The sequence below is a fragment of the Neorhizobium phenanthreniclasticum genome (genome assembly GCF_040066075.1).
Taxonomy (GTDB): domain Bacteria; phylum Pseudomonadota; class Alphaproteobacteria; order Rhizobiales; family Rhizobiaceae; genus Neorhizobium; species Neorhizobium petrolearium.
In genome coordinates this window covers 1-96,768 of sequence record NZ_JBEAAL010000029.1, presented here as the reverse complement: position 1 = coordinate 96,768, position 96,768 = coordinate 1, and the positions used below count along the sequence as shown (strand labels likewise).

Sequence of the window (96,768 nt, the reverse complement as noted above, 5' to 3'; positions counted from 1 at the left end):
TGTTGAGATCTGCAAAACCCCAATAAGGTAAGCCCAAAGGCCGGAAGTGTGACTGTCCCTCGATCTTCACCTGCATGTCAGTGATCCGTTCTCTCAACGGCCGCGGCCTCTTTCATGCCATCTCCTTGGCTAAGATGACTATACATTATAACATATTGTATAATGTTATTCTTTCAAGAGTGACTTGGAACTTTGGGCACTTTCCCTGGTTGTTGGGCGAAGGAGAAAGGCCATGGCTACGACCACCGCCAATCGGGTCAGCACCCAGACTTCCGACGAGATCAACCGTCGCCTGCGCCGCGAGATGCAAGACAGGCTTGCCTATTACGAAGTTCATCCTGACCAGATCGAATCCCGGCTGGCGGAACTGGATCGAGAGTGGGACATCGAACGAACACTCGAGGCGAATGCCTCCTCATTGGCCTTCACCGGAACTGTATTGGCAGCCACGGTAGACCGCCGCTGGCTGACGCTCCCCGTTGTCGTGACGGGATTCCTGTTCCAGCACGCGGTTCAGGGCTGGTGTCCGCCGCTGCCGATCCTGCGCCGGCTGGGTTTTCGGACGGCTGAAGAGATCAATCAGGAACGCTATGCGCTAAAGGCGCTCAGAGGTGATTTCGAAGCCCATGGCGGCAACAAGCTCGATGCGGTGCTTCGAGCCATCGGCATCAGACGAGGCAGCGCATGACGCCGGCGTCCATCGGTCTGGAAGAAACTGATGATCGCGGCTTCCCCGCGGCACTGATCTGGTCAGGATATGCACTGGGCTTTGGACTGGGTGGGTTCTTCGATGGAATACTGCTGCACCAGATCCTGCAATGGCATCATCTCCTGAGCGGCATTGAGGAGGCGCGCCAGGACATCCGGGTGCTGATCCTGGCGGACGGACTTTTCCACGCCCTGATGTATGTCATCGCCGCGGCGGGGCTGTGGCTGCTGTGGCGGTCGCGGCACGCCTTCGCTTCCGGTGGAGCAGACAGACTGCTGTTCGCGAACGCATTGATGGGCTTCGGCGCCTGGCATGTCCTCGACAGTGTCCTTTCCCACTGGATACTCGGAATCCACCGTATCCGGATGGACGTCGAGAACCAGTTGTTCTGGGATCTCCTGTGGTTCGCCGTGTTCGGGCTCGTGCCTCTGGCGCTTGGGATGCTGATGCGCAGGAATAGCAAAGGAGACGGTGGGCGCCGTATCCCGAAAGGACCGGCGGCACTTGTTATAGCGGTATCCATTGCAGGCCCTCTTGCGGCACTACCCGCTCCGAACGATGGAACCGTCATGATCGTGTTTGGTCCCGGCACCACCGCCGCACGGGCCATGCAAGGCCTTGAGGCAAGTCGCGGCCGCCTGCTGTGGTCCGATGCGTCCGATACCGTCTGGGCCGTCGACATATCCGGCGGAGGGGATGCGAAGCAGTTTTACGATCATGGCGCGCTCCTGATCGGCAATTCGATCCTGCCAGCGGGATGCTTCATCTGGACGCGGGTCTGAGACCGTCAGAGCGGAAAGCAGGCTCTTGCTGTAAACCAGCGGCCGCCTCTTTCGAACGTCAGGCTGCCCCCGAGACGATCGAGCGCCATTGCTTCGGGTGACCGAATTTTACTTGTCCGCGTCCATGTCGGTGAAGCGGGCTTCCGTGTTCAACTTCATTGCCGCCTGCCGGTCAGAATGCCAGCCCGGACCGAAGCCTATCCGCACGGTGAGGTATTCTCGCGGTCAATCTCAAAGGCACGTTCGATGGCCTCCGGGAGGCTGCCAGACGGTTGCGTGACGGAGGCCGCGTCGTCAATTTATCGAGCAGCGTCGTCGGTCTCTACCGATGGTAGGAGGATTATCCTTCGGCTACTGGTCTAATTGAGCTGCGCGGACTTCAACGCCGCTTCAAACTTTTCGCGCGCCTCGTCAGGTGATTGTCGTCCATCCAACGCCGCAAGGATTGCGTTTTCCGCAATTGCGAAGTCGCGGTCCTTCAGGTGAGGCCAGTCGGATATCATGAAGTTGTGCGCTTCGAGCGGCCCGAATATCAAATGGCCACCGGCGCGGACAGGTTTGTCCCATCTCAGCGTCAGCATTGTCGTTCCTCCTTCCCTGGAAATAGCGCTTGCGCTCGGAAAGGCAATGAGGCGACTGTCCGAGAAAACGAAACGCTTAATCATAAGGGATTTTCAAGTCGCCAATGACGCTGGCAAAATGCCTGCCGAATTTCCCGGCCCGTAGGCGGATTGCCTGGTGCGAATGACGATGGCCGCCTGTTGCCTTGCCCAGCCTTCTTATGGGAAGACTGGGCACAACCGGGAGCTCCCGACATCCCCGGAAGCCGAGCGGTTTCTTGAAAAATCAGAAGAAACCGAGTGGCTTGGGATCGTAGCTCACCAGCATGTTCTTGGTTTGCTGGTAGTGGTCGAGCATCATCTTGTGCGTTTCGCGACCGATGCCGGATTGCTTATAGCCGCCGAAGGCGGCATGCGCCGGATAGGCATGGTAGCAGTTCGTCCAGACGCGCCCTGCCTGGATCTCGCGCCCGAAGTGATAGGCTCTCATCCCGTCGCGCGTCCACACACCGGCGCCAAGGCCATACTGCGTGTCATTGGCGATTTCGAGCGCCTCCTTCTCGTCCCTGAAGGTCGTGACGGAGACCACCGGACCGAAGATCTCCTCCTGAAAGATGCGCATCTTGTTGTGACCCCGGAAAATGGTGGGCTTCACGTAATAGCCGTTCGAAAGCTCTCCGCCGAGATCGTTACGCGCGCCACCGGTCAAAACCTCGGCACCTTCCTGCCTGCCGATGTCGAGATAGGAGAGGATCTTTTCGAGTTGTTCGTGAGAAGCTTGCGCTCCGAGCATTGTCGAGGGATCGAGGGGATTGCCCTGCTTGATCGCGTCAACGCGCTTGATCGCCTTTTCCATGAAGCGATCGTAGATCGATTCCTGAATGAGCGCACGGCTCGGGCAAGTGCAGACCTCACCCTGGTTCAGTGCGAACATCGCAAAACCTTCCAGCGCCTTGTCGAGGAAATCGTCGTCTTCGGCCATCACGTCGGCGAAGAAGATATTGGGCGATTTGCCGCCGAGTTCGAGCGTGACCGGGATCAGGTTCTGGCTTGCATATTGCATGATGAGCCGTCCGGTGGAGGTTTCGCCCGTGAAGGCGATCTTGGCGATCCGGTTGCTCGTGGCAAGCGGCTTGCCGGCTTCGAGGCCGAAGCCGTTGACGATGTTAAGCACACCGGCCGGCAGGAGGTCGCCGACGATTTCTGCCCAGACAAGGATGGAAGCCGGCGTCTGCTCGGCCGGTTTGATGACGACGCAATTGCCGGCGGCAAGTGCCGGAGCAAGCTTCCAGGCCGCCATCAGGATCGGGAAATTCCACGGAATGATCTGCCCGACGACACCCAAAGGCTCGTGGAAATGATAAGCGACGGTATCGTGGTCGATCTCGCCGATCGATCCTTCCTGGGCGCGGATGCAGGAGGCGAAGTAGCGGAAGTGATCGATTGCCAGCGGGATGTCGGCAGCCATCGTCTCTCGGATCGGCTTGCCGTTATCCCAGCTCTCGGCCTGGGCAAGCACCTCCAGTTTATCTTCCATCCGCTGCGCGACCTTCATCAAGATATTGGCGCGCTCGGTGGTCGAGGTTCGGCCCCATTTGTCCTTTGCGGCATGCGCGGCGTCGAGCGCGGCCTCGATATCCCTCTCGTCGGATCGCGGTATTTCGCAGATCTTGCCGCCGGTAACCGGCGTGATGTTATCGAAATACCGGCCGCCGACCGGCTCACGCCATTCGCCGCCGATATAGTTGCCGTATTTGAGCTTGAACGGAGATTCGATAATTTTCTGATGCAGCATCTGATCCTCCCGGAATAGCCAGGTTCACGACGAACCTGAGGGGGAAACTGCCCATCTTCTGACCCGGATGACAGAGCCGCTGCGTCATACCGCATTGCACAGTGTCGCAAATCTGCGACACATCCGGCCTGCCAGATTCCTTTGCATCAGTGCAATCCGAGCTTCTTGATCTTGCGGTGCAATGTCGCCCGGCTCATGCCGAGAGATATTGCTGCCTGCGAGACATTGCCGTTGGTGCGCGACAGCGCTCTCAGAAGAGCCGCGCGTTCCGCTCCCCGCAAGCCTTCCTGTTCCGAATTGGCCTCTTCATCGAGGAGGTCCGATGCGGGCATACCGCCGGCAATCCGCTGGTCGTCGATATCGAGTGCCAGACGTGCCGCCCTTGTCGCACCGATCACCATGTCATTCCCATCCACCGCGAGCAATGCAGAGACTGCGCTACTCTCCGTCGGCACCACGATGAAACGCGCGGCTGCGAACGCACTGCAAAACAACTGCAGTTCGATCCGCATGGCGGCTTCGCGGACAGTCTGCGAGATGATCGAAAGGGTGATCTCATTGATGTCGTCGCGGCAGGTCGAAACATCCAGCGCTCCAACAAGCTGCGCGCGATGATCGCGGATCGGCGCGGTCGTGCAGCTCAGATTGGTGGTGGACGCGAAGAAATGCTGATCACGGATGATGGAAACGGAACGTTCGTCGGCAATTGCCGTGCCGATCCCGTTTGTGCCGATGCTGGCTTCGGACCAAATGGAGCCGGTCCATAGACCGATGTCGTGGAAATCCTTGTCGTCTCCCGCCACCCCGCGCCGCTCGAGTGCGATGCCGCCACGATCGGTCAGCAGCAGGCAGCAGCCAGCCCTGCCGACCGTTTGAAAGAGGAGATCGAGTTCCCCGGTGGCATGGGCGACCAATTTGCCGGATCGCTCACGCGCCAACCGGAGTTCCTTCTCCGTCAGCCGTATGGGCAGCCGTTTCTCCTCCGGCGAAAGACGGTGCATGGTCATGCAGCGTCGCCACGATGCCACGACCCGGGAACTCGCGGCTGCGGACTGCGCGGATGCGTAGACCTGATTTGCATGCGTGACATGCTGGTTCATTGGCTCCTCCCGCAGAACATGGCCGATTGTCCCGTGAAAAAGATCATGCCGCAACTGCGCCGAAGGTCTAATGCGATTTGCCGTTTCGCAAGAATGGAAAGCGAGCATTCGCAGCCAAGCACTCGAAGCGCTCGCCGAACATCTCCGCGGCTTTGTGGTTACAAATCGCAACGCCTGCCCAATGTTTGTGCATTAAGGGGGTGTGGAAAATTTTAGGGCGCTCGGGCAAAATAATAGTTGCATAAGTCCACTAATGGGCGTTGAATGAAAACTGCAATACGAAAAGAGCGTGGACCGTCTCAAGCAGGATGGCGCTCTTATGGATGTACCAAGCTTCTGGAAATTATGCAGTTTCGGCGATTAACCGGAAAACGGTTAATCATGCCTTTGCCCCAGGTATCTCTTGGCCGGCGAACTTCGTCTTGGCCGGCGGGAATGACTTACTTTGTTTTGCGAGGGATGATGGCCAGCGATCCGAAAGCGACGCGAAATCCGATGACCGAAATCGGGCTCGACGTGCTTGAGGACACGCTGAGCTTCTATATCAGGTCGCTGAATATGGCAGTCTCGCGTGATCTCGACCAAAGCCTGGAAGGGCTCGATGTAGCCCGCGGCACCGGTAAGATTACGACGCTGCTTCTGGTGGATCGGCATCCGGGAATCCGACCTTCGGTAATCGCGCAGATGATCCTGAAAGATCGCTCGGCAATGGGAAGGCTGCTCGAGCAGATGGAAGAGCACGGACTGCTGACGCGCGAAGTTTCATCGGACGACAATCGCGCGCAGGCTCTTTACATCACCGGGAAGGGAAGGGAACTCGCTGATCTTATCCGTCCGATCATCACCAGGCAGTCGCGGAATTTCTTTTCCGACATAACGGACGAGGAGCACGCAATGCTGATCCGGGTTCTCGGGCGTACCTACCGCCGCGTCGTCGGGCTTGAACCCAACGACGAAGTCTGAGGATCAGGACCATGGCAGATGAAAAGGTGGTTTTGATCTCAGGCGCCAATCGCGGTATCGGCGCGGCCGCGGCAGAAGCCTTCGCGGCGGGAGGCTGGAGAGTTTCCCTTGGCATGCGGTCGCCGGTATTGCCGGTCTGGGCAGATGAGAACCGACATCAGGTGTGTGGTTACGACGCGACCGATCCGAAAGCCGGGGAGCGCTGGGTAGCGGCTGCTCTGGCACGGTTCGGCCGCATCGACGCCATCATCGCGAATGCAGGTGTCATGGTCGCCAAAACCGTGATCGAGGCTGAAGACGAAGACCTCGACGCCATGCTGACCGTCAATGTGAGGGCGCCGCGTCAGCTCGCCCGGGCCGCGTGGGAGCCGCTTGCGGCAGGCGGCCAAGGCAGGATCATCATCATCGCTTCACTCTCCGGCAAGCGGGTGAAATCAGCTCGCTCCGGAACCTATTCGGTCAGCAAGTTTGCGGCGGTCGGGCTGGCTCACGCCCTTCGCCATGCCGGCTTTGATCAGGGTATCCGCGCAACCGCCGTTTGTCCGGGCTTCGTCGCGACTGACATGGCGCGCGGCCTGACTGACCGGGATGATCGGATGATGACGAGCCCAGACGATCTTGCCCGCATTATCGTGATGCTCGTTTCTTTGCCGAACGAGGCATCGGTCGCAGAGTTCGCCATAAATTGCCAGCTGGAGGAGTCCTTCTGACATGCCCGGACCCTATGTTGTTCCCGTTCAGGGTGATGCGGAGCTGCCGAAAGAGGTCGATGTCGTTGTTATCGGCGGCGGTATCATAGGCACTTCCACCTCGCTGGAACTTGCAGAACGGGGCATGCGCGTGGCGCTCTGCGAAAAAGGCGGCATAGGTCATGAGCAGTCGAGCCGTAACTGGGGTTGGGTGCGTATCTCCAGGCGGGATCCACGTGAAGTTCCGTTGATGGCCGAGGCGTTGCGCATATGGGCGGATCTCGATCGCCGCACGGGTCGCGATACCGGCTACAAACGCGCCGGCATCGTGTTCACCTGTGCCGATGACAGGGCTTATGCAGAACACGAACGCTGGAACGAGAATCTGGAAGGTTATCAGCTCGAGTCCCGCATGCTGAGCGCCAAGGATTTCAGGGAAAAATATCCCGGTTCCGACATGAAGCTTGCCGGCGCGCTGTACACCGCCGCCGACGGCCGCGCCGAGCCGCAAAAAGCCGCTCCGGCGATCGCCGAGGCGGCGCGCGACAAGGGCGCCCATATTTTGACCGAATGCGCCGTGCGCGGCTTGCAGCTTTCCGGCGGGCGGGTGTCCGGCGTCGTCACCGAGCGTGGAGAGATCGCCTGCAAGTCCGTCGTCCTTGCGGGCGGTGCCTGGTCCAGCCTCTTTCTCGGCAACAACGGCCTCGACCTGCCGCAACTCAAGGTCATGAACTCGGTCATGCGCACCAAGCCTCTGGAAGGCGGGCCGGAGGAAGCCATCTGGTCGAGCGGCTTCGCCATCCGCAAACGCCAGGATGGCGGCTACACGATCGCCAACGGCTTCCAGAACATCGTGGATATCGTGCCGGCCTCGTTCCGCTATGCGACGAAGTTCCTGCCGGCGCTGATGCATGAATGGCGTTCATTGAGCTTCCGGTTCGGCGGCCGGTTTTATGACGAATACCGCATTCCACGGCGCTGGGAGCTCGATGAGCCAAGTCCCTTCGAATACCATCGCGTCCTTGACCCGATCCCGTCCAAGGCGATGGCCGAGAGCGCGCTCGTCAAGCTGAAGAAGGCGTTTCCGGTTTTTGAAAGGGCGGAAATCACCCAGCGCTGGGCAGGGCTTATCGACGTGACGCCGGATGCGGTTCCGGTGATTGACGCGCTGGATGCCATACCGGGCTTTCATGTCGCCACGGGCTTTTCCGGCCACGGTTTTGGCATCGGTCCGGCTGCGGGCCGGCTGATGGCCGATATCGTCACCGACCGCGAGCCCGTCGTCGATCGGAAGGCCTTCCGTTTCGGCCGTTTTTCCGATGGCTCGAAGATCGAACTGATCAGCGGCTTCTAAGAGCCGCTTCTGCCTTTAACGGCCCGGTTTTCCCGGAGCCTTTCGCAGAGGCGCCGCCCCGGCGGCGTATCACCGTCAACGTCCCGCAAGAGGGCGGTCAGATAAGCAGTTCCAGAAAATCAACAAAGGGGTACAGCTATGTCAGACAAGGAAGTTACAGTTTTTACGCATCCCACCCGGCGGCAGGCACTGACGCTGATGATGGCGGCAGGTTCTGCAGGTCTTTTCATGCCGAACATCCTCGGCAAGGGCGAGGCTCAAGCCGCTCCGCCCGCCAAGCCGACCGGCAAAGTCATCATCGGCTTTTCGCAGGAGCCGACCGTATTCAATCCCCATATGCCGCATATCGAGGTGGATGAAGGCGTCTCGTTCTCGATCTTCGATCCTCTTTTCGGCATCGGGCCGGACGGCAGCTTCTATCCGGCGCTTGCCAGGGAAGTGCCGAGCGTCGAGAACGGCGGCATTTCGGCTGATGGACTCACCTGGAAGATCAAGCTGCGGGACGATGTGAAGTGGCATGACGGCAAACCCTTCACAGCCGAAGACGTAAAGTTTACGCTGGAGCTGCTTGTCGATCCGAATTTCCGCAGTTGGCGCAAGACCGGTCATGAGCATGTGCGCGAACTGACCGTCGTTTCCCCGACAGAAATCACCTGGAAAATGGCGGCGGCCTTCGCACCCTATGCCTCGATTCTCGCCGCCACCTTCATCGTGCCAAAGCACGCCTTCGATGGTGTGGCCGACAAGAACACGGCTCCGTTCAACAATGCGCCGATCGGAACGGGCGCCTTCAAGTGGGTGAACCGCGTTGCCGGCGACCATATCGAGCTTGAAGCGAACGCAGACTATTTCGGCGACGGTCCCTATTTGGAGCGGGTCATCTACAAATACATCCCGGATCTGACGGTGCTCTACACCCAGTTCAAGACCGGCGACATCGATGTCATCGGCCTCCAGTATATTACCCCCGATCATTATGACGAAGCCAAGGGCCTCGATGGCAAGAAAGTCGACGTCGTGCCGATGGCGACCGTCGAATCCTTTTCATTCAACATGGAAAAGCCGCAATTCAAGGACCCGGCGGTGCGCAAAGCGCTCTATGCGGCCATCGACAAGCAGACGATCATCGATGCGCTTTATTACGGCCTGCCCACTCCGACCGAAAGCTACATGCCGCAGCAGTCCTTCTATTACAATCCGGACCTGCCGAAGCATGAATACAACATGGAGACCGCGGAGAAGCTGCTGGACGACGCGGGTTGGGAGCTCGGCTCCGACGGCATACGGGCGAAGGACGGGATAAAGCTCTCGTTCACCAACTCCACGACGGCCGGCAATCATATCCGGGAACAGGTGCAGCAATATCTCCAGCAGTCCTTCAAGGAATTGGGCATCGAGATGAAGATCTCCAACCTGCCGCCGGCCGTCATGTGGGGTGATTATTGGATGATGTCGCAGTTCGACTCCGTCGTCGTCGGCATCAACTTCCTGACCGGCGCGGATCCGGATACGTCGGATTACATGAAATCCACGTCTTCCGCCGCAAAGGGAGGAGCAGGACAGAACACGTGGCAATATGCCAATCCCACCGTGGACAAGCTGCTTGAGGAAGGCGGTACGATTTTCGTGCCCGAGGAACGGAAGAAGATCTATTTCAAGATCCAGGAAACGGTCCGGAACGACCTGCCGCTTCTGCCGCTCTTCCAATACGCCACTGTTCGCGGTCACAAGGAAGGCGTCGACGGCGTGGAACCTAACATCAACGTGCGCATCGACAGTTGGAACGTCGCAAGCTGGTATTGGGCGTCATAACTCGTCGTCTGGAGGACCCGGGATCGGTCGGGTCCTCTCGTATTCCGTCCAACCAGGTCCGGAATGAGCGGCACGCATGTGCCCCGGATGCCGGCCCGGTACAATCGGAGACCGCCATGTTTCACTATCTCCTCGGCAGGCTCTGGCAAAGCCTTGTCCTGCTCGTCATCGTCTCGATGATCGGCTTTGCCGTCCTCAATCTCGCTCCGGGCGGACCGCTGTCTCAATATGCGCTGACACCCGGCATGACGCAGGAAGCGCTTAACCGGCTGGCCGAACAGATGGGCCTCAACCGGCCTCTGCCCATCCAATATGCCGATTGGCTGTGGCACCTCGTGCAGGGAGATTGGGGTCGCTCCTATCGCGACAACCAGCCGGTACTGGATGTCATCGGACGGCATCTTTTTGCCACGCTGCTGCTGATGGGAACCTCGACCCTGATCTCGATCCTCGTCGGCACCTGGATCGGCATCAAGGGTGCGGTAAAACGATATTCGGTTTTCGATTATGCGGCGACGGTCGGTGCCATGGTGGCGCTGTCGATCCCGACCTTCTGGTTCGGCCTTGTTGCGATTTATGTCTTCTCGCTGTGGCTGAAGTGGCTGCCTGCCGGCAACATGTACACGATTGGCGACGGATCCTTCGGCGACTATGCGATCCACCTCATCATGCCGAGCCTGGTCCTCGCCTTCGTCAACGTGGCCGTCTGGGGGCGATACATGCGTACCGCGACGCTGGAGGTTATCAACCAGGATTTCGTCCGCACGGCGCGCGCCAAAGGGTTGCCGGAGCGAACGGTCCTGATGAAGCACGTGGTCGGCAATGCGCTCCTGCCGATGATTACACTTGCCGGTCTTCAACTGCCGAGCATCCTTGGTGGCGCCCTGGTCACCGAAACGGTCTTCACCTGGCCAGGCATGGGGCGGCTTTTCCTCGATAGCCTCGGCTACAACGATTATCCGGTGGTCATGGGACTTCTGATGTTCTCCGCCATGCTCGTGCTGGCCGGCAATCTGATTGCCGATCTGCTTGTTGCATTCGTCGATCCCCGCATTCGGCTCGGTTGAAAGGAGATCGCTCATGTCCGCTGTCGCTTCCCCTATCGCTGTGGAGCAAATTCACTGGTGGCAAAGCCGCACGCTGCGCCGTTTCATGCGCCATCGTCTCGCTCTCATCGGCGTGGCTATGATTGTCATCCTTACTTTCGCCTGTGTTTGCGGTCCCTGGCTGCTGCCCTATGATGAGCTTTATATCGACATCCGGGCCCGCTTCGCCTCGCCGATGACTGGAGCGCATATCTTCGGTACGGACCCGCTCGGTCGAGATATTGCGGCCCGCCTGTTCATGGCCGGGCGAATCTCTCTGCTCGTCGGTTTCTTCGCCATGCTGCTTTCCACCGCGATCGGTACGGTGATCGGCATCACTGCCGGCTATTATGGAGGGCGGCTGGGGGCGGCGTTGATGCGTTTCGTCGATGCGTTCCTGTCCTTTCCCTCGATCTTCCTTCTCCTGGTGCTCGCAGCCTTCATCAAGCCGAGCCCGTTCATGATCACCGTCATCATTGCGGTGACAAGCTGGATGGAGATTGCCCGTATCGTCGAGGCCGAGATCCGGTCGCTGCGGGAACGCGATTTCGTGATGGCCGCACGCATGCTCGGCCTCAGGGATACCAAGATCATGTTCCGGGAGCTTTTGCCGAACGCGATCGGTCCGATCATCGTCGCCGCCACTCTCACCGTCGCTCGCGCCATTCTGCTCGAAGCCTATGTGAGCTTCCTGGGTTATGGCATTCAGCCGCCGCTGCCGAGCTGGGGTAACATGCTAAACGGTGCCCAGCAGTATCTCGACCGGGCACCCTGGCTCGCCATCGTGCCGGGTGTGGCGATCACGCTTGCGGTCACCAGCTTCAACTTCATCGGTGACGGGCTGCGCGACGCACTCGACGCCCGTAGCGATATCGATTGAGGAGAGGCAGATGGCGTGCTTTTCACCCTTCGAGGCGTCGCTCTGGTATGCGACCGCCGTTCCTGCTCCCGAGACGCCGGAGCTCGTGGGCACGGTAAGGACTGACATAGCCGTCGTCGGCGGCGGCTATACGGGGCTTACGACGACGCTGGAGCTTGCTCGCGCCGGGGTGAAGGTCGCGCTCATCGAGGCGCGGGAGACGGGCTTCGGCGGATCCGGCCGCAATGCCGGCCATTGCACCCCGACCTTTACGCATTATAGCCTGCCGGAACTCCGGGCAATGCTCGGAAAGCCCTGGGCGGATCGCCTCATCGAGCGCCAGACACGGGCAAACGACCGTGTCTCGGCGATGATCCGCGACTACCAGATCGACTGCGAATGGGTGCAGAACGGCTACGTGATGGCCGCCGCCAATCCCGGGGCGCTTTCGAAGCTTCGGGCCAAGGTCGATACATATAATGCAGTCGGTGCCAGGACCCGTCTGATTGACAGAGGCGAGGTTGAGGCGATTACCGGCAGCCCGCGCTTTCACGGCGGATGGTTTCACCCGGAAGGGGGGCATCTCAACCCGCTTTCCTATGCACGCGGCCTGACGCGAGCGGCCATGTCCGAAGGAGTCCGGATCTTCACTCGCTCTCCGGTGACCGGCTGCGAGCGTCATGCCGGCGGCGGCTGGTCGGTGAAAACGGAGAAAGGAGAGGTCATTGCAGACAAAGTGCTTTTCACGACCGGCGCCTACACGGTTGGCGGCTGGCCGAAGCTCGACAGGACTTTCAAGATTCAGCGCGTCTTCGTAGCCGCCACGCAGCCGCTGTCCGGGGACGAGCGCCGGACGGTACTGCCGCAGAACACCACGATCCATGACGGGCGCGGCGACATCTATGTCTACAAGTACAATCGGGAGGGCCGCATCGTCGCCTCCATGTTCCCCATGGGCAGGCGCGGCAGCGACATGGCTTATACACGGCAGGTGATGACCGACCGGTTGAAATGGCTGCATCCGCAGATCCGCACCGACATTCGCTGGGAGTATTTCTGGTTCGGAGAATTGGACATGCAATACCGGACAGTTCCTCGTTTCTACAATCTCGCACCGGGTGTCGTGGCGCTCACCGGCCTTTCCGGGCGCGGCGTGCCGACCGGCTCCATGCTTGGCTCAGTCCTGTCGGAATGGGCTCTCGGCAAGCCGGACGACGAACTGGCGCTGAAGTTGGAACCGCTCTCGGCGGCGCCTTTCTACATGAGTTTCGCTCCGGCGATGACATTGCGTTACTACCGTTTCCGAGACAATCTCACGGCAAAACTTGCCGGCGCTCCATTGCCGCCGCATGCGTAAGGCTGCAGGCGAGGCAATATGCTCAAGGTGTCCCGTAGGCAGCTCCTACATGTCCGGGCGGACGGCCAGGCTGTCAAGCAGGTCCATGATACGGGCAGGCGGCTGACCCCGACGCAGAAGCTCAGCCATCATTCCAAAATAGGGAGCGGCATGTTCGAAGAACGTGCGATTGGACCGGCAGAAATAATTGACGCGTTCAGTCTCGTCTCCAATTGCCGGCAGGAAGCGGTGCTTTGGGCAACCGCCATGACAGGCAAACCGCCATCGGCACTCCTTGCACATCCCGGGCAGCCCGCTCCGCTTGTCCAGGCCGAACTGCAACTGTTGCGGCAGGGCGGCCAGGTCGGCTATCGGCGTATCCTTGATGTTGCCCAGTCGATATTGAGGATAGACGTAGTGGTCGCAGGCATAGAGGTCGCCATTGTGTTCGAGCGCAAGACCGGTACCGCAGGTTTCCGCGAACACGCATAGCGAGGCCGGCTGTCCCATCCATACACCGAGCTGCAGATCGAATAGCTGGACAAAGATCTTGCCGACGTCGTGGCGGACCCACTCATCGAAAATGCTACAGAGAAACCGACCGTAGTCTTCCGGCGTGACGCTCCAGGGGGTCACCATGTTTCCTTCATCCCCGGGGTGCGGTGGAGGTGCGAGGTGGCCTTTCGGATCAACGCGCTCGACCAGAGGAATGAATTGTATGAAATCGACGCCAAGTTCACGGAGATAGCGGTAGACATCCAAAGGGCAGGCCGCGTTGTGCTTGTTGACGACGCATAGAATATTGGTTTCCACCTTGTGGCGATTGAGCAGTTCCCACGCGTTCAGGACGCGCGCCGAGCTCGGCAAATCCCGCCTGTCGCGCCTGTAGTGGTCGTGAAGGTGAGGGGGGCCATCAAGACTCAAGCCAACCAGGACCCCTTCCTGACCCAGGAATTGCCCCCAATCCTCATCCAGCAGAGTTCCATTCGTCTGCAGGGCGTTCGCGATGGTTCGGCCGGGAGGGCAGTGTTTCCTTTGCAGCGCAACGATGGTCCTGAAGTAGTCCAGCCCGAGAAGGGTCGGCTCTCCGCCTTGCCAGGCGAACCATATCTCCTTTTGTCCGATGCTGCTTTGGCTGGCAATGTAGTCACGGATGAAGGTTTCCAGAATATCCGGCGGCATCCGAAACCGGCGTTCGCCGGGGTATAGGGCTTCCTTCTCCAGGTAATAGCAATAGGTGCAATCGAGGTTGCATTTGGGGCCGATGGGTTTGGCCATGACGTGAAATGCATGAGACATCGCGGGGCCTCGAGGATTAGGAGAGTTCCAGCTAGGGTTCCTCGCGAGGCCGGCCGGACTATCCGCCTATATCGAACGAGCCGTTTTTCGTCCTTGTCATTGCGCAAGTCCGAGCGAAATTTGGAATGCGCGATTCCCTCCATTGGAGATATTCCCCTGGCTTTTCACGTTGCGGGCGTTCATTTCAATGGACCGGGATAGGCTGGGGCGGCCTGCCTTTCCTGCAGACCTTGTGCAATGCCCACGATGGGATAAACGTGTTCTGCATCGAACCTGCGACCCATGATCGCCTGCCGCGGAAGGAGTTGCGTGAGACGAAAATCCTGGCGTCAACGCCACGCGGCGGCTCGCACATGTTCCATCTCGAAATGCTTTACCACCGCGGCAGGTAGTTTACTGAAAGTGCAGTTCGCCGGGATGGAAAAGTTCGGGAAGATACAATGAACGGATGCTGTTCGGCTGTCAGCCGAAACAATGGAAACGAAGGATCGGGCGAAGCTGCGAAGATTTCGTCGCGGGGCAAGGCGGGCGAGGTGATCGCAGTCAAGGGCGGCGAGACCTTCGTCGGTACCAACGACCCGGTCATCGCCGTCGACGGCGAGGGGCCGGAACGCAGGGTCACCGTCAACGATTTCTTTCTCGAGGCCGAAACCGTCACCGTCGCGCGTTTTGCCGAATTCGTTGAGGCAACTGGCTACGTCACCGAAGCGGAGAAATTCGGCTGTGCCGCGGTGTTCATGGGATTGCTGAACGATCGGGAACTTGCAGCCAATAATGTCGCGGGCACGCCGTGGTGGGGGCGGGTGGACGGGGCGATCTGGAAGGCTCCGGAAGGGCCGGGCAGTTCGATCGAGGACAGGATGGATCACCCGGTGACGCAAGTGTCGTGGAATGACGCCATGGCGTTTGCGTACTGGGTCGGCGGTCGCCTTCCCACGGAAGCGGAATGGGAACATGCGGCAAGGGGTGGCAATCGTCGCCGCCGTTATCCCTGGGGCGACGAAGAGCCGACGGACGCGAAGGTCTTCTGCAATATCTGGCAAGGCCGGTTTCCGCACCAGAACACGCTGGCGGATGGATTTTTCGGCACCGCGCCGGCGCGCAGCTTCACACCGACCGGGGACGGCTTCTACAATCTCGCCGGCAATATCTGGGAATGGACGAGCGATCCGTTCCGAGTGCGCTCGCTCACGCGCCAGGCGAAAATTCGCAATGAACAGGCGAAAAAGAGTGCCGACAAGCTGCTCAAGGGCGGTTCGTTTCTGTGCCACAAGAGCTACTGCTATCGATACAGGATTGCCGCCCGCATGGGCCTGTCACCCGACAGCGCGTCCAGCAATACCGGCTTCCGCATCGCCTATGATGTTCGGCCCGGCGAGCGTCGAGCAGGCTGATATCGCGGCAATCCCGCCGGGCGGTCGCACCCGCCTAGAACCTGGCATCCGGAGCGCCAGAAAAGGGATCGATGGGATTCTTCCGGTTCCACGGGCGCCTGCCCATGAGCGCCTCAAGCACGGCCTTCTGCATCGCCTCGTGGGTCGAGTAGGCGTTGATATAGGTCGGCACCCTTGGGGCGTCGTAGAGGTAGTAGGGGAAGCCGAAGGAGATCATCACCGTCGGCAGCCGTGTCCAGGGCCGCTTCATGGCCGCCCGGAAATCGCCGTGGAGCGAAAGCCAGTCGAGGAAGATGCGCCCGCGCGTCAGAAGCGTCTCCTCGCCGAAGAGATAGAGCACAAGATCCTGCCCTTCCGCATCGAGGGGTGTGCCGTACCGATGGAGGGTGACCTCGAACCCCTCGCTTGCCAGCATCTCCGGCAGCTTGAAGTCCAGCCGGGCGTTCTGCATCGGTTCGACGATCCCGCCGGATACCACGAGGATGCGCCGGTGTTTCGCGAGGTCCAGCGGCAGGGTGCCGGTGCGGTCCTTCACCAGTGTCGGGGCGCGGGCGAAAGCGTCTTCCGCCAGTTTTTGCGCGGCCGCGTCGCCGACATGGGGCGGTATCTCGACGCTTCGGTGTAGCCCGAGCGAGGCCTTGAGCGCCAGGACCCGGGTCACCGCGTTGGCAAAGCGCTCGGCGGTGATGCGTCCGGAATGGACGGCGTCGCGCACGGCGGCGATTTCCGTTTCCGGATCGGAGGAAAAGAGCACCATGTCGCAGCCCCCCGCGATGATCTCGATCTTGGCCTCACATGGCGGCATGACGCCTGACAAGCCCGCCATCTCGCTTGCATCCGAGACGATGAGGCCGTTGAAGCCAAGTTCGCCGCGAAGCAGGTCGAGATTGAGCGCCGCCGAAATCGAAGCCGGCAGATAGGCTTCTTCTCCGGCGTCGGGATCGCGTTCGAGGATATAAGCCGGCAATGCGATGTGGGCCGACATGACAGACTTCACGCCTTGGTCGATGGCAGCCTTGTAGAGCGTTCCGAAGGTTGCGCGCCAGTCTTCCATCGACAGCGGATTGATCGTCGTGACGAGATGCTGGTCGCGCTCGTCATATCCTTCGCCCGGCCAGTGCTTGACTGTTGCGGCAAGGCCAAGCCGTTGAAAAACACGCATCTGCGCCAGCGCGTGGCGCTCGATGAGTGCCGGGTCGGAGCCGTATCCGCGGGTCGCGACGATCGGGCTGCGGAAGGCCGCATTGATGTCGAGGACCGGGGTGAAGGACCAGTTGATACCCACGGAGCGGGCTTCGCGCGCCATGAGGTCGGAGATCGCTTCGGTGAGCGGTACATCGTCCACCGCGGCGAGTGCGAGCGGATTGGGAACGGGCGTTCCGAAGGAGAGGCTCATGCGGGAGCCTTCGAGATCGGCGGATACCAGAAGCGGGATATCGGCCTCCGCCTGAATGGCGGCCATATGCTCGCGTTCCGCCTTGCCGTCAGAGCCGAAGAAGCGGGTGATGCCGCCCGGCTTCAGGTGCCGAAGGCGGGCGATTTCCGTCTGACGGTCATCGCCCTTGGAGTTCAGGTTGAAAAGCTGTGCGGCACGGGACGTTTCATCGAGGGCCTGAAACGTGCGTTCCACCCAGGCAAGCGCTTCGCGATCGAGATTGAAGGGGGCTTTCGTCAGGTGATCCAAGGTGAGCGTCATGGCTATATCCAATCATACGAAAAGCAACGCATCTTACAGGACTTCATTGCGACTATTGCCGGGTCGTGCCGGCCTTCTGCTTGCCCATCTGCCCCTCGGCATCGAGCTTGCTCCAGTCGAAGATCGTGTTGGTCGGCCTATAGGTGCCGTCCAGCCGCTGGGCCAGATAATCGGAGGATTGGCGCAGATAGGTATCCTCGTCATCATGCAGCGCACGCACGTCGGCGAGCGAGATGTCGGGGAATGGCGGCAACCAGGTCAACGCGTCGAGGGCCTGCAGCTTGATGCGCGGGTCTGGTTCCGTGCGGAGAATCCGCGTTATTTCGCTCACCCAATGACGGGCGTCCCCTGCATGACCGAGCGCTTCGGCCAGCGGAATGCGGACCTGTGGGGCCGGTTCCTTCGCATAGGCGGCCGCAAGGCCTTCGGATAGAGACTGCCCCGAGGAAGAAAGCATGAGCAGCCCCTTGGCGGCCCAATGGCGCATGACCGGTGAGGGGTGAGACAGCCTGCTCAAAAGGGTCGGCGCATTCTTCCCATTTCGGGCAGCGGCGGCAAGCGCAAGGTCCATGATCTCCGGGAGCGGGTAGAGCGTTTCGTTCCGGCTCGCTTCCCAGGTTTCCACCGGGCTGTGCTCGGGAATGAAGCCGGTATCGCGTATTGCGAGCATATGCTCGTCCAGCGCCGCGCGATGTTCATCGATCAGGTTCTCGTATGCCGCATCGTCGATCAGGTTGACCGTGGCGTCGGGATCGCATTGAAGGTCGTAGAACTCTTCCGCCGGCTTCTGGCGCCAGAACTGTTCTTGCGCAGGGTTGAGCATGCCGCCCAGATGCACCGCCTCATAGTCCTGATAATGCACGCCGAGCCACTCGAAGGCGACATATTGCCCGAGCATGCGGTGCGGCATGTAATTGCGGATATAGCGGTACTGCTCCGAACGGACCGTGCGGCTGAGATCGTAACGTTCGCCCATCCGGTCGCGGCCACCGAAGACATATTGGCGCGGCACGGCCTGCGGCCCCAGCAGCGGCGTGCCGTGCAGTCCTTGCGGACTATCGAGGCCGGCAATGACAAGGAAGCTCGGGAAGAGGTCCACGAGCGATACCGGGGCACTGACATGCGTTCCGGCGACATGCGGCATGAGGTGGCGCCATCTGGGCGGGACCCGGATGATCAGGGGTACGCGCAATCCCTCGTCATAAAGATAGCGCTTGGAGCGCGGCAGCGCCGAGCCGTGGTCCGAGAAATAGAAGACGATGGTGTCGTCGGCGAGGCCATCGGCCTCCAGGTCGGCCAGATGCTGGCCCAGTTCGGCATCCATGCGCGCAATGGCATTATACTGCCGCGCCAGGCTCTGCCGCATGCCGGGCGTGTCGGGCAGATAGGATGGCAGGGTGACATCCTCGGGGCGTACGGTGCCGGGCTGCTCCTTGAAGGTGCAGGATTCATGCGTCGTCATGCAGTTGAAGACGGCGAGGAAGGGCTTGTCGTCGGGACGGTTGCGCCAATGAGCTGACCTGCTGGATTCGTCCCAGATTTCCGCCGGATCGACATCGCAGTTATAGTGGGTCTTGGCGTTGTTGGTGCAATAATAGCCGGCCTTCCGCATCTCGGCAGGGTAGGTCAGGAACTCGTTCGGGAGGTGGGCCAGCGCCTGCATATGCTGTGCTCTGGGGCAGCTTTCAGCGTAGCGACCGGTCAGAATGGCAAAGCGCGAAGGTGCGCAGACCGGCGAGGTGCAGTTGGCCGTTTCATAGACGACCCCGTCGCTTGCCAGCCGGTCAAGATTGGGCGTGTGTGCCAGCGTGTCGCCATAGGCACCAAGCCGGGGCGGGCAGTCTTCGCTCACGATACACAATATGTTCGGCCGATCGCCCATGCCTCTTCCTCCCGCTTGTCTATGGCTATCTCGATATCATCGCCAAAGCGTGGAGAGGACTGACAAAACACCCGCGAGCGATAAGCGCAATGCATAAGCCGCGGCAAAGCGACATATGAGTTTGATCTATCACTCAAGCTGTTCTTTGCATTTCTCGTTAATCCTGCCGGATGGTAAGCGAAGATGGGAAAGCCGGTCGCGAGGCTGATGGAGGTCGCAACCGAGCAGGACGCCAAGGGAGGAAAAATGCGTAACATCGTGTTCGCGGCGGCTGTCGCGGCAATGGGTTCGGTTGCATCGGCACCGTCGGTCATGGCGCAGGTCGCAAACGACGACCAGACGCTGGCCATCGCAGCCATACTGGACAATAACAGCTTCGATCGCGCGCAGCTGATGATCGCCAATCAGATGCAGTTCTGGCAGCCCGTGCTCGACACGCTTCTGGTCATGCAGCCCGATGGCAAGGTCGTGCCTAACCTCGCTACCGCCTGGTCCTATAATGACGACCACAGCGTGTTGACGCTCACGCTGCGCGAAGGGGTGAGCTTTACGGATGGAACGCCTTTCGACGGCAACGCGGTCAAGGCCAATCTCGACTATCTCAAGAAGGGTGCCGGCCAGAACGGCTTCATGGCCGCATTGATCTCCGAGGTGGAAGTGGTTTCGCCGACCGAAGTGCGCCTGCATCTCAGCGAGCCCGATCCCAGCTTGATCGACAATCTGACTGTGGTCGGCGGCGCGATTGCCTCACCAGCCACTCTCGGCTCCAAGGACTTTGCGAACAACCCGATCGGTTCAGGTCCTTACATCTACGATGTCTCGGCTTCCGTCCCCGGCCGCCAATATGTCTATAACCGCAATTCGAATTATTGGAACAAGGGCGCGTTCCCCTTCGAGCGCGTCACCATCACGCCGATCAACGATCAGGTTGCGCGTCTCAATGCCCTCAAGTCGGGTCAGGTCGACGCGGGCTTGGGAGAAGCGCGCACGGTCGCGGATGCCGAGGCCAACGGTCTCGTCGTGCAGCGCAACGACGTCAACTGGCTGGGCTTCATCATTGCCGACCGCGAAGGCAAGATTACGCCGGCGCTTGCCGACGTGCGCGTCCGCAAGGCGCTCAACATGGCCTTCGACAAGGCCTCGATCCTCAAATTCGTCGAACTGGGCTTCGGTCGCCTGAGCGATCAGATTTTTCCTACCGGCAGCAGCGCCTATGTCCCGGAACTCGACAAGGTCTATTCATTCGATCCGAAGGCCGCCCGCGCCCTCCTCGAAGAAGCCGGATACGGCAAGGGCTTCACCCTGGTTTTGCCGGAGCTTGCCAGTTTCGCGAGTTTCAATCCCATCGTCGAAAAACAGCTCAAGGATATCGGCATAACGGTGCAATGGGAGAAGATTGCTCCCAACGCAACCATCCCCGAGCTGCGGTCCGGCCGTTTTCCAGCTTACGTTTTCCAGTTCGGCTATCAGGGGACCTGGGCGGAGTACCAGAAATTCGGCTATCCGCATTCCGCCTGGAATACGTCCAAAGTTGCCGATCCGCAGTTCCTCAAGATGCTCGATGCGACGCAGCACGCGATCGGCGACGAGCAGATTAAGGGTTACCGGGATCTCAACCGCTATATGGTGGAAAACGCCTTCTTTGCCCCGTGGTATCGGCGCGACACCATTTATCTGACGAACAAGCAGACTGCCGTGAAGTTGCATCCCACCAACGCTGTGCCACACATACGCGATTTCTCGAAGGCGGAATAGACAACCCTCCCAGGCAAATACGCCTTCGATAGTGGGCAGTCGGCAGCGACTGCCCATTTTCGTCTAGCGCCGGCAGCGAACATTCCGTGTCATACCTCGTTATCGAGGCCAAATCTGGTTCTGCACAGCTCGACCAGTGCTTTCATCGGCTCCCAATCCTGCAGCTCTGTACGGAAGATCATGCCGATCTCGGCCGTGTTCCGTTTCAAGGGCAAGGGAACGGGAACGATGCGCGGCGCGGCAACGGCATGCACCGACAATTCCGGAAGCACGCAAAGGCAATCGCTTTGCTGCAGGATCGTAAGCACTGAAAGCAGGTTCTGGCACACAAAGCGGATATCCGGCGAACCGCCGAGATGTTCGGCTATCGTATGCTGCGTGATCTCGCGGTAGGCCGGTAGCTCGGAGTAGACAATCCACGGGTACTCAAGAAGATCGGAAGCCGCAATGCCGCCATCCTGCCGGCGCGTGGCGAACAGGGGATGATCCTCCCGCGCCATGACATGATTGGATACTTCCGTGAGCTTGATGCGGGCGAAGCGCTGGCTGGTTCCCCCGTCATTGAAGACGCCGCCGAAGGCAACATCCAGCCGCCCCTCATGCAGATCCTGCAGCGTCTTGCCGAAGGTCAGGGTCGTGAATTCGATCAGAAGACGGGGGAAGCGCTTCTGCAACTGGCTGAGCACGCCCGACAGAACGCCTGAGCGCCACACCGGTCCGCCACCTATCCGCATCACGCCCTTTTCGTCCATCGCTTCCGCGCGCAATTCGTGCTCGGCGATTTCCCAGTAGCGCTCGATACGGCTGGAAACGGACAAAACCCGCTCGCCGAAAGCTGTCGCCTTCACCCCACGTGCATGCCGCTCCACCAGCCGCTGCCCAAAATAGCTCTCCAGCTGCGCGAGCGAGCGGGAAAGCGCCGGCTGGGTGATGTTCAGCTTTTCCGAGGCGCGTCGAAGGCTGCCTTCCTGAAGGATCGTGCGAAGACGGAAGAGATGGGTGATCTGGTCGAGCATGAAGGATATGCGCCTGCGTTATCACTGCTGATGCTTTTTGCATTATCGATGCATCGGTTCAACTGTTATCAATTCCTGCAAAAGACGCCCGATAAGAAATTCGCAGGGCAGGAATGTGAGGAGGAGACCGACAATGAGATTCGCTCGAATGCAGCATCCGCCCGGACGGGCGGTGCACCGCTCCCGGAAAGGGAGCTGATCGCAATGCTGAAGTATGTCTCAAAGCGCATCCTCTCGAGTCTTGTTCTTCTTGTGCTGGTAACGACGCTGACGTTCGTGATGGTGTTCGGTGGAGCCGACAATGTGGCCCAGAACATCCTGGGGGAGAACGCCACCGACGCACAGATCGCCGCACTTGAGGCTAAGCTCGGGATCGACCGGCCGCTTTACGAGCAGTACGGCGACTGGGTAGCCAATGCCGTCCAGGGCGATCTGGGCCAGTCCTGGACAATGGGAGAGAGCGTCTCCCGGATCGTCTCGGGGCGGCTGACGGTGACCTTGTCCATGGTGACCGTGGCCGTCATCACGATTGGCATCATCTCCTCACTTCTCGGCATTACCGCTGCCGTGAAAGGCGGCTGGGCAGATCGGTTGATCCAGGTTCTCAGTGTCATCGGCTTCTCGCTACCGAATTTCTGGCTCGGTCTCATCCTGGTCGTGGTTTTCGCGCTCAATCTCCGCTGGTTTCCGGCGACGGGCTATGTGGATTTTTCGACGTCTCCCATCGGCTGGGCCGCAGCACTCACCCTGCCTGTTGCGGCGCTGGTGCTTTCCGGCATCGCCTCTGCTTCCCAGCAGGTGCGAGGCGCCATGATCGATGCGCTGCGCCAGGATTATGTCCGCACCCTGAGGGCCGGCGGCATCAGGCCGTCATCGGTGCTGTTCCGCCATGCGCTGCGTAACGCCATGCCGGCGGCACTCACCGTGCTCTCCGTTCAGTTCATCGCCCTTCTGGGCGGCGCGGCCATCATCGAACGGGTCTTCGCCATTCCGGGCCTCGGGTCCGTCACAGTCCAGGCAGCGCTTTCCGGGGATGTTCCGGTGCTGATGGGCGTGGTGGTCACCATGATCATTCTCGTTGTGTTCGTAAACATCGCCATCGACCTCGCCAATGCCTGCGTCAATCCGAAGGTGAGGCTCTGATGACGTCTGCAACTCAACAACAATCCCCGGCGCCGCTCGCCGCCCGCGCCGGCCTGTTGCGCTCAGTGCTGATCAATCCGCTCGGGCTCGTCGCGACGATCCTTCTGTCCATCGTCGTTATCACCGCCATCTTCGCACCGCTGATCGCGCCTTTCGCGCCCGACGACCTGCAGATCTTCAAGGTCAACGCGGCGCCGGGAGACGGCTATCTCCTGGGGGGCGACGGATCGGGGCGCGATATCTTCAGCCGTCTCGTCTATGGGGCACGCAATACCCTGATAGGCGCGCTCATCGCGGTCACAGTGGCGGCCTTCGTGGGCGTGACGGCCGGCCTGTTCGCCGGCTATTTCGGTGGGCGGCGCGAGGTCGTCATGAGCTGGATCTCGGACGGCCTCATGTCCCTTCCGGCGCTCATCGTCCTGCTCGCCTTCTATCAATCGCTCGGCTCGTCCATCGAGATTTCCATGCTGATCTTCGGCGTCATGCTGGCGCCGGGCTTCTATCGATTGACACGAAATCTGGTGAATGGCGTCAAGCACGAGCTCTATGTCGATGCGGCGCGCGTTTCGGGTCTCTCGGACCTGCGCATCATCGTCCGGCACATCCTTCTGGTCATTCGCGCGCCGGTCATCATTCAGGTTTCGGTCGTCGCAGGCATCTCGATCGTCATCCAGTCGGGTCTGCAATTCCTCGGTTTGGGCGATACGTCCATTCCGACCTGGGGCGGCATGCTGCAGGACGCATTCGCCAACATGTTCGTGGTGCCGACCGCGATCTTATGGCCGGGTCTCGCCATTTCGGTGACCGTGGCCTCGCTTGTGCTCCTTGCCAATGCCATCCGCGACCGGCTGCAGCAGGGCAACCGGCCTGCGGCCATTGCCGGTCTGCCGGAAGCAATTGCCAAACCGGCAGCCGGAGCCGCACCGACCGATAAGGATGCGCTGCTCGACGTGCGCGATCTGGTCGTCGGCTATCCCGACAAGTCCGGCTGGACGGAAGTCGTCAAGGGCGTGTCGCTGACGCTGCGGCGCGGCGAAGTGCTTGGCCTGGTTGGGGAAAGCGGCTCGGGCAAGACACAGACGGCTTTTGCTGTGCTGGGATTGCTTTCCACCGGTGGCCGCATCCTCTCCGGCTCGATCTGGTTCGATGGCCGCGACATCGCGAACCTGCCCGAAGAGGAGATGCGCAAGCTGCGCGGCAAGCGCATCGCCTACGTGCCTCAGGAACCGATGAGCAATCTCGATCCGGCCTTCCGGATCGGCTATCAGCTGACCGAACCCATGGTCACGGTGCTCGGTATTTCCAGAGCCGAAGCCAGGGAAAGAGCGCTCAAGCTGCTGGCGCGCGTCGGCATGCCCAACCCTTTGCGCACCTTTAACGCCTATCCGCACCAGATCTCAGGCGGCATGGCGCAACGTGTGCTCATCGCCCGCGCCATCTCCTGCAATCCGGACCTGCTCATCGCCGACGAACCGACCACGGCCCTGGACGTCACGGTGCAGGCGGAAGTGCTGGACCTGCTGCGCGATCTCCAGGCGGAGATGAACATGTCGGTGATCCTGGTCACCCACAATTTCGGGGTCGTGGCCGACATCTGCCACCGGGTCTCCGTCATGAAGGACGGCAAAGTGGTGGAAACCAACGATGTCCGGCAGCTCTTTTCAGCGCCTCAGCACGACTACACGAAGATGCTGCTCGGCGCCGTCCTCGACGACGTGACGCCGCGTGTCTACCAGCCTCGTACCGGCAGGGGAGTTGCCGCATGACTGACGACGTTATTGTCGAATGCATCGATGTGAATACCCATTTCGGCGCGCTTCACGTCCTCAAGAACGTCAGCCTGACTGTGCGCGCCGGTGAAACGGTGGGTCTGGTCGGCGAGAGCGGATCCGGCAAGACCACCTTGGGCCGCGCTATTCTCGGCATCGGTCCGGTCAGTTCGGGGCGCATCCTGTTCGATGGGCAGGATATTGCCGGCGTGCCGCCGCGCGACCGCAAGGGCAATGCCGCCGCCATCCAGGCGGTATTCCAGGATCCGTATACCTCGCTCAATCCCTCGATGACCATCGAGGACATCTTGACCGAGCCGATCATCGCGCGCGGGCAGGCCGGCAAGGCCGAGGCCACCGCCAAGGTCCGCACCCTGCTCGACCAGGTGGCGTTGCCGAGCGATGCCGCTTTCCGCTATCCGCGCGAATTTTCCGGCGGGCAGCGGCAGCGCATCGCCATAGCCCGGGCCCTGGCGCTCTCGCCGCATCTCATCGTCTGCGACGAGCCGGTGTCTGCGCTCGACCTTTCCACGCAGGCGCGCGTCCTCGATCTCTTCATCGAGATTCAGGAGCGCACCGGCGTCGCCTATCTCTTCGTCAGCCATGACCTCGCGGTCGTCCGTCACATCTCTCACCGCGTCGCGGTGATGCGAGGCGGCGAAATCGTCGAATTCGGTGACTGCGATCAGGTCACCGCCAATCCACAGCACAATTATACCAGGCGGCTTCTGCTGGCCGCTCCCGTTGCGGATCCCGTCCGCCAGGCCGAACGACGTGCCGCGTTCCGCGCTCTGGCCATGGGAGCCTGATTCATGCGCGCCATCATCGTCATGTTCGACAGCCTTAACCGGCGCATGCTGCCGCCTTATGGCGATACGCAAACCCATGCCCCCAATTTCGTCCGGCTGGCGGCGCACACGGCCACCTTCGATCGCTGCTACGCCGGCTCCATGCCTTGCATGCCGGCACGGCGGGAACTGCATACCGGGCGGCATAACTTCCTGCACCGTTCCTGGGGACCGATCGAGCCCTTCGACGATTCCATGCCGGAAATCCTCGCCAAAAACGGCGTCTATACCCACCTCGTCACCGACCATCAGCATTACTGGGAAGACGGCGGCGCAACCTATCATACCCGTTATACCAGCCACGAATTCTTCCGCGGCCAGGAAGGCGATCTGTGGAAGGGCGTGGTCGCCGAAAATGACCGCAGGCGGCTGACCGACATCTTCCACCGCATGAGGAACCAGGACCGGATCAACCGGTCCTATCTGGCCGATGAGGCCGACCATTCACAGACCCGGACGTTTGATGCGGGGCTGGAATTCATCAACACCAATGCCAGGGCGGACAACTGGATGCTCCAGATCGAGACCTTCGATCCGCACGAGCCTTTCTTCAGTTACGAGCAATATCATCGCCTCTATCCCGAGGACGAAACCGGCGACAGCCCGACTGATTTCGATTGGCCGCCCTATGCACGGGTGACTGAGTCCCAAGCCACGGCGGATCATGCGCGCCGTCGTTACCTCGCCCTTCTTTCCATGTGCGACAGCAATCTCGGCCGGGTCCTCGACCTCATGGACGAGCACGACATGTGGAAGGATACGATGCTCATCGTCTGCACCGACCACGGCTACATGCTGGGGGAACGCGGCTGGTGGGGTAAATCCGTCATGCCCTGGTATAACGAAACCATCCATACCCCTTTCTTCGTCTGGGATCCGCACGTGGGTGTCGCCGGCGAGCGGCGGCAGGCGCTGGTCCAGACCATCGACATCGCGCCGACGTTGCTCGATTTCTTCGGCCTCCAGCCGACCAGGGACATGCTCGGCCGGCCTCTCCGCGAAACGGTCGCGAGCGATCGTCCGGTGCGCGAGGCGGGACTGTTCGGCAATTTCGGCGGCCATGTCAGCGTCACCGACGGGCGCCATGTCTATATGCGCGCCTGTGTCGATCCGGCCAACACGCCGCTCATGGAACACACGCTGATGCCCACCCATATGCGGTCGCGCTTCGAGCCGTCCGAGTTTGTTGAGGCCGAGATGATACCGGGTTTCTCCTTCACCAAGGGTGCACCCGTGATGCGCCTGCCCGGCTGGACCATGCGCGGCCCGGCTGATTACGGAACGCTGCTCTACGAGCTCGAAACCGACCCCGGTCAGACCACGCCGCTACAGGACCCAGCGCTGGAATTGCGCATGGCCCGCCTTCTCGTCCGGCTCATGCGCGACAACGAGGCGCCGTCCAGCCAGTTCGAACGTCTGGGGCTGCCGTCCGATGGCCCGGTGACGGAAGACCACCTTCTCGTGGAACGGCAATGGGCGCAGATCGAACTGGGCCAGAGGCGGGCGCCGACGGTGGCGGATTTCGCGCCTAATGCCTTGATTGCGACGGTTCCCGTCAACGTTCTGCTGGCGGAGGACAGCACGCGCGAGATCGTTGCCGACGCGCTTCCTGGCCTGCGTGGCGGTAAGGTCCCGCCCATCTTCGACGACAAGACGCTGCTCGAGATCGCCGGCATGGTGCCTCATCTCGACAAGGATCGCCTCGATGCGCTGGAGGCTTTGCTCCGGACGGCGGTCCCGGCTTGATTATCTCTAGATCCCAAGAGTTCAACATGCGTCCCAACATCATTTTCATCATGAGCGACGATCACGCCGCCCGCGCGATCTCGGCCTACGGCGCCGGCCTGAACCATACGCCCAACCTTGACCGTCTGGCCAGGGAAGGCATGCGCCACGACGCGGTCTATGTCACCAATTCCATCTGCACGCCCAGCCGTGCTGCCATCCTCACAGGCACCTACAACCATGTGAACTGCGTCACCACGCTCCATACGGAGATCGACAACCGTTTGCCAAATGTTGCCAAACACCTGCGGCGGGGCGGCTATCGCACCGGCATGTTCGGCAAGTGGCATATGGGGGAGGGGCCTGCACATAATCCGACCGGTTTCGACGATTGGGCCGTCGTACCGGGGCAGGGGGACTACTGGGACCCCAAGTTCATCTTCCCGGACGGCAAGCGTCGCATTCCCGGCTACGCCACCGACATCATCACCGATCTCAGCCTCAAATTCATCGAGGAATCAGAGAGACAACCCTTCTTCCTCATGTGCCACCACAAGGCGCCGCACCGCAATTTCGAGCCGCATCCGAAATACAACCATCTCTGGGCCGGCGAAGACATACCGCTGCCCGAAACCTTCAATGACGATTATTCCAACCGCGCGGCTGCGGCGGCCGCGGCCAAGATGCGCATTCGCTCGGACATGAACTATGAGGACCTCGGGCTGGTAACACCGCCCGGACCGGCTTCCAAAGTCGGTCCCTTGATGCTCGACTTCATTCCCTGGATGCGCAAGGTGCCGGATTTGCAGCCCGGCGAAACCATCACCGTCATCTGTGCCGAAACCGGCGAGAACTTTACCTTCAACGACCCGCAGAAATTCGCGGAATTCAAGTACCAGCGTTACATGAAACGGTATCTGCGCACGGTGCAGTCCATCGACGAAAATGTGGGACGCCTGCTCGATTACCTCGATGCGAAGGGCCTGGCGGAGAACACCATCGTCATCTACACGTCCGACCAGGGCTTTTTCCTCGGCGAGCATGGCTGGTTCGACAAGCGGTTCATGTATGAGGAATCGCTGCAGATGCCGTTTCTGACCCGGTATCCGGCAGCCATCAAGCCCGGCTCGACCAGCAAGGACATCGCCTGCAATGTGGATTTCGCCCCGACCTTCCTCGACTATGCAGGCCTTCCCATTCCCAGCTATATGCAGGGTCGCTCGATGCGACCGGTGCTGGAAAGCAGCACGCCCGGCGATTGGGAGCAACTGACCTACCATCGCTACTGGATGCATAATGACGATATCCACGAGGCCTGGGCGCATTATGGCGTGCGCGACGAGCGCTATAAGCTGATCTACTGGTACAACGACGACCTCGGTCAGCTTGGAGCGCGCCCCAATGGTGCACCGCCGGAATGGGAGCTTTTCGACTGCGAGAAGGACCCGCACGAACTGATCAATGTTGCCGACGACCCAGCCTATGCGGCAATTTTCAGGCACATGCTTGCCAAGCTCGATGCCAAGATGGCCGAGATTGGTGACGTGCCGGAGCACGATAGCGCCTTGGTGCTGAGAGAATTGGCGGCGTGACGGACATGGACGAAATGGCCGGGATTGTCGAAGATCTCATCGACGCTATGACCCTCGAAGAGCAGGTATCGCTGCTTTCTCTCATACAGCCATAACGTCGATCACGACCCGGCCGCGGATCCTGCCGGCGACGATGTCCTCGGCGAGCCGCGGCAGGTTGGACATGGGCTCGACGGTCGTCATGCTGCCGAGCTTCGCCTTGTCCAGGTCGCGGGCGAGCCGCGCCCAGGCGGACATCCGCTGCTCGCGGGTGGCGAAGACGGAATCGACACCGATCAGAGTGACGGCGCGCAGGATATGCGGCAATACGGTGCCGGGCAGGTCGGCACCGCCGGCAAGACCGCAGGCGGCGATCGCGCCGCCGCGGACGGTCTGTGCTAGCGCGTTGACGAGCGTGGTGGAGCCAACACTATCGACGCCGCCGGTCCAGCGCTCCTTCTGCAACGGGCCGCCCTTTTCGGCGAGCGTTGCGCGATCGACGAAGTTCGTGGCGCCGAGCGAGGCGAGATAATCATGAGTTTCCGGCCTGCCCGTCGAGGCCGTGACGTTGTAGCCGCGCGCGGCGAGTAGCGCGATCGCTACCGAGCCGACCCCGCCGGCAGCGCCCGTCACCAGGACCTCACCTTCGCCGGGCTTGATCGTGCCCCATTTTTCGAGCGCGTCGACACACAGCGCCGACGTGTATCCCGCAGTGCCGATCGCCATCGCCTGTTCCATCGAGAAAGCATCAGGCAGAGGGATCAGCCATTCCGGCTTGACTCGCTGGTAACGGCCATAGGCGCCCCATTCCGTCTCGGAAAGGCCCCAGCCATTCAATACCACCTTGTCGCCCGGCTTCCACTCGGGCGAGCGGGATTCGAGGACGGTGCCGGAGAGGTCTACGCCGCCCATCATCGGCATGCGGCGCGCGATGCGGCCCTTGCCCGTAATGGCAAGCCCGTCCTTGTAGTTCAGCGTCGAATAGGCGATCTCGACGAGCACGTCATGATCCGGAAGATCGGCGACGGAGATATCCCTGAAAGCGCCTTTCGGCTTGCCGTCGACGGCATCTATCACCATCGCTCTGAACGTCTCGGTCATGGCATCTCTCCGGTGTTGGGTAGTTCGGATCAGGCAGAGGCCTGCGCGCCCTCGCGTTTGGCACGCGCTTCAAGGACGGCGGCATAACTTTCGCGCACATAGGCGAGCAGGCGAGCGAGCGCGTCCGCAGCCTTGACGTCTTCACGCTTGCGCACTGCATCGAGGATTTCCTGATGCAGCGAGGCGACATGACGGCGTTCACGCACGCGGAAGACGATCATGTTGGTGATCGGGATGAAGGCTTCGATGACGGTGTACATCATCAGCTTCAGAGGGCCGTTGCCGGTCGATTCCACCAGTGCCCTGTGAAAGCGTACATCGGAGGCGCAGAAATCCTCGTCGCTGATCGTCTCATCCTGCTGGATCGCGATCTCGGCCTCCATGGCGGCAAGATCGGCATCGCTGCGGTTTTCGGTGGCGAGCCGGCAGCACACGGTCTCCGTCTCCAGGCGTGCGGTGATGATCTCTTCAATGTCGAAGGCGCCGATGCCGACGAGCAGGGTCGCCGCACCGGTGATCGCCTTGGACAAGCCCTCCGGGTCGGGGCGCTTCACGAAATTGCCGCCGGCCGGACCGCGCTTGGAATGAATGAGGTTTTGGGCGGCGAGACGTTTCAGGGCCTCGCGGACGGTTGGGCGGGAGATGCCGAAGCTCTTCGCAAGATCTTCTTCGGTCGGCAGGCGTTCGTCCACTTTCAGGCGCCCGTCCAGGATCGCGGAGCGGATATTGTCGGCCACTTGTTTGGCAATGCCCGTGCGCACAACCTCGTCGTATTTGAGGATCACGTTGGCCTTCCCCCGCGTTCTGGTTGCCTCTCCAGTTTCTAGTGATGCCACGACGCAGTCGAAAAGGCTACTGCTTTTTAAATATAGGTTTGACAAATAGCGGAATGGGAATAACTTTCCTGCAAAGCCGAAAAGGCAAGGGGAATTGGATATGGGCGAGATCGTGTTCGGCCAGACGTCGTGCCGTGGTCGTGGCAGAGAGATCCCGGGAGGACCTGATTGTCTGACCGTGTGAATCGCCTTCTCGCCCGGCCTGATGGAGCACTGGATGCCGCCACCCGGCTCTTCCAGGCACCAGCTTCGGTCGGACAAGTGGAGCGGGCCTAGATGTCGATCCATGCCGCGCCGGATACGTCCTCTTCGGGTCGCAAGATCAGCCTCGACGATCGCTATACGCTGGAAAAGGGCCGTATCCTGGTCTCGGGCACGCAGGCGCTCATCCGCCTGCCGATGATCCAGCGCCAGCGGGACCTGGAGCGAGGGCTGAACACCGCCGGCTATGTCTCGGGCTATCGCGGCTCGCCACTGGCGAGTTTCGACCGCGAGATGGGCAAGGCAAAGAAATATCTCGATGCAGCGCATGTCAAGTTCCAGCCCGGTCTCAACGAGGACATGGCGGCGACCGCCGTCTGGGGCACGCAGCAGACCGGCATGTTCGAGGACTCGCGCTATGACGGCGTCTTCGCCATGTGGTACGGCAAGGGGCCGGGCGTCGATCGCAGCATGGACGTCATTCGCCACGCCAATGCGGTGGGCACGAACCCGAACGGCGGCGTGCTGCTTTTGGTCGGCGACGACCACGGTGCTGTCTCCTCCACCCTGCCGCACCAGAGCGAGCACAACCTCATCTCCGCGATGGTGCCGATGCTGTCGCCCGCCGGTGTCGGTGAGTATATCGAATACGGCCTCCTCGGTTTTGCCATGAGCCGCTATTCCGGTGCCTGGATCGGCCTCAAGTGCCAGACCGAGATCGTCGAATGTTCGGCGACGGTCGATCTCGATCCGGATAAGCCGCAGATCGTCATCCCTGACGAGATCTTCGCGCCGGATGGCCTTTCGTTGCGCTGGCCGGACGGGCCGCATGCGATGGAACAGCGGCTGGAGAGCAAGATGCTCGCCGTGCAGGCTTTCGCGCGTGCCAACCGGATCGACCGCACCGTCTGGGGCGGCGGTGGAAAGGCAAGGCTCGGTATCGTTTCGACCGGCAAATCCTGGCTTGATCTCATGGGTGCGCTGGCACTGCTCGGGACCGATGAGGCGCGCGCCGCCGAACTCGGGATCGTGCTCTACAAGGTCGGCCTGGTCTGGCCGCTGGAGCCGCAGGGCATTGCGGACTTTGCGTCCAGGGTCGATGAATTGTTGGTGGTGGAGGAAAAGCGCTCCATCCTCGAGGACCAGATCAAGGCGCTGCTCTTCAACCTGCCTGACGGCCAGCGGCCGCGGGTGTTTGGCAAAGTGGGGGAGAGCGGCGGCACGCTTCTTCAGGCAATCGGCGAGATCGGCACCTTGTCGGTGGCGAAGGCTATTCTCTCCCGTCTCGGCGTGCTGGACGAAGCCTTGCAGGCCAAGGCGCGGTTTGTGGACGAGATGACGGCTGCGCTTGGTGTCGAGGCGACCGCGCTCAAGCGCGAGGCCTATTTCTGTTCAGGCTGTCCGCACAGCGTCTCGACCCGTCTGCCGGCGGGAAGTCGGGCTTCGACAGGCATCGGCTGCCATATGATGATCATCGGCAACGAGGACCGCAACACCTCGACCTTCACCCAGATGGGCGGTGAGGGCGGCTCCTGGATCGGGCTTTCCCCTTTTACGGACGAGAAGCACATCTTCGTCAACATGGGTGACGGCACCTATTTCCATTCCGGCGTGCTGGCGATCCGCGCTGCTATTGCCGCGAAGGTCAATGCCACTTACAAGATCCTCTACAACGACGCGGTCGCCATGACCGGTGGCCAGAAGCATGACGGCGACGTCACGGTGCCCGGCATTGTCGGGCAGATGCTGGCCGAGGGCGCAAGCCGTGTCGTCGTGGTCGCCGAACGGCCGGAGGTCTGGAAGGGCAACCTGCCGCGCGACGTCTCGGTCCATCACCGCGACGAGCTCGATGCCGTGCAGCGGGAACTGCGCGAAATCCCCGGCGTGACGGTGCTGATCTACGATCAGGTCTGTGCTGCGGAAAAGCGTCGCCGCCGCAAGCGTGGCGCCTATCCGGTCTCGGACAAGCGCGCTTTCATCAACGAATTGGTCTGCGAGGGCTGCGGCGACTGTTCCGCCGTGTCCAACTGCATCTCGATCGAGCCGCAGGAAACGGAATTCGGCCGCAAGCGGCGGATCAACCAGTCGAGCTGCAATACTGACCTTTCCTGCATAAAGGGCTTCTGTCCGAGCTTCGTGACGGTGGAGGGCGGCAGCATCCGAAAGCCTGCCGCAAAGTCGAAATCCGTCAAGACCGACGACCTGCCACGGCCCGCCTTCGCCACCGACTTTGCAAAACCCTACAGCATGCTGCTCGCCGGTATCGGCGGCACGGGCGTCATCACGGTCAGTGCCGTCCTCGCCCAGGCGGCGTTGCTCGACGGGCTGGCTCTGGTCACGCTCGACCAGACCGGACTTGCCCAGAAGAACGGCTCGGTCATCTCGCACATCCGTCTGGCGAAGGACCCTGCGCAGATCCATGCGGCGCGCATCGGTCCCGGCGAGAGTGATCTCGTGCTCGGCTTCGATATCGTCGTGGCGGCACAGAAGAATTCGCTCGCCTCCTTCGCGAAGAACAAGACGTGGGCGGTGATCGACGATCATTTTGCCCCAACAGCTTCCTTCGTAAAGGACACGACGATCGACTTCCGGCAGGAGGCGACGCTGAAATCGCTGCGCCGTGCGGCTGGCGACGAGGCGGTCGAGACGGTACCGGCCACCGATCTCGCCACGGCCTTGATGGGCGACGCGATCGCGTCCAACATGTTCCTGCTCGGTTACGCCTGGCAGCGCGGCCTCGTGCCGATCAGCCTGGCGGCGATCGACAACGCGATCGAACTCAACGGGACGGGTGTCGCGATGAACCGCGCCGCGTTCGGCTGGGGCCGCCGTGCCGCTGTCGATGCCGAAGCTGTTGCTCGCGAGGCTGGGTTCGTGAAGGCTGAGCCGAAGACCGAGACGCTGGAGGAGATCGTCGCAAAGCGTGTCGCCTTCCTGACCGCCTACCAGAATGCCGCCTATGCCGAACGTTATACGGACCTCGTCGAGATCGCCAAAAATGCTGAAGCGCGGGCGCGCGGCATGACCGGTTTTGCTGAAGCCGTCGCGAAGAACACCTTCAAGCTGATGGCCTACAAGGACGAATACGAGGTCGCCCGGCTGCATCGAGATCGTGGTTTCGAAAGGAAGCTCGCCGAACAGTTCGAGGGTGAATTCAGGATCAAGCATCACCTTGCACCGCCACTGCTCTCCCGCAGAATCGATTCGCGCACCGGCCACCCGGCCAAGATCGCCTTCGGCGGGTGGATCAGGCCTGTTTTTGCAGTGCTGGAAAGGCTGAAATTCCTGCGCGGCACCGCATTCGATCCCTTCGGCCGTACCGCCGAGCGGCGTATGGAGCGGCAACTGGTCGAGGACCATTTCGCGCTCGTCGCAGAACTCTCTGCCGGGCTCGAAGCCGGCAATCATGCACTTGCCGTCGAGCTTGCCGGCCTGCCGGACATGGTCCGCGGCTTCGGCCCCATCAAATTTGCTTCCGTCGAGCGGTTCGAAAAGCGCAAGGCCGATCTTCTGGCGAAATGGCGCGCGAAGGAGCCGCTTCCCGATGTCGCCTGACCGTTCCCCAAGTTTCCGAGAGTGACCAGCATGGTAGAAAAGATCATCATCGACACGGATCCCGGCCAGGACGATGCGCTGGCCATTCTGTTGGCGCTGGCGAGCCCGGAACTTGAAGTTCTCGGCATCGTCGCCGCCGCGGGCAATGTGCCGCTGCCGCTCACCAATGTGAACATTCGCAAGGTCTGCGAGCTAGCCGGCCGCACGGATGTAAAGGTGTTCGCGGGCTGCAGCCAGCCGATGTCGGGCACGCTGGTCACCGCAGAATATGTGCATGGTGCGACTGGCATGGACGGCGCGGACCTGCCCGATCCAGTGATGCCGCTGCAGGAGCAGCATGGCGTCGATTTCATCATCGAGACGCTGATGCGCGAGCCGGCCGGCACGGTGACAGTCTGCACACTCGGACCGCTCACCAATCTCGGCAAGGCGATGACCAAGGCGCCGGAAATCGTCGGCCGCATCAAGCAGGTCGTGCTGATGGGCGGCGGCTGCTTCGAGGGCGGCAACATCACGCCGGCCGCCGAGTTCAACATCTATGTCGATCCGCAGGCGGCGGCCGTGGTATTCGGCTCGGGCGTGCCGATCGTCATGATGCCGCTCGACGTTACCCACAAGACATTGACGACGCGCGCCCGCGTCGAGGCGATCCGGGCGATCGGCGGGCATCTCGCCGAGGTGCTGGTTGGCTGGCTCGATTATTTCGAACGCTTCGACGTGGCGAAATACGGCAGCGAGGGCGGGCCGCTGCACGACCCGAACGTCATCGCCTATCTGTTGAAGCCCGAACTCTATTCCGGCCGGCTCTGCAACGTGGAGATCGAGACGGAATCGGAACTGACCAAGGGCATGACGGTTGCGGATTGGTGGGGCGTTTCCGGCCGGCCGAAGAATGCGATATTCATGCGCGACGTCGATGCAGACGGGTTTTATGCCCTGCTGACGGAGCGGCTTTCCCGGCTCGCCCATGCCGAGACCGAACGGCAGCCGAAGCTTCGGCTGCACTGATCAATCCCGCTTCCTCGGAATGATCAGTGCATCGAGGACGCGCACGCCCTTGCCTTCGGGCAGTACCGCGACCGGGTTGAGGTCGATCGCTTCGATATCGTCGCCGTACCGGTCTGCGAACTCGGAGAGTTTCACCAGCAGTTCGGCGAGTGCCCTGCGGTCTGCCTTCGGCGCGCCGCGATAGCCTTCCAGCAATGAGGCGAGCCTGGTTTCACTGATCATCGCCTCTGCGCGGGCAAGATCGATCGGCAGCAGGTCGAAAGCGCCGTCCTTCATCAGTTCCACCAGCACTCCGCCGATGCCGACGACGAGGCCCAAGCCGAAGGGCTCGTGGCGTACGATCCCGACCAGGGCCTCGACGCCGCCCATCACCATCTCCTGCACCGAGACGCCGCGCAGATCCGCATCGGGCGCATAGGCGCGGGCGCTCGCCATGATCGTGTCGAAGGCAGCGTGCGCTTCCGCCTCCGAGGCAATGCCGAGCTTCACGCCGCCTGCCTCGGTCTTGTGGAGGATATCCGGCGACTCGATCTTCATCGCGACTGGAAAACCGAGCGTCTTCGCCGCTTTCGCCGCGGTATCGGCACTGGTAACAAGCCGTTCTTTCGGGACAGGCAGGCCCTCGGAGGCGAGCAGCGTCTTGGCTTCGCGCTCGGTCAAGGCGCCGGCGGAGAGGGTCTTTCTTTCCATTGCCGTTTTGCCGGGCCACGAAACGGTGTTGCTTTGCGCAACCAGGCCCGCAATCGCCGCCAAAGTGCTTTTCGTCCCGCGCAGGACCGGCACGTTTGGCAGTTTCTGCTCGACGGCCCGATGGTGGCCGGAGGAGAGGTTGCTCATGAAGATGACCGGCGCTTTGCCGGTTTCGGCATAGGCGGAGACCGCCTCTGCGATGCCGAGATATTCGGCGGCGCAGAAATCGTCCAAGCCGGCCGGCGCGTCCTGCGCGGCGACGATCATCCCGATCGACGGATCGTCGGCCAGCGTATGCAGCACGGCGCGGTAGATATCGCCGTTGGCGAAGACAACACCCGTCGTATCGAGCGGGTTCTGAGGGGTCGCGAAGGGCGGCAGCAGGGTTTTGATCTTCGCGGTGGTTTCCGGCTGCAGGTCGGGCAGCGTGAGACCCGTCTCGTCTGCAATATCGGAGACATGCGCCACACCGCCGCCGGAGACGCCGACGATGGCGACGCCTGGTTTTGTAGGACGCCGCCCGAGGCTTAGGCAGAGTGTGGCCGTCTCCATGAAGCCGTCCATGTCCGGCACTTCGATGATGCCGACGCGCTTGAAGAACGAACGATAGGCCTCGTTGCTGCCGGCGAGCGATCCCGTATGGGCGGCGGTCGCCCGTGCTCCGCGTGCCGACCGGCCGGCGCGCAGAGCGATCACCGGCTTCCCCGCCGCGTGCATCCTTTCCATCGCTCGGGCAAGCTTTTCCGGCTCGCGGATCGCCTCGATGACGATGCCGATGGCACTGGTTGCCTCATCGGTGGCCAGGAAGTCGAGGTAGTCAGGAATATCGGTCGCGGCGCTGTTGCCGGATGAGACGATGTGGCTGAGGCCGAACCTCCCTGTATTCCCGAGCGCAATCGCGCTGGCGCCGGAATGGGAGAGGATCGCGAGGCGGCCTTTTTCTAGATTGGTCGAGAGGCTGGAGGAATAGAGCGCCGCACCCGTGCCGAGGTTGAAGAGGCCGAGGCAGTTCGGCCCGCAGATCGCCATGCCGTAACGTTCGGCGATGTCGATCAGTTGTCGCTGCCGCTCGCGGCCGGCCTCGTCCAGTTCGGCGAAGCCGGAGGCCAGCACGACAGCAGCCTTGACGCCCGTCCGTCCGGCCTCCTCCAACGTGCTGATGACCTTGTCGGCATTGATGCCGATCACAGCGACATCAGGTGCATTATCGAGTGCGGAAAGGGAGGAGATGGCCTTGTAGCCGAAGACCGTTTCAGCCTTGGGATGGATCGGGATGATCTGTCCCTGATAGCCGAAGCGCATCAGGTTCCTCATTACGAAGCTGGAAGAAGCGTCGGCGCGCTCGGTGGCGCCGACGACCGCGACGGATTGCGGCGCCATCAAGGCCCGCATCGCTTCCGGCGTATTGGCCGCCATCGGCGCGGCCTCAGTCGAGGCCCTTGAAGGGATTGTCGCGGAAGGCGAGGTATTCCTTCAGCGACATCTTGGCGAGATTCGCCATCCATTCGCGGCCCTGCTTGGTCACATGCAGCGCGGCGATCGCTTCGATATTGTACTGGAAGGACGGCATGAGACCCGCGACCATCTGCTGGTTGTTGATGGAGGCCTTGGTGTATTTCAGCGCCGGCACCGGCATGCGGGCGAGCTTGCGGGCCAGGTTCTCGGTCTTTTCCTTCAGCTGATCGGCCGGCACGACCTTGTTGATGAGGTGCATGCGCAACGCCTCTTCGGCATCCACCATGTCGCCGGTGAACATCAGCCAGCGCACGTCACGGGTGGCAAGCAGCCAGGGCATCATCAGTGCTGGCGGGCCGGAATTATGGCGTACTTCCGGCTCGCCGAATTTTGCTGTGTCGGCGGCGATGGCGAGGTCGCAGGACATCATCAGTTCGAGCGCGCCGGCCAGCGCGTAGCCATTGACCGAGGCGATGATCGGGATCGGGGCGCGCCAGATGTTGAGCAGTGCCTCGGCGTTTTCGGTCATGTCCTCGCGCCAGAAGTCGATGTCCACATCGAAATCGCCGCCCTGCAGGTCATAGCCGGATGAGAAGGCGCGGCCCGCGCCGGTGATGACCAGAGCGTTGACGTCCGGGTCATCGACGGCACTCTTCAGTGCCGCGTCGATCTCGCGGATCACCGTCTTGTTCATCGCGTTCATCTTGTCGGGGCGATTGATGGTGATCGTCGCGAACTTGTCGGTCAAATCCTTCTCATACAGGATTGTCTCGTAGCTCATGGAAGTTCCCCTTATTTTTGAACTATTTGCCGGATTTCTTTAAAGCCGCGTAGGCGACGGCCATTTTAGCAGCGAGGCGTGCATTGTTCTTCACCAGCTCGATATTGGCCTTGAGGCTCTCACCCTTGGAAAGCTCGTTGATGCGGGCGAGGAGAAAGGGCGTCAGCTCCTTGCGTCCGATGCCCTTTTCGTCTGCCTCGCGCACCGCGTCGGCAATCGTGCCGTCGATGAATTCCGGCGTCAGCGCGGCGGCTTCCGGGATCGGATTGGCGATCAGCAAGCCGGTGCCGGTGCCGAGCTTGTGGTGCAGGAACATGGCTTCGGCGATCTCTTCCGGCGTGTCCAGCCGATGATCGGCCTTGTAGCCGCTCTTGCGGGTGAAGAAGGCGGGGAAATCCTCGGTGCCGTAGGCGATCACCGGCACACGCTGGGTTTCCAGATATTCAAGCGTCTTGGCGATATCGAGGATGGACTTTACGCCGGCGCAGACGACGGCGGTCTTGGTGCGGCCGAGTTCGGTCAGGTCGGCGGAAATATCGAAGGTCTGCTCGGCGCCGCGATGCACGCCGCCGACGCCGCCGGTCGCGAAGATGTCGATGCCGGCGAGATCGGCGAGCAGCATGGTGGCTGATACGGTGGTGCCGGCCGACTGCTTCTTGACCATGGCGACGGCAAGATCACGGCCGGAAGCCTTTACCACGCCCTTGGCCTTGGCAAGTGCATCGAGCTCGTGGCGTTCGAGACCGACCCGCAGTTCGCCATTTATCACCGCGATCGTCGCCGGCACCGCGCCGTTCTCGCGGATCACCGCCTCGACGCCAAGCGCCGTTTCGAGATTGGCGGGGTAGGGCATGCCATGGGTGATGATGGTCGATTCCAGCGCGACGACAGGACCGCCGGCGGCGATCGTCTCGGCAACTTCACGGCTCAGCGTCGGTTTCAGAAGGGGCATTGCGGGTATTCCTCGAATGGTGTTTTCGACCGGCCGCCTATCCGGCGAGACGGTGCATATTGGCTTCCAGGAAGCGTTCGGACAATTCTGTGTGGACGCTGGCCGGGGTTTCGGTGGTCAGCGTGCCGAGCAGCGCGCCGGTGCGTGCCGCCGTATAGATGTCTTCGCCATGCAGGATGCGGTGCAGCGTGCCGGCGATCATCGCGTCGCCTGCACCGGTAATGTCAACGGGTCTTGCCCGGACCGCCGGGAATGTGCGGGCGCCTTCCGTGCCGGCCACCGCGATGCCGCGCGCTCCCATGGTGACGACCGCCTCACGGGCACCTGCAGCTTGAAGGGCGAGGGCTGCTTCTCTGGCGTCCTCGATCGTCTGATGTGCCTTGCGATGCAGGACAGCGTTCGCCTCGTCGATGTTCATGAACAGGAGATCGATGCCGGAAAGGTCCTTCGGCAGGCGGGCAGCTTTCGGCGTCGAAACCGCGTCAATCGCCAGCCTGAAGCGGGCACCCTGGCGCTTGGCGATCAAGGCGGCAATTGTCTCGTCCGGCAGATTGCAGTCGCAGAAGACCCAGCTCGCGGCAGCGAGATGCGGCCAGATGCGCTCGAAATGCGGCGGCAGCAGCAGGTCGAAAATACCCATGTCGGCAATGCCGAGCACCAGGTCGCCCTTCAAATCAAGGATCGCGGCATATTCTGCCGTCGGGCGTTCGGCCGTCACAACGACCTGGCTCACGTCGATGCCGCGGTCGCGCATATGTTTCAAAAGCGCTCTTCCGCCCTCGTCGTCGCCGACGATCGAGACGAAGCTCGTCGTGGTGCCAAGAAGGGCGAGGTTTTCCGCCACGTTGCGGGCGACACCACCCATGGAGCGGATGCCATCGACCGGATTGGAGGTCTCGAAAACGAGATCCGCCTTGGCGCGGTATTTGCGGTCCAGCACGGCGCCGCCGATGCAGACGGCCCGGGTTTCCGCCGGCATCACATAACCGCGGCCGAGAATATAGCCCTTCTGCATGAGCTGGACGATATGCGCGGCGACGGTCGAGCGCGCCAGCCCGAGCTGGGTGGCGATCTCCTGCTGCCCGGCAAACGGGTTGTCCTTGATGATCGACAGAACGGCCGCTTCCTGCGGAGCGAGGTCATCCATCTCGTACATCATCCTTGCGGCGAATGCCGTCTTGAAACTTCGTTATTTTTGATATGGACAACAACAGATGTTTTTGTCAACATCTGTTTGTCAGATGCGCAGATGGAGGCAGGCCATGTCCGTTTCAGGTGCCAATCCCGTATCGTCCGGCGATGCCGCACCCGGCATTCCGGTCATCGATGTCGGCCCCTTCATCCGAAACGAGGTGGGCGCTGCGGACGTGGTGAAAGCCATCGAAGCCGCCTGCCGTGATACCGGTTTCTTCCTTGTCGCCGGCCATGGTGTTTCGCCGCAAGCGACCTTGCGACTCTACAGTCTCGCGAGAGCCTTCTTCGACGAACCGCAGGAGTGGAAGAAGACGATAGGCCGCGGCAATGGCGTGATCGGCGGCGTGTCCTTCTCCCCGATCGCTGAGGAAGCGCTGGCGGCAACGCTGGGCTTGAAGACACCGGGCGATTACAAGGAAAGCCTGAATTTTGGTGAGAACCTGCCGGGCGATATATGGCCGAACAAGCCCGACGGGCTGGCGCAGGCCTTCCGTGACTATTTCAAGGAAATGGAAGTGCTGTCGAAGCACCTGCGCCGCATCTTCTGCCAGGCAATCGGGCTCGATCAGGATTATTTCGAACCGTCCTTCGAAAACCATCTCTCGGCGCTGCGCGTCATCAACTATCCGGAACAGAGCGAAGCGCCGTTGCCGGGCCAGTTGCGCGCCGGCGTGCACACCGATTACGGGTTCATGACCATCCTGCGCTCCGAAGCCTCTCCGGGCGGCCTGCAGGTGCGGAACCGCAATGGCGAGTGGCTGGACGCCCCGTCGATCAAAGGCGCCTATGTCATCAACATCGCCGACGCCTTCATGCGCTGGACAAATGATGAATGGGTCTCGACGCCGCACCGGGTCGCCAATCCGCCCACCGGTTTCAAGGGCACGGCGCGCCGGCAGTCTATCCCGTTCTTCCTCAATCCGTCGAAAGATACGGTGATCGAATGCCTGAAGCCCTTCATCAAGGGCGGAGCGAAATACGAGCCGATCACCTATGGCGAATATATCGACCTCAAGACGAAACAGGCTTTTTCGAAAGGCTGAGCGCTGACCAAAAGCGTGCACAGAAGCGGAATACCGCCGGCACATACCGATCAATGATCGCAACAAGGGGAACTGCAAGATGATGGATATGACAAGACGGCAAACCCTTGCCGGAATGGGTGCACTCGCGGCGGCAGGCCTCATGGGCCTGCCCGCGCGGGCTCAAGCGAAGACGCTGGTCGTGCCGACGCTCGGCGGCGTCTGGGAGCAATACTGGCGCTCGACCGTGGCGCCGGCCTTCACCAAGCAGAGCGGCGCAGCCGTGACGCTCGATGTCGGCAATGGCCGTGTCTGGGGCGCGAACCTGCGTGCCGCAGGCGTCGCCAAGCCGCCCTATTCGATCGTGATGACCAACGAGGTTTTCGCATCGGGCCTGCGCAAGGAGGGCTTTTTCGAAAAACTCGACCTCTCCAAGCTGCCGAACTATGCCGACCTCTATCCGCTTGCCAAGAAGACTGATGGCTGGGGTGCGATCGGCGCCGTATCGCCAATCGGCATCGGCTACCGTACCGACCTTGTGAAAACGCCGCCGAAAAGCTGGAAGGACCTCTGGAACAATCCGGAATTCAAGGGTCGGATCGGCCTCTACAATTTCGCCAACAGTGCCGGCAAGATGGAACTCCTGCTGTTCTCCAAGATCTTCGGCAAAGACCAGTACGACGTCGACGCAGGCTTCGCCGCGCTCGAAAAGCTGGGCTCCGTCATCCAGGTCGATTTCAACCTCTCCACCGGCCTTGCCTCCGGCGAGATCGTGGTCGCTCCTTTCGACTTCGGCGAAATCGCCCGCCTGAAGAAGCAGGGGCTGCCGGTCGACTGCATCATTCCGGAAGAAGGCATGATCATGTTCGACCAGACGATCAACATCCTCGCCAACGCGCCCGAAAAGGATCTGGCCTATCAGTATGCCAACTTCCTGTTGTCGCCGGAAGTGCAGGGCATGATGGCCAAGGAATTCTTCATCTCGCCGACCAATTCCAAGGTGGTGATTCCGGCCGAACTCAAGGCGGATGTGCCGATCTCCGGTGCGGACATGGACAAGATCCTCACCTGGGACTGGAACTTCGTCAACGAAAAGCAGGGCGAGCTTTCCGAGCGCTGGGCCAAGACGCTTAAGTGATTTTCCCCCGCTGCGATCATGGCTTGCCTCCGTGGCGGGCCATGATCGGCTTTTTCGGGTTTCTTGGCGAATTGAAAGTGAAGTTTCATGACAGAGGTTAGCATCGAAAAGCTGACCAAGGACTACGGGCAGGGGCCTGCGGTCAACGGCATCTCCATCAGGATCGCGGAAGGCGAATTCATCTCGCTGCTCGGCCCCTCCGGCTGCGGCAAGACGACGACGCTGAAGATGATCGCCGGGTTCGAGGATGCCACGCAGGGCGCGATCCGGTTTGACGGCCGCGACGTGGTGCATGTGGCGGTCGAAAAGCGCGACATCGGCATGGTCTTCCAGAACTACGCGCTTTTCCCGCATATGACAGTGGAGAAGAACCTCGCCTTCGGGCTGGAGATGCGGAAGATTTCCAGGGCGGAAATCCGCGAGCGCATCACAAAGGTCCTGGATATGGTGCAGCTTGCGGGCTACGCGGAACGCTATCCGCGCCAGCTTTCCGGCGGCCAGCAGCAACGCGTGGCACTTGCGCGTGCGCTGGTCATCGAACCGAAGATCCTCCTGCTCGACGAACCGCTCGCCAATCTGGATGCCAAGCTGCGCGAAGAGATGCGCGTCTTCATCCGCGACCTGCAACGCCGCGTCGGCATCACCACCGTCTACGTCACCCATGACCAGGCTGAGGCGATGACCATGTCGGACCGCGTCGTCGTGATGTTCGGAGGGCGCATCGCGCAGATCGGCACGCCGTCGGACATCTATGAGCGGCCCGCCAATCTGGAAGTGGCTGAGTTCGTCGGCCAGGTGAACATCATCCGCGGCAAGGTGGGCAGCGGAACCATTTCGACCCCCTTCGGGAACGTGCCTGCTGCAGGCGCCTATGCCGACGGCACGGAGATCATGCTGGCGCTCAGGCCGGAAGCGGTCGAGCTTCTGCCCGTCAGTTCCGGCGCAGCCGGCGTGCCGGCAAAGGTCCGGTCGAGCTATTATTCCGGCAGCCTTGTCGACTACCGGCTGGACCTTGCGGATGGCGCGACCGTCAACGTCCAGACCCTTCCGCGCACCCGGTTTGCCGATGGCGACGAGGTGCTCATCCATGCACCGGTCGACCGGTTCTGGCCGCTTGGGCCAATACGCGGGACTGAAGCATGAACGTCGCTGCGAAGAAACGCTTCGGGCCGCTGCTTTTGATTGCGCCTGCCGCGATCCTGCTGACGGTTTTCCTCGTCCTGCCCTATCTCAATATCGTGCTGATGAGCTTCCGCATGCCGGGGCAGGGGACGCCTTACGGGCCGGGCTTCACACTCGTCAACTACGGCAAGTTCTTCTCGGACATCTTTTATATCCAGCAGGTGGCCAACACGCTCTGGATCGGCTTCGTGACGACGCTGGCATGCCTGATCCTCGGCTATCCGGTGGCCTGGCAGCTTGCCCGCGGCAATTCGGCGTTTCGGGCCATGGGTTATGGCCTCGTGCTTTCGCCGCTGCTTGTCGGCATCGTCATCCGCAGCTACGGCTGGACGATCCTGCTCGGAAACAACGGCCTCATCAACCGCACGCTGATGGGCTGGGGCATCATCGACGGGCCGCTGCCGCTGATGTACAACGCGCTTGGCATCGTCATCGCGCTGGTGCATGTCTTCCTGCCTTTCATGATCCTGCCGATCATGAGTGCCATCCAGGGCATCGATCCGTCGCTCGAAGCCGCTGCCCGTTCGCTGGGAGCTTCGAAGGCTACGGCCTTCCGGCGCATCACCCTGCCGCTGTCGCTGCCGGGCATCCAGGCAGGCTCGATCCTCGTCTTCGTGCTGTCGCTCAGCGCCTATGTGACGCCGTCGCTGATCGGCGGCTTGCGGGTCAAGACCATGGCCGTGACGGTGGTCGACGCTTTGATCGACACTTTCCAGTGGCCGTTCGGCTCTGCGCTGGCGCTGATGTTGTCGGTGACCGGCGCGATCGTCGTGGTGATCTTCGGGCGACTGACAGTCATAAAATGGAAGGCCTGAACCGATGTCGAAACCCTTCTTCACCGTCTATTGCCTGATCATCTACGCCTTCCTGCTGGCGCCGATCGCGGTCGTCGTCATCGCCTCTTTCAATGCCGGCGCTTTCCTCACCTTCCCGCCGCAGGGCCTCTCCTTCCGCTGGTACGTGGTCTTCTTCAACAACGAGGTGTTCATGCGGGCGATCCGCACATCGCTGTGGATCGCGGCCGTCACGATGGTGATCTCAGGCGTCATCGGCACGATGGCGGCGATATTCTACGTCCAGTATTCCGGCCGGCTGAAGGAGGCGGTGCGCATCGCCATGCTGGCGCCGCTGCTCCTGCCGGAAGTGCTGACCGCGATCGCGCTGCTCTTCTTCGTCTATTCGATCGGCATCGGCACGCAGACCGTGTTCGGCATGATCATCGGCCATGTCATGATCACGCTGCCCTTCGTCTTCATCAACGTCTCGGCCTCGATGGAAAGTTACGATCCTTCCTGGAGCATGGCGGCGCAGAGCCTCGGCGCAGGACGGTTCACGCGGTTCCGGCGCATCATGCTGCCGCTCATCAAGCCGGGCGTCATCGGGGGTTGCCTGTTCGCCTTCATCATCTCCTTCGATATCTTCACCATTTCCTTCATGCTGAAGAATGTGGGAACGTCGACGCTGCCGATCCAGCTCTTCGATTATCTCAGGACCAACTTCACACCGGAGGCGGCCGCCGTCTCAACCTGCTCGATCGTGCTGACGCTGATTGTCGTGGTGATTTCGGAAAAGGTGTTGGGGCTGAGACTTCACCGCTTCTAAGGTAGCCGATACTCGAGGATAGGCGCTCTCTCATTTCCTCTGTCGCAAAGTGGCCGCACAGTTTTGTGCGACATGCTTCACGACAATTTTGATTCCGGTCGCTCTGGGGCTTTCGCCGCCGTAAAACGTACTGTAGTGTATACATGACGAGGCTTTGGGAAGAGCCGGCCTGCGTATCAGGAACCCTGACGGGATCCTGGGCGCGATGGGAAAGAGCATAGCAGCCACCTGCATTTCACAAGTTGATCGCGGGCGGCGGGCCGATAGGGAGGATCAGGCCGTATGCAGCAGCTTGCCGAGTCGATGACGGCTGGCCAGGACGCGCTTCTGGATATCCAGAACCTGACCCTGTCACTGCGTGACCAGCAGGGTTGGGTCGAAGTTCTCAACAATATCTCGCTTTCGGTGAAGCCGAAGGAGATTCTCGGCGTGGTCGGTGAGAGCGGCTGCGGCAAGTCGATGACTGCGCTCTCTATCCTCCGGCTCTTGCCGCCGCGCGATTCCCGCCTGGGCGGCAAGATCATGTTCGGAGGCCAGGACCTCGTTTCCTGTCCGGAATCGCAGATGAATCGTATTCGCGGGCGGCACATCAGCATGATTTTCCAGGAGCCGATGAGCGCTCTCGATCCGGTATTCACCGTCGGCTACCAGATAGAAGAAACCCTTCGGCGGCACTTCAAGCTCGACCGTAGGGAGGCGGCGGAGCGCGCCGTCGCGGCGCTTGATTCGGTCGGCATCGCGTCGCCACGCCACGTCGCGACACTCTATCCGATGAACCTTTCGGGCGGCATGCGCCAGCGTGTGATGATCGCCATGGCACTGGTCTGCGAGCCGCGCCTGCTCATCGCCGACGAGCCGACCACAGCCCTCGACGTGACGATCCAGGCGCAGATCATGGACCTGCTTCTAGGCCTTGCCGACCGCACCGGCACCGCAATCATGTTCATCACCCACAATCTCGGGCTGGTCGCACAGAGTTGCCATCGGATGGTGACAATGTATGCAGGACAGGTTGTCGAGAGCGGTCCGGTGAAGGACGTCATCGCCTGTCCCCGCCACCCCTATACGGCCAGGCTTCTGCAATCGATACCTGACAGCAACCGCCCACGAGGCACCCTGCCTTCGATCGCCGGCCGTGTTCCTTCGCTGCGTCACATGCCGAAAGGTTGCCGTTTCGGACCGCGCTGCACCTTTTCCGCCCAGCCTTGCGGCCTCTCCCAGAGCATCGAAAACACCGGCCGAAGGGAAGTGCGCTGTAATCGTTGGGAAGAACTCGAATTGGAGAGGGTCGAAGCATGAACGAAGTCGTTTCGTCCGGCCAGATGGCTCTCAAGGCCGACAACCTGCATGTCAGCTTCGGCAACGCACGGCGCGGCTCCCTTATCCGCGCCGTCGACGGCGTCAGCTTCAGCGTGCGCAAGGGCGAGATTTTTGGCGTGATCGGCGAGTCGGGTTCCGGTAAATCGACGCTCGGGCGCTGTCTTGTCGGCCTGCTCAGCCCAAGCGGCGGTGGAGTGCTGCACGGCGACATCGACCCGTTCAAGTTTTCCCGCCGCGAGCTCAACCGCCACCGGCGAAAGTACCAGATCGTTTCGCAGGATCCGAATGCGGCCTTCGATCCGCGCATGACCATCCTTCAGAGCGTCTGCGAACCGGCGGACATAGCTGGCGAGGGAACGAAGGCTCAGCGGCGCGAAAAGGCGTTCGCGATGCTGGACCGGGTGTCGCTGTCACCGGAAATGGCCAATCGTTATCCGCATGAGATTTCCGGCGGCCAGAAGCAGCGTGCCAACATCGCGCGGGCGCTGATGCTCGATCCGACCGTGATCGTGTGCGACGAGGTGGTCGCGGCGCTCGACGTGTCGATCCAGGCCGACATGCTCAATCTCTTCTCCCGGCTGCAGGAGCAGCTCGGCCTCACCTATGTGTTCATCAGCCATGATCTGAGAGTGGTCAGCCACATCAGCGACCGCGTGGCGGTCATGTATTTCGGCAAGATCGTGGAATTCGGTCCTGCCCATGCCGTGATCGACACTCCGCTGCATCCCTATACGGAAGCACTGCGATCGGCAGAACCCGAGGTCAATCCCGCTGCAGCCGAGGCTCGGCAGAGAATCATCCTTCAGGGCGAGATACCGAGCGCGATCTCGCCGCCGAGCGGCTGCCGCTTTCATACACGCTGTCCGCGTGTGCGGGACATCTGTCGCACGCAGGAGCCCCAGCAGCGCGAGTTGCTGCCCGGACGCCATGTCGCATGCCATTTCGCCGAGGAGATGCTCGGGGAAAAGGAGAGCAGAGATCTTGGTCCTGCGGGACGGAACGGCGCGGACCAGGGTGCTGCCGCCGCGCAGATGCCGACGTGATGGAATGCTGATGTAGTGGCCAAGCACGGCCGGTCATGGATGATGGAGGAGAAGACGTGACCACTAGTCTATTTGGAAAGATGCCGGATCTTACCCGCCGCTCGCTGTTGGCCGGAACAGCCGCCGCAGGCGGCCTGGCCCTGTTGCCGGCAATGGCGCGCGCTCAGGAAGCGCAGCCGAGGTCGGGCGGAACGCTCAGGGCCGTAATCCCGTTCAACCCCGCCGCGCTCGATCCGCTGACGGGCCGCAACAACCCCGATTTCAATACTCTTTTGATGATGTTCGACGCGCTGATCGGCTTCGATCCGCAAACGCTCGAACTTCAGCCGATGCTGGCGACGTCGTGGAAGTTCACGGATCCCACCACGCTGGTTCTGGAACTTCGCCAGGGCGTCGAGTTCCACGACGGCACGCCGTTCAACGCCGAAGCGGTCGTCTTCCACCTCAAGCGCGGTATGGAATACGATCGTTCGAACGTGAAATCGGATCTTGCGGTCGTCAAGCAGGTCGAGGCCACCGGCCCGTACCAGGTTTCGATCGCGCTGAAGTATCCGGATGCCACGCTCCCCTCGGTCCTGACCGACCGCGCCGGTCTTGTCGTGTCGCCTGCTTCGGTCAAGGCCGCGGCTGACGGCAACGTCGACCGCGCGCCGGTCGGCACCGGACCGTTCAAGTTCGTGGAATGGCAGGACAACACGATCATCAAGGTTACGAAGAACTCGAACTATTGGGGAGACGCGCCTTATCTGGACGGGATCGATGTCCGCATCGTCAACGAGTTCAACACGGCTGTCCGCACGGTGACGGCAGGCGAGTCCGACATCGTCCTCAACATGAGCGCACAGCAGATGGCCGTGGCCAAGCGCGACCCTAACCTGGTCGCTGAAGCCACGCCGTCGATGATCTACTACACGGCCTTCCTGAACTATGGCCAGGGACCGCTGGCGGACGTACGCGTTCGTCAGGCAATGAACTGGGCGCTCGACCGGCCGGTGTTGAACAAGGTCCTCTGGGGCGGCCTGGGCGGCGGGCATTGCAGCATGTTCCCGTCGGGCTTCTGGGCCAATGATCCCGCGACTGAAAACTTCTATACGAAGGATCTCGACCGCGCGAAGTCTCTCCTGAAGGAAGCGGGTTTCGCAAACGGCATCCAGTTCGACACGTTCACCTGGGCGGACCAGGCCGCAGTCCAGCGCCAGGAGGTTCTGAGTGCCCAGCTTGCCGAGGCAGGCATCCGGCTGAAGGTCACCCCGGCGCAGCCGGCGCAGACGATGCAGTATTTTCTGACGGAGAAAAAGGGTCACATGCTGCTGACCCCGACGGGCGGCCTTCCCGACCCGGCAACCGCCTACGATCGTCAGTTTTCCGCGACGGCCTACCGCAACGCGGCCAAGACCGAATTGCCGGGCTATCGTGAACTGATGGATGAGGCCATGAGCACGTTCGACAACGCGAAACGCCAGCAGGTTCTCTACAAGATGCAGCGTTTCGTACTGGAGAATGCACTTCACCTGCCGCAGTTCTCGTCCGCCGGCATCATCGTACGCACGCCGAAGGTACACGGCTTCAATTTCAGCCTGTTGCAGCGCCCGCGCTTCCATAAAGTATGGATGGAGGCGTGAACCTCGGCAATACGACATCCCCACGCGGTGGCCGCTTCGGGGTGTTGCGCGAAACCTGGACGGAGCGGGTTGCAGGCCCGCTCCGCATCGGCGTCAATTGCGGATCGACGGAGTGTAAATGATGGACGGTGTCCTCGGGATGGTTGCGCGAAGGCTGATGCAGCTTTTGCCCGTGATGATCGTGGCGACCTTCGTGGTGTTTTCCCTCGTCTATCTGATGCCGGGCGATCCGGCCGTCATGATTGCGGGCGATTACGCGACGGCCGAACGTATAGCGGAAATCCGCCACATCTACGGCTTCGACCGACCGATGCTCGTGCAGTATTTCGCCTGGCTGGGGAGCGTTTTGCAGGGTGATCTCGGCCACTCGCTCTTCTCTAACGAAGAGGTTCTGCGGCTGATCTTGGCGCGCTTGCCGCATACGATCCTGCTGGTCGTCTATGCGCTGGTCCTGGGCGCATTGATCGGCATCCCGCTCGGCATTCTCGCCGCCACGCGCCAGGGCACCACCCTCGACAAGATCATTACCAGCGTCGCCTCGCTCGGTGTCGCCGTTCCCAATTTCTGGCTCGGTATCATTCTGGTCACGCTGTTTTCGCTTGGTTATCGCTGGTTTCCCGCCACGGGTGCGGTTTCCTTGTTCGAAAAGCCGCTGGAAGCTCTCTACTATGCGACCCTTCCGGCGGTGGCGCTCTCGACCGGCGTCGTTGCCGTCCTGGCGAGGCAGGTCCGCAGTGCGCTGCTCGAAGTGCTCGGCTCGCAATATATCCGCACCCTGCGCGCCAAGGGACTCAGTTCGCGCTCGATCCTGTGGAAGCACGGGCTTCGAAACGTGTCGGCAACGATGCTGACCATTGCCGGCCTGCAGGTGAACCGGCTGTTTTCCAGCGCCGTCATCATCGAAGCGGTCTTCGCCGTGCCCGGTGTCGGCAATCTCATCAGCTATTCGGCGCTTAACAAGGATTTCCCCGTCGTGCAGGGCGTGGCGCTCGTGCTCGTGCTGGTGGTGATCTTCACCAACCTTCTGGTCGATGTGCTGAACGCGACCTTTGATCCCAGAGTGGCGGCTTCGACATGACCGATACGAACATGACTGCGATCACTGAAAGCCGTGCCGAACCGGCAACCCGGTCGACCCTTCCGCCCCCCAACCGCTTCCGCTTCTGGGCGTGGCTTTGGTCCGACAAGCGCGCGCTGATAAGCCTTCTCTATCTTTCGCTTCTGGTATTGGCCGCGATCTTCGCGCCGCTGGTAGCGCCCTATCCGCCCAACGAGCAGAACCTGATGGATCTCCTGATGCCGCCGAGCGCCGAACATTGGCTCGGCACGGACGACCTCGGCCGGGACACGCTGAGCCGACTGATGTACGGCTCCTACAACGCGCTCTACGCCGCAAGCCTTGCCGTCGGCATCGGGGTTGCGATCGGTGTTCCGCTCGGGGTTTTCATCGGCTTCGTCGGCGGCTGGATCGACGAGCTCGGCAGCCGCGTCATCGACGGCGTCCTGGCTTTTCCGCCGATCGTGCTCGCCGTTGCGGTCACCGGCGCGCTCGGCATCGGTCTTACCAATGCGATGATCGCGGTCGGCTTCGCCTTCGCGCCAGTGCTCGCCCGGACGATGCGGGCGCAGACCCTGGTGGTGAAGAACGCGCTCTACGTGGAGGCGGCAACTGGCTTCGGCGCGTCGCGCCTGCACCTGATCCTCCGCCATATCCTGCCCAATGCGATCCAGCCTGTGATCGTCGAGATCACCCTGATGCTGGCGGTGGCGCTCCTGGCGGAAGCGGGCCTGAGCTTCCTCTCGCTCGGCGTCCAGCCGCCGGAGTCGAGCTGGGGCGGTATGTTGGCGCGTGCCTATCACTATGTGGAAGTGGCGCCGGCGCAGATGTATGCGCCGGGTTTCGCCATCCTGTTCACGGCGCTCGCCTTCAACACGCTCGGCGAGTCGATCCGCGTGCTTCTCGACCCGACGATCAAGCGGCGGTGAACGTTCCCGCTAAGGCCAGACACGAAACGGCCCGGGCTTGCGACCGGCCCGTTCACTGTTGCTGGCTGCTGCCGCATCGAGATCAGGCGTTCTGGTCAAGCCATACGCGGTGGAACCGCGGAGAATGCAGTCGGTCGTAGTGCCAGTCCTTGACCTTCTTGTTGCGGATCGACATGGCGGCCGACGTCACCAGCGGCAGGTGCAGCGCCTGCTCCACGACGAAGCGCTGCAGAGCGGCGAAGGCCGCCTTGCGCTCTCCGGCATCGGCCGAGGCGCCTGTCGCGTCCAAGAGTTTGCGGAACTGCGGATCTTCCACTTTGCCGGCGTTGAACTGACCGCTCGCACCGAAAAGCCGCTCATAGGTCTGGCTCGGATCGAGCCAACCGCCCTGCGGATTTAGGATCATCGAACCCTTGCCCTCGATATAGAAGAACTGGTTCACCACCTGAGGAGGCGAGGGCGTGACCTTGAGGCGGATGCCGACCTGCGAAAGCTGGTTGCCGACCAGTTCGAGACGTTGGATTGACGTCTGGTCCGGCCAGCTCCAGGTTTCGACTTCGAGGCCGTTCGGATATCCGGCCTCCGCCAGCAGTTTGCGGGCCTTCTCCGGATCGTGCTGGTAGAAATTCGCCGTGCCGGCATCGACTGCCCAGAAATCCTTCGGGAACATGGTCGAGGTCGGCTCACCCAGGCCAAGCATCAGAACCTTGTTCAGTTCCTCCCGATTGATGGCGTAGTTCATCGCCTGCCGGACCCTGATGTCGTTGAGCGGCGGCTTGGCGAAGTTCATCATCAGCGTGAAGAAGATCATCGAAGGATTAGCTTCGGCGGTGAGATCCGGCATCCGGCGTGCGGTCGCGATCTGCTGCGCGGCCATGTTGAGCGCAAGGTCGGTCTCGCCGGCAGTCACCGTGCGGGCGGCCGTGTTCAGCTCGTTGATGATGCGGAAGTCGATGCCGTCGAGATAGGGCAGGCCCTTCTGCCAGTAGTCGGGGTTCCGGGCGACCTTGATGAGCGTATTGTCCTGCCATTCAACGAACCTGAACGGTCCGGTGCCCACAGGATTGCGGTCGACATTGCCGTTGGCTGCAGCCTGGATGGAGGCGGGTGACACGATGCAGCCGACGCGCCCCGTCAGGATGGTCGGCAGCGAGTAGTTCGGCTGCTTGAGCTTTATCGTCACCTGGCCCGAGCCGGTGGCTGCCACTGATGCGACCGAAACCAGGTCCGACTTCACGTTGGAGCGCGGATCGTTCATCGAACGGTCGAGATTGAACTTCACGGCTTCGGCGGTGAACGGCGTTCCGTCGTGAAACTTCACACCGTCGACGAGGTTGAACACCAGCGTCGTAGGATCGGTGAAGGTCCAGTCCTTCGCCAGCATCGGCTTGAGTTCGAGCGTGGCCGGATCAAACGCGATCAGCGCATCGAAAATCGCATAAAGCGCATTGAAGTCCGGGACGTTGCGCCCGGTTATCGGGTCGAGTGCGGCCGGATTGAACGGCATCGCAATGCGCAGCGTGCCGCCGGGGCTGGGCTGCGACGCTTGAGCGAGCGCCCGTACGGGCAACAGCATCGCGCCGCCCAGCACTGCACTGGACGCAAGAAGCGTCCTTCGATTGATCCCGCTGCCGTTGATGATGGACGACCTTGCGTCCTGCTGCTTGCTCATCTCCTGGGCTCCTCCCCATGAAACAGATTGATGAAATAGATAGATGGTCAGGCAGGCATGCGTGCATACATTATTGTCGCCTAGCCGGCTTCCTCCTCCGGCTGTGCAGCACCCCTGCCGAGGGAAATCTACAGCAGGACCTTTCCTGTGTATACTTTTTGCGTGAAGTTTTGCCGCAAACAGCTTCCTTCCGGCTGGGCCGTGTGCCATGATTATACGGGAGGCTGCGATGGCATTGCCGGTCGCAGGAAATGGAGGAGTGAAGCATGGGCGCGTTCGAGCGTTCCCGGACCTACGACTATATCATGATGGGCGGCGGCACTGCAGGCTGCGTGCTCGCCAACCGCTTGTCGGCCGATCCGTCAGTCGAGGTGCTGATGATCGAAGGCGGCGGCGAGGGGCGTGGCTTCTATGTCGACATGCCGCTCGGTCTCGCCTTCCTGATCGGCAGGCCGCAATACGACTGGCTCTACAAGGGCGAGCCCGAGCCCTATCTCGATGGGCGCCGGATGCCCTTGCCGCGCGGGAAGATGCTCGGCGGCAGTTCCGCCATCAACGGCCTGATCTATGTGCGCGGCCATGCCTACGACTACAATCAGTGGGCGCAACTCGGCAATCGCGGCTGGTCGTGGGAGAGCGTATTGCCATATTTCAAGCGTTCCGAAGCGTTCCATCACCCGGGTTCGGAGGCGCACGGCACCGAAGGAGAATGGTCGGTTTCCGATCCCAACGTGCGGTGGGAAGCCTTGGTCGCCTATCGCCAGGCGGCGATCGAGCAGGGTATTCCGGCTTCGGACGACTACAATTCCGGCGACAACGAAGGTGTCGCCTTCTTCGTCGCCACCATCAAGAACGGGGTGCGTCACTCCACCGCGCGGGCCTTTCTCCAGCCGATTCGCCATCGCCGCAACCTGACCGTCGTCACCAATGCGCTCGTCGACCGCGTGACCTTCGACGGCAAGCGGGCGAGCGGCATCATCTTCAGCATCGATGGACAGAGCCAGGAGGCGAAGGCCGGGCGGGAAGTCATTTTGTCGGCGGGAGCCTATGGTTCTCCGGCCATACTCGAGCGATCGGGTGTCGGTGCGCCGGACGTGCTGTCAGACGCCGGCATCGAGGTGCTGCACGGCCTGCCGGGCGTCGGCGAAAATCTGCAGGACCACTGGCATATCCGGGTGCAGCATCGCCTCCACAACACTCATACGCTCAATACCCGTGGCGGGACGCGCCTCGGCCGGATGCTGCTCGGCATGCAGTATCTTGCGACAAAGAGGGGACCGCTCGGCGGTTCGCCGACGCTGCTCGGCGCCTTCATCAAGACTTCGCCGGATGCGCCGGCTCCCGACATCCAGATCCACGTTTCCGGTTCCACGTCGCCGAGTTTCGGCGGCGCGATGCATCCGTTTCCGGGTATCACCTCTTCGGTATGCATCCTCAGGCCCGAGAGTCGTGGCCATTGCCATGTCGCGGATAGGGATCCTTCGGTCCAGCCGCGCATCCTGCATAATTTCCTCAAGGAGGAGGCGGATCGGGAGATTGCCATACGCTCGGTCGAGGCGGTCCGGCGCATCGTCGCCAGCTCGGCCATGGATCGTTTCGAGCCGGAAGAAATCCTGCCGACTGCTGCTGTGCAGTCGCGCGACGAACTGCTCGACTATGCGCGCCGGACCGTCAACACCACCTTCCACCCCGTTGGCACCTGCAAGATGGGCCGCGACCGTATGGCGGTGGTGGATGACCGGCTGCGGGTCCACGGTCTCTCCGGCCTGCGCGTCGTCGATGCCTCGATCATGCCCGCCATCGTATCAGGCAACACCCAGGCCCCGACTGTCATGATTGCCGAGAAGGCGGCGGATTTCATCCGCGAAGAAAGAACGGGAGTGCAGGCAGCATGAACATGTCCAGAATACAGACTGCCGGCGCGATCGACTGCGACGTACATCCTCCGACGCCGCGCCGCGCGGACCTGCTTCCCTATCTCGACGACTATTGGACAGAGATCGTCACGTCGCGCGAAGTCGACGTGCTGGAGCTGATGGGCTATCCGGAGCGCACCCGCCCCTACATGCGGCCCGGCTGGGAGTGGACCGACGATCCGCTCACGCAGATGCAGAAGAACCTGCTCGATCCGCTCGGCCTCGAATGCGCCATCCTCAATGTGGTTTCAGGCGCGCATGCGCTCTTCGACCCCTATCTTGCGGCCGCGATCTGCCGTGCCACCAACGACTGGCTCGCCGACAAGTGGCTCGACCGTGACCACCGGCTGAGGGCATCCATGCTGGTGCCGTTCCAGAATGTCGAAGCCGCTGTCGAGGAGATCGAACGCAGGGCCGGCGACAGGCGCTTCGTGCAGATCCTCACGCTTGCGATGACCGAGCTTCCGCTCGGCCGCCGCACCTACTGGCCGATCTACGAGGCGGCTGAAAGGCACGGGCTTCCGATCGGCATTCACGCGGGCTCGAATTTCCGCCATGCGCCAAGTCACAGCGGCTTCCATTCCTTCCTGATCGAAGACCATGTCGTGCAGCCGCAGGGCTTTTCGACCCAGGTCGCGAGCCTGATAGCCGAAGGGGTCTTCACCAAATATCCGAACCTGAAGACGGTGCTGATCGAATCCGGCGTCACCTGGATGCCGGCCCTGATGTGGCGCATGGGCAAGGATTGGCGCGGCACGCGCATCGAGGTGCCGTGGGTCAAGGATGCTCCCGGCGATATTATCCGCAGGCATGTCCGTATGACATCGCAGCCTTTTGACGGGCCGGACGATATCGGGGACGTGGCCAAATCGCTCGACCATCTGCTGAGCGATGATATGCTGCTGTTTTCCTCGGACTACCCGCACTGGCATTACGAAGGAATGGACGTGTTGCCGGAGGGCCTGCCGGAAGCCAAGCTGAACAAAATTCTCCGCGACAACGTTCTTGCTACATATCCGAGGCTTGGAGATTGATAATGGAAACTCCCGTACTCGAACGAGCCGAAGACAAGACACAGGCGCTTGGCGTGGTGGACTGCGACGTGCATCCGGCCTTTTCCCGGCCGGATCAACTCACCGACTATCTACCCGAACGTTGGAAGACCCATATACGCGATTATGCCGTTCGCTCGGCAAACCCGCTCTACGGCACGCTGCCCTATCCGCGCATGACGCCGGGAAACGGCATGCGCCGGGATTCCTGGCCACCGAACGGCGGTCCGCCGGCTTCCGACCTCGCCTTCCTGCAGGAGCAGCTGCTCGACCAGTGCAATATCGACTACGGCATCCTGCAGCCGCTCGCCGCCGGCAGCATGGCCTTCAATCAGGAGCTCGGCGCGGCGCTATGTGCAGCCTTGAACGACTGGCAGATCGACAAATGGGCGGGGCCGGAGCCACGCCTGAAAGCCTCCATCTGCATCGCCCAGGAAGATGCGAAGGAAGCCGTCGCCGAGATCGACCGGCGCGTCACCGACCGCCGTTTCGCGCAGATCGCCATGCCGCCGCGCACGATGGAGCCATGCGGCCGCCGCCGATACTGGCCGATCTATGAGGTGGCCGAGCATTACGGCCTGCCGATCGGCCTCCATACCAGCGCCTTCGGTTACCGCCCGAACACACCGTCCGGCTGGACCTCATTCTATCTGGAGGAGCACTATGCGGCTTCCAACAGCCTTCAGACCGTGCTGACCAGCATGATCCTCGAAGGCGTGTTCGAACAGTTCCCGAAGCTGAAGATCGTACTCGTCGAAGGTGGGTTCTCGTGGCTGCCGTCGCTCGTCTGGCGTCTCGACCGTGAATGGAAGCGCATGAAGAGCGAGGTGCCGCATGTGAAGCGCAAGCCGTCGGAGTACGTGCGCGAGAATTTCTGGTACACGACGCAGCCGATCGAGGAGCCGGAAAACAACCGGCATCTTCTCGACATCCTGCGCTGGATCGGTGTGGATCGGCTGATGTTCTCGACAGACTATCCGCACTGGGATTTCGATGATCCGCGCTATGCCTTCAAAGTGCCGCTGACGCCGGCAGAACGTTCCGCCATTTTCCGCGACAACGCCGTGAAACTGTTTGGCCTGCAATGAGCACCATGCAGAATACGATCCGGGGCAAAGCACCCCATGCCGCGCGCTGACGATGCCGGAGCCGCCGAACCGCAACATGTCCTTCCTCAGGCTTTTGCGGGGACGCATCCGGCAGGTAAAAAAGAAATCCTCCTCTGATTTCAAGAGGAAGGCTCCTTGAACAGCTCTGCTTCGTCCACGTCCGATTTCCGGCATTTATCCTGACGGTGTCATCGGGCAGGGGCCGGGTCGCGAACCGGTTCATCCACGGGGAGAATCCGGCGTCCGGTGATGGTCGTTTCAGGGCAGGGGACGCGCCGTCAGGGCGCCAACCGCCGGAAGACGAGGTTTCAATCCCGGAAACCGCGTCTCCGGAAAAGCCAAAGCGATCGGGCAGGCGGACAAGCCTGACATCAATACCACCTGATACCGACTGCCTGCCCATCCCACATGGATCAGGCCGCTGCGGAGTTTTCCTCCGCAGCGGGCATTCGTGCTGCGTGCAGATGGAGACAGCACAACTCCCCGAAGGAAATTTTGCACACGCGTACATTTTGTCATCCGGGTGTTATGAGGCGCCTCTAAACCGGCCTCGTTGTGACGATCTTCAGCGCTTCTTCAGACCCAGGGACGACCGGTCGCTTGGGGCCTGGGGAGGCAGCCAATTCACTCTTCGGGGAGTTAACCGATGACTGTTCTTCCGATCCTGAAATCCGCCACGCTCGCAGCCGTGCTGCTTGCTTCGACCGCTGTTTTCGCATCCGCCAGGGATGTCACCATCAAGGTATGGGCCGGTGGCACCGGGCCGACCGCCGACTACCGCATCGACAATATAAAAATGGCTGCCGATCTGATGCAGCGTGAGGCTGCCGTACGCGGCGAAGAGCTGAAGATCACCGTCGAGGGCCAGACATGGGCCGGCTGGGACGACTTCAAGCAGGCGGTGACACTGGCCGCCGAATCCAAGACCGCGCCGAACATCATCGTTTCCGGCCACGAGGACATCGGCACCTGGTCGAAATCCGGTCTGCTGCGTCCGGTCGAAGACTATGTCGATCTCGAAGCCTGGCCACTCAGCCAGATCTATCCGAACCTGCTGGAGGTTGCGACTTTCGACGGCCGCCTGTGGGGCATCCCGCAGGACGCCGAGGCTCGCCCCTTCTTCTTCTCAAAGCCGCATCTGAAGGCGATCGGCTACACGGACGGACAGATCGAGGCCCTGCCGGCCAAGGTCGAGAGCGGCGAGTACACGCTCTACACCATGCTCGACGACGTGAAGAAAATGCAGGACCAGGGCGTCGTGGAAAAGGGCAAGGGCTTCATGCCGCGCCCGAGCAACGGTACCGACTACTGGCAGTTCTACCAGAGCTTCGGCGGCGAAATGACCGACAAGGACAGCGGCAAGCTGTTGCTCGACCGGCAGGCGCTGACGGACATGTACCAGTTCTTCGTCGATGCCGTCGACAAGGGCGTCGTGCCCTCGACCTATCTCGGCATGGCCTGGGACACTTGGCACGACGCCGTTGCCCACGACAAGGCGGGCGCCTGGCACGGCGGCACCTGGCACAAGGCGGAATGGGAAAGCAAGTGGGGCCTGAAGGACTTTTTCGGCCAGATCCAGTATAGCCTGATTCCCGCCGGCAACGAGCGCGGCCATGCCAATTCCGTCACTCATCCGCTCGTCTATCTGCTGTCGACTGCCGGAACGGACGACGATGCCGCGATTTCGGCCGAGCTGATCTCCATCGCCTCGGAGCCGCGCTTGAACGCCCTGCATGCAGTGAAGTCCGGTCACCTGGCCATCGGCGAAGCGGAAGCCTCCGTACCGCTCTACGCTAACGATCGTTGGGCGACGCTTGCCACCAAGGACTTGCTGCCGCACACGAATTCCATCCCGAACGATCCCGATTTCGGCCTCTACTGGAAGGCGATGTACAAGGGGCTCGAGGCCTCCTGGACGAAGACCTCCTCCGTCGCCGACGCGGTCAAGGCCGTCGAGACGGAAGTCCGCAATGCCCTCGGCGACAAGATCGTCATCCGCTAACCCGTCACCAGCCGGACAGGCCTCGTGCCAGTCCGGCTGGTCTTTCGCTTCCGGTGGTTCATGCGTTCTCCTCGGGTTTTCAAGATAAATCTTCTCGGCCTGGCCTTTCTGGCTCCGGCGCTGATCCTGCTGTTCGGCTTCTTCTTCCTGCCGGTGGTGCTAACCAGCGTGTTCGCCTTTACCAATATGAGCACCGCCACGGGGATCACCGGCGGCTCCTACATCGTCACCGGCAATCTCATCCGCTCGCTCGCAGAACAGGGTCTGGATCCGCTGACTGTCGATGCGCTGGGGCGATCCAGTTATGCGGTCGATCAGCAGGGCCTCGACAGGGCGCGAGCCGCCAATGTCGATCCGAAGCTGCTTTCCGAGATCGAGGCCAGGCTGAAGGGCCGCATCTTTGCCAGTGCGGTCGAGTTCGAACGCGAGCTGAAGGGGTTGCCGTCCCGCCCGACGCGCGTGCGCGACCTGAAGGTCGCTGCCGGCGCGTTCGAACAGTCCGTGCTCAACATCCGCTACGAGAGCCGCAGCGACATCGAGGCCGCGCTGTCTGAGGTGCTGGATCATCCGTCCGGCGACGCGATCGGCCGGATTGCGGAAGCGAGTTATACCGGCTGGACTTGGACGACGGGTAACTTCATCAAGCTCGTTACCACCCCGGATACCTGGCGCATCGTCGTGAACACGGCCTTCTACGTGACGCTGACGCTGGCCTTCAATGTGCTGGTCGGCCTGTTCCTGGCTATCACGACATTTTATCTTCCGCCGGTGGGGGCTGGCTTTTTCAGCGTGCTGTGGCTTTTGCCGCGCATCACGCCGGTCGTCCTCTACGCCGTCCTGTGGAAATGGTTCACCTGGGATGGCGGCTTCGTCTTTAATATCGCCCGCGAGCTTGGCCTGCCCGCCTTCAACTACATGAAAGGATCGGTGCCCAGCGCCTGGACGGTCGTGATCCTCGCCAACGGGTTCATCGGCGCCTCCTTCGGGATGATCCTGTTTTCCGGGTCGCTGAAGGCCATTCCGGTGCAGCAACTATGGGCAAGCGAGGTGGACGGCGCCAGCCGCTGGCAGCAGATCCGCCATATCATCCTGCCTCAGATGCGCTGGCCGATCCTGTTCGTCACCAGCTATCAGACGCTGTCGCTGCTGTCTTCCTATCAGGAAATCTGGCTGACGACGAACGGTGGCCCGGGCAGCACCACGACGGTCTGGGCGCTGGAGGCCTTCAATACCGCGCTCAACAACTATACCGGCAACCTGCAGTACGGCCTCGGCGCTGCCATGGCGCTGGCTCTGGTGACCGTCGGGCTGGTTCTTTCCATCGTCTACCTGCGTCTGTTCCGCTTTGACGACATGATGTCGAAGCCGAAGATCGAGTTCTAGGGGGCCGGGGCATGACACGCAATTTCGCCGCCTGGCCGATCATCCTCATTCTCCTGGTGCTCAGCCTGCCGCTCGTGGTGATGTATCTCTTCCTGGTCATCGATACATTCACCAATGCGCCGGTTGGCTCCATCCTGCCCAATGAATTTACGCTGCAGCACTGGCGCTTCCTGATCGACCCGACGATCACCGGCGATGTATGGAAACCGACGCTGACGACCTTTCTCTTCGCCATCAGCATGGTGGTGATTGTTGTCAGTGTTTCGGCGACCGCTGGTTATGCATTGTCACGGCTCGCTTTGCCGTTCCGGCGCTTCCTGCTCTCCGGCATCCTGGTCATGCATGCCTTCCCGTCGGTCACACTGATCATCGGCGTCTTCCTGGTCCTGCAGTTCGCCGGTCTCTACAATTCGTTGATCGGCGTCGTCCTGGTGAAGTCCAGCCTCATGCTGCCTTTCGGCATCTGGATCATGAAAGGCTTCTACGATGCGGTTCCCTGGGAAATCGAAATGGCCGGCGTGCAGGACGGCGCCAGCCGCTTTACCGTCTGGCGGCGGCTGATCCTGCCACAGGTCAGGCCCGGGCTTCTGTCTCTGGCGATCTTCGCCTTCATCGATGGCTGGAGCGAATACATGCTGCCCCGCATTCTCGCACCTTCCAGCGATTTCGAGGTTTTGTCCGTGTATCTCAACACGGTGTCGGATCCGAATTCCAGTACCTACAACTTCAACATCTTCAAGTCGGTCGGGCTGTTCTACACGCTGCCAATCCTTGCGCTCTTCATCGTCTTCCAGAACCGGCTCATGAATATCTTCGGCGGAGGCACCAAAGGCTAATGCAGATCTCGATCCGCAATTTCACCAAGAAATTCGATGACACGCCCGTCATCGAAAATATGAACCTCACCGTCAACGGCGGGGAGATGCTGGCACTGCTCGGCCCGTCCGGCTGCGGCAAGTCCACCACGCTGTTTGCGATCTGCGGCATTCATCGCATCGACGGGGGACAGATCCTGTTCGGCGATCGCGACGTCAGCACCCTGCCGAGCCAGAAGCGGAATGTCGGCGTCGTGTTCCAGAACTACGCGCTCTATCCGCATATGACGGTTTATGAAAACATCGCGTTTCCGCTCACAGTCCGCAACGATCGGAAGGCGGACATCGACAAGGAAGTGCGGGCTATCGCCAAGCTGACCCACATCTCCGAACTGCTGGAGCGGCGTCCGGGCCAATTGTCGGGCGGCCAGCAGCAACGTGTGGCGCTCGCCCGCGCCCTGATCCGTCGCCCCGACGTGCTTCTCCTCGATGAACCGCTCGCCAATCTCGACGCGAAGCTGCGTCTCGAAATGCGTTCGGAAATCCGCCGCATCCAGCTGGAGACGGGCATTACCGCCGTTCTCGTCACCCACGACCAGGTGGAGGCCATGTCCATGTGCGATCGGATCGCCATCATGAAGGCGGGTGAGATCGTCCAGATCGCCACGCCATCGGAAATGTACAACGACCCGCGCACGGCCTTCGTCGCGGGGTTTCTCGGCAATCCGCCGATCTCCTTCCTCAAGGGCAGGGTGCAGCAGGGGGCTTTTGCGCTGGATGACGGTGGCCTGAAGCTGCCGCTCGCGGCCCTTTCCGGCATCCCGGATGGTACGGCACTGACGCTCGGCATCCGCCCCGAGCATTTCGGCATTGCCGGTGACGTGCCGATCGAAGGCAAGGTGACCTTTGCGGAAACGCAAGGCCGCGAAAACCTCTATGACGTCGTGCTGCCGGATGGTTCCGTGCTGCGCTCGATCCAGCCGGCGCGCAACGACGTGAGGCCCGGAGACAGCGTGCGCTGGAGCCTCGACAGCAAGGCGGCTCTCGTCTTCGCCGAAGACGGCCGGAGGCTCTGATCATGCGGGATTTCAGCGCCCTTTTCCACAAGTTCGACTGGCCGGAAAACAGGGGGAAATTGCCTTTCTGCATCGGCCATCGCGGTGCGAGCGGTCACGAGCGGGAAAACACACTCGCCGCCTTCCGCCGGGCTGCCGAACTCGGCGCCGAGATGTGGGAACTCGACACACAGATGACCGCCGACGGCGTCGTGGTCGTCTCCCATGACGATCATCTGGAACGCGTCTTCCAGAAGGACCTTCACATTTCGAAGATGACCTTCGGGGATCTGCGCGAAGCGATTCCCGACGTGCCGAGCTTCGAGGAAGTGGCAGCCCTCGGCCGCGAGACCGGCTGCGGGCTTTATATCGAACTCAAGCGACCGGGCACCGGCCCGCTCTGCTGGCGGCACCTGAAGGAGATGGGGCAGCGTTTCGCCTGCCTCGGTTCCTTCGATGTCGCCCAGGTGCGCGAGCTGCGCGACATGGGCTGCAACTATCCGCTCTCGGTACTCGTCCGCGTCGGAGTTGATCCGCATGCGCTCGGCGAGCAGTCCGGCGCCGATATCCTGCATCTCTGCTGGGAGCGCGCGAGCGACTCACCGCAGGAATTCGTCACCCGGGAACTGATCGAAAGAGCCTTCGCCGATGGTAAGGAACTGGTGCTCTGGCACGAGGAACGGCCGGATGTACTGAAGGACATCATGGCGCTGCCAGTCCTCGGCATCTGCACCGACCTGCCGGACCTGATGCGCCCGAAGGAAGGAAACGGCCTTTCCCGCGAGCCCCGCCGCGTCACGTCCTTTGACGTGGCGCGCGCGGCGGGCGTTTCCCGTGCCGCCGTGTCGCGCGCCTTCACACCCGATGCCAGCGTCTCGGAAAAGACCCGGCAGAAGGTCTATCAGGCGGCCAAGGAGCTCGGCTACCGGGTGAATTATCTCGCCCGCAGTCTGACCAACAAGCGGTCCGATTTCGTGGGCCTTGTCGCCGCGGGGCTCGACAACCCGTACCGTACCCAGCAGCTCGAACATCTGGCTCGCGCGCTGATCGCCCGCAACTATCGACCGATCCTGCTGCCGACCTCGAAGGAGGCCGATAGTGCGACCGTTATCGGGCAGTTGCTGCATTACTCCGTCTCCGGCGTCATCGTCACCTCCGACGCGCCGCCATCCCATATCTTCGAGGAATGTGCAGTCGAAGGCGTGCCGATCGTCCTAATCAACAAGGGTGAGGACTTCCCCTTCGTCGATCGAGTGGTTTCCGACGATCGTATGTCGGGTTACACGGCCGTCGATCATCTTATCGAAACCGGCGCGAAGAGGCTCGCCGTGATTGCCGGCAAGGCGGTCTCCTACTCATCGCGCCGTCGCGCCGAGGCTTTCCAGAGCCGCTGCACAGGCCTTGGAATCGAGGCGCCACTGATCCCGGTTGCGATCAACGATTACCGGCACGGCCACGAGGCGGCGGAAAAGCTGCTGGACATGGGCATAGACGGCGTCTTCTCCGTCAACGACTACATGGCCTGCGGCGTGCTCGACGGGCTCGCCAAGGCGGGCCGGGGCGACGGATCGGTCAAGGTCATCGGCCACGACGACATTCCCCAGGCAAGCTGGAGCGCCTATGAACTCACCACGTTCCAGCAGCCCTGTGACGTGCAGGCGGAACAGGTGATCGACCTGCTCACCAGCCGCATGTCCGAACCGGATGCCGTCGCGCGGGTGGAATTCACCCCCGTGACGCTGATTAAGAGAAGAAGTGCATAAAAATGTCATTGCAATTCGAGAGTTCATCTCTTCGGGCTCGATGCGAGGCGGCCGCCGCGATCGCGCGGCAGGTCGGCCAAGATACAGCTCGATTTCGGCAGGAGGCGCTGCCGGATGCGTTGGGAATCGAGAACAAGGGACCGCAGGATTTCGTGACGATCGCCGACCGCCGCTCGGAAGAGGCGATCCGCAACGCCCTGCTGGCGGCCTTTCCCGAGGATGCCTTCATGGGAGAGGAGGGGGGCGGGCAATCCGGCGAGAGGGGGACCTGGGTGGTCGATCCGATCGACGGCACGACGAATTTCATTCGCGGCTTCCGCCATTGGGGCGTGTCGATCGCCTTCGTTGCCGGCAGCGAGATCCTGATCGGCGCCATCTACGATGCAGCGCAGGACAAGGTGTTCCACGCGATCCGCGGGGAGGGCGCCTTCAAGGAAGGCCAGCCGATCGCAGCCGCGAAGACTGTGGACCCGGCCCAGGCAATCGCTGTTCTCGGCCACTCGCGCCGTACCGATTTTGAGGATTACCTCTCCGTCTCGCGCCGGCTCTACGAGCGCGGCATCGATTACCGCCGAATGGGGGCGGCGGCGATCGGCCTCATCCGTGTCGCGGAAGGCATTTCGGACCTCTATTACGAGCGGCACCTCTCGGCCTGGGACATGCTGGCCGGCGCACTGATCGCAAAGGAAGCCGGCGCGACAGTCGCCGTGCCGCCGCTCGACCGGCTGCTTCACCGCGGCGGGCCGGTGGTCGCCTTTGCACCCGGTCTCGGGAACGAATTCTCCTTCCTGATCGAGATGGAAGGGCTTTCGGCGGCACAGCAGGACGGGCGAGCCTGATCAGGCGGCTATGGCCTGGTTCCAGACAAGTGGAGCCAGTTCTTCGCGAAACGCGAAGCGGACCAGATGGGATTCGATTACCTCTTTTGTCCGCGAGAGCTGCTCCTCGTCGGGCGCGGTGGCCGTCACCGTCAGGCTCGCGTCATCCGCATCGAGAATGCCCTTGCCCATCGCAAACGTGCATTCGCCGTGTGTCGGGGTAAAGCTTACCTCGATCTTGTGGGCGAAATGTTTGCAGAGCTGCTGGAGATATTTCGAACCCTGTTCGGTTTTCACGGCGGCAGTCGCCTGAAGCATTGGATCTCCTTTACATGATTTTTCTTCTCCACTTATAGGCGGTGGCGTAGTGCCTGTCATCTCCTGAGCCGATCACGAAATCCGGATGGCTTGACCGGCGCTATCCCGAGGTCGGATTATAAGAAAAGAGCCCTATCCGGGTTCCCGTCACCTCTGCTAAGTGAAGTTCATGCCATCTGACGACCGAAAGAAAAGCCGTGTCACGCTTCTCGATGTGGCGCGGCATGCCAATGTCTCGCGCGCCACCGCTTCGCTCGTGATCCGCAAGAGCCCGCTGGTCGGGGCTGAAACGCGGGTACGCGTCGAAGCCGCGATGCGAGAGCTCGGCTATGTCTACAATATGGGGGCGGCGCGGCTTCGTGCGGAACGCAGCCACACGGTCGGCGTGGTCGTCCCGAATCTCACCAATCCGTTCTTTGCGGAACTCCTGTCCGGCATCGAGGCCGTGATCGATTCAGCCGGCATGGTCGTGATCCTGGCAAACAGCGGCGATCTTGTCGAACGGCAGGACATGGTCATGCGCCGCATGCGCGAACACGGCGTCGACGGCGTCATTCTCTGCCCGGCGGCGGATACTGCGCCGGAATTCGTCGAACGTGTCGGTGAATGGAACCTGCCGCTTGTGCAGGTGCTTCGTCATGTTTCGGAAGATGTCGATTATGCCGGGGTGGATTATGCCGCAGGCATGCGGCAGGCGGTGGATTACCTTGCGTCCCTCGGCCATCGCAAGATTGCCTTTGCTGTCCACGGGCCGGTCCATTCAGCCTATCTGGAGCGTATCGAAGGCTTCCGCGAGGCCATGGTCTCACGCGGTTTCGATCCGGGCATGATCATCCGGGTTCCATACCAGACGGCAAGAATTCCCGCTTCGGCTCACTTGCTCTTCGACAAGGGAGAAGAGCCGACGGCGGTCATCTGTTTCAACGACGTCGTGGCGCTCGGCCTGTCAGCCGGGCTTCACGACCTCGGGCGGGAAGTGGGTGAGAATTTTTCGCTGGTCGGTTTCGATGACGTGGCGGAAGCCGAGGTGATGCGTCCGCGCCTCACGTCCGTCTCCACCGGCCCGGTGACGATCGGTGAGAACGCCGCCCGGCTTCTGCTCGACCGTCTCATCGATCCGATGCTCCCACCCCGCAGGGTTGTGAAGGAAACGCAGCTTCATATCCGCCAGTCCTGTGCACCGCTTGCCGTTACCACCCTATAATAAACACCCACGGGTGGTTGACGCCCGTTGAAAAAGCTTTTAGATCGATCTAAATGAGCGTGCGCCACAGAGGAGCGGAGCCCGTTCGACAATGATTGGGGAGGTCCCAAGTTGTACAATTTCAACTTCGAGCCCGTGTTCGTGGGCTTCGATCAGCTCTTGCTCGGCGCCTGGCTGACGATCCAGCTCTCCTGCGCGGCGATGATTCTCGGCCTGATCGTCTCGGTTCTGTGTGCGGCCGGCAAGACTTCCGGGATTGCGCCGCTGCGCTGGCTGATCGATGCCTATATCGAGGTCATCCGCAACACGCCCTTCCTCGTGCAGATCTTCTTTATCTTCTTCGGCCTGCCATCGCTCGGCCTGCGCCTGACGCCGAACAGCGCGGCGCTTCTGGCGCTTGTCGTCAATTTCGGCGCCTACGGCACCGAGATCATTCGAGCCGGCATTGAATCGATCCAGAAAGGGCAGGTTGAGGCGGGCACGGCACTCGGTCTCTCCAAGCTGCAGATCTTCCGCTACATCATCATGAAGCCGGCGCTGCGCACCGTCTATCCCGCGCTGACCAGCCAGTTCATCTACCTGATGCTGACCTCCAGCGTCGTTTCGGCAATCTCGGCGGACGACCTCGCAGCCGCCGGCAACGACCTGCAATCGGCGACCTTCGCGAGCTTCGAGGTCTATATCGTCGTCACGCTGATCTATCTCGCCATGTCCGTCGGTTTCTCTGCGATCTTTTCGGCGATCGAGAAGGCCGCCTTCAAATATCCGTTGAGCCGGTAGGGGTAGGATATGCTGATCAGACCTTTCGGCTGGAACGAATTCTGGATCATCGTCATCGCGGCGCAATGGACGATCGCGCTCTCGGCGATCGCCTTTGCCGGCGGCGGAATCGGCGGCCTCGTTATCGCACTGGTGCGTGTCTCCGATTCCAAATGGCCGCGTCTCGTCGCAACGGGCTTCATCCGCGTCTTCCAGGGCACGCCGCTGCTGATGCAGCTTTTCCTGGTCTTCTTCGGGCTCAATATCTTTGGCCTCGGCATCAACCCTTGGGTTGCCGCTGCAATCGCCTTCACGCTGCATGCGAGTGCATTTCTGGGCGAAATCTGGCGCGGCTGCATCGAGGCAGTGCCGCCCGGACAACGGGAAGCGGCGACGGCGTTGGGCCTACGCTACTACAACCGCATGCGCTACATCATCCTGCCGCAGGCTTCCCGCATCGCAGTGGCGCCCACGGTCGGCTTCCTGGTGCAGCTCATCAAGGGCACATCGCTTGCGGCGATCATCGGCTTTACCGAGCTCACCCGCCAGGGTCAGATCATCAACAACGCGACCTTCAGTCCGTTCCTCGTTTTCGGGACGGTCGCCGCGGTCTATTTCGTGCTGTGCTGGCCGCTTTCGGTGCTCGCGCGGCGCATGGAAACCAGATTTTCCCGGGCGACGACACGCTGACGGGACCCAAGCCGGAGGGAGGAAGCCGGCATAACAGAAAGGGTAGGAAAAATGAACATTTCCAGACGCATGGTAGTGGCCGCGATCGGTGCAGGCCTGATGGTGGGCGCGATGGCTTCGACGGCCGCGGCGCAAACCGTCGAAAGCATCAAGGCTGCAGGAACGATCAAGATCGGCATGCTGGTCGACTTCCCGCCCTTCGGCATCATGAACACCAGCAACGAGCCGGACGGTTATGACGCCGACGTCGCCAAACTGCTCGCCAAGGAATGGGGCGTGAAGCTGCAGATCGTTCCGGTCACCGGCCCGAACCGCATCCCCTACCTGCAGAGCAACCAGGTCGACCTGCTCGTCGCCTCGCTCGGCATCACCGAGGAGCGCGCCAAGAGCGTCGATTTCTCCGAACCCTATGCCGGTATCTCGATCGGCGTCTTCGGAGCCAAGGACACTGCCGTTTCCAAACCGGAGGACCTTTCCGGCAAGACGATCGGTGTTGCCCGCGCCTCGACGCAGGATACAGGGGTGACGAAGATCGCGCCAAAGGATGCCAAGATCCAGCGTTTCGATGACGACGCCAGCGCCGTGCAGGCCCTGCTGTCCGGTCAGGTGGAGTTGATCGGTGTATCGAACGTCGTCGCCGCTCAGATCGAGGCTGCCGCTCCGGGCCGTTTCGAACAGAAGCTTCAGCTCAGCCAGCAGGTGCAGGGCATTGCGGTGCGCAAGGGCTCGGCTGAGCTGTTGACGGCTGTCAACACCTTCATCGACAAGGTCAAGGCCGATGGCGAACTCAGCAAGATTCATGAGAAATGGCTCGGCACGCCGCTGCCGGATTTCGTCGCCAACGCCAAGAAGTAAAAAGTAGGGATTGAAGGGAGTTCCTCGCATGAATGAGGTTACAGCAAACGCATCGGCCGCGGCCAGGCGGGGAGCTTCCGATCTGGCTGTGAGCATGGAAGGCGTCAACAAGTGGTATGGCGGCTTCCACGCGCTGAAGGATATCGAGCTTTCGGTCAACCGGGGTGAACGGATCGTCATCTGCGGCCCGTCCGGTTCCGGCAAGTCGACCCTCATCCGCTGCATCAATCAGCTCGAGACGATCCAGAAGGGCCGGATTGTCGTGGACGGTCACGATCTCACCGCCGGCGGAAAGAATGTCGATATCGTTCGGCAGGAGACCGGCATGGTCTTCCAGCAGTTCAATCTTTTTCCCCATATGACGGTCCTGGAAAACTGCACGCTGGCGCCGATGAAGGTGCGCGGCATTTCCCGCGCGGATGCGGAAAAGACCGCCCGCAAATACCTGGAACGGGTGCATATTCCGGAGCAGGCGGAGAAATATCCGGCCCAGCTTTCCGGCGGCCAGCAGCAGCGTGTGGCGATCGCCCGCGCGCTCTGCATGAACCCAAAGATCATGCTCTTCGATGAGCCCACCTCCGCGCTCGACCCGGAAATGGTCAAGGAAGTGCTCGACACGATGATCGACCTCGCGAAAGAGGGCATGACCATGCTCTGCGTCACGCACGAGATGGGTTTCGCCCGCCAGGTCGCCGACCGGGTGATCTTCATGGACCGCGGCGAAATCCTCGAAATGGGCACGCCGGACGAGTTCTTCGGCAACCCGAAGAACGAGCGTCTCAAGACCTTCCTCGGCCAGATTTCCTGAGCCGCAGCCATTCAAGATACGGAGTTCCGGACGTGAAACCAGATATCCTGCTCGTAGAACCGATGATGCAATTCATCGAGGATCAGCTCGACGCGGCCTACACGGTGCACCGGATGTACGATCCGGCACAGAAGGCGGCGCTGGAAGCGGCACTGCCGAAGATCCGCGCGGTCGCGACCGGCGGCGGCACCGGACTTTCCAACGATTGGATCGAGAAGCTGCCTTCGCTCGGCGTCATCGCCATCAACGGCGTCGGAACCGACAAGGTCGATCTGAAATTTGCCCGCAGCCGCAATATCGACGTGACCACGACGCCCGGCGTGCTGACCGACGATGTCGCCGATCTGGGCATCGCGCTGATGCTCGGCGTGCTGCGCCATATTGCCAGGGGTGACGCCTTCGTGCGCGAGGGAAAGTGGGGCAAGGAGGCTTTCCCGCTTGGCACAAGCCCGAAAGGCAAGCGGGTCGGCATTCTCGGCCTCGGCCAGATCGGCAAGGCCTTCGGCCGCCGCGCCGAAGCCTTCGGCATGGACGTGCGCTACTGGAACCGCTCAGCCGTCACTGACACGACCTGGAAATCCTGCGCCTCGCCGGTGGCGCTGGCGGAAGACAGCGACGTGCTCTGCGTCATCGTCGCGGCGAATGACGAGACCCAGAACATTGTCAATGCCGAGGTCCTGAAGGCTTTGGGACCGAAGGGTATTCTGATCAATATCGCGCGCGGCAGCGTTGTCGACGAGGACGCGCTGCTCGCAGCGCTGAACGATGGCACGATTGCCGCCGCCGGTCTCGACGTCTACCTCAATGAACCGCGTATTCGCGAAGACTTCTTCACAGCCCCGAATACCGTGCTGATGCCGCATCAGGGCAGCGCAACCTATGAGACGCGGGTCGCCATGGGCAATCTCGTGCTTGCCAATATCGCTGCCCACTTCGCCGGCGAAAAGCCGCCGACCACCGTGAACTGAGCCGGAGACATACGATGATCATCCGACAGGCCTTTTTTGAAGGCACGATCCATGCCGGCAAGGAAGAAGAGTTCAAGGCCTACGTCGCCGATAGGCTGATGCCGCTGTGGCTTTCCTTTCCCGGCGTGAGGGAGGTTCGCGTGCTCTACAATATCGAGCGGGACGAAGGAGCGCCGTCCTATCCCATGGTGCTATCCACCATGTATGACAGCCGCGAGGCGCTCGCTACCGCGCTCGAATCCCCGGTGCGCTATGAAAGCCGGGAAGTGACCAAGGGCCTGCTCGAAATGTTCGACGGCCGCATTCATCACCACGTTTTCGACCTCGCCCTGAACTGAACACCGGCGCGCCGCCTTCCACGCCGGTTATGAGGCAAGAGGAGGGAAGCCGCCTGAGGCGACCCTCGGTTACAAAACGGTACGCACCCGCCAGAGTTCGGGGAAAAGCTCCACCTCCAGCATCTTCTTCAGATAGTGGGTGCCGGATGTGCCGCCCGTCCCGCGCTTGAAACCGATCACACGCTCGACCGTGGTGACGTGGTTGAAGCGCCATCGGCGGAAATAATCCTCGAAGTCGACGAGCTTTTCCGCAAGCTCGTAGAGTTCCCAATATCGGCCGGGAGCGCTGTAGACCACCCTCCAGGCCTCCAGCACCTTCTGGTTCTCGCCGCGCGTCATGCGCCAGTCCGTGCGAGCCCCATCCTCGCCGATATCGAAACCGCGCCGGGCAAGCAGCATCAGCGCTTCGTCATAAAGGCTTGGCTGTGCGAGGATGCCTTCCAGCATGGCGATGATTTCCGGCCGGTGCGAATGCGGACCGAGCATTGCAAGGTTGCGGTTGCCGGCCAGGAATTCGATCGCGCGATACTGATAGGACTGGAAACCAGAGGATTTACCGAGCGAAGCGCGGAATTCGGTGTATTCGCTGGGCGTCATGGTGCGCAGCACGTCCCAGGCATTATTGAGCTGTTCGAAGATGCGGGCGACACGCGTGAGCATCTTGAAGGCCGGCTGAGGATCGTCGCCGCGGATCGCGGCGATTGCCGACGTGATCTCGTGGATTGCAAGCTTCATCCACAGCTCCGAAGTCTGGTGCTGGATGATGAAGAGCAGTTCGTCATGCGCCCCGGAAATCGGCTTCTGCGCATTGAGCACTTCCCCGAGGTGCAGATAGTCGGAATAGGACATCTGTTCGCGGAAGGACATTTCCGCGCCGTCCTCGACAGGATCGTAAGGTTTGGTGCTCATATGCGCGGCATCTCTTGTGTCTGGCGGTTCCAGGTCCCCTTGTGCCGGAGGTTTCGGCAAATATCCACCGCTTTGATCGACGGGCTGGGTCACTGCATTGACTAGTCATCTGACCATGCCGGCAAAACTGCCTATATTTTGGGCTGACATGGGGCTTGTATAAAAAATCACTCCATGTATGATTTTCCAAATCGAAAATTATTTTCCAAACCGATAACGCAGAGGGGTTGAGATAAATGTCACCGATGGTTTCCTTGATGCGTATGGCCGCATTTGTGACGGGCATCGCGCTGCCGGTTTTCGCCAACGCGCAGGAGAAGCTCGTCATCTCGGACTGGGGCTATGCCAATGATTTCCTCGTTCCGAAGGTCTACGAGCCTTTCGAAAAGGCCAACAATGTCAAGATCGTCATCGAGACGGGCGGGGCACCGGAGCGCCTGAACAAGGCCCGCATCCGCGGCGGTGTCGATATCATCTACCTGACCGACAAATTCTCCCAGATCGGCATCGACCAGGGGGCCTTCGACAAGATCGACGCCTCCAAACTCGCGAACTTCGATGAACTCTACGACGCCGCCAAGCACCCGCAGGGCGATTACGGCCCGGCTGTCACCTTTGGCCGCTATGGCATTGTCTACGACAAGACGCGCACCGCTACACCGATCACATCCTGGTGCGACCTGTGGCGGCCGGATTTCAAGGGCGCGATCGCCATGCCTGGCTTCAACACGACGGGCGGCCCGTCTGTCGTCATGATGGCCGCGAAATGCGCTGGCACCGATGCCTTCAACGACCCTGATGCAGCCTTCAAGAAGATGGCGGAGCTGAAGCCGAACATCGTCAAGACCTTCAGCTCCGGTTCGGAGCTCACCAACCTGCTCTCCACCGGCGAGGCCTTTATCGGACTCGCTCAGGACTATGCCTTCCCGGCGATCAAGGCCGCCAATGCGAATATCGGCTGGGCCGAGCTGAAGGAAGGCGACTTCGCCATGATGAACACGATCAACATTCCGGCCAATTCGAAGAACAAGGAGCTGGCGCTGAAGTTCATCGACTGGCAGCTCAGCAAGGACATCCAGCAGATCTCCTCGATTGCCCTCGGTGGCGGCCAGGGCCCCGTCAACAAGAATGTCGAACTGACGCCCGAACAGGCCTCGCGACTGGTTTATGGCGAAAAGGCGGTCACGAGCATGCAGACCAATCCGTATGAGAAGCTGCTCACGGTCAATGCCGACTGGGAAAGCCGCTGGAACACGGTGTTCGGGCAGTAATTTGTCACACAGTCCGTCAATCACCCGGCGTCTTGGCGCCATCGGGCCATGGGCGCTGGTTCTGCCGGCGTCCCTGGCACTGCTGCTGCTGCTCGTTCTTCCCGTCGCCGGCACGCTGATGGAGAGCTTCGGCAATCCGAAGGGGATCTGGGAGAATTACCGGCTCTTCTTTTCCAGCAGCTATAACCGCGCCGTTCTGATCCGCAGTTTCTGGATCGCGCTCCAGGCAACTGCCGTGTCGCTCGTCGCCGGCTTCTTCGGCGCCTACATGATCGCCAATTCCCGCCCGGGCCTGAAGCGGGTGCTGCTGATCGTCTCGGTCTTCCCGCTTCTGACCGGTGTCGTCGTGCGCTCCTTTTCCTGGATGGCGATCCTCGGCCGCAACGGCATCGTCAATACCGCGCTCATACAGCTTGGCCTGATCGACCAGCCTCTCAGCCTGCTTTTCACGCAGGGTGCGGTGATCGTGGGCCTCGCCTATCTCTTCACGCCGCTGATGATCCTGTCGCTTGTCGGCGTACTCGAAACAATCGAGGACGACCTTTATCTCGCCGCCGAATCCCTTGGCGCCAGCCCTTTCGGCGTCTTCCGCCAGGTCACGCTGCCGCTGGCGGTGCCGGGCATGATCGTCGGCTCCGTGCTCGTTTTCACCGGCAGCCTCGCGACCTTCGTCACGCCGCGGCTTCTCGGCGGCGAGCAGCAGATGACGCTGGCGACGCTCCTTTACCAGAAGGCCATGATTTCCTTCGACTGGGAGGCGGCCAATACCATCGCCGCGATCATGATGGCCGTCACCATTCTCTGCGTTTTCCTGATGGGCTGGCTCGTCCGGCGCGCCACATCCGCGAGGGTTGCGCAATGAACCGCCGCAAGCTCCACCCGCTGATGCACCTCGCCGGCTGGCTGGTGATGCTGTTCCTCATCGGCCCCGTGGTAATCGTGCTCGGCACCTCGGTCAGCGACACCACCTATCTCGCCTTTCCGCCGAAAGGACTGACGCTGCGCTGGTTCGAAAACGTCTTCGCCCAGGACAGTTTTCTGTCGACCTTCGCCATCTCCATGCAGGTCGCGGCGGGCGGTACGCTGCTGGCGCTGATGCTCGGTCTTGCGGCGGCCTATGCGCTCGCCCGCTACCGCACCACGATCCCGGCCTGGTACGGCTCGGTCTTCTTCCTGCCCTTCTTCATCCCGGAAATCGTCTTCGGCTTTTCGCTTTTGAAAACCCTGATCGTGCTATTCGAGCTTCCGGTCATGCCGTCACTCATCCTCGGCCATGCAATCCTCTGCCTGCCCTATATGGTGCGGGTCATCGGCGCGAGCCTTGCAAGCTTCGACTTCTCGATCAAGGAGGCGGCCGTCAGCCTCGGCATGCATCCGGTGCGCGCCTTCTGGACGATCGTGCTGCCCAATATCCGCTCCGGCATGATTGCCGGCGTGGTGCTCGCCTTCATCACCTCGCTGAACGACATGGCGGTGGCACTGTTCCTGACGGGGCCTGGAATTTCGACGCTGCCGATCGAGGTCTTCACCTATGTCGAGCAGTTCTTCGACCCGACGGTCAGCGCGGTTTCGGTGCTTCTGATGGCGGTCACCACCATCGTCATGATCCTGATCGAGCGCAGCCTCGGGCTGTCCCAGACCATCAAATAGGAGCCGAAATGGCCGATCACGCCGTTACATTGGATAATGTCGTTGCCCATTATGGCCGCACCCAGGTCCTGCACGGACTGAACCTTTCCGTCGGCGAAGGCGAACTGGTCTCGCTGCTCGGCGCCAGCGGCTGCGGCAAGACGACGACGCTGAGGCTGCTCGCCGGCTTCATCCAGCCGACCAGCGGCGCCATCACCGTCGCCGGGCGCGACGTCACCGGCCTTCCTCCCCACAAGCGGGATGCCGGCATCGTCTTCCAGAACTATGCTCTGTTTCCGCATCTTACGGTCGCGGACAATGTCGGTTTCGGGCTCAAGCAGCGCAAGGTGCCGGTCGCCGAGCGCGAGGCTCGCGTCAAGGCCATGCTCGCTCGCGTCGGCCTTGCCGACTATGCCGACCGCTTGCCGGCCGCGTTATCAGGCGGCCAGCGTCAGCGCGTGGCGCTCGCTCGGGCACTGGCGATCGACCCACCGCTTCTGATGTTCGACGAGCCGCTCTCCAACCTCGATGCCAAGCTTCGGATCGACATGCGCGTCGAGATCCGCGAATTGCAGCGCGCCAACCGCCGCACCGCGATCTACGTCACCCATGACCAGGAAGAGGCCTTTTCGATCTCCGACCGCGTGGCAATCATGCATGCCGGCCGGATCGTCCAGCTCGACACGCCGGAAGTCCTCTACACCCGCCCGGTCAATGCCTTCGTGGCGCGTTTCGTCGGCTTCGACAATCTGCTGCCCATGACCGTGATCGCCCGCAACGGTGACGCAGTCACCGTGGAGACGGTCGGCGGCACGCGCCTGGCGCTATCGCAGGGTATGACCGGTCCGCTCCCCGATCGCTTCCTGGTCGGCGCCCGGCCGGAAGGGCTGGAAATCGTTTCCATGGGGCCGGAAACGATCCCGGGCAAGACGCATACGCGTTCCTATCTCGGCCGCGCCTACCAGTACAAGGTTGATACCGCGATGGGCGTACTCACCGCCAACGCGCCACTTGCCCACGACCACGGGCAGGACAGCGCCGTTGGTCTGAGGCTGAATTTCGAACATTGCTGCATCCTGCCGTACGAGGAGAACTGACCATGGCACGCTCGATGGTGGTCGCGGCCGCGCAGATGGGGCCGATCGCAAGACAGGACAGCCGTAAACAGGTCGTCGCGCGGTTGATCGCGCTTTTGCAGGAAGCGGCGGCCCGCGGCGCCGAACTGGTGGTCTTTCCCGAACTGACGCTGACGACCTTCTTTCCCCGCTGGCATCTGACCGATTCCGCCGAGATCGATGCCTTCTTCGAGCGCGAAATGCCCGGACCGGAAACGCTGCCGCTCTTCGAGGAGGCGAAACGCTTGCAAGTGGGCTTCTATCTCGGCTACGCGGAGCTTGCCGTCGAAGAGGGCAGGACCCGTCGCTACAATACTGCCATCCTCGTCGACCGGGCCGGTGCGATCGTCGGCAAGTATCGCAAGGTCCATTTGCCGGGCTGGGACAGGCCGCAGCCGGACCTTCAAGCCCAGCATCTTGAAAAATACTATTTCGAGCCCGGCAATTACGGCTTCCGCGTCTGGAAAACCATGGGCGCGACGATCGGCATGTGCATCTGCAACGACCGGCGCTGGCCCGAGACCTACCGGGTGATGGCGCTGAAAGGTGCCGAGATGATCCTGGTCGGCTACAATACGCCCGATGACCATACCGGCAATTTCGATTTCGACAGCCTGACGCTGTTCCACAACCAGTTGTCCCTGCAGGCGGGCGCCTACCAGAACTCGACCTGGGTGGTCGCCACGGCCAAGGCGGGACTGGAGGAGGGCTCGAACCTGATCGGCCAGTCGATGATTGTCGCACCGTCCGGCCAGATCGCGGCGATGGCGACTTCCACGGAGGATGAAGTTGTCGTGGCAAAGTGCCATCTCGATATGGCAACGCTCTACCGCAAGACGATCTTCGATTTCGCACGCCATCGCGAGCCGGACCATTATCGCCTGATCGTCGAAACCAGGGGGCCGATTGCGGGCGCAGAGAACGAGACTTGAAAACGGGAGGGAGGAACCCGGAATGAATGATCCAGGACAACATGCGGCGCCGACAACCGACGATGCAGCCGCCGTCGCGCGTATTCTGTCGGACCTCAGGAAGGCGAACAGCTGGACGCTGTCCGAGGTTTCCAGGCGAACCGGCGTCTCCATCTCGACGCTGTCCAAGATCGAAAACGGCCAGAGCCGTCCCGCCTACAGCGTGCTCACTCGGCTCGCCTCCGGCCTCGACATCGATTTTGCCGACCTGCTCGGCGGAGAGCCGCCGCAGGGGCGCTTTTCCGGCGCCGCCCGCGCCATCACGCGCGCGGGCAGGGGCAAGCATTTCGGCAGCGAGATGGGGCTTTACGAAATGCTGGCGACCGATCTTGCTGCCAAGTCGCTGCAGCCCATGGTCATCGATATCCAGCCGCGTGACGACGACAGTCCGAGCGTCAGGAGCGCCCATTCCGGCGAGGAATTCGTTTATGTGCTAGAAGGCGATGTCGTTTTCGAGATGAATCCTTATGCGCCCGTTGTGCTCGCAGCCGGCGATTCCGCCTATTTCGACGCGGCGATGGATCACGGTTTCTATGCGGTCGGCCCGAAACCCGGCCGCATCCTCTCCATCTGTTTTGCCGGTTCGGCACCGAAGCCGACGGAAAGCCTGGAAGCAAAATGATAAACGCGAAATCCGAAGTCCTTATCCGCCAGAAGCTGACGCTCGTCGCCCTCGGCAAGGCCCCCGCCGATCGCATCCTGCGCGTCGGCAGGCTGCTCGATACGGCAACCCGCACCTGGGCCGAGAACCAGGAAATCGTCATCAAGGGCGATCGCATTGCCTATGTCGGCCCGGCCGGTTCCTGGCCGGGAACCGCCGATGCCATCGTGGACCGGCCGTCGCTGATGGCCATCCCAGGGCTCGGCGAAGTGCACAAGCATATCGAAAGCTCGCACCTGACGCCCGAATGGGAGGCGGCCCTGGTCATGCCGCGCGGCAATACGTGGACATGCGAGGCAAGCCACGAATTTTCCAATGTGCGCGGCTCCCGCACACTCGAATTCTGGATGGCTGCGCGCCAGCACGGCTCGCCGCTCAAGATCTTTCCTCTGCCCGGCTCGGCAGTGCCGCCGACAGCCTATGAACATGGCGGCGGCTGGTTCGGCTATGATGAACAAAAGGCTTTCCTGAAAGACAGCCTGATGGTCGCCGGGTTGGATGAGGTCATGGACTGGCCGGCCGTGTGGAATCCCGAGAACGCATCGCATGCGCGGCTGTGGGGCATGATCGAGGCAACGTTCGAGGCGCGCGGCGTGGTCGAGGGCCATGCCGCCGGACTGAGGGACTTGCCGACCATCAACGCTTTCGCGGCCGCCGGTCTCGCCTCCGACCATGAAGCATGGACCGCCGAGGAGTTCTGGGACAAGCTCTCCCATGGACTCTTCATGGAACTTCGTCCGCATTCGATGCCCGACGTCATCAAGGGCCTGCTTCAACGCGGCCTTTCCGACTGGTCGCAGATCGCCTTTGCAACCGACGACCGCAGCGCTTCCGAAACCCTGCAGAAGGGCGCGACCGACTACAATGTCCGCCTCGCCATCCAGTCCGGCCTTGCACCGGAAATCGCCATCCAGTGTGTCACCATCAACCCGGCACGGCACATGCGCCTGACCCCCTGGGTCGGTTCGATCGCTCCCGGTCGCTTCGCTGATATCGTGCTGCTCTCGGACCTCGAGAACTTCGAGATCGCCGAAGTCTGGGCCGACGGCAGGCAGGTCTCCGAGGGCAAGCGTTACATCCTCGATGTGCCACAGATCGACTGGCCGGAATGGGCACGCAATACGGTGCAGATCGGTGGCGAGCTCACGGCCGCGGATTTCGCGATCGAGGCTCCCGCCGGCCGTACCACGATGATGGCGGCCGTATTGCGGCCCTTCCATTGGGAAGACAGTTTCCTCACCTACGAACTGCCGGTGGAAGAGGGGAGGGTTCAGCGCGATACGGGCCGAAACATCACCAAGTTCGCCATCGTCGACCGCTTTTCCGGCAAGAAGTCGCTGTCGAAAATGTTCTGGGCAGGAACCGGGCCGCGCACGCCCGATTGCGCGCTAGCAAGTTCCCTCGCCCATGACAAGCACAATGTCTGGTGCGTCGGCTCCTCCGACGAGGCCATGGCGATGGCCGTCAATGCGCTTGCGGAAATCGGCGGCGGCTGGGCTCTCGTGCGGGACAACAAGGTCGTCGCTACGGTGCGCTACGAAGTGGCCGGGCTGATGTCGTCCCGTTCGGCGGAAGACCTGGACGCCGACATGCAGCGTCTTTATGCCGAGGGCGACAAGATCGACTGGATGTTCGAGCCCTCGTCGTCGCCGCGTTGGTGGGCAGGCTTTCCCGAGCGGCTGGCCTTCGCCACGCTTACCTGCGCGCCCTGGCGCTGGGTACTGGTGGCGCCTTCCGACGACGTGCCGCAAGGCCTTGTCAATGTCGCCACCGGCGAAACCCATCCGATTGTCTGGTGAGGAGGGCGCCATGCACGACCCATTGAATGTTTCAGCCGATGGGACGCGGAAAGCCTTTGCCGGCGCTGAAGACCTGCAAACACCCTGCGTCGTGGTCGATGAACCGCGGCTCGACGCCAATATCGCCCGCATGCAGTCGATCGTTGGTAACCGGGTGGAACTGCATCCGCATATCAAGACGCACAAATCGGTGGCGATCGCCCGACGACAGCTTGCGGCCGGAGCCCGCGGCATCACTGCCTCTCATGCCGCCGAAGCCGCCGTTTTCATCCGGGCGGGCATTTCGCCGGTCACCGTCGCCTATCCGATGATCACGCCGGGGCAAGTCGCGGGCCTCCTGAAGCTCGCGGCCGATCGCGATGCGGAATTGCGCTTCATCGTGGATAGCAGCTTCGGGCTTGATGTCCTGGAACAGGCCGCGGTCGAGACGGGCAGGGCAGGCGGCGTATTCCTCAAGGTCGATGTCGGTCTGCACCGCTGCGGTGTCGATCCGGAGAACTCCGAAAGCCTCGTGCTGGCGGACAGATTGGCACGCTCGAAGCACCGCTTCATGGGGCTACTCTCCCATGCCGGACACGCCTATGGCGCCGGCAATCCGGACGGCGTCCGCAAGGTAGCGGCTGACGAACGCGAGACGCTGCTGCGCTTCCGCGAGGCCTTGCGTGGCAGGGGGATCGACGTGCCGCGCATCTCGATCGGCAGTACCCCGACGATGCTCTGCAATGACGGCTTCGAGGGCATCGACGAAGCCCGGCCCGGCAATTACGTCTTCCTCGATCTCACCGCCGTCAGGCTCGGAATCGCCACGCGCTCGGAGATTGCGCTGGCGGTCGCGACAACGATCATTTCGGCCAATCGCGACGTCTATATCATCGATGCCGGCTCGAAGACGCTGAGTTCCGATCTCGGTCCCCACAGCGTCGGTACCGGCACTGCCTTTGGGGAAGCCTGGTCGGATGAGCTTGAAACACCGTTGATCGTCACGCGGCTCTCCGAGGAGCACGGCATGGTCGCGCGCGGCGCGACCGATCTTGCGATCGGTGACCGGCTGCTCATCTATCCGAACCACTCCTGCGTCGTCGTCAACCTGGCTGCCGGCCTGCACCTTGTCGGCGGAGGAGAACAGCGTCGGCTGGCCATTGATGCCGCCGATAACCGCATACGCGCACAAGGCGAAGGCGAAGATCGGGATTAGCGTTCGAGGTCTATCGGAACAGAACGGCAGACCATTTCGATAAGCGGGACAGGCGCTGGTTCAGAGTGGAGAGGTGGAGGTTCGGCAATCCGCCGCGGCCGAACCTCCGCGCGGCCGGGTTCTCTAGCCCGTCAGGCCGCGATAGATGGCGGGCAAGGCCGCCGGCAGTTTCGAAATGTTTCCGACAACCGCATAGCCGTTGCGGCCGAACATCGTCGGCAGATAGGATTTTGCGTCCTGGTCCACCGTCACGGCGAATACGTTTACACCCTGGCGACGCGCTTCCTGCACGGCGCGGCGACTATCCTCCAGCGCGAAACGGCCCTCGTAGTGATCGATGTCGTTCGGCTTGCCGTCGGTCAGGACGAGAAGCAGGCGCGTCCGGTTGGGGCGTTTTGCCAGTTCGGCGGTCGCATGTCTCATGGCGGCTCCAAGACGTGTGTAATATCCGGGCTTCAGCCCGGCGATACGATCCTCGACACCCGGAGAAAGCCGCTCATCGAACCCTTTCACGGTCTCGACCCGCACCCAGGAGCGGCGCCGCGACGTGAAGGTCAGGATGGAGTGATCCGTGTCGCAGCCGGTCAAACCTTGCGAGAGGACGAGAAGCGCTTCCTTCTCGACGTCCAGGACCCGCCGGTTGTCGATCCATGCGTCGGTGGAAAGGGAGACGTCGACGAGTATGGTGACCGTAAGATCGGGGTTGCGCGGCTGGCTCGTGATGTGAATGCGGTCCGTGCCCTGTCCACCGGCCACGAGGTCGGTCCGGCGCCGGACAACCGCATCGAGATCGAGCTCCGCTCCGTCAAGCTGTGATTTGAGGAGTTCCTGGCGAGGGCGCAGGATCTCGAACTGCTTGCGCACCTTTCTGACCAACGCCTTCGTGTCGTTCGACATGGAAAGGCGATCGCCGGAGACCGCCACCGGAACGGCAAGAACCCGGCAATGGTTCTTCAGATAGGCGGCCTTCCGGTAATCCCATTCGGGATAGGTCAGATCGGCGGCGATTTCCTGGAGGTCGACCATTTCGGGCGGAAGGTCGAGATCGAAGCGGAAACGGGATGAGGGACGTTCCCGCCGATGCCCGAGGACCATCTCGTCGAGATCCTCGGCAGCCTTTCCATCCTCATCGGGCGTGTCGTCGGTCGGCCGGTCGACATTGACCATTTCGGCCATCGCCAGGATCTTTTCGAAACGGTTCAGGATGAAGGGGCTCCGGTCGGAACGCTTCTCGTCTTCACGCTCCCGTTGGGCGGCAAAGCGGCGTCCTCCATTCGACCCTTGCGGATCGCCGAGCGGGGCTTCCGAATCCGTGGCCGAGGAGCGGCTTTCCTCCTGCTGGAAGAATTCCGGCCAGAGCGGCACATCCATCATCGGCTGATAGCCGGGCGGGGCATGGTGCGGGAATATCGCTTTGGGCAGATCGTCGGGCAGGCCCGCGCCGGTGCGAAGAAGGCTGACGATCCTGTTTTCCAGAAGCTGTTCGACCGCCGGAAGCTTGCCGCGATGGCGTTCCGCAAGTGTTGCCGCGCAAAGGCGTCGATAGGCCGGACGCAGCCCGGGGAAGGCGGCTAGGGCGGCTTCCACGTTGGTCGTGGAAAGGTGCAGCCGCTCAAGATCGCGGATAAGGGGATCGGCCGACGTGGGCTGTGCCTCCGGCAGCATGGCCACGGCGGCGGTCAACCAGATGAACAGCTCGCGGTTGAGGCTGCGATCGGGAAAGAAGTCGATGACCTCTGGCAGCATTGCCCGTGCAAAATCCCGGCCGGACCGGGCAAGCCGCTCCTCGCCCAGCCCGACGAGCTGGCGAAGCTTCAGCCTATGTTTCGACGTGCGCTGATGGGCAGCAACGAGCTGGACGGCGTGATCGCCGCCGAAGCCGCGGAAGCAGGAGGCGAGCATCGGCTTGATCTCGTCCAATGCGACCGCGTGTTCCGGATATCGCGGCGTGCTGCGCGTCTGGCCGATCAGCCGATGCCAGGCCTTGCCGACGGTTTCTTCCAGTTCGAGGAAGTCCAGCATTGATCTGTCCTCAAGCTACGACCGCATTTGCGACTTCGAACAGCGCCGCCCGCACATCCGGATCATCTGTCAGTGGCTCGATCAGGGCGGCACGGATCGCGTCACGCGGCTTCAGGCCGCTTTCGATGAGCGAGGCGCAATAGACGAGCAGGCGCGTCGAAACGCCTTCTTCGAGATCGTGCCCCTTGAGCGCCCGCAGGCGGTGGGCAAGGGTAACCAGCGGCACGACATGCCGCTCCGCAAGGCCGCTTTCTGCCGCAACGATTGCGACCTCCTGTTCCCGAGGCAGGAAATCGAATTCGATAGCGATGAAGCGCTGCTTGGTCGAAGGCTTCAACGTCTTGAGAATATTCTGGTAGCCGGGATTATAGGAGACGACCAGCATGAACTCCGAGGGGGCCTCCAGCACTTCTCCCGTTCTTTCGAGAGGCAGGATGCGCCGGTCGTCCGTCAGCGGGTGGATGACGACGGCGACATCCTTTCTCGCCTCGACGATCTCATCGAGATAGCAGATACCGCCGCCACGGACCGATCTTGTCAGCGGCCCGTCGACCCAGACGGTCTCGCCGCCTTTCAGAAGAAAGCGGCCGGTCAGATCGGCCGCCGTCAGATCGTCATGGCAGGAGACGGTGGAGAGCGGCAATTCGAGCCGTTCCGCCATATGGCTGACGAAGCGGGTCTTGCCGCAGCCGGTCGGGCCTTTCAGAAGAAGCGGAAGCTGCCGCTTCCATGCCGTCTCGAACAATTCGCATTCGTTTCCTGCAGGAACGTAGTGAGGGACCTGCCCGGCATCTGCGGTTTTGACCTGAGGGGTCGCGTTCATTGGGGTATCCTTGATCTTTAGAGGGGGAGCAGCTCCATCGGGAGATGGAGCCGCATCGCATCATTCGGCCGGCTGGATGCTTGCGCTGCCAGCAAGGTTTTTCTCGCGGCCAGGGACGAACAAGGCCCAGAGAAACATCAGCGCGGAGATCAGCACGAAGACGCCCGAGCCGAGGCGGATCCAGTAGAAGATCGCCAACTGGTCCTGGACATCCATATAGCCTTCGCCCAGGACGCGCTGGAGATGCACCTGAAGGACACCCGCAAAGGTCAGCGCGAAGGTCATCACCGACATGGCCGTGCACATGATCCAGAAGCTGACGATCGAAAGCCACTGGTTGTACGGGCTGCGACCCCGGATTTCCGGAACCGCGTAGGCCATGACGGCGAGGTTCAGCATGACGTAAGCGCCGAAGAAGGCGAGGTGGCCATGGGCCGCGGTGACCTGCGTGCCGTGGGTGTAGTAATTGACCGACGACAGCGTATGCAGGAAGCCCCAGACGCCCGCTCCGAAGAAGGCCATGACCGAGCAGCCGATCGACCAGAGGAGCGCGGCGCGGTTCGGATGCTTGCGGCCGGCCTTCCAGGTCATCACGAACGTGAAGATGACCATGGTGAAGAAGGGCGCCACTTCAAGCGTCGAGAAGAGCGAGCCGATCCACTGCCAGTAGCCCGGCGCGCCGATCCAGTAGAAATGGTGGCCGGTGCCGAGAATGCCTGAGAACAGGGCAAGCCCGACGATGACATAAAGCCACTTCTCGACGACTTCGCGGTCGATGCCGTTGAGCTTGATCATCAGGAAGGCGAGGACGGAAGCCATGATCAGCTCCCAGACCCCTTCGACCCACAGGTGGACGACATACCACCAATACATCTTGTCGAGAGCCAGATTGGCGGGGTTGTAGAAGGAGAACAGGAAGAAGATCGCGACACCCCAGAGGCCGAAGATCAGGATGTTCGTGACGACCGTCTTGCGGCCCTTCAATACCGTCATAGTGATATTGAACAGGAACATCAGGCAGACGACGACGATGCCGACCTTGATGATGAAGGGTTGTTCCAGAAATTCGCGGCCTTCATGGATCTTGAAGAGATATCCGACGACGGCCACCGCCGCGGCGCCCAGGAAGATCCAGAGCTGGGCGATGGCGAGTTTCGGACTATATAGTTCCGTCTCGGCCTCCTCCGGCAGAAGATAGAAGGTGGCGCCCATGAAGCCGATGAGCAGCCAGACGATCAGCGCATTGGTGTGCACCATGCGCACGATGTTGAACGGCAGAAGTTCGGCGAGCGTATTCGGCAAGACGTAGATGGTACCTGCAAGCACGCCGAACAGGACCTGAGCGATGAAGAGGCCGAGCGCGCCGTAGAAATACAGCATTGCGACCTTTTGTGTCTGATATTTCATGTGTCTTTCCTTCCCGTCAGATCAGCCGGCATCGTTCGGCGGCCAGTTCTGGGTCTTGATCTTGCTGGTCCATTCGAGGAAGTCAGCCAGATCGTCGAGTTCCTGTTCCGTCAGATTGAACTGCGGCATCTGCCGCCTGCCTTCGATTCCGCTCGGCTGTGAGGCCATCCATGCTTTCAGGGTGGCGCGGGCGGTGTCCGGGTCTGTATCGCCGCCCCAGCGCTTCCACACATTGCCCACTTCCGGCGCGAAATAGGCGCCTTCGCCGAGAAGGGTGTGGCAGTTGATACAGGAGTTTTTTTCCCAGACGTGTTTGCCGCGCGCGACGGAATCCGTCAGCGTGGCCTCGTCCGTGGAGGTGGTTCGCATGTAGTAGTGGCTGTGGGCGGTGAGCCCCAGAAAGATTGCGAAGAAGAACGCGGAGCCGCCGTAAAAGACGTTGCGTGCCCCGGTCTTCGTGAGGCGTTCTGCCATCCTGATGTCCCCTATGTGCGGATGCCTTTGGCAAATTCGGGAATCGAGCCGCGGATGCGGACGATGACCCGTGGAGCTTCTATGCGAGGATTCCGGGATGGGTTCTTTGCGCTTTCCCAAACAAAAAGTCGGAGCTTCGAGAGACCGCAATCTCGAAAGGCGAGGGCCGGCTTTCCTTGGCACCCGGTAGGGAGCAATGACGGCCGCGCCTGCGGTCAGGGCACGCGCCGGCTTGAGAGGGGAGCTCAGGTTTGCCTAGAGAACAGCCGCCAGCACGGCCTTGCCCAGGGAGAGAGCCGCGAAGAAGGTCGGCCAGATCATCAGCGCACGGGCCAGGAGAGGCCGGGTTCCGCGCAGGCTCATGAAGTCGAGCACGATGAGCCGCACTTTCGCGACCGTCATGACCAGGATGGCCGTGAACGCGATCATCGGGATCGCCTCCTGCTTCCACTGGGCCGCGATCAGCGCGCCAACGATGCCGAGCATCAAGACCCAATTCGCGCTGCCGAAGAGTTTCGAATCGTTCATTCCGGCCTCCCGACCCTAGCTCAGGTAGATCAAGGGGAACATCACCAGCCAGACGATGTCTATGACATGCCAGACGGTCGTCAGGATGACGATTGTCGAGCGCTCCAGTCTAATCGCCGCCAGCACGAAAAGAGCCGCTACGAAAGCCACATGCGCCAGGTGGAAGCCGGTGATGAGAAAATAGAGTTCGAAAAAGGTTTGAAGATTCTCATCGCCGGCAGCGGTCCATTCGGAACTGTACTCGACGAATTTCAACGCCACGAAGAGGAAACCCAATGCCGCGGCGAGCAACAGGGAGAGGCGCTGTCGGCGGGGTTTGTCCTGAGAGTTCGCCGCAAGCGCGGCCTGCCAGCTGCTCGCCAGGAGCACGACGGTGTTGAATCCTGCCAGCCGAGGTGTGAGGTGGAGCTTTGCAAGCGCAAAGCTTTCCGGGTGAAGCATCGACATGACGAGATAGCCGATCAGCAGGATACCGAATGCTGCAAGCTCCCCCCATACCAGTACCCAGAGAAGAAGGTCGCTGCCTTCGTCCGCCTCGTCGGTCGCCGGGATTACCGCCATTCTCATGTCTCCGTTATTTTCGGGGCCGAAGATGAAGGCAAATCAGGCGCCGCTCTTTGTCATATCGCAAAGAAACGAGAGATGGAGGGCTTAGGATCAGGGCAAAACCCAAGGATCTGTCATGTCTGACGCTCAAATCGGCCTCGTGATGGCCGCTCCGATCATTGTCATATTCGCCATCGCACTGAAGCGCATGGGGGTGCTGCAGGGGTACAGCTCGCTGGCGGCTGTTGTCTTTTCAGTTGCCATTGCCGGCGTTCTCTTCTGGCAACAGTAGCAGTCCTGCCATGCCGGAGTTCCTTTTGGCGTTTACGGCGTTCGTCGCCCTGCACTCCATACCGGCGGTGCCGCGGATCCGTGGCACGCTGATCGGATGGATGGGGCACGGAAGTTATATCGCCGCCTATTCCGTCGTTTCCACCGCGGCTCTTGCCTGGCTTTTCCTTTCCGCCCTGAGCCTCGATTACGTAGAAGTCTGGCAGCCGGAGCCATGGCAGGCCTGGTGCACGCTCCTGCTCTCGCCGATCGGGCTGTTCCTGGTTCTGGCCGGCCTTTTCAGCCGGAATCCCTTTTCGATTTCGTTCAGGAAGAAAGGCGAACCGGACGCCATCGTGGCCGTGACGCGCCATCCGGTTCTATGGGGTTTCCTGTGCTGGTCGATCGGGCATATCCCGCCCAACGGAGATCTGCGTTCGCTCCTCCTGTTCGGGGGCTTTGCCTTCTTCTCTGCCGGCGGGTTCCTCATGCTCGAAAGAAGGGCGCGTCGCGCATTCGAAACCAGATGGCCGGTGGCCTCTTCGCAAACCTCCGTCATTCCGTTCGCAGCAGCCATCAAAGGTCGAGCCAGGCTCAGGATCGACAGGCCGATGGCCGCGGCCATGCTTTGCACCATCGTGCTCGTCTTCTGGCTTCTTGCGGAAGGGCATGCCGCTCTGATGGGCGCGGGTCCGCTTGTTTTCCTTCGTGCTTGATCACGCCCTGACGGGACGTGCTTCAACCATCGCGTCGGTCGCACATTGCTTAGCCAGATTAGTCCAGGCCCACGCCATGGGCCGTATTGCGGGCACGTGCGACCCATGCAGCTCCTTCGCGCGCATGATGAAAACCGTTCGAAAGCGGGGCCATCGGATAGATCTCGCGCAGCAGCGCGATCGCCTCGTCTGCATCCAGCGTGTCATCGAGCACGGCGCGGTAGAGCTTTGCGACCGCCACCATGTTGCAGTCCTGGGGCGACAGTCGGATTGCCGAAACGCCGCATGCGGAGAGGCTTGCGAGTTCACCCAGGAGCGCCTGACAGGTATGGGAAACGGTCTGCACCCCGTTCAGGGCGAGGAAAGACTGACGGTCAAGGGTTTTCACCGGCAGGCCGTCCGGGTCTTCTCCGCACACGAACTGGCAATTGTCCTTGATCCTTCCCTTGGATCTGGCATGCGCGCATCGCGCCGAAATCGCGAGCGGCATTCGGCCGAAGGCGAACACCTCGAATGCGATGCCGGGACTGTCGGCAATGATCTTCTCGACGGATGCGAAAGGCAGTTCCGGCGGCAGACAGATCGCGGTCGCACCGCGGTCAGCGAGCAGTTTGGCCGTCGCTGCATTATAGACATTGACCAATGGGCCGATGCTGTGAGGCCTGCCATTCAGGAGCCCCAGGGCGGAAAGGTCGTTGGCTTCGATCAGATGCTCGCTGTCGGAAACGAGTTCCCGGATCTGACGGCTTTCCCGCTCCAGCGTGACGAGCGACAGCGTCGACAGAACCACACTCTTTCCGGCCGCTTCAAGCCGCTCTATCACCTCGGCGATGTGGGGTTCGATGAAATGCTGGCGCTTGGAGCAAACGGTCTCGCCAATCACCACGCGATCCACCGGCGCTTCGTCGGCGATGCGGAAATGAAAATCGCGCCATTTGGGGCCATCCCAAAGATAATAGACAGGTCCCATCGTCAAGGAGGGCGGGACGGTGCGGCTCATGCTCATCTCCAGCGCTTCTCATAGGCGCCAGATGTGGTCTTCTGGCCTTCGCTCAGGTTACGCAGGCCGGCAAGCAATGCGGCTCGCTTGGTAGGATCGGCCGACAACGCCCTCTTCAGGGTCGACACGACCTCGGCGACATAGGCCTTGCCGCGCTGGCGGCCCTCGATCTTCAAAGCGCTGACACCCGCGGCGGCAAGCGCATCGATCTCGCCCATCACATCGAGAGAAACCGGGTCCTCGAAAGCATAGGCGCGACTGTCGGCGATATCGAAGCGGCCCTTGCAGAGAGTGGGGTAACCGGCCGCCTCGCCGGCGGGGAAGCGATTGATGGTATAATCACCAAGCTCCGAAACCAGCTCGTTGCCTTCCTGACGGTAACGCACGTGGCTTGCCGGCGAGCAGACGCCGTTCATGTTTGGCGATTTTCCGGTGGCATAGGAGGATAGAGAACAGCGCCCCTCGGCCATGACGCAAAGCCCGCCGAACACGAAGACCTCGATCTCGCAACGAATCTGCGGCGCAATGCGAGCGATGTCGGCGATGGTTAGCGTCCTCGGCAGGACGACCCGTTTGGCATTGAACGCATCGACCAGAAAATTGATCGCATCCGCGTTCGAGGCGGAAGCCTGGACCGAGACATGCAGCCGCTGTTCGGGATAACGCTCCGTCACATGCGCCATCAGGCCGAAATCCGCGAGGATCAAGGCATCGGCGCCAAGCGCGACCGCGTTGGCGGCAGCGCGATACCATATCTCTTCGTTCCCGGCGCGCATGAAGGTATTGAGGGCAACAAAGGTCTGCGTGCCGTGGCGACGGGCATAATCGATCGCCGTGCGCAGTTCGTCGCGACTGAAATTGAGGCCGGGAAAATTGCGGGCGTTGGTCTCGTCACGGAAGCCGCAGTAAACGGCGTCGGCTCCTGCATCGACGGCCTCGCGGAAGGCCGCGGGCGTTCCGGCCGGGCAGATCAGTTCCATGCGGAGACCTCGTCGGCAAGTGCACGACGGCGAATGCCTTCAGCCAACTTTCCGAAGACCGGAGCGAGAGGACCGGCGAGGGCGGACAGGTCACGCGGCAGGTCGATGTCGGCGTCGTCGAGCGCATTCCGCATCGCAAGCATGGCCTCCATGTCTCCTGTGATGGAAAGATCGCGCGAGAAGAACAATGCATCGGCATCGCAACGGCCTTCGAGCAGTGCAAGCAAGATGAAGAGCGGCCCTTCCACCGAGGCATCAACCGCGCTCTGCATTGCCGACTTTCTGATGACGCAGATCGCCGGCCGGGCCGGCTCCACGATAAAGGCGAGCGGCAGGTCGCCCGGCAGAAAGGCGAAGCGTTTCGCCTTGTGCTCCCCCAGCCGTTCGAAGAGATCCGGATGCTCCTTCAACACCCGCTGGAACAGCATTCCCGTCGCTCGTTCAATCGCCGCAAGCGGCATGTAGTTCAGGGGAATGGCGAGCAAGCGGGGAAATTCCATATTGACACATCCTGCTGAAATGCGGGCTTAGGCTATCGACTGCAGGAGGGGCGGTGTTTGAGCTAGCGCAAAGACAAACGACAGTTCCGGTCGAACGGGTTCGGGCTCATGGCCGTGCTGATCCGCAAGCAAGATTTGCCAATGGGGTGCGGATAGTTTTGCCCGGCGGCTGAATGCTGGGTTGTTTGCGCTGCGGCAAAGAGGCGAGCGGCGCGTGTGGTAGCATAAAAAGGCCGGGAATGAATTGCGGCATTTCGGCATGAGGCCGGCATCGCTCCGGAACCTTTGTTCATGCGTTTGTCTGATGTCGCAATCACCAAGAGAATCCTGCTCTCCGTCTGTATTCCGCTTCTTCTCGCCACCGGGCTTTCCTATGACAGGATCGACAGCGGCCTCAGCACCTACCGTGACACCGCGCATCTGGTCGATGTCACCGAGTATATCTCCCATGTCGGAGAAGCCGTTCATCAACTGCAGATCGAGCGCGGGGAGAGTGCAGCGATCCTTGGCGGAAAAGCCGCAGGCGCCGGGGAGCACCTGAAAAAGGTACGGCTGGACTCCGATCAGTGGATTTCGGTTGTCGCGCAGGCGGATCTCGGCGGCCCGACGATACGGCGCGAGGAGCTTCAGGCCTTGACCGATGTCCGACGGAGAATCGATCGGATCGGTATGACCTCGGATGAAAGCAGCACGTTCTACACCCGTCTGATCGGACAATTTCTCGCGATACCGCGTACTCTGGCGGCACAGAATACCGACAGCGGGCTTTCAACGGAGATCGCCGCCTATAACCAGCTCTCCCAGGCGAAGGAGTTCGCGGGGCAGGAGCGGGCACTCGGCAATGCCGCGATCTCGTCGGGGCATATCGATGCTGCAGCGCTTCTGAGGCTTTCCCTTCTCTATGGCAGCCAGTCGATATTGCTCGAAGGGTTCAAGGTGAACCACCCGGACCTCGCCCAGGATATCGAGGCAGTTCGTCCGGACAGCGATACGATGCTTGCGTCGATGCGCCAGCGGTTGCTCAGCTCCGGCACGGATGCGGATCTGTCGAGCTGGAACGCGGCACAATGGCATAAGGCGGCGACCGAACGCATCAATGCTCTACGAGTAATCGAGAAAAAGATGCTGATATCCCTGCGCGAAAAGGCAGCGGTTCTGGCGCAGCGGGAATTGGAGACTCTCGTAACGATGGGAACGGTCCTGGCGCTGGCGATTGCGGCAGCGCTTGCCTTGTCGACATCGATAGGCCTGGGCGTCGTCCGTCCGCTCAGAAAACTCACTGAAGCCGTGCAGCGCCTGGCCGAAGGCGAAGTCAGTGAAGCGTCAGTTGCGGCCGATACGAAGGATGAGATCGGAGCACTGGCTCTTGCCGTGCGTCACGCAATCGAGGCTGCCAGGGAACGGGCGGAGCTTGATCACCGGGAGCAGATGCGCCGTGCTGCGGAGAGGCAGAAAGAGGCCGAGCTCATCGAGCAGGAGCGAGCCGCCCGGTCCCGCGAACTCGAACATGCCTTGCGGCAACTGGATGGCGGGCTCAAGGCGCTCGCCAGCGGCAATCTTGGCCATCGTATCACCGAGGAACTGGCATCCAATCTCGAACCGCTCCGGCTGACATATAATCAATCGGTTCAAACTCTGGAACGCCTTGTCTTCCTTGCCGGCAGCAACGCCAACTCGATCAACGATGCCTGCACCGATCTGCACGAAGCGGCCGACGACCTCGCCCGCAGGACTGTCGGCCAGGCCGCGGCTCTGGAAGAGGCCGCCGCGGCGCTGGAAGAAGTGGCAACGGCGGTGAAAATGTCGGCTAGCGGCGCCGAGGAGGCAAAGAAGTCGGTGGGGATCGCCAATTCCGATACATCCCAGGCCGCAAAGGTCGTCGCCGACACGGTTGCTGCCATGCAGGAGATTGCCAAGTCTTCCCATCAGATCGGCCAGATTATCGGGGTCATCGATGAGATCGCGTTCCAGACAAATCTCCTGGCCCTCAATGCCGGCGTGGAAGCTGCCCGGGCCGGGGAGGCTGGAAAGGGATTTGCCGTGGTTGCTCAGGAAGTGCGAGAACTCGCTCAACGCTCTGCAACGGCGGCACGCGAGATCAAGGCTCTTGTTGCGAGCGCTTCGAGAGATGTTTCCGGCGGAGTCGCCCTGGTCGGGCAGGCGGGGGCCGCGCTCGACGGTATCGAACGCCACGTCCGGATGATCAACCAGCAGGTCTTGGCGATCGTTCAATCCTCGGCCGAACAATCGGTGGCCCTTGCAGAAATCACGTCGACAATCAGCCAGCTTGACCAGATCACGCAGCAGAACGCATCGATGGTCGAGCAGACAAACGCAGCCACCCAGTCTCTCGCAAGCGAGACCGAGAAACTGAGGGCACAGCTCGGCGCGTTTCAGACCGGAGAGGAGATAGGCTCCGATATTGGAAGACGTGCCGCGGCGTGAGGGGAACTCGTATCGCGGAGGCGAGCCTGGCTAGGCGAGAACTTCGCGACCTTCGGCCTCCGCGACCAAAAGTGCTTCGATGATCAGTTTTTCGGAAAGAACGTGTCTGCGGACGCTTTCCAGGAAGCCCTGGAGCATGTAACGAACGGCCTGTTCAGGCGGGATGTCGGGCCTTTCTGCCATCGCTTTCAGCGTGAGCGATACCTCCTCGCAGGTCAGCACGTCGCAGCGGTGCTCGGCTTTCAGTCGCTCGATCAACGTGGCGGCGAAATGCGAGCCGGCATTCCTGTCGAAATCCGGGAACAGGATTCGTTCCTCCACCTGATGCGTCTGCTGCAGAAGCGGAATCATGATCTGCGACGCGCGCAGGCAGGCGTCGCGGTCCACGTCCGACGGGAGCGCAAAAGCTATCTCTTCCAGGACGAGGCAAAGCGCCATGAGAGCTTCGTGGTTCCTTTCGAGCTGGGCGAGAGCATGCGTGTTCAGGTTTGCGTCTGCAGGCATATTCATTCCCTCATTGTCACCAGGAACTGGAGGTTGCATCAGCGTCAGGGCCCGCGAACCCGGCCGCCTCCGCGAACGAATGTCATGGCTTCGTCCCGGACCTCGCCTTCGTTGCTTAGGATGGCGCGCCACAGGCGGTTTCCAAGGCGAACGCTGAGGCGGCAGGTCCCGATGTCCTCAGCTTCGCCACGCTCCACCATGCTTTTCACGAGACCTTGCCGGATTCTCTGCCGGAAGTCTTCGCCTGATAGCCCGAACCGACCGGCGAGCTCACCGGATTCCAAGATGAAGTCCCCGTTTGGGCCCCGTTCGATATGCATCGCTTTTCCTTCGTCGATGATATTGAGGCGGGATCTACCGCTTCAACGCGCTTTGACATTCTACGACACGGTTTCAAACCTTGGGAACAGCACTTCGTTTTCGAGATGCATATGGACGACAAGGTCGTCGGTGAATTTGCGCAATCCCGTATAGAGCGCCGTCCAGGATCTGCAGGCACCTTCCGGCAGGGCAAGGCTGTGCGTCACATGCTCGATGGCCTGCAGATGCTGTGCTTCATCTTCATGCTCGTGCCGCATTTCGGAGATCGGATGGGTGATCATCGGGCTGCCGCCGCGCTGCATCATCGGAAAGAGCACCTGCTCCTCCCTTTTCATATGGCCTTCCAGATCATCCCGCAGCCTCGTCAAGGTTTCTGAAAGTCCGATCGGCGCGGAAGGGTGAGCGGCATGCACTCGCTCGACTTTCTGGGCCAGAGGGATAAGCCAATCGAGCTCTTCGCGATGCGCGGCGTGATACCTGCTGAGGATGTGCGCAATCAGGGCCAATGTTTCCTGCGGCGCATCCCGTCCCGATGCCTGCTCGAGGGCCTCCAGATCGGCGATCAGGGCGGCCGGCGCAAGACCTGCCTGTTCAGCCGCCATGGACAGAGGTATGTCGCCGCCGCAGCAGAAGCTGATACCGTGACGGCGAAAGATTTCGGCGGCACCCGGCAGTTCCGTGGCGAACGCGGCGACCGTCTTGTCCGGGTTAATTCCACTCATGATGTGCTCCTCGTCGATGATGATTTCAGGATTGCGGTGAGGCCGGTTTTTGTTCTCTCGCAGGTGCCGCTCGCAGCTCGAAGCTCTGCAAATGATCGGGTTGTCATGGCGAGACCCCGCCGAGGCCGAGGGACGCCCACATGCGGTCGATCTTTCCCACGACTTCCGGGGACATCTGGAGAACCTGTCCCCATTCCCTCGCTGTTTCCGAACCGATCTTGGTCGTGGCATCCAGCCCCAGCTTGCCACCGAGCCCAGGCTGCGGAGAGGCAAAATCGAGGTAATCGATCGGGGTTTTATCCACCATCATGAGGTCGCGGCCGGCATCGAAGCGGGTGGAAAGCGCCCAGATGACATCCGGCCAGCTTCTGACGTCGATGTCGCGATCCACCACGACGATCAGCTTGGTATAGCTGAACTGCGGCAAGATCGACCAAAGGCCCATCATGATCCGCCGTGCATGCCCCGGATAGCGCTTGTCGATCGAAACGACCATCGCCCGATATGAACAGGCCTCCGGCGGGAGCCAGAGATCGTGGATTTCGGGGAACTGGCGCTTGACCAGCGGGATGAAGAGCTCGCTCATGGCTTCACCAAGCGTGGATGGCTCATCCGGGGGGCGACCGGTATAGGTGGAGAGATAAATCGGATTGCGGCGCATCGTGATCGCCGAAAGGGAAAGAACAGGAAAGGCCTCGGCGGCGTTGTAGTATCCGGTGTGGTCTCCGTAGGGGCCCTCTTCGGCCACTTCGGCAGCGGAAACCAGGCCCTCGAGGACAATTTCCGCCTCTGCGGGAACCGGAAGCGGCACAGAGAATGCCGGCGCGATCTCCTGCCGCCTGCCTTTCAACAGACCGGCGAAATTCAACTCGCTCAGGTTCTCCGGCAGCGGCATGACGGCAGCGAGGATTGTTGCCGGATCCGCACCGATGACGACCGCCACCGGCATGTCGCGGCCGAGCGCCTGCCACATACGGTGGTGTCTCGCGCCACCCCGATGGGCCAGCCAGCGCATGATCAGGCGGTCCTTGCCGAGCTTCTGCATCCGGTAGATGCCGATATTGATATCCGTCGGGTCGTCCGGCGCGCGCGTGATCACCAATGGCCATGTAATGAGGGGGGCGGGCTCGCCGGGCCAGCACGACTGGATCGGCAACCGGCCGAGATCGATTTCCGTGCCTTGCCAGACGATCTCCTGGCAAGGCACGCGAGATGTCGAACGGGAGTTCAGGGCGAGGGCGGCTTTCAGAAGCGGAAGTTTCTGCCATGCATCACGGACCGATTTCGGCGGCTGCGGTTCACGCAATTCACTCAGGAAAGCGGCAAGTCCCGAGATGCCGCCTGCCTCAAGCCCGAGGCCCCATTCTATTCTCTCACGTGTCCCGAACAGATTGGCGAGGAGGGGGATCGGCTTGACGTTGCCGGAAGCATCGACCGGCTTTTCGAAGAGCAGCGCAGGCCCCTGATCCACAAGAACCCGGCGATGAATTTCGGTGATCTCATGAACCAGCGATACGGGTCGAGATATCCGCTTCAGCCGCCCTCTGCTTTCCAGAAAGGCAACAAAATCCTGAAGATTGGCGTAGCGGCGGGGAACTGGGACATCGGCTTTCATCCCCGCCAGATTCAGAAGAAAAGAACAGATGTCTTTGCGCTTGCGCAAATAGGCCAAGGCAAAGAGATGCAGACCGGGAGTGACAGGAAGCCCTCTGCTTTTCAATGCATGCATTCGGCAACCAAAAGGCGATGCGCATTTCATTTTTGGCTTTTTTTTGAGCGATTCAATGTTAGATTGCATAGCAAGTGCGCAGCATGGAGGATTGATTGGTCAATTTTTCCACCGAGCAACTGAAGGATGGAGCGCCAAAATCCCGCAGGCGCGCTGAACTTTTAACGTTTGTCATCCTGGCCTTTGGCATCTGGCCTATCGTCGCCGTTGGCGTGGTCGGCGGATACGGCTTCCTGGTCTGGATGTACCAGATCATCAGCGGCCCTCCCGGTCCCCCCGGTCATTGAGGCTCGTCATGCAGGATCGTCGCCTCACCCGATACCGTATCCTGCCAGACAGGATAACGTCAGACACGGGCGCCCGACCTCGAGGTTTTGGCCCCCACCCGTTCCATGCAGACACGGGATTCGGCGTCCTGGCCGAACGATGTCCTGCCGAGGTTATCGGCGCCCGACCGGCACGCGGTGACCTCCTCCTTCCGGATAACGACAACGAAGCCGTCACCGGTGGCAATGCATGCAAGGCGTCTGCCCTGTCGGCGCGATGCGCGTGGAACAGCGGGATATCCGATGTCTGAAGGGAAGCAGCGCTACTACGTGTCCAGCGCGGTGATCGTGATGAAGCCGCAGGACCAGGAACGCGTTCGCCGGGCAATATCCGAGATGAGCGGTGTCGAGGTCCACGGCGTTCAGGACGGCAAGATGGTTGTCGTCATCGAAGGTTACAGCAGCGGCCAGCTGGGTGCGGCTTTGTCGGCAATCTCGGCGATTGACGGCGTGGTCGCCGCGAACATGGTTTTTGAACATTCCGAAGAGCAAGAGGGTATCGCAGATGAAGGGAGAACTGACGCGGCGTGATCTCATCAAGGCGCATGCG

At 61.4% G+C, this 96,768-nt stretch carries 86 protein-coding genes and 2 pseudogenes; 59 read left to right on the top strand and 29 right to left on the bottom strand.

What is annotated here, in order from left to right:
* Window positions 1-232 precede the first annotated feature (232 nt).
* The 3 genes and pseudogenes from ABK249_RS27705 to ABK249_RS27695 form a co-directional block, all read left to right on the top strand.
* The gene (locus ABK249_RS27705; protein WP_037145359.1) at window positions 233-688 is read left to right on the top strand and encodes a hypothetical protein; all 456 of its coding nucleotides are present in this window, start codon (window positions 233-235) and stop codon (window positions 686-688) included.
* Window positions 685-1,491, top strand: a complete 807-nt coding sequence (locus tag ABK249_RS27700) for a DUF2243 domain-containing protein (protein ID WP_348864650.1) — start codon at window positions 685-687, stop codon at window positions 1,489-1,491. Before ABK249_RS27705 ends, ABK249_RS27700 begins: the two co-directional genes overlap by 4 nt.
* A 218-nt stretch (window positions 1,492-1,709) precedes the next feature.
* Window positions 1,710-1,814, top strand: a pseudogene (locus tag ABK249_RS27695) (3-ketoacyl-ACP reductase); the annotation flags it as partial.
* Between the two features lie 36 nt (window positions 1,815-1,850).
* Here the strand turns inward: ABK249_RS27695 and ABK249_RS27690 are convergent.
* The 3 genes from ABK249_RS27690 to ABK249_RS27680 all read right to left on the bottom strand — a co-directional run bounded on the left by ABK249_RS27690 (window position 1,851) and on the right by ABK249_RS27680 (window position 4,946).
* Window positions 1,851-2,072 (bottom strand): DUF982 domain-containing protein, encoded by a 222-nt coding sequence (locus tag ABK249_RS27690; RefSeq protein WP_037145362.1) that lies wholly within the window; start codon window positions 2,070-2,072, stop codon window positions 1,851-1,853.
* Window positions 2,073-2,337: 265 nt separating this feature from the next.
* On the bottom strand, window positions 2,338-3,846 hold the full coding sequence (gene adh / locus ABK249_RS27685; protein ID WP_348864649.1) for an aldehyde dehydrogenase: 1,509 nt from the start codon (window positions 3,844-3,846) through the stop codon (window positions 2,338-2,340).
* Between the two features lie 146 nt (window positions 3,847-3,992).
* Complete coding sequence (locus ABK249_RS27680; protein ID WP_348864648.1) at window positions 3,993-4,946, bottom strand: helix-turn-helix domain-containing protein; 954 nt, start codon at window positions 4,944-4,946, stop codon at window positions 3,993-3,995.
* Between the two features lie 495 nt (window positions 4,947-5,441).
* On the opposite strand from ABK249_RS27680, the gene ABK249_RS27675 reads away from it, so the two are divergent.
* From ABK249_RS27675 to ABK249_RS27645, 7 genes are all read left to right on the top strand, one after another.
* Window positions 5,442-5,909, top strand: a complete 468-nt coding sequence (locus ABK249_RS27675) for a MarR family winged helix-turn-helix transcriptional regulator (protein ID WP_227705752.1) — start codon at window positions 5,442-5,444, stop codon at window positions 5,907-5,909.
* 11 nt (window positions 5,910-5,920) lie between these two features.
* On the top strand, window positions 5,921-6,619 hold the full coding sequence (locus ABK249_RS27670; RefSeq protein WP_348864647.1) for an SDR family NAD(P)-dependent oxidoreductase: 699 nt from the start codon (window positions 5,921-5,923) through the stop codon (window positions 6,617-6,619).
* Window position 6,620: 1 nt separating this feature from the next.
* Window positions 6,621-7,952 carry an NAD(P)/FAD-dependent oxidoreductase gene (locus ABK249_RS27665; RefSeq protein WP_348864646.1) on the top strand — a complete coding sequence of 444 codons (1,332 nt, stop codon included), beginning with the start codon at window positions 6,621-6,623 and terminating at the stop codon, window positions 7,950-7,952.
* 138 nt (window positions 7,953-8,090) lie between these two features.
* Window positions 8,091-9,764 carry a peptide ABC transporter substrate-binding protein gene (locus ABK249_RS27660; RefSeq protein WP_348864645.1) on the top strand — a complete coding sequence of 558 codons (1,674 nt, stop codon included), beginning with the start codon at window positions 8,091-8,093 and terminating at the stop codon, window positions 9,762-9,764.
* A 116-nt stretch (window positions 9,765-9,880) separates the two neighbouring features.
* Complete coding sequence (locus ABK249_RS27655; protein WP_037145373.1) at window positions 9,881-10,831, top strand: ABC transporter permease; 951 nt, start codon at window positions 9,881-9,883, stop codon at window positions 10,829-10,831.
* A gap of 13 nt (window positions 10,832-10,844) precedes the next feature.
* Window positions 10,845-11,729, top strand: a complete 885-nt coding sequence (locus tag ABK249_RS27650; protein WP_037145375.1) for an ABC transporter permease — start codon at window positions 10,845-10,847, stop codon at window positions 11,727-11,729.
* A 10-nt stretch (window positions 11,730-11,739) separates the two neighbouring features.
* Window positions 11,740-13,065, top strand: a complete 1,326-nt coding sequence (locus ABK249_RS27645) for an NAD(P)/FAD-dependent oxidoreductase (protein WP_348864644.1) — start codon at window positions 11,740-11,742, stop codon at window positions 13,063-13,065.
* Between the two features lie 45 nt (window positions 13,066-13,110).
* On the opposite strand, the gene ABK249_RS27640 is transcribed toward ABK249_RS27645, so the two are convergent.
* Window positions 13,111-14,322 (bottom strand): anaerobic sulfatase maturase, encoded by a 1,212-nt coding sequence (locus tag ABK249_RS27640; protein ID WP_348864643.1) that lies wholly within the window; start codon window positions 14,320-14,322, stop codon window positions 13,111-13,113.
* Between the two features lie 461 nt (window positions 14,323-14,783).
* Between ABK249_RS27640 and ABK249_RS27635 the strand changes: the two genes are divergently transcribed.
* Window positions 14,784-15,737: a formylglycine-generating enzyme family protein gene (locus ABK249_RS27635; RefSeq protein ID WP_227705760.1), complete on the top strand. Its 954-nt coding sequence runs from the start codon at window positions 14,784-14,786 to the stop codon at window positions 15,735-15,737.
* Between the two features lie 34 nt (window positions 15,738-15,771).
* On the opposite strand, the gene ABK249_RS27630 is transcribed toward ABK249_RS27635, so the two are convergent.
* Together ABK249_RS27630 and ABK249_RS27625 are read right to left on the bottom strand one after the other, a co-directional pair.
* Window positions 15,772-17,433, bottom strand: coding sequence for a glycoside hydrolase family 3 protein (locus tag ABK249_RS27630; RefSeq protein ID WP_227705761.1), 1,662 nt, complete (start codon window positions 17,431-17,433; stop codon window positions 15,772-15,774).
* Between the two features lie 52 nt (window positions 17,434-17,485).
* The gene (locus tag ABK249_RS27625; RefSeq protein ID WP_348864642.1) at window positions 17,486-19,315 is read right to left on the bottom strand and encodes a sulfatase-like hydrolase/transferase; all 1,830 of its coding nucleotides are present in this window, start codon (window positions 19,313-19,315) and stop codon (window positions 17,486-17,488) included.
* 183 nt (window positions 19,316-19,498) lie between these two features.
* Between ABK249_RS27625 and ABK249_RS27620 the strand changes: the two genes are divergently transcribed.
* Window positions 19,499-21,070 (top strand): ABC transporter substrate-binding protein, encoded by a 1,572-nt coding sequence (locus ABK249_RS27620; RefSeq protein WP_227705763.1) that lies wholly within the window; start codon window positions 19,499-19,501, stop codon window positions 21,068-21,070.
* Window positions 21,071-21,159: 89 nt separating this feature from the next.
* Here the strand turns inward: ABK249_RS27620 and ABK249_RS27615 are convergent, their stop codons facing one another.
* Entirely contained in the window at window positions 21,160-22,086 is a 927-nt protein-coding gene (locus tag ABK249_RS27615; RefSeq protein ID WP_348864641.1) for a LysR family transcriptional regulator, read from the bottom strand.
* 204 nt (window positions 22,087-22,290) lie between these two features.
* Here ABK249_RS27615 and ABK249_RS27610 point away from each other — a divergent pair, with 204 nt between their 5' ends.
* The 5 genes from ABK249_RS27610 to ABK249_RS27590 are packed head-to-tail and all read left to right on the top strand — an operon-like array spanning window position 22,291 to window position 29,163.
* Window positions 22,291-23,229: an ABC transporter permease gene (locus ABK249_RS27610; protein WP_348864640.1), complete on the top strand. Its 939-nt coding sequence runs from the start codon at window positions 22,291-22,293 to the stop codon at window positions 23,227-23,229.
* A complete protein-coding gene (locus ABK249_RS27605; RefSeq protein WP_348864639.1) occupies window positions 23,229-24,995 on the top strand; it encodes a dipeptide/oligopeptide/nickel ABC transporter permease/ATP-binding protein in 1,767 nt (588 codons plus the stop codon). The genes ABK249_RS27610 and ABK249_RS27605 overlap by 1 nt, the downstream gene beginning before the upstream one ends.
* Window positions 24,992-25,807, top strand: a complete 816-nt coding sequence (locus ABK249_RS27600; protein WP_348864638.1) for an ATP-binding cassette domain-containing protein — start codon at window positions 24,992-24,994, stop codon at window positions 25,805-25,807. The genes ABK249_RS27605 and ABK249_RS27600 overlap by 4 nt, the downstream gene beginning before the upstream one ends.
* 3 nt (window positions 25,808-25,810) lie before the next feature.
* On the top strand, window positions 25,811-27,592 hold the full coding sequence (locus tag ABK249_RS27595; RefSeq protein ID WP_348864637.1) for a sulfatase: 1,782 nt from the start codon (window positions 25,811-25,813) through the stop codon (window positions 27,590-27,592).
* Between the two features lie 26 nt (window positions 27,593-27,618).
* Window positions 27,619-29,163, top strand: coding sequence for a sulfatase family protein (locus ABK249_RS27590; protein ID WP_348864636.1), 1,545 nt, complete (start codon window positions 27,619-27,621; stop codon window positions 29,161-29,163).
* Window positions 29,164-29,244: 81 nt separating this feature from the next.
* Here the strand turns inward: ABK249_RS27590 and ABK249_RS27585 are convergent, their stop codons facing one another.
* Both ABK249_RS27585 and ABK249_RS27580 read right to left on the bottom strand, forming a co-directional pair.
* On the bottom strand, window positions 29,245-30,243 hold the full coding sequence (locus ABK249_RS27585; RefSeq protein ID WP_348864635.1) for an MDR family oxidoreductase: 999 nt from the start codon (window positions 30,241-30,243) through the stop codon (window positions 29,245-29,247).
* A gap of 29 nt (window positions 30,244-30,272) precedes the next feature.
* Window positions 30,273-31,028 (bottom strand): FadR/GntR family transcriptional regulator, encoded by a 756-nt coding sequence (locus ABK249_RS27580; protein ID WP_348864634.1) that lies wholly within the window; start codon window positions 31,026-31,028, stop codon window positions 30,273-30,275.
* 327 nt (window positions 31,029-31,355) lie between these two features.
* On the opposite strand from ABK249_RS27580, the gene ABK249_RS27575 reads away from it, so the two are divergent.
* Complete coding sequence (locus ABK249_RS27575) at window positions 31,356-34,835, top strand: indolepyruvate ferredoxin oxidoreductase family protein (protein ID WP_348864633.1); 3,480 nt, start codon at window positions 31,356-31,358, stop codon at window positions 34,833-34,835.
* Between the two features lie 30 nt (window positions 34,836-34,865).
* Window positions 34,866-35,843, top strand: a complete 978-nt coding sequence (locus ABK249_RS27570; RefSeq protein ID WP_348864632.1) for a nucleoside hydrolase — start codon at window positions 34,866-34,868, stop codon at window positions 35,841-35,843.
* Here ABK249_RS27570 and ABK249_RS27565 read toward each other — a convergent pair whose 3' ends face one another.
* Genes ABK249_RS27565 through ABK249_RS27550 form a run of 4 tightly spaced genes read right to left on the bottom strand, consistent with a single transcriptional unit; the run spans window position 35,844 to window position 40,868 of the window.
* Window positions 35,844-37,949: an acetate--CoA ligase family protein gene (locus tag ABK249_RS27565; protein WP_348864631.1), complete on the bottom strand. Its 2,106-nt coding sequence runs from the start codon at window positions 37,947-37,949 to the stop codon at window positions 35,844-35,846.
* A gap of 10 nt (window positions 37,950-37,959) precedes the next feature.
* Window positions 37,960-38,769, bottom strand: coding sequence for an enoyl-CoA hydratase/isomerase family protein (locus tag ABK249_RS27560; RefSeq protein WP_348864630.1), 810 nt, complete (start codon window positions 38,767-38,769; stop codon window positions 37,960-37,962).
* Between the two features lie 22 nt (window positions 38,770-38,791).
* Window positions 38,792-39,721 carry a pseudouridine-5'-phosphate glycosidase gene (locus ABK249_RS27555; RefSeq protein ID WP_348864629.1) on the bottom strand — a complete coding sequence of 310 codons (930 nt, stop codon included), beginning with the start codon at window positions 39,719-39,721 and terminating at the stop codon, window positions 38,792-38,794.
* Between the two features lie 37 nt (window positions 39,722-39,758).
* Entirely contained in the window at window positions 39,759-40,868 is a 1,110-nt protein-coding gene (locus tag ABK249_RS27550) for a carbohydrate kinase (protein WP_348864628.1), read from the bottom strand.
* A gap of 115 nt (window positions 40,869-40,983) precedes the next feature.
* Here ABK249_RS27550 and ABK249_RS27545 point away from each other — a divergent pair, with 115 nt between their 5' ends.
* The 10 genes from ABK249_RS27545 to ABK249_RS27500 all read left to right on the top strand — a co-directional run bounded on the left by ABK249_RS27545 (window position 40,984) and on the right by ABK249_RS27500 (window position 51,830).
* Window positions 40,984-41,958, top strand: coding sequence for an isopenicillin N synthase family dioxygenase (locus ABK249_RS27545; RefSeq protein ID WP_348864627.1), 975 nt, complete (start codon window positions 40,984-40,986; stop codon window positions 41,956-41,958).
* Window positions 41,959-42,037: 79 nt separating this feature from the next.
* On the top strand, window positions 42,038-43,075 hold the full coding sequence (locus ABK249_RS27540; protein ID WP_348864626.1) for an ABC transporter substrate-binding protein: 1,038 nt from the start codon (window positions 42,038-42,040) through the stop codon (window positions 43,073-43,075).
* 87 nt (window positions 43,076-43,162) lie between these two features.
* Entirely contained in the window at window positions 43,163-44,218 is a 1,056-nt protein-coding gene (locus tag ABK249_RS27535; RefSeq protein ID WP_348864625.1) for an ABC transporter ATP-binding protein, read from the top strand.
* Window positions 44,215-45,072 (top strand): ABC transporter permease, encoded by an 858-nt coding sequence (locus tag ABK249_RS27530; protein WP_227705777.1) that lies wholly within the window; start codon window positions 44,215-44,217, stop codon window positions 45,070-45,072. The genes ABK249_RS27535 and ABK249_RS27530 overlap by 4 nt, the downstream gene beginning before the upstream one ends.
* A 4-nt stretch (window positions 45,073-45,076) precedes the next feature.
* Window positions 45,077-45,859 (top strand): ABC transporter permease, encoded by a 783-nt coding sequence (locus ABK249_RS27525; protein ID WP_037145411.1) that lies wholly within the window; start codon window positions 45,077-45,079, stop codon window positions 45,857-45,859.
* Between the two features lie 282 nt (window positions 45,860-46,141).
* A complete protein-coding gene (locus tag ABK249_RS27520) occupies window positions 46,142-47,158 on the top strand; it encodes an ABC transporter ATP-binding protein (protein WP_348864624.1) in 1,017 nt (338 codons plus the stop codon).
* Window positions 47,155-48,222 carry an ABC transporter ATP-binding protein gene (locus ABK249_RS27515; RefSeq protein WP_407722190.1) on the top strand — a complete coding sequence of 356 codons (1,068 nt, stop codon included), beginning with the start codon at window positions 47,155-47,157 and terminating at the stop codon, window positions 48,220-48,222. The genes ABK249_RS27520 and ABK249_RS27515 overlap by 4 nt, the downstream gene beginning before the upstream one ends.
* A 56-nt stretch (window positions 48,223-48,278) precedes the next feature.
* Window positions 48,279-49,844 (top strand): ABC transporter substrate-binding protein, encoded by a 1,566-nt coding sequence (locus ABK249_RS27510; RefSeq protein WP_348864623.1) that lies wholly within the window; start codon window positions 48,279-48,281, stop codon window positions 49,842-49,844.
* 118 nt (window positions 49,845-49,962) lie between these two features.
* On the top strand, window positions 49,963-50,922 hold the full coding sequence (locus ABK249_RS27505; protein ID WP_348864622.1) for an ABC transporter permease: 960 nt from the start codon (window positions 49,963-49,965) through the stop codon (window positions 50,920-50,922).
* A complete protein-coding gene (locus ABK249_RS27500) occupies window positions 50,919-51,830 on the top strand; it encodes an ABC transporter permease (RefSeq protein WP_348864621.1) in 912 nt (303 codons plus the stop codon). Before ABK249_RS27505 ends, ABK249_RS27500 begins: the two co-directional genes overlap by 4 nt.
* 82 nt (window positions 51,831-51,912) lie before the next feature.
* On the opposite strand, the gene ABK249_RS27495 is transcribed toward ABK249_RS27500, so the two are convergent.
* Window positions 51,913-53,502, bottom strand: a complete 1,590-nt coding sequence (locus tag ABK249_RS27495) for an ABC transporter substrate-binding protein (RefSeq protein WP_348864620.1) — start codon at window positions 53,500-53,502, stop codon at window positions 51,913-51,915.
* 266 nt (window positions 53,503-53,768) lie between these two features.
* On the opposite strand from ABK249_RS27495, the gene ABK249_RS27490 reads away from it, so the two are divergent.
* The 10 genes and pseudogenes from ABK249_RS27490 to ABK249_RS27445 all read left to right on the top strand — a co-directional run bounded on the left by ABK249_RS27490 (window position 53,769) and on the right by ABK249_RS27445 (window position 65,436).
* Window positions 53,769-55,397: a GMC family oxidoreductase gene (locus ABK249_RS27490; RefSeq protein ID WP_348864619.1), complete on the top strand. Its 1,629-nt coding sequence runs from the start codon at window positions 53,769-53,771 to the stop codon at window positions 55,395-55,397.
* Window positions 55,394-56,452 carry an amidohydrolase family protein gene (locus ABK249_RS27485; RefSeq protein WP_348864618.1) on the top strand — a complete coding sequence of 353 codons (1,059 nt, stop codon included), beginning with the start codon at window positions 55,394-55,396 and terminating at the stop codon, window positions 56,450-56,452. The genes ABK249_RS27490 and ABK249_RS27485 overlap by 4 nt, the downstream gene beginning before the upstream one ends.
* A gap of 2 nt (window positions 56,453-56,454) precedes the next feature.
* A complete protein-coding gene (locus tag ABK249_RS27480; protein WP_348864617.1) occupies window positions 56,455-57,558 on the top strand; it encodes an amidohydrolase family protein in 1,104 nt (367 codons plus the stop codon).
* 667 nt (window positions 57,559-58,225) lie between these two features.
* The gene (locus tag ABK249_RS27475) at window positions 58,226-59,581 is read left to right on the top strand and encodes an ABC transporter substrate-binding protein (RefSeq protein ID WP_348864616.1); all 1,356 of its coding nucleotides are present in this window, start codon (window positions 58,226-58,228) and stop codon (window positions 59,579-59,581) included.
* A gap of 60 nt (window positions 59,582-59,641) precedes the next feature.
* The gene (locus tag ABK249_RS27470) at window positions 59,642-60,964 is read left to right on the top strand and encodes a carbohydrate ABC transporter permease (RefSeq protein ID WP_348864615.1); all 1,323 of its coding nucleotides are present in this window, start codon (window positions 59,642-59,644) and stop codon (window positions 60,962-60,964) included.
* Between the two features lie 11 nt (window positions 60,965-60,975).
* Window positions 60,976-61,800: a carbohydrate ABC transporter permease gene (locus ABK249_RS27465; protein ID WP_227705789.1), complete on the top strand. Its 825-nt coding sequence runs from the start codon at window positions 60,976-60,978 to the stop codon at window positions 61,798-61,800.
* Entirely contained in the window at window positions 61,800-62,855 is a 1,056-nt protein-coding gene (locus ABK249_RS27460) for an ABC transporter ATP-binding protein (RefSeq protein WP_037145428.1), read from the top strand. The genes ABK249_RS27465 and ABK249_RS27460 overlap by 1 nt, the downstream gene beginning before the upstream one ends.
* Window positions 62,855-63,601 (top strand): annotated as a pseudogene (locus ABK249_RS27455) (glycerophosphodiester phosphodiesterase); the annotation flags it as partial. The gene ABK249_RS27460 and the pseudogene ABK249_RS27455, both read left to right, overlap by 1 nt.
* Window positions 63,584-64,597 (top strand): LacI family DNA-binding transcriptional regulator, encoded by a 1,014-nt coding sequence (locus ABK249_RS27450; RefSeq protein WP_037146018.1) that lies wholly within the window; start codon window positions 63,584-63,586, stop codon window positions 64,595-64,597. The pseudogene ABK249_RS27455 and the gene ABK249_RS27450, both read left to right, overlap by 18 nt.
* A 2-nt stretch (window positions 64,598-64,599) precedes the next feature.
* Complete coding sequence (locus ABK249_RS27445; protein ID WP_348864614.1) at window positions 64,600-65,436, top strand: inositol monophosphatase family protein; 837 nt, start codon at window positions 64,600-64,602, stop codon at window positions 65,434-65,436.
* On the opposite strand, the gene ABK249_RS27440 is transcribed toward ABK249_RS27445, so the two are convergent.
* Window positions 65,437-65,733: a DUF2218 domain-containing protein gene (locus tag ABK249_RS27440; protein WP_227705791.1), complete on the bottom strand. Its 297-nt coding sequence runs from the start codon at window positions 65,731-65,733 to the stop codon at window positions 65,437-65,439.
* Window positions 65,734-65,902: 169 nt separating this feature from the next.
* Between ABK249_RS27440 and ABK249_RS27435 the strand changes: the two genes are divergently transcribed.
* The 7 genes from ABK249_RS27435 (at window position 65,903) to ABK249_RS27405 (ending at window position 71,355) form a co-directional block, all read left to right on the top strand.
* Window positions 65,903-66,937, top strand: a complete 1,035-nt coding sequence (locus tag ABK249_RS27435) for a LacI family DNA-binding transcriptional regulator (RefSeq protein WP_037145434.1) — start codon at window positions 65,903-65,905, stop codon at window positions 66,935-66,937.
* 111 nt (window positions 66,938-67,048) lie between these two features.
* Window positions 67,049-67,717, top strand: a complete 669-nt coding sequence (locus ABK249_RS27430) for an amino acid ABC transporter permease (RefSeq protein WP_227705792.1) — start codon at window positions 67,049-67,051, stop codon at window positions 67,715-67,717.
* 12 nt (window positions 67,718-67,729) lie between these two features.
* Complete coding sequence (locus ABK249_RS27425; protein ID WP_081952674.1) at window positions 67,730-68,386, top strand: amino acid ABC transporter permease; 657 nt, start codon at window positions 67,730-67,732, stop codon at window positions 68,384-68,386.
* A gap of 51 nt (window positions 68,387-68,437) precedes the next feature.
* Window positions 68,438-69,241 carry a transporter substrate-binding domain-containing protein gene (locus ABK249_RS27420; RefSeq protein WP_348864612.1) on the top strand — a complete coding sequence of 268 codons (804 nt, stop codon included), beginning with the start codon at window positions 68,438-68,440 and terminating at the stop codon, window positions 69,239-69,241.
* A gap of 28 nt (window positions 69,242-69,269) precedes the next feature.
* On the top strand, window positions 69,270-70,049 hold the full coding sequence (locus tag ABK249_RS27415) for an amino acid ABC transporter ATP-binding protein (protein WP_348864611.1): 780 nt from the start codon (window positions 69,270-69,272) through the stop codon (window positions 70,047-70,049).
* Window positions 70,050-70,111: 62 nt separating this feature from the next.
* Complete coding sequence (locus ABK249_RS27410) at window positions 70,112-71,017, top strand: 2-hydroxyacid dehydrogenase (RefSeq protein WP_227705897.1); 906 nt, start codon at window positions 70,112-70,114, stop codon at window positions 71,015-71,017.
* A gap of 14 nt (window positions 71,018-71,031) precedes the next feature.
* Window positions 71,032-71,355 carry a hypothetical protein gene (locus tag ABK249_RS27405; RefSeq protein ID WP_227705794.1) on the top strand — a complete coding sequence of 108 codons (324 nt, stop codon included), beginning with the start codon at window positions 71,032-71,034 and terminating at the stop codon, window positions 71,353-71,355.
* Window positions 71,356-71,424: 69 nt separating this feature from the next.
* Here ABK249_RS27405 and kynA read toward each other — a convergent pair whose 3' ends face one another.
* Entirely contained in the window at window positions 71,425-72,264 is an 840-nt protein-coding gene (gene kynA / locus ABK249_RS27400) for a tryptophan 2,3-dioxygenase (protein WP_037145443.1), read from the bottom strand.
* A gap of 236 nt (window positions 72,265-72,500) precedes the next feature.
* On the opposite strand from kynA, the gene ABK249_RS27395 reads away from it, so the two are divergent.
* From ABK249_RS27395 to ABK249_RS27360, 8 genes are read left to right on the top strand one after another with little or no spacing between them, the layout of a single operon-like run.
* Window positions 72,501-73,535 (top strand): ABC transporter substrate-binding protein, encoded by a 1,035-nt coding sequence (locus ABK249_RS27395; RefSeq protein ID WP_348864609.1) that lies wholly within the window; start codon window positions 72,501-72,503, stop codon window positions 73,533-73,535.
* 1 nt (window position 73,536) lies between these two features.
* The gene (locus tag ABK249_RS27390; RefSeq protein WP_227705796.1) at window positions 73,537-74,397 is read left to right on the top strand and encodes an ABC transporter permease; all 861 of its coding nucleotides are present in this window, start codon (window positions 73,537-73,539) and stop codon (window positions 74,395-74,397) included.
* Complete coding sequence (locus tag ABK249_RS27385; RefSeq protein ID WP_227705797.1) at window positions 74,394-75,185, top strand: ABC transporter permease; 792 nt, start codon at window positions 74,394-74,396, stop codon at window positions 75,183-75,185. The genes ABK249_RS27390 and ABK249_RS27385 overlap by 4 nt, the downstream gene beginning before the upstream one ends.
* Window positions 75,186-75,193: 8 nt before the next feature.
* Window positions 75,194-76,261, top strand: coding sequence for an ABC transporter ATP-binding protein (locus tag ABK249_RS27380; RefSeq protein ID WP_227705798.1), 1,068 nt, complete (start codon window positions 75,194-75,196; stop codon window positions 76,259-76,261).
* Between the two features lie 2 nt (window positions 76,262-76,263).
* A complete protein-coding gene (locus tag ABK249_RS27375) occupies window positions 76,264-77,211 on the top strand; it encodes an N-carbamoyl-D-amino-acid hydrolase (protein ID WP_348864608.1) in 948 nt (315 codons plus the stop codon).
* A gap of 22 nt (window positions 77,212-77,233) precedes the next feature.
* A complete protein-coding gene (locus tag ABK249_RS27370; protein WP_348864607.1) occupies window positions 77,234-77,872 on the top strand; it encodes a helix-turn-helix domain-containing protein in 639 nt (212 codons plus the stop codon).
* Window positions 77,869-79,710, top strand: a complete 1,842-nt coding sequence (locus tag ABK249_RS27365; protein WP_348864606.1) for an adenine deaminase — start codon at window positions 77,869-77,871, stop codon at window positions 79,708-79,710. Before ABK249_RS27370 ends, ABK249_RS27365 begins: the two co-directional genes overlap by 4 nt.
* A 10-nt stretch (window positions 79,711-79,720) precedes the next feature.
* Window positions 79,721-80,905 carry an alanine racemase gene (locus tag ABK249_RS27360; RefSeq protein WP_348864605.1) on the top strand — a complete coding sequence of 395 codons (1,185 nt, stop codon included), beginning with the start codon at window positions 79,721-79,723 and terminating at the stop codon, window positions 80,903-80,905.
* A gap of 123 nt (window positions 80,906-81,028) precedes the next feature.
* On the opposite strand, the gene ABK249_RS27355 is transcribed toward ABK249_RS27360, so the two are convergent.
* From ABK249_RS27355 to ABK249_RS27330, 6 genes are all read right to left on the bottom strand, one after another.
* Window positions 81,029-82,927, bottom strand: a complete 1,899-nt coding sequence (locus tag ABK249_RS27355; protein ID WP_227705803.1) for a nitric oxide reductase activation protein NorD — start codon at window positions 82,925-82,927, stop codon at window positions 81,029-81,031.
* A gap of 10 nt (window positions 82,928-82,937) precedes the next feature.
* Window positions 82,938-83,750: a CbbQ/NirQ/NorQ/GpvN family protein gene (locus tag ABK249_RS27350; RefSeq protein ID WP_348864604.1), complete on the bottom strand. Its 813-nt coding sequence runs from the start codon at window positions 83,748-83,750 to the stop codon at window positions 82,938-82,940.
* 60 nt (window positions 83,751-83,810) lie between these two features.
* Entirely contained in the window at window positions 83,811-85,157 is a 1,347-nt protein-coding gene (locus tag ABK249_RS27345) for a nitric-oxide reductase large subunit (protein WP_348864603.1), read from the bottom strand.
* Between the two features lie 21 nt (window positions 85,158-85,178).
* Window positions 85,179-85,631, bottom strand: coding sequence for a c-type cytochrome (locus tag ABK249_RS27340; RefSeq protein ID WP_037145455.1), 453 nt, complete (start codon window positions 85,629-85,631; stop codon window positions 85,179-85,181).
* Window positions 85,632-85,886: 255 nt separating this feature from the next.
* Window positions 85,887-86,159: a cytochrome C oxidase subunit IV family protein gene (locus ABK249_RS27335; protein WP_037145456.1), complete on the bottom strand. Its 273-nt coding sequence runs from the start codon at window positions 86,157-86,159 to the stop codon at window positions 85,887-85,889.
* Between the two features lie 15 nt (window positions 86,160-86,174).
* Window positions 86,175-86,726, bottom strand: coding sequence for a cytochrome c oxidase subunit 3 (locus ABK249_RS27330; protein ID WP_037145457.1), 552 nt, complete (start codon window positions 86,724-86,726; stop codon window positions 86,175-86,177).
* A gap of 115 nt (window positions 86,727-86,841) precedes the next feature.
* Between ABK249_RS27330 and ABK249_RS27325 the strand changes: the two genes are divergently transcribed.
* Both ABK249_RS27325 and ABK249_RS27320 read left to right on the top strand, forming a co-directional pair.
* Window positions 86,842-86,997 carry a hypothetical protein gene (locus ABK249_RS27325; RefSeq protein ID WP_200883902.1) on the top strand — a complete coding sequence of 52 codons (156 nt, stop codon included), beginning with the start codon at window positions 86,842-86,844 and terminating at the stop codon, window positions 86,995-86,997.
* Window positions 86,998-87,007: 10 nt separating this feature from the next.
* Window positions 87,008-87,691 (top strand): NnrU family protein, encoded by a 684-nt coding sequence (locus ABK249_RS27320; RefSeq protein WP_348864602.1) that lies wholly within the window; start codon window positions 87,008-87,010, stop codon window positions 87,689-87,691.
* Window positions 87,692-87,749: 58 nt separating this feature from the next.
* Here the strand turns inward: ABK249_RS27320 and ubiV are convergent, their stop codons facing one another.
* From ubiV to ubiT, 3 genes are read right to left on the bottom strand one after another with little or no spacing between them, the layout of a single operon-like run.
* The gene (gene ubiV / locus ABK249_RS27315; RefSeq protein ID WP_348864601.1) at window positions 87,750-88,691 is read right to left on the bottom strand and encodes a ubiquinone anaerobic biosynthesis protein UbiV; all 942 of its coding nucleotides are present in this window, start codon (window positions 88,689-88,691) and stop codon (window positions 87,750-87,752) included.
* Between the two features lie 2 nt (window positions 88,692-88,693).
* Window positions 88,694-89,671, bottom strand: a complete 978-nt coding sequence (gene ubiU / locus ABK249_RS27310; protein ID WP_348864600.1) for a ubiquinone anaerobic biosynthesis protein UbiU — start codon at window positions 89,669-89,671, stop codon at window positions 88,694-88,696.
* Window positions 89,662-90,171 (bottom strand): ubiquinone anaerobic biosynthesis accessory factor UbiT, encoded by a 510-nt coding sequence (gene ubiT / locus ABK249_RS27305; RefSeq protein WP_227705808.1) that lies wholly within the window; start codon window positions 90,169-90,171, stop codon window positions 89,662-89,664. Before ubiT ends, ubiU begins: the two co-directional genes overlap by 10 nt.
* Before the next feature lie 291 nt (window positions 90,172-90,462).
* Between ubiT and ABK249_RS27300 the strand changes: the two genes are divergently transcribed.
* Window positions 90,463-92,616 (top strand): methyl-accepting chemotaxis protein, encoded by a 2,154-nt coding sequence (locus ABK249_RS27300; protein ID WP_227705809.1) that lies wholly within the window; start codon window positions 90,463-90,465, stop codon window positions 92,614-92,616.
* Window positions 92,617-92,646: 30 nt separating this feature from the next.
* Here ABK249_RS27300 and ABK249_RS27295 read toward each other — a convergent pair whose 3' ends face one another.
* The 4 genes from ABK249_RS27295 to ABK249_RS27280 all read right to left on the bottom strand — a co-directional run bounded on the left by ABK249_RS27295 (window position 92,647) and on the right by ABK249_RS27280 (window position 95,778).
* On the bottom strand, window positions 92,647-93,120 hold the full coding sequence (locus ABK249_RS27295; RefSeq protein ID WP_037146033.1) for a hemerythrin domain-containing protein: 474 nt from the start codon (window positions 93,118-93,120) through the stop codon (window positions 92,647-92,649).
* 44 nt (window positions 93,121-93,164) lie between these two features.
* Window positions 93,165-93,440 carry a DUF6522 family protein gene (locus ABK249_RS27290; RefSeq protein WP_037145465.1) on the bottom strand — a complete coding sequence of 92 codons (276 nt, stop codon included), beginning with the start codon at window positions 93,438-93,440 and terminating at the stop codon, window positions 93,165-93,167.
* A 60-nt stretch (window positions 93,441-93,500) separates the two neighbouring features.
* Window positions 93,501-94,163 carry an iron-sulfur cluster repair di-iron protein gene (gene ric, locus ABK249_RS27285; protein ID WP_227705810.1) on the bottom strand — a complete coding sequence of 221 codons (663 nt, stop codon included), beginning with the start codon at window positions 94,161-94,163 and terminating at the stop codon, window positions 93,501-93,503.
* A 103-nt stretch (window positions 94,164-94,266) separates the two neighbouring features.
* On the bottom strand, window positions 94,267-95,778 hold the full coding sequence (locus ABK249_RS27280; RefSeq protein WP_227705811.1) for a UbiD family decarboxylase: 1,512 nt from the start codon (window positions 95,776-95,778) through the stop codon (window positions 94,267-94,269).
* A 233-nt stretch (window positions 95,779-96,011) separates the two neighbouring features.
* Here ABK249_RS27280 and napE point away from each other — a divergent pair, with 233 nt between their 5' ends.
* Together napE and ABK249_RS27270 are read left to right on the top strand one after the other, a co-directional pair.
* On the top strand, window positions 96,012-96,179 hold the full coding sequence (gene napE / locus ABK249_RS27275; RefSeq protein WP_037146038.1) for a periplasmic nitrate reductase, NapE protein: 168 nt from the start codon (window positions 96,012-96,014) through the stop codon (window positions 96,177-96,179).
* Between the two features lie 282 nt (window positions 96,180-96,461).
* Window positions 96,462-96,749, top strand: coding sequence for a chaperone NapD (locus tag ABK249_RS27270; protein WP_037145468.1), 288 nt, complete (start codon window positions 96,462-96,464; stop codon window positions 96,747-96,749).
* The last annotated feature ends 19 nt before the right edge of the window (window positions 96,750-96,768 follow it).

Bases quoted from the DNA above. Each gene is read 5' to 3' on its own strand.
- ABK249_RS27690 (WP_037145362.1), bottom strand. From the start codon at position 2,072: ATGCTGACGCTGAGATGGGACAAACCTGTCCGCGCCGGTGGCCATTTG.
- ABK249_RS27670 (WP_348864647.1), top strand. From the start codon at position 5,921: ATGGCAGATGAAAAGGTGGTTTTGATCTCAGGCGCCAATCGCGGTATC.
- ubiT (WP_227705808.1), bottom strand. From the start codon at position 90,171: ATGGAATTTCCCCGCTTGCTCGCCATTCCCCTGAACTACATGCCGCTT.
- ABK249_RS27665 (WP_348864646.1), top strand. From the start codon at position 6,621: ATGCCCGGACCCTATGTTGTTCCCGTTCAGGGTGATGCGGAGCTGCCG.
- ABK249_RS27620 (WP_227705763.1), top strand. From the start codon at position 19,499: ATGGGAAAGCCGGTCGCGAGGCTGATGGAGGTCGCAACCGAGCAGGAC.
- kynA (WP_037145443.1), bottom strand. From the start codon at position 72,264: ATGAGCACCAAACCTTACGATCCTGTCGAGGACGGCGCGGAAATGTCC.
- ABK249_RS27650 (WP_037145375.1), top strand. From the start codon at position 10,845: ATGTCCGCTGTCGCTTCCCCTATCGCTGTGGAGCAAATTCACTGGTGG.
- ABK249_RS27290 (WP_037145465.1), bottom strand. From the start codon at position 93,440: ATGCATATCGAACGGGGCCCAAACGGGGACTTCATCTTGGAATCCGGT.
- ABK249_RS27590 (WP_348864636.1), top strand. From the start codon at position 27,619: ATGCGTCCCAACATCATTTTCATCATGAGCGACGATCACGCCGCCCGC.
- ABK249_RS27365 (WP_348864606.1), top strand. From the start codon at position 77,869: ATGATAAACGCGAAATCCGAAGTCCTTATCCGCCAGAAGCTGACGCTC.
- ABK249_RS27570 (WP_348864632.1), top strand. From the start codon at position 34,866: ATGGTAGAAAAGATCATCATCGACACGGATCCCGGCCAGGACGATGCG.
- adh (WP_348864649.1), bottom strand. From the start codon at position 3,846: ATGCTGCATCAGAAAATTATCGAATCTCCGTTCAAGCTCAAATACGGC.
- ABK249_RS27480 (WP_348864617.1), top strand. From the start codon at position 56,455: ATGGAAACTCCCGTACTCGAACGAGCCGAAGACAAGACACAGGCGCTT.
- ABK249_RS27550 (WP_348864628.1), bottom strand. From the start codon at position 40,868: ATGGATGACCTCGCTCCGCAGGAAGCGGCCGTTCTGTCGATCATCAAG.
- ABK249_RS27565 (WP_348864631.1), bottom strand. From the start codon at position 37,949: ATGGCGGCCAATACGCCGGAAGCGATGCGGGCCTTGATGGCGCCGCAA.
- ABK249_RS27385 (WP_227705797.1), top strand. From the start codon at position 74,394: ATGAACCGCCGCAAGCTCCACCCGCTGATGCACCTCGCCGGCTGGCTG.
- ABK249_RS27330 (WP_037145457.1), bottom strand. From the start codon at position 86,726: ATGAGAATGGCGGTAATCCCGGCGACCGACGAGGCGGACGAAGGCAGC.
- ubiU (WP_348864600.1), bottom strand. From the start codon at position 89,671: ATGGAACTGATCTGCCCGGCCGGAACGCCCGCGGCCTTCCGCGAGGCC.
- ABK249_RS27520 (WP_348864624.1), top strand. From the start codon at position 46,142: ATGCAGCAGCTTGCCGAGTCGATGACGGCTGGCCAGGACGCGCTTCTG.
- ABK249_RS27445 (WP_348864614.1), top strand. From the start codon at position 64,600: ATGTCATTGCAATTCGAGAGTTCATCTCTTCGGGCTCGATGCGAGGCG.
- ABK249_RS27645 (WP_348864644.1), top strand. From the start codon at position 11,740: ATGGCGTGCTTTTCACCCTTCGAGGCGTCGCTCTGGTATGCGACCGCC.
- ABK249_RS27475 (WP_348864616.1), top strand. From the start codon at position 58,226: ATGACTGTTCTTCCGATCCTGAAATCCGCCACGCTCGCAGCCGTGCTG.
- ABK249_RS27680 (WP_348864648.1), bottom strand. From the start codon at position 4,946: ATGAACCAGCATGTCACGCATGCAAATCAGGTCTACGCATCCGCGCAG.
- ABK249_RS27540 (WP_348864626.1), top strand. From the start codon at position 42,038: ATGATGGATATGACAAGACGGCAAACCCTTGCCGGAATGGGTGCACTC.
- ABK249_RS27625 (WP_348864642.1), bottom strand. From the start codon at position 19,315: ATGGGCGATCGGCCGAACATATTGTGTATCGTGAGCGAAGACTGCCCG.
- ABK249_RS27280 (WP_227705811.1), bottom strand. From the start codon at position 95,778: ATGAAAGCCGATGTCCCAGTTCCCCGCCGCTACGCCAATCTTCAGGAT.
- ABK249_RS27545 (WP_348864627.1), top strand. From the start codon at position 40,984: ATGTCCGTTTCAGGTGCCAATCCCGTATCGTCCGGCGATGCCGCACCC.
- ABK249_RS27465 (WP_227705789.1), top strand. From the start codon at position 60,976: ATGACACGCAATTTCGCCGCCTGGCCGATCATCCTCATTCTCCTGGTG.
- ABK249_RS27555 (WP_348864629.1), bottom strand. From the start codon at position 39,721: ATGCCCCTTCTGAAACCGACGCTGAGCCGTGAAGTTGCCGAGACGATC.
- ABK249_RS27635 (WP_227705760.1), top strand. From the start codon at position 14,784: ATGAACGGATGCTGTTCGGCTGTCAGCCGAAACAATGGAAACGAAGGA.
- ABK249_RS27450 (WP_037146018.1), top strand. From the start codon at position 63,584: ATGCGCCCGAAGGAAGGAAACGGCCTTTCCCGCGAGCCCCGCCGCGTC.
- ABK249_RS27700 (WP_348864650.1), top strand. From the start codon at position 685: ATGACGCCGGCGTCCATCGGTCTGGAAGAAACTGATGATCGCGGCTTC.
- ABK249_RS27410 (WP_227705897.1), top strand. From the start codon at position 70,112: ATGATGCAATTCATCGAGGATCAGCTCGACGCGGCCTACACGGTGCAC.
- ABK249_RS27340 (WP_037145455.1), bottom strand. From the start codon at position 85,631: ATGGCAGAACGCCTCACGAAGACCGGGGCACGCAACGTCTTTTACGGC.
- ABK249_RS27375 (WP_348864608.1), top strand. From the start codon at position 76,264: ATGGCACGCTCGATGGTGGTCGCGGCCGCGCAGATGGGGCCGATCGCA.
- ABK249_RS27615 (WP_348864641.1), bottom strand. From the start codon at position 22,086: ATGCTCGACCAGATCACCCATCTCTTCCGTCTTCGCACGATCCTTCAG.
- ABK249_RS27460 (WP_037145428.1), top strand. From the start codon at position 61,800: ATGCAGATCTCGATCCGCAATTTCACCAAGAAATTCGATGACACGCCC.
- ABK249_RS27515 (WP_407722190.1), top strand. From the start codon at position 47,155: ATGAACGAAGTCGTTTCGTCCGGCCAGATGGCTCTCAAGGCCGACAAC.
- ABK249_RS27585 (WP_348864635.1), bottom strand. From the start codon at position 30,243: ATGACCGAGACGTTCAGAGCGATGGTGATAGATGCCGTCGACGGCAAG.
- ABK249_RS27360 (WP_348864605.1), top strand. From the start codon at position 79,721: ATGCACGACCCATTGAATGTTTCAGCCGATGGGACGCGGAAAGCCTTT.
- ABK249_RS27630 (WP_227705761.1), bottom strand. From the start codon at position 17,433: ATGACGCTCACCTTGGATCACCTGACGAAAGCCCCCTTCAATCTCGAT.
- ABK249_RS27675 (WP_227705752.1), top strand. From the start codon at position 5,442: ATGACCGAAATCGGGCTCGACGTGCTTGAGGACACGCTGAGCTTCTAT.
- ABK249_RS27405 (WP_227705794.1), top strand. From the start codon at position 71,032: ATGATCATCCGACAGGCCTTTTTTGAAGGCACGATCCATGCCGGCAAG.
- ric (WP_227705810.1), bottom strand. From the start codon at position 94,163: ATGAGTGGAATTAACCCGGACAAGACGGTCGCCGCGTTCGCCACGGAA.
- ABK249_RS27530 (WP_227705777.1), top strand. From the start codon at position 44,215: ATGAACGTCGCTGCGAAGAAACGCTTCGGGCCGCTGCTTTTGATTGCG.
- ABK249_RS27380 (WP_227705798.1), top strand. From the start codon at position 75,194: ATGGCCGATCACGCCGTTACATTGGATAATGTCGTTGCCCATTATGGC.
- ABK249_RS27605 (WP_348864639.1), top strand. From the start codon at position 23,229: ATGACGTCTGCAACTCAACAACAATCCCCGGCGCCGCTCGCCGCCCGC.
- ABK249_RS27395 (WP_348864609.1), top strand. From the start codon at position 72,501: ATGTCACCGATGGTTTCCTTGATGCGTATGGCCGCATTTGTGACGGGC.
- ABK249_RS27420 (WP_348864612.1), top strand. From the start codon at position 68,438: ATGAACATTTCCAGACGCATGGTAGTGGCCGCGATCGGTGCAGGCCTG.
- ABK249_RS27660 (WP_348864645.1), top strand. From the start codon at position 8,091: ATGTCAGACAAGGAAGTTACAGTTTTTACGCATCCCACCCGGCGGCAG.
- ABK249_RS27610 (WP_348864640.1), top strand. From the start codon at position 22,291: ATGCTGAAGTATGTCTCAAAGCGCATCCTCTCGAGTCTTGTTCTTCTT.
- ABK249_RS27320 (WP_348864602.1), top strand. From the start codon at position 87,008: ATGCCGGAGTTCCTTTTGGCGTTTACGGCGTTCGTCGCCCTGCACTCC.
- ABK249_RS27505 (WP_348864622.1), top strand. From the start codon at position 49,963: ATGATGGACGGTGTCCTCGGGATGGTTGCGCGAAGGCTGATGCAGCTT.
- ABK249_RS27595 (WP_348864637.1), top strand. From the start codon at position 25,811: ATGCGCGCCATCATCGTCATGTTCGACAGCCTTAACCGGCGCATGCTG.
- ABK249_RS27415 (WP_348864611.1), top strand. From the start codon at position 69,270: ATGAATGAGGTTACAGCAAACGCATCGGCCGCGGCCAGGCGGGGAGCT.
- ABK249_RS27490 (WP_348864619.1), top strand. From the start codon at position 53,769: ATGGGCGCGTTCGAGCGTTCCCGGACCTACGACTATATCATGATGGGC.
- ABK249_RS27350 (WP_348864604.1), bottom strand. From the start codon at position 83,750: ATGAACGCGACCCCTCAGGTCAAAACCGCAGATGCCGGGCAGGTCCCT.
- ABK249_RS27575 (WP_348864633.1), top strand. From the start codon at position 31,356: ATGTCGATCCATGCCGCGCCGGATACGTCCTCTTCGGGTCGCAAGATC.
- ABK249_RS27600 (WP_348864638.1), top strand. From the start codon at position 24,992: ATGACTGACGACGTTATTGTCGAATGCATCGATGTGAATACCCATTTC.
- ABK249_RS27300 (WP_227705809.1), top strand. From the start codon at position 90,463: ATGCGTTTGTCTGATGTCGCAATCACCAAGAGAATCCTGCTCTCCGTC.
- ABK249_RS27295 (WP_037146033.1), bottom strand. From the start codon at position 93,120: ATGCCTGCAGACGCAAACCTGAACACGCATGCTCTCGCCCAGCTCGAA.
- ABK249_RS27485 (WP_348864618.1), top strand. From the start codon at position 55,394: ATGAACATGTCCAGAATACAGACTGCCGGCGCGATCGACTGCGACGTA.
- ABK249_RS27640 (WP_348864643.1), bottom strand. From the start codon at position 14,322: ATGGCCAAACCCATCGGCCCCAAATGCAACCTCGATTGCACCTATTGC.
- ABK249_RS27500 (WP_348864621.1), top strand. From the start codon at position 50,919: ATGACCGATACGAACATGACTGCGATCACTGAAAGCCGTGCCGAACCG.
- ABK249_RS27560 (WP_348864630.1), bottom strand. From the start codon at position 38,769: ATGAGCTACGAGACAATCCTGTATGAGAAGGATTTGACCGACAAGTTC.
- ABK249_RS27435 (WP_037145434.1), top strand. From the start codon at position 65,903: ATGCCATCTGACGACCGAAAGAAAAGCCGTGTCACGCTTCTCGATGTG.
- ABK249_RS27525 (WP_037145411.1), top strand. From the start codon at position 45,077: ATGTCGAAACCCTTCTTCACCGTCTATTGCCTGATCATCTACGCCTTC.
- ABK249_RS27495 (WP_348864620.1), bottom strand. From the start codon at position 53,502: ATGAGCAAGCAGCAGGACGCAAGGTCGTCCATCATCAACGGCAGCGGG.
- ABK249_RS27325 (WP_200883902.1), top strand. From the start codon at position 86,842: ATGTCTGACGCTCAAATCGGCCTCGTGATGGCCGCTCCGATCATTGTC.
- ABK249_RS27655 (WP_037145373.1), top strand. From the start codon at position 9,881: ATGTTTCACTATCTCCTCGGCAGGCTCTGGCAAAGCCTTGTCCTGCTC.
- ABK249_RS27535 (WP_348864625.1), top strand. From the start codon at position 43,163: ATGACAGAGGTTAGCATCGAAAAGCTGACCAAGGACTACGGGCAGGGG.
- ABK249_RS27370 (WP_348864607.1), top strand. From the start codon at position 77,234: ATGAATGATCCAGGACAACATGCGGCGCCGACAACCGACGATGCAGCC.
- ABK249_RS27470 (WP_348864615.1), top strand. From the start codon at position 59,642: ATGCGTTCTCCTCGGGTTTTCAAGATAAATCTTCTCGGCCTGGCCTTT.
- ABK249_RS27705 (WP_037145359.1), top strand. From the start codon at position 233: ATGGCTACGACCACCGCCAATCGGGTCAGCACCCAGACTTCCGACGAG.
- ABK249_RS27440 (WP_227705791.1), bottom strand. From the start codon at position 65,733: ATGCTTCAGGCGACTGCCGCCGTGAAAACCGAACAGGGTTCGAAATAT.
- ABK249_RS27355 (WP_227705803.1), bottom strand. From the start codon at position 82,927: ATGCTGGACTTCCTCGAACTGGAAGAAACCGTCGGCAAGGCCTGGCAT.
- ABK249_RS27270 (WP_037145468.1), top strand. From the start codon at position 96,462: ATGTCTGAAGGGAAGCAGCGCTACTACGTGTCCAGCGCGGTGATCGTG.
- ABK249_RS27335 (WP_037145456.1), bottom strand. From the start codon at position 86,159: ATGAACGATTCGAAACTCTTCGGCAGCGCGAATTGGGTCTTGATGCTC.
- ABK249_RS27345 (WP_348864603.1), bottom strand. From the start codon at position 85,157: ATGAAATATCAGACACAAAAGGTCGCAATGCTGTATTTCTACGGCGCG.
- ubiV (WP_348864601.1), bottom strand. From the start codon at position 88,691: ATGAGCCGCACCGTCCCGCCCTCCTTGACGATGGGACCTGTCTATTAT.